Origin of the sequence: Blautia sp. AF19-13LB, assembly GCF_003479105.1 — a bacterium.
GTDB classification, from domain to species: domain Bacteria; phylum Bacillota; class Clostridia; order Lachnospirales; family Lachnospiraceae; genus Fusicatenibacter; species Fusicatenibacter saccharivorans.
Genome location: NZ_QUGO01000001.1, coordinates 15,201 through 128,182, shown reverse-complemented (window position 1 = coordinate 128,182; position 112,982 = coordinate 15,201). Strand labels below are relative to the sequence as shown.

General features: G+C 48.7%; 115 protein-coding genes, 1 tRNA gene and 9 pseudogenes (1 of these 125 only partly in view). 23 read left to right on the top strand and 102 right to left on the bottom strand.

The features are described from left to right. Window positions 1-117: the 3' portion of a helix-turn-helix transcriptional regulator gene (locus DWX32_RS00720; RefSeq protein WP_117760398.1), read on the top strand. 714 nt of this gene lie to the left of the window's left edge; only the last 117 of its 831 coding nucleotides appear in the window; its start codon lies off the left edge, out of view; it ends in the stop codon at window positions 115-117. Window positions 118-229: 112 nt separating this feature from the next. Here DWX32_RS00720 and rny read toward each other — a convergent pair whose 3' ends face one another. From rny to DWX32_RS00585, 27 genes are all read right to left on the bottom strand, one after another. Then, the gene (rny, locus tag DWX32_RS00715; protein WP_022463336.1) at window positions 230-1,795 is read right to left on the bottom strand and encodes a ribonuclease Y; all 1,566 of its coding nucleotides are present in this window, start codon (window positions 1,793-1,795) and stop codon (window positions 230-232) included. A gap of 148 nt (window positions 1,796-1,943) precedes the next feature. Beyond that, window positions 1,944-2,570: a regulatory protein RecX gene (locus tag DWX32_RS00710; RefSeq protein ID WP_117760399.1), complete on the bottom strand. Its 627-nt coding sequence runs from the start codon at window positions 2,568-2,570 to the stop codon at window positions 1,944-1,946. Next, window positions 2,571-3,638: a recombinase RecA gene (recA, locus tag DWX32_RS00705; RefSeq protein ID WP_022463338.1), complete on the bottom strand. Its 1,068-nt coding sequence runs from the start codon at window positions 3,636-3,638 to the stop codon at window positions 2,571-2,573. It abuts the gene before it with no gap. A gap of 273 nt (window positions 3,639-3,911) precedes the next feature. Then, window positions 3,912-5,354 (bottom strand): glycogen synthase GlgA, encoded by a 1,443-nt coding sequence (glgA, locus tag DWX32_RS00700; protein ID WP_118601205.1) that lies wholly within the window; start codon window positions 5,352-5,354, stop codon window positions 3,912-3,914. Window positions 5,355-5,546: 192 nt separating this feature from the next. Continuing rightward, on the bottom strand, window positions 5,547-6,347 hold the full coding sequence (gene spo0A / locus DWX32_RS00695) for a sporulation transcription factor Spo0A (RefSeq protein WP_055218233.1): 801 nt from the start codon (window positions 6,345-6,347) through the stop codon (window positions 5,547-5,549). Between the two features lie 205 nt (window positions 6,348-6,552). Continuing rightward, window positions 6,553-7,773, bottom strand: a complete 1,221-nt coding sequence (spoIVB, locus tag DWX32_RS00690; protein ID WP_158554956.1) for a SpoIVB peptidase — start codon at window positions 7,771-7,773, stop codon at window positions 6,553-6,555. 164 nt (window positions 7,774-7,937) lie between these two features. Continuing rightward, window positions 7,938-9,629, bottom strand: a complete 1,692-nt coding sequence (recN, locus tag DWX32_RS00685; RefSeq protein WP_055218237.1) for a DNA repair protein RecN — start codon at window positions 9,627-9,629, stop codon at window positions 7,938-7,940. 64 nt (window positions 9,630-9,693) lie between these two features. Beyond that, entirely contained in the window at window positions 9,694-10,170 is a 477-nt protein-coding gene (argR, locus tag DWX32_RS00680; protein WP_055218239.1) for an arginine repressor, read from the bottom strand. A gap of 29 nt (window positions 10,171-10,199) precedes the next feature. Beyond that, a complete protein-coding gene (locus DWX32_RS00675) occupies window positions 10,200-11,057 on the bottom strand; it encodes an NAD(+)/NADH kinase (RefSeq protein ID WP_055218241.1) in 858 nt (285 codons plus the stop codon). A 19-nt stretch (window positions 11,058-11,076) separates the two neighbouring features. Then, entirely contained in the window at window positions 11,077-11,886 is an 810-nt protein-coding gene (locus tag DWX32_RS00670; RefSeq protein ID WP_022463346.1) for a TlyA family RNA methyltransferase, read from the bottom strand. Continuing rightward, complete coding sequence (gene dxs, locus DWX32_RS00665; protein ID WP_117800839.1) at window positions 11,883-13,760, bottom strand: 1-deoxy-D-xylulose-5-phosphate synthase; 1,878 nt, start codon at window positions 13,758-13,760, stop codon at window positions 11,883-11,885. The genes DWX32_RS00670 and dxs overlap by 4 nt, the downstream gene beginning before the upstream one ends. Window positions 13,761-13,771: 11 nt before the next feature. Continuing rightward, a complete protein-coding gene (locus DWX32_RS00660) occupies window positions 13,772-14,686 on the bottom strand; it encodes a polyprenyl synthetase family protein (protein ID WP_330415388.1) in 915 nt (304 codons plus the stop codon). Next, window positions 14,664-14,909, bottom strand: a complete 246-nt coding sequence (gene xseB / locus DWX32_RS00655) for an exodeoxyribonuclease VII small subunit (RefSeq protein ID WP_226906307.1) — start codon at window positions 14,907-14,909, stop codon at window positions 14,664-14,666. The genes DWX32_RS00660 and xseB overlap by 23 nt, the downstream gene beginning before the upstream one ends. 22 nt (window positions 14,910-14,931) lie before the next feature. Beyond that, on the bottom strand, window positions 14,932-16,158 hold the full coding sequence (gene xseA, locus DWX32_RS00650; RefSeq protein ID WP_022463350.1) for an exodeoxyribonuclease VII large subunit: 1,227 nt from the start codon (window positions 16,156-16,158) through the stop codon (window positions 14,932-14,934). Then, window positions 16,148-16,585 (bottom strand): transcription antitermination factor NusB, encoded by a 438-nt coding sequence (gene nusB, locus DWX32_RS00645; RefSeq protein ID WP_022463351.1) that lies wholly within the window; start codon window positions 16,583-16,585, stop codon window positions 16,148-16,150. Before nusB ends, xseA begins: the two co-directional genes overlap by 11 nt. 127 nt (window positions 16,586-16,712) lie before the next feature. After that, window positions 16,713-17,105: an Asp23/Gls24 family envelope stress response protein gene (locus DWX32_RS00640; protein ID WP_022463352.1), complete on the bottom strand. Its 393-nt coding sequence runs from the start codon at window positions 17,103-17,105 to the stop codon at window positions 16,713-16,715. Window positions 17,106-17,175: 70 nt separating this feature from the next. Beyond that, window positions 17,176-18,048 (bottom strand): L-serine ammonia-lyase, iron-sulfur-dependent, subunit alpha, encoded by an 873-nt coding sequence (gene sdaAA, locus DWX32_RS00635; RefSeq protein WP_117760404.1) that lies wholly within the window; start codon window positions 18,046-18,048, stop codon window positions 17,176-17,178. Next, window positions 18,038-18,721, bottom strand: a complete 684-nt coding sequence (gene sdaAB / locus DWX32_RS00630; protein ID WP_117760405.1) for an L-serine ammonia-lyase, iron-sulfur-dependent subunit beta — start codon at window positions 18,719-18,721, stop codon at window positions 18,038-18,040. The genes sdaAA and sdaAB overlap by 11 nt, the downstream gene beginning before the upstream one ends. A 38-nt stretch (window positions 18,722-18,759) precedes the next feature. Further along, on the bottom strand, window positions 18,760-20,352 hold the full coding sequence (locus tag DWX32_RS00625) for a peptide chain release factor 3 (RefSeq protein ID WP_022462532.1): 1,593 nt from the start codon (window positions 20,350-20,352) through the stop codon (window positions 18,760-18,762). 107 nt (window positions 20,353-20,459) lie between these two features. Next, window positions 20,460-20,978, bottom strand: coding sequence for a DUF4364 family protein (locus DWX32_RS00620; protein WP_022462531.1), 519 nt, complete (start codon window positions 20,976-20,978; stop codon window positions 20,460-20,462). Next, the gene (locus DWX32_RS00615; RefSeq protein ID WP_022462530.1) at window positions 20,975-21,922 is read right to left on the bottom strand and encodes a TIGR01212 family radical SAM protein; all 948 of its coding nucleotides are present in this window, start codon (window positions 21,920-21,922) and stop codon (window positions 20,975-20,977) included. The genes DWX32_RS00620 and DWX32_RS00615 overlap by 4 nt, the downstream gene beginning before the upstream one ends. Before the next feature lie 14 nt (window positions 21,923-21,936). Next, window positions 21,937-23,259, bottom strand: a complete 1,323-nt coding sequence (locus DWX32_RS00610; protein WP_022462529.1) for a replication-associated recombination protein A — start codon at window positions 23,257-23,259, stop codon at window positions 21,937-21,939. Between the two features lie 113 nt (window positions 23,260-23,372). Then, window positions 23,373-24,065 carry a polysaccharide deacetylase family protein gene (locus DWX32_RS00605; RefSeq protein ID WP_117814060.1) on the bottom strand — a complete coding sequence of 231 codons (693 nt, stop codon included), beginning with the start codon at window positions 24,063-24,065 and terminating at the stop codon, window positions 23,373-23,375. Between the two features lie 98 nt (window positions 24,066-24,163). Further along, window positions 24,164-26,527, bottom strand: a complete 2,364-nt coding sequence (locus DWX32_RS00600) for a DUF2298 domain-containing protein (RefSeq protein WP_118659118.1) — start codon at window positions 26,525-26,527, stop codon at window positions 24,164-24,166. 2 nt (window positions 26,528-26,529) lie between these two features. Continuing rightward, window positions 26,530-28,161 carry an ABC-F family ATP-binding cassette domain-containing protein gene (locus DWX32_RS00595; protein ID WP_022462526.1) on the bottom strand — a complete coding sequence of 544 codons (1,632 nt, stop codon included), beginning with the start codon at window positions 28,159-28,161 and terminating at the stop codon, window positions 26,530-26,532. A 121-nt stretch (window positions 28,162-28,282) separates the two neighbouring features. Continuing rightward, on the bottom strand, window positions 28,283-30,352 hold the full coding sequence (locus DWX32_RS00590; protein ID WP_118594690.1) for an LTA synthase family protein: 2,070 nt from the start codon (window positions 30,350-30,352) through the stop codon (window positions 28,283-28,285). A gap of 31 nt (window positions 30,353-30,383) precedes the next feature. Beyond that, window positions 30,384-31,157, bottom strand: coding sequence for a DUF6062 family protein (locus DWX32_RS00585; RefSeq protein ID WP_117509116.1), 774 nt, complete (start codon window positions 31,155-31,157; stop codon window positions 30,384-30,386). Window positions 31,158-31,394: 237 nt separating this feature from the next. On the opposite strand from DWX32_RS00585, the gene DWX32_RS00580 reads away from it, so the two are divergent. Beyond that, window positions 31,395-31,628: a helix-turn-helix domain-containing protein gene (locus tag DWX32_RS00580; RefSeq protein ID WP_118659117.1), complete on the top strand. Its 234-nt coding sequence runs from the start codon at window positions 31,395-31,397 to the stop codon at window positions 31,626-31,628. A gap of 88 nt (window positions 31,629-31,716) precedes the next feature. Here DWX32_RS00580 and metA read toward each other — a convergent pair whose 3' ends face one another. The 12 genes from metA to nrdR all read right to left on the bottom strand — a co-directional run bounded on the left by metA (window position 31,717) and on the right by nrdR (window position 42,757). Next, window positions 31,717-32,649 (bottom strand): homoserine O-acetyltransferase MetA, encoded by a 933-nt coding sequence (metA, locus tag DWX32_RS00575; RefSeq protein WP_055228462.1) that lies wholly within the window; start codon window positions 32,647-32,649, stop codon window positions 31,717-31,719. A 151-nt stretch (window positions 32,650-32,800) separates the two neighbouring features. Continuing rightward, window positions 32,801-34,756 carry an NAD-dependent DNA ligase LigA gene (ligA, locus tag DWX32_RS00570; RefSeq protein WP_055228463.1) on the bottom strand — a complete coding sequence of 652 codons (1,956 nt, stop codon included), beginning with the start codon at window positions 34,754-34,756 and terminating at the stop codon, window positions 32,801-32,803. Then, on the bottom strand, window positions 34,753-35,454 hold the full coding sequence (locus DWX32_RS00565; RefSeq protein ID WP_117801207.1) for a pseudouridine synthase: 702 nt from the start codon (window positions 35,452-35,454) through the stop codon (window positions 34,753-34,755). The genes ligA and DWX32_RS00565 overlap by 4 nt, the downstream gene beginning before the upstream one ends. 75 nt (window positions 35,455-35,529) lie before the next feature. Next, complete coding sequence (locus DWX32_RS00560; RefSeq protein ID WP_118659116.1) at window positions 35,530-36,408, bottom strand: hypothetical protein; 879 nt, start codon at window positions 36,406-36,408, stop codon at window positions 35,530-35,532. 144 nt (window positions 36,409-36,552) lie between these two features. Beyond that, window positions 36,553-36,625 (bottom strand) — tRNA-Arg (locus DWX32_RS00555). 127 nt (window positions 36,626-36,752) lie between these two features. Next, complete coding sequence (locus DWX32_RS00550) at window positions 36,753-37,664, bottom strand: DUF5688 family protein (RefSeq protein WP_147342012.1); 912 nt, start codon at window positions 37,662-37,664, stop codon at window positions 36,753-36,755. 268 nt (window positions 37,665-37,932) lie between these two features. Next, the gene (gene efp / locus DWX32_RS00545) at window positions 37,933-38,490 is read right to left on the bottom strand and encodes an elongation factor P (RefSeq protein WP_022462517.1); all 558 of its coding nucleotides are present in this window, start codon (window positions 38,488-38,490) and stop codon (window positions 37,933-37,935) included. An 84-nt stretch (window positions 38,491-38,574) separates the two neighbouring features. Beyond that, window positions 38,575-39,099 (bottom strand): YqeG family HAD IIIA-type phosphatase, encoded by a 525-nt coding sequence (locus DWX32_RS00540; protein WP_117801204.1) that lies wholly within the window; start codon window positions 39,097-39,099, stop codon window positions 38,575-38,577. Window positions 39,100-39,173: 74 nt separating this feature from the next. Beyond that, window positions 39,174-40,061, bottom strand: coding sequence for a patatin-like phospholipase family protein (locus DWX32_RS00535; RefSeq protein ID WP_117800823.1), 888 nt, complete (start codon window positions 40,059-40,061; stop codon window positions 39,174-39,176). Between the two features lie 104 nt (window positions 40,062-40,165). Beyond that, window positions 40,166-41,524 (bottom strand): citrate/2-methylcitrate synthase, encoded by a 1,359-nt coding sequence (locus DWX32_RS00530; protein ID WP_117509174.1) that lies wholly within the window; start codon window positions 41,522-41,524, stop codon window positions 40,166-40,168. Between the two features lie 130 nt (window positions 41,525-41,654). Then, window positions 41,655-42,290: a DUF3786 domain-containing protein gene (locus DWX32_RS00525; RefSeq protein WP_117509119.1), complete on the bottom strand. Its 636-nt coding sequence runs from the start codon at window positions 42,288-42,290 to the stop codon at window positions 41,655-41,657. Between the two features lie 14 nt (window positions 42,291-42,304). Next, entirely contained in the window at window positions 42,305-42,757 is a 453-nt protein-coding gene (gene nrdR, locus DWX32_RS00520) for a transcriptional regulator NrdR (RefSeq protein WP_022462512.1), read from the bottom strand. Between the two features lie 142 nt (window positions 42,758-42,899). Between nrdR and DWX32_RS00515 the strand changes: the two genes are divergently transcribed. After that, window positions 42,900-43,151 (top strand): YlmC/YmxH family sporulation protein, encoded by a 252-nt coding sequence (locus tag DWX32_RS00515; RefSeq protein ID WP_022462511.1) that lies wholly within the window; start codon window positions 42,900-42,902, stop codon window positions 43,149-43,151. Here DWX32_RS00515 and DWX32_RS00510 read toward each other — a convergent pair whose 3' ends face one another. The 3 genes from DWX32_RS00510 to DWX32_RS00500 form a co-directional block, all read right to left on the bottom strand. Further along, window positions 43,152-43,457, bottom strand: a complete 306-nt coding sequence (locus tag DWX32_RS00510) for an acylphosphatase (protein WP_022462510.1) — start codon at window positions 43,455-43,457, stop codon at window positions 43,152-43,154. A 27-nt stretch (window positions 43,458-43,484) separates the two neighbouring features. Then, complete coding sequence (locus tag DWX32_RS00505) at window positions 43,485-44,651, bottom strand: GNAT family N-acetyltransferase (protein ID WP_117509120.1); 1,167 nt, start codon at window positions 44,649-44,651, stop codon at window positions 43,485-43,487. Window positions 44,652-44,844: 193 nt separating this feature from the next. Next, entirely contained in the window at window positions 44,845-47,385 is a 2,541-nt protein-coding gene (locus tag DWX32_RS00500; protein ID WP_117509121.1) for a heavy metal translocating P-type ATPase, read from the bottom strand. Window positions 47,386-47,638: 253 nt separating this feature from the next. Between DWX32_RS00500 and DWX32_RS00495 the strand changes: the two genes are divergently transcribed. Then, window positions 47,639-48,526, top strand: a complete 888-nt coding sequence (locus DWX32_RS00495) for a LysR family transcriptional regulator (protein ID WP_117509122.1) — start codon at window positions 47,639-47,641, stop codon at window positions 48,524-48,526. A gap of 99 nt (window positions 48,527-48,625) precedes the next feature. On the opposite strand, the gene DWX32_RS00490 is transcribed toward DWX32_RS00495, so the two are convergent. The 12 genes from DWX32_RS00490 to DWX32_RS00435 all read right to left on the bottom strand — a co-directional run bounded on the left by DWX32_RS00490 (window position 48,626) and on the right by DWX32_RS00435 (window position 61,420). Then, complete coding sequence (locus DWX32_RS00490) at window positions 48,626-48,907, bottom strand: hypothetical protein (RefSeq protein ID WP_022462506.1); 282 nt, start codon at window positions 48,905-48,907, stop codon at window positions 48,626-48,628. 35 nt (window positions 48,908-48,942) lie between these two features. Continuing rightward, window positions 48,943-49,635, bottom strand: a complete 693-nt coding sequence (locus DWX32_RS00485) for a YoaK family protein (protein ID WP_242991102.1) — start codon at window positions 49,633-49,635, stop codon at window positions 48,943-48,945. A 250-nt stretch (window positions 49,636-49,885) separates the two neighbouring features. Next, window positions 49,886-51,784, bottom strand: coding sequence for an ABC transporter ATP-binding protein (locus tag DWX32_RS00480; protein WP_117800814.1), 1,899 nt, complete (start codon window positions 51,782-51,784; stop codon window positions 49,886-49,888). A gap of 2 nt (window positions 51,785-51,786) precedes the next feature. Beyond that, window positions 51,787-53,559, bottom strand: coding sequence for an ABC transporter ATP-binding protein (locus DWX32_RS00475; RefSeq protein WP_158554957.1), 1,773 nt, complete (start codon window positions 53,557-53,559; stop codon window positions 51,787-51,789). Window positions 53,560-53,889: 330 nt separating this feature from the next. Further along, window positions 53,890-55,416, bottom strand: a complete 1,527-nt coding sequence (locus DWX32_RS00470; protein ID WP_118659115.1) for a Na+/H+ antiporter NhaC family protein — start codon at window positions 55,414-55,416, stop codon at window positions 53,890-53,892. A 34-nt stretch (window positions 55,417-55,450) separates the two neighbouring features. Beyond that, window positions 55,451-56,698: a 3-isopropylmalate dehydratase large subunit gene (locus DWX32_RS00465; RefSeq protein WP_118659114.1), complete on the bottom strand. Its 1,248-nt coding sequence runs from the start codon at window positions 56,696-56,698 to the stop codon at window positions 55,451-55,453. Between the two features lie 18 nt (window positions 56,699-56,716). Beyond that, window positions 56,717-57,208, bottom strand: a complete 492-nt coding sequence (locus tag DWX32_RS00460; RefSeq protein ID WP_118659113.1) for a LeuD/DmdB family oxidoreductase small subunit — start codon at window positions 57,206-57,208, stop codon at window positions 56,717-56,719. A 45-nt stretch (window positions 57,209-57,253) separates the two neighbouring features. After that, window positions 57,254-58,504 (bottom strand): 3-isopropylmalate dehydratase large subunit, encoded by a 1,251-nt coding sequence (locus DWX32_RS00455; protein WP_055218299.1) that lies wholly within the window; start codon window positions 58,502-58,504, stop codon window positions 57,254-57,256. Window positions 58,505-58,508: 4 nt separating this feature from the next. Next, window positions 58,509-58,991 (bottom strand): LeuD/DmdB family oxidoreductase small subunit, encoded by a 483-nt coding sequence (locus DWX32_RS00450; RefSeq protein ID WP_118659112.1) that lies wholly within the window; start codon window positions 58,989-58,991, stop codon window positions 58,509-58,511. Between the two features lie 134 nt (window positions 58,992-59,125). Next, a complete protein-coding gene (gene pcp / locus DWX32_RS00445; RefSeq protein WP_022462497.1) occupies window positions 59,126-59,770 on the bottom strand; it encodes a pyroglutamyl-peptidase I in 645 nt (214 codons plus the stop codon). Between the two features lie 48 nt (window positions 59,771-59,818). Beyond that, window positions 59,819-60,091, bottom strand: a complete 273-nt coding sequence (locus tag DWX32_RS00440; protein ID WP_191892600.1) for a hypothetical protein — start codon at window positions 60,089-60,091, stop codon at window positions 59,819-59,821. 333 nt (window positions 60,092-60,424) lie between these two features. Further along, window positions 60,425-61,420 (bottom strand): asparaginase, encoded by a 996-nt coding sequence (locus DWX32_RS00435; RefSeq protein ID WP_117509129.1) that lies wholly within the window; start codon window positions 61,418-61,420, stop codon window positions 60,425-60,427. Between the two features lie 197 nt (window positions 61,421-61,617). Between DWX32_RS00435 and DWX32_RS00430 the strand changes: the two genes are divergently transcribed. After that, the gene (locus tag DWX32_RS00430) at window positions 61,618-61,800 is read left to right on the top strand and encodes a hypothetical protein (protein ID WP_118659111.1); all 183 of its coding nucleotides are present in this window, start codon (window positions 61,618-61,620) and stop codon (window positions 61,798-61,800) included. Window positions 61,801-61,836: 36 nt separating this feature from the next. On the opposite strand, the gene DWX32_RS00425 is transcribed toward DWX32_RS00430, so the two are convergent. From DWX32_RS00425 to DWX32_RS00410, 3 genes are all read right to left on the bottom strand, one after another. Further along, window positions 61,837-62,052 carry a hypothetical protein gene (locus DWX32_RS00425; RefSeq protein ID WP_022462490.1) on the bottom strand — a complete coding sequence of 72 codons (216 nt, stop codon included), beginning with the start codon at window positions 62,050-62,052 and terminating at the stop codon, window positions 61,837-61,839. Between the two features lie 270 nt (window positions 62,053-62,322). Next, the gene (locus DWX32_RS20015) at window positions 62,323-62,658 is read right to left on the bottom strand and encodes a hypothetical protein (protein ID WP_227093345.1); all 336 of its coding nucleotides are present in this window, start codon (window positions 62,656-62,658) and stop codon (window positions 62,323-62,325) included. A gap of 133 nt (window positions 62,659-62,791) precedes the next feature. Next, window positions 62,792-64,093 (bottom strand): MFS transporter, encoded by a 1,302-nt coding sequence (locus DWX32_RS00410; RefSeq protein ID WP_117760423.1) that lies wholly within the window; start codon window positions 64,091-64,093, stop codon window positions 62,792-62,794. A 289-nt stretch (window positions 64,094-64,382) separates the two neighbouring features. Between DWX32_RS00410 and DWX32_RS20825 the strand changes: the two genes are divergently transcribed. Further along, window positions 64,383-64,547, top strand: a complete 165-nt coding sequence (locus DWX32_RS20825) for an AraC family transcriptional regulator (protein ID WP_118659110.1) — start codon at window positions 64,383-64,385, stop codon at window positions 64,545-64,547. A 175-nt stretch (window positions 64,548-64,722) separates the two neighbouring features. After that, the gene (locus tag DWX32_RS00400; protein ID WP_055218396.1) at window positions 64,723-65,559 is read left to right on the top strand and encodes a 4Fe-4S binding protein; all 837 of its coding nucleotides are present in this window, start codon (window positions 64,723-64,725) and stop codon (window positions 65,557-65,559) included. Window positions 65,560-65,608: 49 nt separating this feature from the next. On the opposite strand, the gene DWX32_RS19475 is transcribed toward DWX32_RS00400, so the two are convergent. The 10 genes from DWX32_RS19475 to DWX32_RS00350 form a co-directional block, all read right to left on the bottom strand. Beyond that, window positions 65,609-65,770 carry a hypothetical protein gene (locus DWX32_RS19475; protein WP_158565074.1) on the bottom strand — a complete coding sequence of 54 codons (162 nt, stop codon included), beginning with the start codon at window positions 65,768-65,770 and terminating at the stop codon, window positions 65,609-65,611. A gap of 173 nt (window positions 65,771-65,943) precedes the next feature. Continuing rightward, window positions 65,944-66,978, bottom strand: coding sequence for an alcohol dehydrogenase (locus DWX32_RS00395; RefSeq protein ID WP_055228476.1), 1,035 nt, complete (start codon window positions 66,976-66,978; stop codon window positions 65,944-65,946). A gap of 4 nt (window positions 66,979-66,982) precedes the next feature. Next, window positions 66,983-67,633: a vWA domain-containing protein gene (locus DWX32_RS00390; protein WP_117814036.1), complete on the bottom strand. Its 651-nt coding sequence runs from the start codon at window positions 67,631-67,633 to the stop codon at window positions 66,983-66,985. A gap of 186 nt (window positions 67,634-67,819) precedes the next feature. Beyond that, window positions 67,820-68,836 carry an O-acetyl-ADP-ribose deacetylase gene (locus DWX32_RS00385; protein WP_118639928.1) on the bottom strand — a complete coding sequence of 339 codons (1,017 nt, stop codon included), beginning with the start codon at window positions 68,834-68,836 and terminating at the stop codon, window positions 67,820-67,822. A gap of 467 nt (window positions 68,837-69,303) precedes the next feature. Next, window positions 69,304-69,468, bottom strand: a complete 165-nt coding sequence (locus DWX32_RS20525) for an oxidoreductase Fe-dependent alcohol dehydrogenase family (protein WP_022462483.1) — start codon at window positions 69,466-69,468, stop codon at window positions 69,304-69,306. Window positions 69,469-69,606: 138 nt separating this feature from the next. Further along, on the bottom strand, window positions 69,607-70,950 hold the full coding sequence (locus tag DWX32_RS00375; RefSeq protein WP_055218315.1) for an MATE family efflux transporter: 1,344 nt from the start codon (window positions 70,948-70,950) through the stop codon (window positions 69,607-69,609). Window positions 70,951-70,970: 20 nt separating this feature from the next. Further along, on the bottom strand, window positions 70,971-71,165 hold the full coding sequence (locus DWX32_RS00370; RefSeq protein WP_022462481.1) for a DUF4224 domain-containing protein: 195 nt from the start codon (window positions 71,163-71,165) through the stop codon (window positions 70,971-70,973). Between the two features lie 113 nt (window positions 71,166-71,278). Continuing rightward, entirely contained in the window at window positions 71,279-72,169 is an 891-nt protein-coding gene (locus tag DWX32_RS00365; protein ID WP_022462480.1) for a LysR family transcriptional regulator, read from the bottom strand. A 302-nt stretch (window positions 72,170-72,471) separates the two neighbouring features. Further along, window positions 72,472-73,389, bottom strand: coding sequence for a radical SAM mobile pair protein B (locus tag DWX32_RS00360; protein ID WP_118639929.1), 918 nt, complete (start codon window positions 73,387-73,389; stop codon window positions 72,472-72,474). A 254-nt stretch (window positions 73,390-73,643) separates the two neighbouring features. Continuing rightward, window positions 73,644-74,189: a flavin reductase family protein gene (locus DWX32_RS00350; protein WP_243037531.1), complete on the bottom strand. Its 546-nt coding sequence runs from the start codon at window positions 74,187-74,189 to the stop codon at window positions 73,644-73,646. Between the two features lie 112 nt (window positions 74,190-74,301). Between DWX32_RS00350 and DWX32_RS00345 the strand changes: the two genes are divergently transcribed. After that, a complete protein-coding gene (locus DWX32_RS00345; protein WP_117800764.1) occupies window positions 74,302-74,655 on the top strand; it encodes a winged helix-turn-helix transcriptional regulator in 354 nt (117 codons plus the stop codon). Between the two features lie 85 nt (window positions 74,656-74,740). Here DWX32_RS00345 and DWX32_RS00340 read toward each other — a convergent pair whose 3' ends face one another. The 4 genes from DWX32_RS00340 to DWX32_RS00325 are packed head-to-tail and all read right to left on the bottom strand — an operon-like array spanning window position 74,741 to window position 78,049. After that, the gene (locus DWX32_RS00340; protein WP_118639952.1) at window positions 74,741-75,304 is read right to left on the bottom strand and encodes a DNA-3-methyladenine glycosylase I; all 564 of its coding nucleotides are present in this window, start codon (window positions 75,302-75,304) and stop codon (window positions 74,741-74,743) included. A 33-nt stretch (window positions 75,305-75,337) separates the two neighbouring features. Beyond that, window positions 75,338-76,174 carry an NAD-dependent protein deacetylase, SIR2 family gene (locus DWX32_RS00335; RefSeq protein WP_118659109.1) on the bottom strand — a complete coding sequence of 279 codons (837 nt, stop codon included), beginning with the start codon at window positions 76,172-76,174 and terminating at the stop codon, window positions 75,338-75,340. A gap of 16 nt (window positions 76,175-76,190) precedes the next feature. Continuing rightward, window positions 76,191-77,072: an NAD-dependent protein deacetylase, SIR2 family gene (locus tag DWX32_RS00330; protein WP_118659108.1), complete on the bottom strand. Its 882-nt coding sequence runs from the start codon at window positions 77,070-77,072 to the stop codon at window positions 76,191-76,193. After that, complete coding sequence (locus DWX32_RS00325) at window positions 77,069-78,049, bottom strand: NAD-dependent protein deacetylase (protein WP_199671260.1); 981 nt, start codon at window positions 78,047-78,049, stop codon at window positions 77,069-77,071. The genes DWX32_RS00330 and DWX32_RS00325 overlap by 4 nt, the downstream gene beginning before the upstream one ends. Window positions 78,050-78,176: 127 nt before the next feature. On the opposite strand from DWX32_RS00325, the gene DWX32_RS00320 reads away from it, so the two are divergent. Genes DWX32_RS00320 through DWX32_RS00310 form a run of 3 tightly spaced genes read left to right on the top strand, consistent with a single transcriptional unit; the run spans window position 78,177 to window position 80,178 of the window. Next, a complete protein-coding gene (locus tag DWX32_RS00320) occupies window positions 78,177-78,719 on the top strand; it encodes an Rrf2 family transcriptional regulator (protein ID WP_243037530.1) in 543 nt (180 codons plus the stop codon). A gap of 53 nt (window positions 78,720-78,772) precedes the next feature. Next, window positions 78,773-79,159 (top strand): ArsR/SmtB family transcription factor, encoded by a 387-nt coding sequence (locus DWX32_RS00315; protein ID WP_055228485.1) that lies wholly within the window; start codon window positions 78,773-78,775, stop codon window positions 79,157-79,159. Further along, the gene (locus tag DWX32_RS00310; protein WP_118659106.1) at window positions 79,156-80,178 is read left to right on the top strand and encodes a helix-turn-helix domain-containing protein; all 1,023 of its coding nucleotides are present in this window, start codon (window positions 79,156-79,158) and stop codon (window positions 80,176-80,178) included. The genes DWX32_RS00315 and DWX32_RS00310 overlap by 4 nt, the downstream gene beginning before the upstream one ends. 95 nt (window positions 80,179-80,273) lie before the next feature. On the opposite strand, the gene DWX32_RS00305 is transcribed toward DWX32_RS00310, so the two are convergent. Next, window positions 80,274-80,411 (bottom strand): hypothetical protein, encoded by a 138-nt coding sequence (locus DWX32_RS00305; RefSeq protein WP_442857712.1) that lies wholly within the window; start codon window positions 80,409-80,411, stop codon window positions 80,274-80,276. Between the two features lie 273 nt (window positions 80,412-80,684). Between DWX32_RS00305 and DWX32_RS00295 the strand changes: the two are divergent. Both DWX32_RS00295 and DWX32_RS20425 read left to right on the top strand, forming a co-directional pair. After that, a pseudogene (locus DWX32_RS00295) lies at window positions 80,685-80,840 on the top strand (winged helix-turn-helix transcriptional regulator); the annotation flags it as partial. A 177-nt stretch (window positions 80,841-81,017) separates the two neighbouring features. Further along, window positions 81,018-81,218, top strand: a pseudogene (locus tag DWX32_RS20425) (transposase); the annotation flags it as partial. Window positions 81,219-81,476: 258 nt separating this feature from the next. On the opposite strand, the pseudogene DWX32_RS00280 reads toward DWX32_RS20425, so the two are convergent. The 17 genes and pseudogenes from DWX32_RS00280 to DWX32_RS00200 form a co-directional block, all read right to left on the bottom strand. After that, a pseudogene (locus tag DWX32_RS00280) lies at window positions 81,477-81,892 on the bottom strand (AAA family ATPase); the annotation flags it as partial. After that, a complete protein-coding gene (mobQ, locus tag DWX32_RS00275) occupies window positions 81,889-83,385 on the bottom strand; it encodes a MobQ family relaxase (RefSeq protein ID WP_118659105.1) in 1,497 nt (498 codons plus the stop codon). The pseudogene DWX32_RS00280 and the gene mobQ, both read right to left, overlap by 4 nt. Then, window positions 83,351-83,710 (bottom strand): DUF3847 domain-containing protein, encoded by a 360-nt coding sequence (locus tag DWX32_RS00270; RefSeq protein WP_117499338.1) that lies wholly within the window; start codon window positions 83,708-83,710, stop codon window positions 83,351-83,353. The genes mobQ and DWX32_RS00270 overlap by 35 nt, the downstream gene beginning before the upstream one ends. A gap of 545 nt (window positions 83,711-84,255) precedes the next feature. After that, window positions 84,256-85,008 (bottom strand): heparan-alpha-glucosaminide N-acetyltransferase, encoded by a 753-nt coding sequence (locus DWX32_RS00260; RefSeq protein ID WP_117509146.1) that lies wholly within the window; start codon window positions 85,006-85,008, stop codon window positions 84,256-84,258. 374 nt (window positions 85,009-85,382) lie between these two features. Beyond that, window positions 85,383-85,727 carry a TnpV protein gene (locus DWX32_RS00255; protein WP_118659104.1) on the bottom strand — a complete coding sequence of 115 codons (345 nt, stop codon included), beginning with the start codon at window positions 85,725-85,727 and terminating at the stop codon, window positions 85,383-85,385. Beyond that, window positions 85,724-86,215: pseudogene (locus DWX32_RS00250) on the bottom strand (DUF4368 domain-containing protein); the annotation flags it as partial. The pseudogene DWX32_RS00250 and the gene DWX32_RS00255, both read right to left, overlap by 4 nt. 63 nt (window positions 86,216-86,278) lie before the next feature. After that, window positions 86,279-86,380: pseudogene (locus DWX32_RS20820) on the bottom strand (DUF3847 domain-containing protein); the annotation flags it as partial. An 82-nt stretch (window positions 86,381-86,462) separates the two neighbouring features. After that, a complete protein-coding gene (locus tag DWX32_RS19995; RefSeq protein WP_070103256.1) occupies window positions 86,463-87,293 on the bottom strand; it encodes a hypothetical protein in 831 nt (276 codons plus the stop codon). Between the two features lie 105 nt (window positions 87,294-87,398). Beyond that, the gene (locus DWX32_RS00240) at window positions 87,399-87,695 is read right to left on the bottom strand and encodes a hypothetical protein (RefSeq protein ID WP_055228716.1); all 297 of its coding nucleotides are present in this window, start codon (window positions 87,693-87,695) and stop codon (window positions 87,399-87,401) included. A gap of 133 nt (window positions 87,696-87,828) precedes the next feature. After that, window positions 87,829-88,020, bottom strand: a complete 192-nt coding sequence (locus tag DWX32_RS00235; RefSeq protein WP_006060444.1) for a transposon-encoded TnpW family protein — start codon at window positions 88,018-88,020, stop codon at window positions 87,829-87,831. Window positions 88,021-88,099: 79 nt separating this feature from the next. Next, window positions 88,100-89,950 (bottom strand): annotated as a pseudogene (locus DWX32_RS00230) (recombinase family protein). 56 nt (window positions 89,951-90,006) lie between these two features. Then, a pseudogene (locus DWX32_RS00225) lies at window positions 90,007-90,309 on the bottom strand (recombinase); the annotation flags it as partial. Then, window positions 90,306-90,806, bottom strand: a complete 501-nt coding sequence (locus DWX32_RS00220; protein ID WP_117800733.1) for a PcfB family protein — start codon at window positions 90,804-90,806, stop codon at window positions 90,306-90,308. The pseudogene DWX32_RS00225 and the gene DWX32_RS00220, both read right to left, overlap by 4 nt. Before the next feature lie 99 nt (window positions 90,807-90,905). Further along, window positions 90,906-91,217 (bottom strand): DUF5720 family protein, encoded by a 312-nt coding sequence (locus tag DWX32_RS00215; protein ID WP_008728385.1) that lies wholly within the window; start codon window positions 91,215-91,217, stop codon window positions 90,906-90,908. Between the two features lie 50 nt (window positions 91,218-91,267). After that, window positions 91,268-92,128 carry a DUF6017 domain-containing protein gene (locus tag DWX32_RS00210; RefSeq protein WP_117800731.1) on the bottom strand — a complete coding sequence of 287 codons (861 nt, stop codon included), beginning with the start codon at window positions 92,126-92,128 and terminating at the stop codon, window positions 91,268-91,270. 66 nt (window positions 92,129-92,194) lie between these two features. Further along, window positions 92,195-92,485, bottom strand: a pseudogene (locus DWX32_RS00205) (DUF5720 family protein). A gap of 12 nt (window positions 92,486-92,497) precedes the next feature. Next, a pseudogene (locus tag DWX32_RS00200) lies at window positions 92,498-92,776 on the bottom strand (ParB/RepB/Spo0J family partition protein); the annotation flags it as partial. A 489-nt stretch (window positions 92,777-93,265) separates the two neighbouring features. Here DWX32_RS00200 and DWX32_RS00195 point away from each other — a divergent pair. Continuing rightward, on the top strand, window positions 93,266-93,514 hold the full coding sequence (locus tag DWX32_RS00195; RefSeq protein WP_033121501.1) for a DUF6061 family protein: 249 nt from the start codon (window positions 93,266-93,268) through the stop codon (window positions 93,512-93,514). A 49-nt stretch (window positions 93,515-93,563) separates the two neighbouring features. Here DWX32_RS00195 and DWX32_RS00190 read toward each other — a convergent pair whose 3' ends face one another. The 7 genes from DWX32_RS00190 to DWX32_RS00160 all read right to left on the bottom strand — a co-directional run bounded on the left by DWX32_RS00190 (window position 93,564) and on the right by DWX32_RS00160 (window position 101,816). Continuing rightward, the gene (locus DWX32_RS00190) at window positions 93,564-94,589 is read right to left on the bottom strand and encodes a sensor histidine kinase (RefSeq protein ID WP_055228679.1); all 1,026 of its coding nucleotides are present in this window, start codon (window positions 94,587-94,589) and stop codon (window positions 93,564-93,566) included. Then, window positions 94,586-95,263: a response regulator transcription factor gene (locus tag DWX32_RS00185; RefSeq protein WP_055228678.1), complete on the bottom strand. Its 678-nt coding sequence runs from the start codon at window positions 95,261-95,263 to the stop codon at window positions 94,586-94,588. Before DWX32_RS00185 ends, DWX32_RS00190 begins: the two co-directional genes overlap by 4 nt. A 19-nt stretch (window positions 95,264-95,282) precedes the next feature. Next, window positions 95,283-97,355: an ABC transporter permease gene (locus DWX32_RS00180; protein WP_055228677.1), complete on the bottom strand. Its 2,073-nt coding sequence runs from the start codon at window positions 97,353-97,355 to the stop codon at window positions 95,283-95,285. Then, a complete protein-coding gene (locus DWX32_RS00175; protein ID WP_033121505.1) occupies window positions 97,345-98,112 on the bottom strand; it encodes an ABC transporter ATP-binding protein in 768 nt (255 codons plus the stop codon). The genes DWX32_RS00180 and DWX32_RS00175 overlap by 11 nt, the downstream gene beginning before the upstream one ends. 77 nt (window positions 98,113-98,189) lie before the next feature. After that, complete coding sequence (locus tag DWX32_RS00170) at window positions 98,190-99,377, bottom strand: hypothetical protein (protein WP_117522845.1); 1,188 nt, start codon at window positions 99,375-99,377, stop codon at window positions 98,190-98,192. Window positions 99,378-99,408: 31 nt separating this feature from the next. Then, entirely contained in the window at window positions 99,409-100,698 is a 1,290-nt protein-coding gene (locus DWX32_RS00165) for a protein kinase family protein (protein WP_117522846.1), read from the bottom strand. Between the two features lie 14 nt (window positions 100,699-100,712). Next, a complete protein-coding gene (locus DWX32_RS00160; RefSeq protein ID WP_117522886.1) occupies window positions 100,713-101,816 on the bottom strand; it encodes a DUF6076 domain-containing protein in 1,104 nt (367 codons plus the stop codon). Window positions 101,817-102,036: 220 nt separating this feature from the next. Here DWX32_RS00160 and DWX32_RS00155 point away from each other — a divergent pair, with 220 nt between their 5' ends. From DWX32_RS00155 to DWX32_RS00120, 7 genes are all read left to right on the top strand, one after another. Beyond that, the gene (locus DWX32_RS00155) at window positions 102,037-102,648 is read left to right on the top strand and encodes a CHC2 zinc finger domain-containing protein (protein ID WP_117522847.1); all 612 of its coding nucleotides are present in this window, start codon (window positions 102,037-102,039) and stop codon (window positions 102,646-102,648) included. Then, entirely contained in the window at window positions 102,632-104,005 is a 1,374-nt protein-coding gene (locus DWX32_RS00150; RefSeq protein ID WP_227143262.1) for a DNA primase family protein, read from the top strand. Before DWX32_RS00155 ends, DWX32_RS00150 begins: the two co-directional genes overlap by 17 nt. A gap of 399 nt (window positions 104,006-104,404) precedes the next feature. Next, entirely contained in the window at window positions 104,405-104,620 is a 216-nt protein-coding gene (locus tag DWX32_RS00140; protein ID WP_109258817.1) for a phosphoribosylglycinamide formyltransferase, read from the top strand. 63 nt (window positions 104,621-104,683) lie between these two features. Further along, window positions 104,684-104,869, top strand: coding sequence for a hypothetical protein (locus DWX32_RS00135; protein WP_117522849.1), 186 nt, complete (start codon window positions 104,684-104,686; stop codon window positions 104,867-104,869). 77 nt (window positions 104,870-104,946) lie between these two features. Then, complete coding sequence (locus tag DWX32_RS00130) at window positions 104,947-106,236, top strand: plasmid recombination protein (protein WP_117788320.1); 1,290 nt, start codon at window positions 104,947-104,949, stop codon at window positions 106,234-106,236. 18 nt (window positions 106,237-106,254) lie between these two features. Next, entirely contained in the window at window positions 106,255-106,557 is a 303-nt protein-coding gene (locus DWX32_RS00125; RefSeq protein WP_085531218.1) for a hypothetical protein, read from the top strand. 80 nt (window positions 106,558-106,637) lie between these two features. After that, window positions 106,638-106,829 carry a recombinase family protein gene (locus tag DWX32_RS00120; RefSeq protein WP_118594704.1) on the top strand — a complete coding sequence of 64 codons (192 nt, stop codon included), beginning with the start codon at window positions 106,638-106,640 and terminating at the stop codon, window positions 106,827-106,829. A 48-nt stretch (window positions 106,830-106,877) separates the two neighbouring features. On the opposite strand, the gene DWX32_RS00115 is transcribed toward DWX32_RS00120, so the two are convergent. From DWX32_RS00115 to DWX32_RS00080, 6 genes are all read right to left on the bottom strand, one after another. Beyond that, on the bottom strand, window positions 106,878-108,554 hold the full coding sequence (locus tag DWX32_RS00115) for a recombinase family protein (protein ID WP_118659103.1): 1,677 nt from the start codon (window positions 108,552-108,554) through the stop codon (window positions 106,878-106,880). A 100-nt stretch (window positions 108,555-108,654) separates the two neighbouring features. Further along, window positions 108,655-108,882 carry a transposon-encoded TnpW family protein gene (locus DWX32_RS00110; RefSeq protein WP_004607973.1) on the bottom strand — a complete coding sequence of 76 codons (228 nt, stop codon included), beginning with the start codon at window positions 108,880-108,882 and terminating at the stop codon, window positions 108,655-108,657. 417 nt (window positions 108,883-109,299) lie between these two features. Continuing rightward, on the bottom strand, window positions 109,300-109,560 hold the full coding sequence (locus tag DWX32_RS00100; protein ID WP_118659102.1) for a helix-turn-helix domain-containing protein: 261 nt from the start codon (window positions 109,558-109,560) through the stop codon (window positions 109,300-109,302). Further along, window positions 109,541-109,981, bottom strand: a complete 441-nt coding sequence (locus tag DWX32_RS00095) for a sigma-70 family RNA polymerase sigma factor (RefSeq protein ID WP_050636981.1) — start codon at window positions 109,979-109,981, stop codon at window positions 109,541-109,543. Before DWX32_RS00095 ends, DWX32_RS00100 begins: the two co-directional genes overlap by 20 nt. A 536-nt stretch (window positions 109,982-110,517) precedes the next feature. Then, window positions 110,518-111,507, bottom strand: a complete 990-nt coding sequence (gene rlmN, locus DWX32_RS00085) for a 23S rRNA (adenine(2503)-C(2))-methyltransferase RlmN (RefSeq protein WP_002569187.1) — start codon at window positions 111,505-111,507, stop codon at window positions 110,518-110,520. A 23-nt stretch (window positions 111,508-111,530) separates the two neighbouring features. Then, window positions 111,531-111,710 (bottom strand): cysteine-rich KTR domain-containing protein, encoded by a 180-nt coding sequence (locus tag DWX32_RS00080; protein WP_002588768.1) that lies wholly within the window; start codon window positions 111,708-111,710, stop codon window positions 111,531-111,533. Between the two features lie 384 nt (window positions 111,711-112,094). Here DWX32_RS00080 and DWX32_RS00075 point away from each other — a divergent pair, with 384 nt between their 5' ends. Together DWX32_RS00075 and DWX32_RS00070 are read left to right on the top strand one after the other, a co-directional pair. Continuing rightward, complete coding sequence (locus DWX32_RS00075) at window positions 112,095-112,448, top strand: helix-turn-helix transcriptional regulator (RefSeq protein WP_118639938.1); 354 nt, start codon at window positions 112,095-112,097, stop codon at window positions 112,446-112,448. A gap of 268 nt (window positions 112,449-112,716) precedes the next feature. After that, a partial coding sequence (locus DWX32_RS00070; RefSeq protein WP_243037529.1) for a plasmid mobilization protein occupies window positions 112,717-112,982 on the top strand: 266 nt, incomplete at its 3' end.

Sequence of the window (112,982 nt, the reverse complement as noted above, 5' to 3'; positions counted from 1 at the left end):
ACGGTACTGATGGAGAAAAACGGGCTGTCGAATTACAAAATTTTTATGCGGACCTTCAAAAAGCTGTATGGCTCTACACCTCAGAAAATGCGCTCGAACCGGATACGGCACGTATAAATTCTTTTGAAACTTACTGTTCTTATACACACTGAAAAGGCTGTGGAACATGATTGCTCATGTCCACAGCCTCTTTTTGATTTCGTTATTAAATTGTTTCGTAGAAAGTCTTTTATTTCGCGTAATCCGTTACACGGCTCTCGCGGATAACATTGACCTTGATCTGTCCCGGGTATTCCAGTTCAGCTTCGATCTGTTTCGAGATATCCCTTGCGAGCAGTACCATTTCAGAATCGGATACCTGCTCAGGAACAACCATGATGCGGACTTCTCTACCAGCCTGAATAGCAAAAGATTTTTCGACACCCTTGAACGAATTCGTGATGTCTTCCAACTGTTTTAATCTGTTGGTATATGTTTCGAGTGTTTCTCTTCTTGCACCCGGTCTTGCTGCGGAAATTGCATCCGCTGCCTGAACGATACATGCAATCAGAGACTGGGGCTCTACATCCCCGTGATGTGATTCTACTGTGTTGATCACAATCTGAGATTCTTTGTACTTTTTGCAGAGATCTGCACCGATCTGAATGTGAGATCCTTCTACCTCATGGTCGATGGATTTACCGATATCATGAAGCAGTCCGGCACGTTTTGCCATGCGGACATCGCATCCTACCTCTCCTGCGAGGAGACCGGAAAGCTGTGCTACCTCGATCGAATGCTTTAATGCATTCTGTCCGTAGCTGGAACGGAATTTCATTCTTCCAAGGAGACGGATCAGCTCCGGATGAAGTCCGTGTACACCGACTTCCAGTGCGGCTGCCTCGCCTTCCTCGCGAATATTCTGTTCTACTTCTTTGCGGGCCTTTTCTACCATCTCTTCGATGCGGGCCGGATGGATTCTTCCGTCTACGATCAGTTTTTCCAGAGCAATTCTTGCCACCTCACGGCGAATCGGATCGAATGAGGAAAGAACGACTGCTTCCGGTGTATCGTCGATGATCAGGTCAACGCCTGTCATGGTTTCGAGTGTACGGATGTTTCGTCCTTCACGGCCGATGATGCGGCCTTTCATTTCATCGCTCGGAAGCTGTACCACGGAGATGGTACTCTCAGATACGTGATCGACAGCACATTTCTGAATAGCTGTTACCACATACTCTTTTGCCTTACGGCCTGCTTCCTCTTTTGCTCTGCTCTCCAGCTCTTTGTAGAGCTTTGCTGTGTCGATTTTTACTTCGTCTTCCACAGATTTTAACAGATACTCTTTTGCTTCCTCGGAGGTAAAACCGGAAATTCTTTCCAGTTCCTGTACTCCTTTTTCGTGTAGACCGTCTACTTCCTTTTCTTTCTTTCTGACGCTTGCCTCTTTTGCTGCAATTTCGTTTTCACGACGCTCCAATACGTCCGCTTTTTTATCTACAGATTCTTCTTTCGATAAAACGCGCTTCTCATATTTCTGCAGTTCCGCTCTGCGCTCTCGGGTCTCTTTTTCTACTTCATTCTTCGTACGAAGAGACTCCTCCTTCGCCTCCAGCAGGGCTTCCCGTTTCTTAGTTTCGGCAGTTTTCAGTGCTTCATCTATGATGTTTCTCGCCTTTTCTTCCGCTGTGCCAATTTTCTCAGCATCCTGCTTGATTTTATTGTCCACAGCAATTTTCCTGGTAACAGGAACCGCAATAAGCAGCGTGACTACTACAGCAATGAATACCAGCAGAATTGTAATACCTGTACCCATTACCGGAGCACCTCCTTATTTAGTTTTCATTGCACATTTACAACACTACAATTTTATACTGTTTTCACAAATTTGTCAATGTTTTAAAAATATTCATGTAATTTATTGCACATAATTTCGCGGCATGTGGCGGAATCGCCGGGAATATTCAGGATTCTTCGTCAGCGGAATCTTGGTATTCTTCCAGTGCCCGACGGATTTCGGAACTGCCGAATCCCTTCCGCGTCAGAAAACCGGCGGCACGGCGGTACTCTTTTTCATCCAGCCGGTGCGGCGTGCCGAGCTTTGCGAAGGCGGCACTTTTTGCAAGTTCATACTCATCGCGGGCATCCTCCTGCTCTTCCAGGACGGATTCCACCAGTTCCCGGTCCACGCCTTTCTGTGCCAGCGCATAGAGGACTGCCTTTTTCCCTTTTTTCGCACCGCTGCCCGCAAGATACTGCTCCACGTATGCGCGGTCGTCGATATAGTGAAAGCTCTCCACGTACGAGACAGCCTCTTCAATGGCTCTCTCGGGATAGCCGTCTTTTCGTAACTTATCTTCCAGCTCTTTTTTCGTCCGCATCTGTCTGAGCAGCAGATACATCGCGCGGTGTTTGGCCCTTTTAGTCAGCACTTCCCCTGCCAGCTTTTCGTAAACCTCATCGGGAAGCTCCTCCTGCTCTTTGATGCGGGAAGCGCGGATTTCCCCGTTATAAAGAACCAGATCCTCTCCGTCATCGAAGAGGATCCGTGATTTCTTTTTATTCAGAGGACGAATCTCTGTCACAAACATTTATTCGTCGTCTCCTTCGGTTTCCGGAACTGCTGCTGTTTCTTCTGTGCCTTCCGGCGCTTCTTCCTTGATCAGGCCGTAAGCCACGCGCACTTTGTGCTCGATCTCATCCATGATTTCCGGATGCTCGCGCAGGTATGCTTTCGCATTTTCGCGTCCCTGGCCGATCTTGTCGCCGCCGTATGCGAACCATGCGCCGCTCTTCTGTACGATGCCGACGGAAGCTGCCAGATCCAGAACGTCTCCTTCTTTGGAGATTCCTTTTCCGAACATGATATCAAATTCTGCCTCGCGGAACGGCGGAGCTACTTTGTTTTTCACGACTTTGATTCTGGTACGGTTTCCGACCATCTCTCCGCCCTGCTTTAAGGCTTCAATTCTTCTGACATCGAGACGGATGGAAGAATAGAATTTCAGTGCACGACCGCCGGTTGTGGTCTCCGGATTTCCGAACATGACACCGACTTTTTCACGCAGCTGGTTGATAAAGATAACAATACAATTGGATTTGCTGATCGCTGCAGTCAGTTTCCGGAGTGCCTGAGACATCAGACGCGCCTGCAGTCCGACGTGGGAATCTCCCATGTCGCCGTCGATCTCGGCTTTTGGAACGAGGGCTGCAACAGAGTCCACGATGATGATGTCTACCGCACCGGAACGGACCATCGTCTCGGTGATCTCAAGTGCCTGCTCGCCGTTGTCCGGCTGTGAGATATAAAGGTTTTCAATATCAACACCGATGTTTTTGGCATAGGCCGGATCGAGCGCATGCTCTGCATCGATGAAGCCGGCGATTCCGCCGCGTTTCTGTACTTCGGCTACCATGTGGAGCGCTACGGTTGTTTTACCGGAAGACTCCGGTCCATATACCTCAATAATTCTTCCCTTCGGCACACCGCCAAGACCGAGTGCGATATCCAGGCTTAAAGAGCCGGTCGGGATGGTTTCCACGTTCATGTTTGCTGCGGAATCTCCGAGCTTCATGACAGCTCCTTTTCCGTACTGTTTTTCAATCTGTCCAAGTGCGGCATCGAGTGCACGCAGTTTATCTTCGTTATTATTTCCCATACTGAATATTCTCCTTACCACGCGAACGTCCGTTCGCTTCTGTATACATACTATTACAAATCTGCTTTGTTGTCAACTGTTTTTCTTGTGTCTTTTTTCAGCTCCCAAATCCTCTGCACCGGAGCTGCTTCGAATATATCCTTATGCACAAGTGTAGCATATTCCACTCTCCTGCTGCAACCCAAAAATACTGCAAAAAAATCCCGAAACGGCTTTTCTTTCCTCTTCTGCCATTTCGGGATTTTTTTCTTATTTTTCAGAATGCAGACCAGCTTATCCGATCAGCCAGTTGTACATTTCCTCGTACTGTTTTGCGGAATTCGCCCAGGAGAAATCCTGTACCATTGCGCGGTCGATCATCTTGTTCCACTCGCGTTTTTTGTCGTAATAGATGCGCTCTGCGTACCGCACGGTACCCATCATCTCATGCGCATTGTAGTTTGTGAAGCTGAATCCAGTTCCTGTTCCCTCGTACTCATTGTACGGCTCTACGGTGTCTTTGAGGCCGCCGGTCTCGCGGACGATCGGAAGGGTTCCGTAGCGGAGGCTCATGAGCTGGGAGAGTCCGCATGGCTCAAACAGGGACGGCATCAAGAAGGCATCGCAGGATGCATAGATCTTGTGTGACATTGCATCGGAATAGTAGATGTTTGCCGAAACCTTCTTGTCGTATTTCCATGCGAAGTGGCGGAACATGTTCTCGTAGCGCTCCTCGCCGGTTCCAAGGATCACAAACTGTACGGCATCCTGGCACATCTCATCCATCATATAGCTGATGAGGTCGAAGCCCTTCTGATCGGTCAGCCGGGATACGATACCGATCATCATCGTCTTCGGATTGACCTCGAGTCCTAACTCCTCCTGCAGTGCCAGTTTATTTTTCACTTTCTCTTTACGGAAGTTCTTTACATTGAAATTCTTTGCAATCTGAGCGTCTGTCTCCGGGTTCCACTCATTGTAGTCGAGTCCGTTTACAATACCGCGCAGATCGTTTGCTCTTGCACACATCAGACCGTCGAGTCCTTCGCCATAGAACGGGGTCTGAATCTCCTGCGCGTATGTATTGCTGACGGTGGTGATCGCATCTGCGTAAACCAGACCGCCCTTCAAGTAGCTGGCATCGTGTTTGAACTCCAGCTTATCCGGTGTGAAGTAGTAGTCGGAAAGGCCGGTAATGCTCTGAATCGTCTTGCGGTCCCAGATGCCCTGGAATTTCAGGTTGTGGATCGTCATGACGGTTTTGATTCCCCGATAGAATTCATCTGCCTGGAAACGCTCGTGCAGGTAAACCGGAACGAGACCGGTCTGCCAGTCGTGGCAGTGGATGAGATCCGGGCGGAAGCCGATGGTCGGTAAAATGGAAAGCGCTGCTTTACTGAAGTAAGCAAATTTTTCCAGATCCCACGGCATGCCCGCATATGGAGTGCTTCCTCCGAAATGCTCCTCGTTGTCGATAAAGTAGAATTTGATGCCTTCATATTCCATCTCGAAAATGCCGACATACTGCTGTCTCCAGTTCAGATCCATGTAGAAGTTTGTCACATACTGCATCTGATTTCTAAACTGTTCTTTGATTCCTGCGTATTTTGGAATCACCACGCGCACATCAAAATACTCTTTCGGGAAGTATTTCGGCAGAGAACCTACTACATCCGCCAGACCGCCTGTTTTGATGAACGGTACACACTCTGAAGCCACGAACAAAATATTTTTCATGAAAAGAATCCTCCTGTAATTTCATGCTGATTATCGCATCTTTGTTTTTCTGTAATTCCTTCCTTTTTGTCACGATCCTATGAAACGCGAAAGGATAATCAACGTCCTGTCTGTATTATACCGTACTTTGTCCAGAAAAAAAAGTCTAAACTTCTGTAATTTCTCCGTTTGTTCGGATTTTTTTGTTACTTTTTACTGATTTTTCAGTTCAAGACGTATTTTATCTGCAATTAATGCAATAAATTCAGAATTTGTCGGTTTACCCTTGCGGTTGTTCACGGTATAGCCGAACAGCTCGTCGATTGTGTCCATTTTGCCGCGGCTCCAGGCCACTTCAATCGCATGGCGGATGGCACGCTCGACACGACTTGACGTTGTCTGGTGGCGTTTCGCGATGGTCGGATAGAGAATCTTGGTAATGGAATTGAGCATTTCCGTGTCCTCTACGGAAAGCAGAATCGCATCGCGCAGGTACTGGTATCCTTTGATATGGGCAGGAACGCCGATCTCGTGGATCATATTTGTCACATCGATTTCCAGACTGTTTTCCGGCGGACAGATCGGCTCTTTTCCGGGGTTTGTAAAATTTCTTGGATGGTATCTTCTTACTGCTGTCATTCCTTTTGTTGCTTTGATCCGGTTCAGAAGAGTTTCGTTGTCGAACGGTTTTAAGACGTAATAGTAAGCGCCGAGCCGGAACGCATCTTCGGTGATCCTCTCCTCTCCTACGGCGGAGACAACGATAAAGGCAGGTCTTTTTTTCAGATTTTTATCCTCATTGACTTTCTCCATTACAGTCAGACCATCCATCTTCGGCATGAAAATGTCAAGCAGTACGACGTCCGGTTCTTTGTCGCGGATGATACTGTAGATATCATTTCCGTTTCCGGTCTGCCCGATCAGTTCAAGCGTGTCATCCTGTTTTATGACGTTCCCAAGCATTTCCTGCATGCGTTCGTTATCATCCGCGATGGCAATGTTGATCTTTTCCATAAAGCTCTCCTTTGCAAAAACTCATAGTCTTTCCGGAATTTCACTGCATCCGTTTTCTTCTGAACTTTTTCCAATCACACAGACATTATAATTTTATTTTTTCGCATTTTCAATATATTTCCCGTAATTTTTTGAAAATTCGATCGACATTTTCCGTAAAAATTCGGAAGTTTGTAACAATTTCAACCAAATTAACGCATATTTTTCAGTTCCGTGCAAGCATATTTTCCGCAAAGACACCGTAGCCTTTTTCTGGATGGTTTACGAAAACATGGGTAATGGCGCCGATCAGCCTTCCGTTCTGGAGCACCGGCGAGCCGGAATTTCCCTGTACGATGCCGCCGGTTTTCTGTAGCAGCCGTTGATCGGTAATTTCGAGCACAAAATTTTTGTTCGTATTCTCGCTTCCAAGATCGATTTCTGTAATCTCCGCCTCATACTCTTCTACTGTATTGTCCACGCACATCCGCACGGTGGCCGGGCCCGTCTCGATCTCCTGCCGATAGGCAATTTCCGTCACGGTAAGCGGCAGTGCACTGCTTTTTTCCCTGTCCAGAACGCCGTGGATACCGTAGATGGTATTCTCCGCCACTGATCCGATACGGTTCTTTTCTTCGTAATGGATCACACCCTGCAGTTCACCCGGTACACCCGCTTTTCCCGGGATCACAGACAGAATCTGTGTCAGATACAGTTCTCCGCCGTTCAATTGGAGCATTTTTCCGGTATCGACATCACTGATTCCATGGCCGAGCGCTGCAAAGGTTCCATCCGGTTCCACGAAAGTCAGTGTTCCGATTCCCTGCATATTGTCGCGGACCCAGGCCCCGAGGCGGCAGGTGCCGTCCTGGCTTTTCTGCGGTGTCACCTGCACCTCGATCGTTTCCCCGTCCCGAAGCAGGGAAAGACACACCGGGGAACCGTTTGATACTTTTACTGCATCAATCAGCTCCTGCTTGCTGCGGATGCTCTGTCCGTTTACTTTTGTGATATAGTCGCCTTCCCGCAGAATATTTTCTGACGGACGGCTGACGGTTCCGTCGGACGAACGGATTTCGGCTGTACGGATCACCATCACACCGTCGGTCTCCATATAGATACCGACCGGCGCGCCGCAGACGGCAACTTTCGGCCGTTCTTCCTGGATCACACGGATCTTTTTCAGCGGGATCCCGGCGGCGGAACATTCTACAACCGTTTCACCCGTTTCTCCGAATTCGTTTTTTTCTGCTTCCTTCGTATCTTCCGAAATTGTCAGAAGCGGATGTTTCGTGAGCGGCTGAAACGGGCTTTCGCTGTTCTCATCCACATACATCGTATCCGGCAGGGATTCGCGCATGGCATCGTAGCCAAGAAGAACAGCGAGGATCAGAAACAGCGCCGCCAGCGCAAGCAGGACTCTTCGGTATTTTTGTTTTCTCGTCATTTGCATTCCCATCCTTTCCGCCGCAGGGCAGAACTGCGGCATTTCTTTGTTTTCGCGGCGGTCGTCAAGTTCTCGTGCAGGCACGGACTTTGACTCGCCGCCCGCGAAAAAGAGGGAAACCACGCTTTGTTTTGTGATTTCCCTCTTAGTATGCGGACTTCTCTTTATTTGAGTCTTGCAGATTTTTGTACCTGTGCCAATTCCTTCATCTCGCTGGCATTTGCCAGAACAGAATCCGTAATTTTCGCGCCGCCAAGCATTCTTGCCAGTTCTCTGACAGAATCTTCCTCGGATAATGGATGGATCGATGTGACGGTCTCGTTTTCTTCGACGTTTTTTTCGATTTCAAAATGAGAATCTGCCATCGCTGCGATCTGCGGCAGATGGGTGATGCAGATGACCTGATGGCGCTGCCCGATCTGTGCCATTTTTTCGGAAACCTTCTGCGCCGTCCTTCCGCTGATTCCGGTGTCGATTTCATCGAAAATCAGGGTTTCTGTCTCGTCGCGGTCGGCAAGAATCGTCTTGATTGCAAGCATGATTCGCGACAATTCACCGCCGGAAACAACTTTCGCCAGCGGACGGATCGCTTCGCCCGGGTTTGTGGAGATTAAGAACTCCACAGCATCGGTTCCGTTTTCGGTGTAGCTTTTTGTCTTTTCAAATGAAATTTCAAATGCGACATGCAGGAAATTCAGGTCGCGCAGACCTTCGATAATCTGTGTTTCGAGCCGTTTTGCATAGTTTCTGCGGATTTTGGACAGATTATGTGCGGCCGCATCCAGTTTCTGCTCCGTTTTCTGTAACTGCTCCTGCAGTGCGGCACGGCAGCTCTCAAAATTTTCCAGTTTTTCCAGTTTTTTCTGCTGTTCTTCGCGGTATGCGGTGATCTCTTCCATCGTCTTTCCATACTTTGCTTTCAGGCGGTTGATCTCATCGAGCCGCTTTTCCGTCTCGTAATACTCTTCTTCAGAAAAGGTCAGTTCGGAAAGATATGCGGAAATTTCGCGGTTGAAATCATTCAGCAGTCCGTCAATATCGGAAAGGGTCTGCGACGGACCGGAAAGTGCATCGTCGTACACCGCGGCCTGCTGCAGCTCCCGGATTGCGCGGCCGACCTGCTCCCCGGCGCTGTTCTCTGCACCGTAGCCGGTGATCGCATATACCGTCTGCAGAGATTCCGCGATCTTTTTCGCATGGCCCATTTTCCGGTACGCAGTTTCCAACGCTTCGTCCTCGCCCTCTTTTAGCTCTGCCTGATCAATCTCGTTGATTTCAAACGTAAGAAATGCTGCCTCCCGCTTTCTTGCCTCCTCGTCGAGTTCGTACGCCGAGAGCTCCTTTCGGACATTCTTCCACTCCTGGTACAGCGCCCGGACCTCTCCTTTTGCCGTGGCCGCCTCGGTTCCCGCAAACGCGTCAAGAATCGCGATCTGCCGGTCCGGATAGAGCAGCGACTGGTGCTCATGCTGGCCGTGGATGTCGAGCAGCAGGGACGCAAGAGCTTTTACCTGCGAGATATTGCATGCCTCGCCATTGATGCGGCAGACGCTGCGGGATCCGGTGATCTTTCTGGAAATAATCACCTGTCCCTCCTCCGCCTCGAGATCCATCTCTTTTAACAGCTCCAGCACATGCGGATTTTCGGTTTCAAAGACCAGTTCCACCAGCGCGCTTGTCTCTCCCGTCCGGATCATCTCGCGGGATATCTTCTTTCCAAGCGCCGCGTTGATCGAACCGATCAGGATGGATTTTCCGGCTCCGGTTTCTCCGGTCAGTATATTCAGGCCCGGACCGAACTCCACTTCCGCTTCGTCGATCAGGGCCAGATTTTTTACGTGTAAGTTTGTGAGCATTCTTTTCCTCCGGTGTCACACCTGCTGTCATCTTTTTGTCTCTTTTTGCAGAGACGTGCGTTCTTTAGAACTCTTCGCCCGTCTCCTCCATGCCGTCCACCATTTTTTTCAGTCGTTCTGCTGCCACAAGCGCCGCATCATCGTCTCTTGCCACGCAGAGAATCGTATCGTCTCCGCCGATGCAGCCGACAATTTCATTCCAGTTCATCTCATCGAAAGCCGCTGCCGCCGCCATCGCCATTCCAGACACGGTTTTGATGACCAGAATATTTTTGGCAAGATCAACAGAAATAAACGCGTCTTTTAACACGCGCGCATAGCGGCTCCCAACCTCGGACGGTGCGTTCTGCAGAACCGCATAGCGGCTTCCGCCGTTCTCTTTTGGTACTTTTGTGAGCTTCAGCTGGCGGATATCCCTCGAAATCGTCGCCTGCGTTACGGCAAAGCCGCTCTCCTCCAGCTTCTTTGCCAGCTCCTCCTGTGTTTCAATATCATATTGGTTAATTAATTTGATAATCTGTGCATGTCTCGCGATTTTCATTTCAAGCATCCTTCCCCAGTAACTATATCTTAAATGTTTGCCATTTTCTTTCTTAATGTCTCCAGAAAACTGATGTTGCTGATTTTCACAATCAGAGTATCCCGTCTGGCCTTTTTGATCACGATCCGGTCGCCGGTTTTCATCGGAACGCGGGTGTCGCCGTCAAAATATGCCATGCCCTGTTCAATGCCGCCGTCTCTCGAAGGCCCGAGCTCCACCTCGATCACATCCTCTGCCGGAAAGACAATGCTTCTCGTATTCAGGGTGTGCGGGGCAAGCGGTGTCATCAGCATCAGGCTGGCTGACGGTGAGATGATCGGGCCGCCCGCGGAGAGGCTGTAGCCGGTCGAACCGGTCGGCGTTGCGATGATGATGCCATCGGCGCTGTAGGAATTTAAAAACTCCCCGTTGACGTAATTGTCGAACCGGACGACACGCAGGTTTCCCTCACGGGTGATCGTAATGTCGTTGAGTGCCGCGTCCTCCGCAATCAGCTTTCCGTCTCGGTAAATCGATCCGCAGAGCATCATGCGGTGCTCAATCGTATACTCATCCGCCATCAAATGATCCAGCGCCAGATAAAGCGTGTCACGGTCGATTTCCGCAAGATAGCCGAGCGTTCCCAGATTGATGCCGAGCAGTGGAATCTGTAAATCCACCACGTCGCCTGCTGCCTGCAGAAGCGTGCCGTCACCACCGAGCACCAGAATGCCGTCGATATCTGACGGAACCTTCGCCGGATCCGTATAATGGTATTTTTCCCCTTTTTCGCTGTTATCGCAGAGAAGACACGTTTTTCCGCGCTCCTCCAGATATTGCCTGATCTGGTCTGTCACGGTAAGGTCCGGGTCTTTTGCTCTGTTTGTGATCAGGTAAAATCGCTCCATATCATGCTCCTTAACCCTTTTATTTATCCAGTGTATCGTGTGCGCTCTTTACAACGGCGTCTACATCGACATTGGTCTCTTCCTCTGTCACGCCGTCCGGCAGCCGGACAAGGTGAACGAGATACTCGATATTTCCCTCCGGTCCTTTGATCGGAGAAAATTCCAGATGGCGCACGCCGAAGGAAATGCTTTTCGCATAGGAAATGACCATCTCAATGACTTCTTTGTGTACAGCCGGATCACGGACAACACCTTTTTTGCCGACTTTTTCGCGTCCTGCCTCAAACTGCGGCTTGATCAGAGCTGCAATTTCGCCGTTCTCTTCCATCAGATTCCGAACCGGAAGCAGCACCTTGGTCAGGGAGATAAACGATACGTCGATCGATACGAAGGACGGTCTCTCCTCGATATCCTCCGTCACGACGTAACGGATGTTCGTGCGCTCCATGCAGACAACGCGCGGATCGTTCCGCAGCTTCCAGTCGAGCTGGCCGTGGCCGACATCCACGGAATATACCTTGACGGCGCCGTTCTGCAGCATACAGTCGGTAAAGCCGCCGGTGGATGCTCCGACATCCATGCAGACCTTTCCATCCAGGGTAAGGTTAAAGTTTTTCATTGCTTTCTCTAATTTTAAGCCGCCGCGGCTCACATACGGCAGTGGTTTTCCTTTTAAGACAATCTCCACTTCTTCCGGGAACATGGAACCGGCTTTATCCTCCCGCTCATTGTCCACCAGAACTTCTCCTGCCATAATCATGGCTTTCGCTTTTTCCCGCGATGTGGCAAGGCCCCGTTCTACCAGTAATACATCTAATCGTTTTTTCATCTTTCTTCCTGCCCCTGTTTTCTGTAGTATTCCTCAATTCTGCCGCAGATATCTTCCGGCGTAAAGCCGACCTGTTTCATCTGGTATGATACACTTCCGTGCGGAATAAAGCGGTCCGGCAGTGCAATGATCTCCACGCCGAACGGAAGGTCTTCTTCCTCGGCAAAAGCAAGGACGCGCTCTCCAAAGCCGCCGTCTTTTACATTTTCCTCGAGTGTTACGACAAGCTCATACGTATCGGCAAAGCTTCGAAGAAGTTCTTCATCGATTGGTTTGACGAACCGCGCATTCACAAGCGCCGCATCCATATCCATCCGCTCTTTTAACTGTTTCTGCACTTCTTCTGCCATTTTTACCATACTGCCGACGGCAAGAAGTGCAACACGGCTTCCCTCATGGATCACTTCTGATTTTCCGAGGCAGATGGGCGCACGGAACTCTTTTAATCCCGTATACGCTTCCCCTCTCGGGTAGCGCACCGCGATCGGGCCGTCGTAATCGACCGCAAATTTGATCATATCCGAAAGCTCCCAGAGGTTCTTCGGTGCAAGAATTGTCATATTCGGCATCGAACCCAGATAGGAAAGGTCGAAAATGCCGTGGTGTGTCTCCCCGTCGTAGCCCACAAGACCGGCGCGGTCAATCGCAAAGACGACATGGAGATTCTGCATACAGACGTCATGCATGATCTGATCGTACGCCCGCTGCAGGAATGAAGAATAAATCGCAACGACAGGCGTAATGCCGCCGAGTGACAGTGCCGCTGCAAATGTCACCGCGTGCTCTTCTGCGATTCCCACATCGAAACAGCGGTCCGGGAACATGTTGTAGAAGCGTTTCAGTCCGACACCGGTCATCATCGCCGCCGTGACTGCCGCAACATCCTTTCTTCGATCTCCCATTTTCCGCATGACTGTGGAAAAGACATCCGTGTACGTCGGATTGGATTTTCCAACCGGCAATCCTGTTTTCACATCGAACGGACCCGCACCGTGGAATCTTGCCGGGTGGCGCATCGCCGGCTCATAGCCGCGGCCCTTCTGTGTCAGGACATGCACCAGAATCGGTCCTTCAAACCGTTTTGCTTCCTGGAAGGTCTTGATCAGCTGCGGAATGTTGTGGCCGTCCACAGGACCTAAATACGTAAGTCCCATATCCTCAAACAGCATGCCCGGAATGATGATCTGTTTGATGCTGCTTTTCGTCTTCCGCATCGCATCCACCATGCCAGGTCCGATGCCCGGAATGCGGTTCAATGCCTTTGTGACGTCCATCTTGAAATCCGTGTACGCCGATGCCGTCCGAAGGCCGGACAGGTACGATGACATACCGCCGACATTCTCGGTGATCGACATTTCGTTGTCATTTAAAACGATAATAAAATTCGATTTCAGGCTGGCCGCATTGTTCAGCGCCTCGTACGCCATGCCGCCGGTCAGCGCACCATCTCCGATGATCGAAACAACGGAATAATTTTCTTTTTTCAGTTCCCGTGCACGCACATAGCCGACGCCTGCGGAAATCGAGGTCGAGCTGTGGCCGGTGTCGAATACATCGCAGTCACTCTCGCTCCGCTTCGGGAATCCGCTGATGCCGCCTTCCCGGCGCAGCGTTTCAAACCCGTCTTTCCGCCCGGTCAGAATCTTGTGCGTGTAGGACTGGTGTCCCACATCCCAGATCAGCTTGTCTTTTGGAAGATCGAAGACGCGGTGCATCGCAATCGTCAGTTCCACGACACCAAGATTGGACGCCAGATGGCCGCCGGTTTTACTCAAAGACTCGATAATAAATTCCCGGATTTCCTCTGCAAGCGCCGGAAGCTGGTCCGCCGGAATCTTCTTAATATCGTTTGGTTTCTGTATTTTTTCTAACATGAAATCATCCCTTACTTTTTTCTGGAAGTCAGAGATTCAAACAGCTCTTCCAGAAATATTTTATCTCCCGGACAGGACAGATTTTTCAGTTCGTCTACGGCCTCTTTCGTAAGCCGTTTTACCTCCTGCTCCGCCCCGTCTGTGCCAAACATCGTCACATACGTTGTTTTTTCATTCTTTTCATCACTGAAAACCGGCTTTCCAAGCTCCTCCATCGTGGATGTGACATCCAGGATGTCGTCCCGGATCTGGAACGCGATTCCGACTTTGGAGGCAATCCGGCAGAGCGCGTCAAGATCATCGTCGTTTGCTCCTGCAAGTGCCGCACCTGCCATCATGGCAGCCTCTAAAAGCGCCGAAGTCTTGTTCTCGTAAATGTAGTCCAGCATCTCACGGTCGATGGCGAAATGGCCGGCTTTTTCATTCATCACGTCAACACTCTGACCGCCCAACATGCCGGAAATTCCGGTTTTCTGACAGAGAATACCAAAAGCCCGCACTACGCGGTCGGTGTGCTCCTCCAGTGGAAAGGCTTTCCAGGCTGTCTCGTATGCATAGTTTAAAAGGGCGTCTCCTGCCAGCACGCCGACGGCCTCCCCGAAGACGACATGGGTCGTTTTTCTGCCGCGGCGGTAATCATCGTTGTCGATCGCAGGGAGATCATCGTGGATCAGGGAATGGGTGTGAATCATCTCCATGGCTGCCATAAATGGTTTTACAGCCTCCCCGGTTCCGCCGAACAGACGGAAACTCTCCTGCAAAAGCAGCGGACGAAGCCTCTTTCCGCCCGCTGTCATACTGTAATTCATGGCTTTTGCCAGTTCCTTTGCAAAGCCTTCCTCTTTCGGCAGGTAAGCGGCAATGATACTTTCCGCTTCCCGCGTTTTTTCTTCGAGTACCGCTTTAAAATTCTCTGAATGTTCCATCCTCATTCATCTGGAGCATTTTTTTCTCGACGCGGTCAATTTTCTGACTGCATTCGTTCAAAAGCTCCATTCCCTCCTTGTATAAACGAAAGGAGTCTTCCAGGCTGACATCGCTGCTCTCCAGCGTTTCGAGCATCTGATCCAGTTTTCCAAATGCTGCTTCCAGTGTCTCACCGGAAGGGGTTCCTTCTTCTTTTCTCTCTTCTGCTTCCATATTTCCCATGTTTTCTCGATTCTCTGCTTTTTCACGATTGTTCCATCCAGGATACGGCCGATGTCTTCTCTGCGCGCGCTGTGATCTTTCCGTCTGATACACAGATTTCGAGCAGATCACCTTCTTTGACATCCTGCACCGAAGTGATGGCTTTTCCTTCTTTTTCCACGTAGGAATAGCCCTGGTTCAGCTTGTCCAGCGGGGACAGACCCTTCATCGCCTGAATGTAAAGGGCAAGGCGGTGGCGCGCTTCTTTGAGCTTTTCTTCCATCGCATCTGTATACCGACGCTCCAGCTCGGCGTGGCGTGCTCTCTGGTCACGGATCTTATTTTCCGGTCCGAGATACTTCCACTTTGTCTCGTACTGCAGAAGGCGGCTTCTCGCTCTCTGCGTCTGGTTTGCCATCGCATGGTTCATGCGGCTTTTATAATTTTCCAGTGTGTTGAGTACCGCGCGGACATCAGCGACCGCCAGCTCCGCCGCTGCGGACGGGGTCGGGGCGCGCAGATCTGCCACGAAATCGATGATCGTTGTGTCGGTCTCATGGCCGACGGCGGAGATCACCGGGGTATGGCAGGAAAAAACGGCACGCGCTACTTTTTCCTCATTGAACGCCCAAAGATCCTCGATCGAACCACCTCCGCGGCCCACGATCAGCACATCCAGATTCAGTGCGTCCAGACGGCGGATGCCCTCCACGATGCTGTCCGCCGCTCCCTCTCCCTGCACCAGGGCCGGGTAGAGGATGATCTGGACAAAGGGATTCCGGCGGAGTGCAATGTTTTTGATATCCTGCACAGCAGCTCCCGTCGGTGCTGTGACAACACCGATTTTCTTTACATACGCAGGAATCGGCTGTTTGTACTCCGGGGCAAACATGCCCATCTCTTCCAGTTCTGCTTTTAGGGCCAGATACTTTTCGTATAAAAGGCCGGCGCCCTCTTTTGTGATCTCTTTTGCATAGATCTGATACTTTCCGTCCCGCTCATAGACGCTGATGCTGCCGCCGACAATCACATTATCGCCGTCCCGCATCGGGAAGGCAAGGCCGCGCCGCGAACCGGCGAACATGACACAGGAAATGGTTCCTTCCGCATCTTTTAAGGAAAAATAGATGTGGCCGGACGGATGGTATTTACAGTTGCTTACTTCTCCGCTGACGTAAATCCGGCGGAGCATATAGTCCTGGTCAAAGATGTTTTTGATGTATGAATTGACCTGGCCTACGGTGTAAACATTCTGATTTTTATTTCTCATCTTCTTCTCTTGCCAGTTTTCCAAGAATACCGTTGATAAAGGACGGAGACTGGTCTCTGCCGAAGCGTTTTGCCAGCTCAACGGCCTCGTTGATGGCTACACCGACCGGAACGTCCTCGTCGAATTTCATCTCGTAAACGGCAAGACGCAGGATCGCCAGGTCTACTTTTCCCATACGGGTCGTTTTCCAGCCCTCGGAAGTACGGTTCAGCATCTCGTCGATTTCCGGGATGTGCTCGGTCACATGATGGTATTTCTCTTCCATATAGGTCTGATCTTTTTCGCTTACGGTTACTTCTTCATCCTCGTCGTTGTCGTCAGAGTACGTAAAGTAAAGAGACATCTGCTGCGGCATCTCCTCTTTCTCCTGGAACTCTGCGGTATAGAGAAGTTTAAAAATATTTTCGCGAAGTTTGCTTCTGTTCATTGTCTGTTTTAATTCCTTCCTGTATAGTTAATTAACTATTTTTCTTCCATTTCATCTGGCTCTGAATAGTTAACAAGAACCGCGGGGTTGTAAGGGGTCGCCTTATTCCCTCGCGGTTCGTTGTTTTTTATTTCGTCTGTTCCATATTCACGCCTGCAATGGCTACATTGACATCGGAAACTTCCAGGCCTGTCATATTCTCGATCGCTGTTTTTACTTTTTCCTGTACGTTTTTGCAGGTTGCCGGAATCTCGTATCCATATTTGAGATTGAGGGCAAGATCCACGCAGACAACGCCGTCGAGTACATCAACTTTGACACCCTTGGAAAGATTTTTCATGCCAAGCTTGCTGACTAATTCGTTGGTAATATTTCCGGCCATGGAGGCTACCCCGTCCACTTCCGTTGCCGCAAGTCCTGCGATAATAGCTACCACCTCGTCTGCAATCTGCACGGTTCCGATTCCTTCGTCATCATATATCGTATAAGTGTTTCTTTTCTGAATTTTTGCCTCTGCCATCTTAAAGAACCTCCTCCTTGGCTGACTTTCCTTTATTATACCAAAAGTTTTCCGAAAATAAAAGTTTTTTTTATTCTTCTTCCTGTGCCGCGCACCACTCGCGTGCTGCCGGCGTGTTGGCAAGGCCGCCCTGGCCGGTTTCGCGCAGACTCGGATGCATCTGGTCGCCGACTTCCCGCATCGCATCGATCACCTGATCCGGCGGAATGCGGCTTATGATTCCCGCAAGTGCCATGTCCGCCGCAGAAAGTGCATTCACGGAACCGATCACATTCCGCTTGACGCACGGGACCTCGACAAGACCGCCGACCGGGTCACACACGAGACCGAGCAGGTTCTTTAATGCCATCGCTGCCGCATGCGTGATCTGGGACGGAGTGCCGCCGCCAAGTGCGGTCAGTGCGCCTGCCGCCATCGCGCTTGCTGTTCCGATTTCGGCCTGGCAGCCGCCGGAAGCGCCCGCAATGTAGGCCCGCGCCGCAACGACCTGGCCGATACCGGCTGCCGTGTAGAGCGCACGCACGATCTGCTCATCCGCTGTCCCCTTCTCTTTCTGGTAATTCACGAGCACAGCCGGAAGCACACCGCACGCTCCTGCGGTCGGTGCTGCAACGATCCGCTTCATGCAGGCGTTTGACTCACCCATCGCAAGTGCAGATGCCATAACTTTTCCGACAAACGGTCCGCAGAGCGTGTTCCCGCTCTCGACATACGCACGCATCGTCTTTCCGGCGCCGCCCACAAGACCGCTTCTCGACTGCAGCGAACCGTCGTAATTCCGTTCAGCGCCTTTCATGGCTTCCCACATGCCGCGCATCGTCTCAATGGACTCTTCGCGGCTTACATTTCTCTCATTCATATCGTCCAGAAGGATAACTTCATCAAACGGCAGGTCTTTTTCCTGGCACTCCCGGACAATTTCTTCCAGTGAATTATAAAACATCGTCCTCTTCTCCTTCCGTTACGTTGATGTATGTTACCTTTACAATGCCCTCACGATGCTCCAGCCATTCCAGCGACTCTTTGGGAAGCGGCTGATCCATCTCCACGACCATGACGGCCGATCCGCCTCTCTTGTCGCGGTAGAGGGACATATTCGCAATGTTGACTGACTTATGTGCCAGCATCGACGTAACCTCGGCTACGTGGCCCGGCTGGTCCAGATTGTGGACGATCAGGGTCGGAATCTCGCAGCTGCAGTTGACATCCAGCCCGTCGAGGCGGTTGATCATGATACGGCCGCCGCCAAGGGAGCACGCCTGCACCTCGAGCGTCCGGCCGCTCTTTCCCTTTACTTCCAGAACGACGCTGTTCGGATGGGCACTCGTCAGATTGGCGATGCCGAATGAATAGGAAAGACCCATCTTCCGGGCAATTTCAAAGCTGTCCGGAATCCGCTCGTCATCCGGCCGCATGCCGAGAAGACCCGCGACGAGACCGCGGTCCGTTCCATGACCCTTTCCCGTTGCGGCAAAGGAACCGTACATCAGTATTTTTGCTTCCACCGGCTGTTCCCCGAGAAGTTTCTGCGTCATCCATCCAATCCGCACTGCCCCCGCTGTGTGCGAACTCGACGGACCGACCATCACAGGGCCCAGAATATCGAATAAGTTCATTCCTTCTCCTTTTTAAGCGGCATCCCGCTCTTTTGTTCTTAGTTTTTGCTGAATTCGGTCAGCACAAGGTCTTTGTTTCGATCCTGTACCATGCCGACACTCCACGGATTGACAAAGAGAAGCAGCGGATTTCCCTTGAGGTCCATGACCTTCTTCATATCGGATGTACCCTGAATACGGTCCAGGTTGATCTCCTCTTTGTTTGCGATCCAGCGGATGTGCTCATACGGCAGGTTCTCCAGACGGATATCCACGTTGTACTCGTTCTCCAGACGGTATTTTAAAACGTCAAACTGCAGGACGCCGACAACGCCGACGATGATCTCCTCCATGCCGCCTTTGTACTCCTGGAAAATCTGGATCGCACCTTCCTGTGCAATCTGGGAAATTCCCTTGACGAACTGTTTTCTCTTCATCGTATCGAGCTGGCGCACTCTTGCAAAATGCTCCGGCGCGAAGGTCGGAATTCCCTCGTATGCGAATTTTTTGCCCGGCATACAGATCGTATCTCCGATAGAGAAGATGCCCGGGTCAAATACACCGATGATATCGCCGGCGTATGCTTCATCAACAATATGACGGTCACTCGCCATCATCTGCTGCGGCTGGGAAAGACGCATTTTCTTTCCTCCCTGCACATGGAAGACTTCCATTCCGGCGTCGAATTTGCCGGAGCAGATGCGCATGAATGCGATACGGTCACGGTGTGCTTTGTTCATGTTTGCCTGGATTTTAAAGACAAACGCAGAGAAATCCTCTTTGACCGGATCGATCACGCCGCAGTCTGCCGTACGCGGAAGCGGCGGCATCGTCATCGTGAGGAAGTGCTGCAGAAAAGTCTCCACACCAAAGTTGGTGAGCGCAGATCCGAAGAATACCGGGGAGAGCTCTCCCTTGCTGACAAGCTCCTGGTCAAACTCTGCACTTGCGCCGTCGAGCAGCTCGATCTCATCCATAAGCTGTTCTTTCTGGTCCTCATCGACCACATCGAGAAGATGCGGATCGTCGATATCAATTTCTTCCTCGATACCTTCCTTCGTTCCCTTCATTGTATCGGAGAAGGTAAGGACTTTCTTTTTGTCACGGTCGTAAACACCGCGGAATTTCTTTCCGGAACCGATCGGCCAGTTGATCGGGCAGGTTGCAATGCCGAGCTCTTTTTCGATCTCGTCGAGCAGCTCGAAGGTATCGTTCGCATCGCGGTCCATCTTGTTGATGAAGGTAAAGATCGGGATGTGGCGCATGACACAGACTTTAAACAGCTTTCTGGTCTGTGCCTCGACACCCTTTGAGGCATCGATCACCATAACGGCGGAATCGGCTGCCATCAGGGTACGGTACGTATCCTCCGAGAAGTCCTGGTGTCCCGGGGTATCCAGAATGTTGATGCAGTAGCCGTCGTAATTGAACTGCAGAACGGAAGAGGTAACGGAAATACCACGCTCTTTCTCGATCTCCATCCAGTCGGATACGGCATGGCGCGCAGTCGCTTTTCCTTTTACGGAACCGGCGAGATTGATCGCTCCTCCGTACAGCAGGAATTTCTCAGTCAGTGTGGTTTTACCGGCATCCGGGTGGGAAATGATGGCAAAGGTACGCCGTCTTTCAATTTCTTTTGTATAATCAGGCACAGTTTTATCTCCTTTGGAATATAAAATCTTATTTACTATGTTTTCCATGTTTATGCTTTTTAGACATACTAATTTATTCTATTATATGCCACCATTCCTGTCAATCGTTATCTTGACAGTTCATTCATAATCGAAGCATAAATCTTCTGACTCCGGTTTTCCCAGTTGCTGCAGATCTTTTTGGCCGCCTCCTCGGACGGAACCGTCACGACAATCTCAAAAATAGTCGTCTTCCGCTCTCTTGCCTGACAGCGGACCTCGTAGTCATCTCCCGCGGTCTTGTAGTAATCGGCCACAACGGACGCTTTTTTCCGCAGTTCATAGGAGTGCTCCTTCATATAGCGGTCGATTTCCTCCCGGATTTCCGGAGAGATCTCGTTTTCGAAGAAGGAAAGCGTCTTGCTGCCCTCCTCAGTCATGTGGTAGTACGAGGTGTTGCGCACCTTCTCGATCTCGATCAGCTTTGTATCCTGCAGCTCGCTTAACGCCTCCTGGAGATGAAAGTAGTTCGTGTACTCTTTTTCCAGGATAAAATCCGAAATCTGTGTATTTGACAGCGGAAAATTCACATTCTGCAGCATGTAGAGAATAATCAGTTTGTATAACGTAAAGGATGATTCAATCACGGTGTGTTTCCTCCTTTTTCTTCGTCCAGAAGCTGTCCCTGATACGCATGTTCTTCTTTCATGCGATGATGCAGCTCATTTAAGACGGCGCGTTTTGCCTGGCTCCATGTTGGTGCAATCAGAAGATCCCCGGGGCCGTCTCCCGTCACACGGTGGATCACAAGATCGGGACGGAGGCGCCGCAGACAGTCGATGACAAGGGTAAGATACGCCTCCTGCTCCAGCACCTCAAATTTTCCGGCCGCGTAGTCCGCCGCAAGATCCGTGTTTTTCAGCACATGAAGCAGCTGAAGCTTGATGCCGGAAATGGAAAGTCCATTCAGGTAATCCATTGTTGCAAAGACTTCTTCCTGTCCCTCCCCCGGCAGACCGAGGATCGTGTGGACAATCACGGGAATCCCCCGCCTGTGCAGCTCGTTTACTGCCTGTTCAAAACAGGAAAGCGGATAGCCCCTTCGGATATACTGTGCCGTTTTTTCATGCATCGTCTGCAGTCCCAGCTCCAACCAGACCGGTTTGATCCGGTTCAGCTCTTCTAACAGAGAAAGAACCTCTTCCCCTAAGCAGTCCGGTCTCGTTCCGATCGAAAGGACCACGACCTCCTCGTCCGAAATTGCCTCCCGGAAAATTTTTTCCAGATATTCCACCGGCGCGTACGTGTTCGTATACGCCTGGAAATAGGCGATGAACTTATGCACCGGCCGCTTTTGCTGCAGGAGGGATTTCTGCTCCCGGATCTGTTCCGGGATGGATTTGTTTCTGTCCCCGGCAAAATCACCGGAGCCGCCCGCACTGCAGAAAATGCAGCCCCGGTCACCGCAGGTGCCGTCCCGGTTCGGACACGTCATCCCGCCGTCGAGCGAGAGCTTGTACACTTTTTCCCCGAACGTCTTTTTCAGATAGGCGTCCAGCGAATAATACGGCTTTCCAAGCCAGTCTGTCATGATTTCTTCCCCTTTTATTCGATGTCTTTTCCAATTTTTTTGAAGTTTTCCCGGATCTTCTGCTCATAGCCGTTCGTTCCAAGATGAAGGAAACGGCTTCCTAAGATCTCGTCCGGCAGATACTGCTGCTCGACGTAGTGATTCGGGTAATCATGTGCATACTGATAGCCTTGACCGTGGCCGAGTTTGGCAGAACCTTTGTAATGGGCGTCCTGCAGATGCGGCGGAACCGACGTCCGCACACTTCCGACCGTCTTCATCGCCGCAAAGACTGCCTCGCACGAAGAATTACTCTTCGGTGCACAGGCAACATACGTGGCTGCCTCCGCCAGAATAATCTGCGCCTCCGGCATGCCGACGCGTTCCACGGCAAGGGACGCGGAAACTGCTACATTTAAGGCATTCGGATCGGCAAGGCCGACATCCTCCGCCGCGCAGATCATGATGCGGCGGGCGATAAACTTGATATCCTCCCCGGCATACAGCATTTTGGCCAGATAAAAGACCGCCGCATCCGGGTCAGAACCACGCATGCTCTTGATAAATGCAGAGATCGTATCGTAATGCTGATCGCCCGTCTTGTCGTACCGCACGACGCGCTTCTGGATGCACTCCGATGCCGTTTCGAGATCGATATGGATTTTTCCGTCCGCCTGACGTTCCGTCGAGAGGACGCCCAGCTCGATTGCATTTAAGGCCGCTCTCGCGTCACCGCCTGCGATGTCGGCGAGGAACTCTTTTGCATCCGCATCGAGCACAACGTTGTACGTCCCGAGCCCCTTTACCGGGTCCGTCACCGCGCGCTCCAGCAGTTTTTCGATGTCCTCTTTTTCGAGCGGCTTTAATTCAAAGATAATGGAACGCGAAATCAGCGCCCCGTTGACCTCGAAATACGGGTTTTCCGTCGTCGCGCCAATCAGAACGAGTGTGCCGTCCTCCACAAACGGAAGCAGATAATCCTGTTGTCCCTTGTTGAAGCGGTGGATCTCGTCGACAAAAAGAATCGTCTTTTTGCCGTACATGCCGATCCGCTGCTGCGCTTCTTTTACGACTTCTTCCATATCCTTTTTGCCGGCTGTCGTGGCATTCAGCTGGGTAAACTCTGCGCTTGTCGTGTTGGCGATGACGCGGGCAAGCGTCGTTTTTCCCGTTCCCGGAGGGCCGTAGAAAATGACGGAGCCGAGTTTATCCGCCTTGATCGCACGGTACAACAGCTTTCCAGGGCCGATGATGTGCTCCTGTCCAACCACCTCGTCCAGCGTTGTCGGGCGCATGCGCGATGCGAGGGGGGACTCTTTTTCCATTGTGGTTTCTTTCATATAATCAAACAAATCCATGTATTTTTCACCCCATTTTTCTTCCTGCCTTTTATCTTATCACATTTTGGCGGGTATCCTCAACCCCTTAATCTCGGATTCTCCGCAACTATGTTCGATGGAATCCGCGGAAGCTATTCTTCAATCAGCTCACGCACCGTCACAAACGTGTATCCCTCTTCTTTTAATTCTTTTAAGATCCGCCGCAGCGCTTCCACCGTCGCGCGGTAGCCGTCATGCATGAGAATAATGCTGCCATCCTTCACATTCGGAAGCACCGCGCTGCAGATCGACGCAGTGTTCTGGCTCTCCCAGTCGCGGGAATCCACATCCCAGAGTACCGGGATCATCGTCACTGCAAGGTCCAGCCCCTCTCTCCATTCCCCGAACGGCGGACGGATATAGACGGGATATTCCCCTGTGATCTCGTAGATTGCATTGCTTGTTTTCACGACCTCCTCCCTCGCTTCCTCTTCTGATACTTTCGTAAGCTGAACATGATGAAACGTATGATTTCCGATCAGATGGCCTTCCGCATGCATCCGGCGGACGATTTCTTCGTTTCCGGCAAGACACTGCCCCTGCAGAAAAAACGTTGCCGGAATTTCATTTTCTTTTAAAATTTCAAGCACCTCCGGCGTATAGCACGCATTCGGCCCGTCATCAAATGTCAGCGCCGCACGGCGGGGCACACTTTTTTCTACTTCCGCCGCTGTCTCTTTCGCGCCTTCTCTTTCACACCGTGCCAGCTCTGCAAACAGAATAGCCGCCATTATCACAGCCAGAAGCGGCAGAGGAACGTGCCGCACTTTTCGGAATCTCCGCATGGTCTGCCCTTCGCACTTTCTTCTGCATTCTCTGTATTATATGAAAAACAGGAGAAAAGATGCCGCACCCGGCGGTTCTTTTCTCCTGTTTTTGTTCTTTATGTATCCTGTACCTGAAGAATATACGTACCGGACGCAGTATCCTGGTAAACGATATCTCCGATGGACTGCAGCAGCAATTCGTTCAGCGCATCGCCATATTTCTCCTTTTCTTTGCTTCCCACAAAAATGTAGGTCACATGATACTGCTCCAGCAGGCGCAGCACTTCATTCGTATCGGTCGAGGTGTACATCTGTTTCACGTCCTCGGCGCGGACATTTAAGTCTGCAGGATCCCCTCTCCAGAGCCATTCATGGACATACCATCCAAGCACGGTCGGAAGACCGGTCATTGCGGAAACGCGCTCGTAATCGCTGTAGCTGTCGCCGTTCGCCTCAAGCACAACCGGCTGTCCTTCTATTGTTTCATCCAGCCAGCGGATGGCACCTGCGTCCTCGGAAAAGACATTTTCCAGATACGCTGTCGCATCGAGTCCGCGGTACTCGGACAGATCGAAAACATTTCCGAACCAGGAGTACACGCTCGTTCCAAAATAGCCGAACGTCCATAAAAGCAGTACCAGCCCGATTCCGCCGAACACCTGCAGAATCCGCTCTTTTTTCCAGAGCAGGAACCGCGTGATGATGTAGCTCATGCAGATACCGAACAGGATAAATGCCTGATACGTCAGCTTGAACATCGTGTTGGAGCGCGCATACGATTCTTCGTAGATATCGCGCACATAGACGAGCTCCGGAATGATGATAAGGCCGATGGCACAGAGGCCTAAAATACCGATCACCATATCGCTCACCGCAATCTCTCTCCAGAAATTACAGAAGGCAGAAACTTTTTTTGGCTTTTCCGCCGTTTCTTTTTCGCCCGGCTCCGGTTTTTTCTCTCCCAGAATCAGGGCAACGGCCTGCTCTTCCACCTCTTCCTGCGTCTTTCCATCGGCAAGTACAATCTGTCCCTGCCGCTCCATGCCCGGAAGATGACAGTTTTTCCGCCATGCTAGCAGAACGGCTGCGATAAACAGAACAACGAGCACCGTCGGAAGGCCCCAGAGAATCGCCAGCTGATACAGCATCGAATGGTGCCTGGCAATGCCGACACCGGAAACCATCGTCTCAAACTTCATTGTAAACGGAAGGGCGACAATCGTTCCAATTGCAAAAACTTCTGCAGCCTGCAGGAGAACCGTTCCGATCGTCTCTTTCGCCCGCGCATGATACCGGTACAGCGCACCGTACAGCGCAAAGCCTGCAATCACGACGAAATAGATAATAAAATCCCAGTAGTTGGACCAGTGGAACACACCGATCAGAAAGCCCGCCGCGATGATCTGCGGCTGAAGCAGAACGTCTTTTAACGACCATTTCCACTCTTTTTCCGGATCACGGCAGGTATTTTTCACGTAGGAATATAAAAGGCCCAGCACCAGCAGGACGAACATGACATTCACCACATGGGCATGCAGGTCGCCGAGCACAAAGGAATACGATGGAAACTCATGAATCGTGCGGTCATTTTCCACAAGCGGGTCATACCCGATATAGCGGGTCGAACTCGGGAACCAGTAAGCCGATTCGTTCAGTCCCAGCCACTGTCGGATGCAGCCGTAAATCACATAGTGCATATTTCCTGCAAGGGAAACGGCGCCTCCCGAAAGAAGACCGCCAAGCACCGGTGCAATCTGGCTTTTATTGCCGCCCTCTTTCCGGATGCGGTGGCACGCACGCGACTCTGCCAGATGGTAGGTGATCGAAAACGGCAGAACAAACGCGAACGATGCCACCATCGTACGCATCAGATGGTACGTCTGCTTTACATCCGTGAAGGTAATCTTCGTCAGAAATACGGCATAGAACTGGCCGCCGTAATAGTAGTTAATACCGCTTCCGCTGTACCAGAGATCCTCTGCCGGAACGGCGGTGCTGCGCATCATGGCCTTCATAAAACCATAATCCATGAATTTTTCGGTTCCGTGTGCCTCCGGGTGAAAGCCCGCAAGGTAGGTCCAGAGAAGGAAAAAGGCGAAAAACAACACTTCTTCCATCATCAGGAAGTCGATTTCCGGCGCATGGACGCGTACCTTAAAACATCCGAAAATCCAAGAAGCCAGGATCAGTACACCGACTGTGATCAGGCAGACCGGTGCGGTAAACGGAACCAGTCCGAAGCTTCCAAGAGCAAATACAGCAAAACCGGAAACAACGATGCCAAGCACTTTAGAAAACATCCATCCCCGGTCATGAAACCGCGGAAACAGCGCTGCGGCAGCCGGATAAAATCCAATACCGAGCACCAGGGTCATAAGCCACCACTTCAGGAACGAAACGTTGTCCGTTCCAAGAAGCGGCGTTGTGGCCAGCACAAGCAACACCAGCAGAATGCCGGAAACTGTCGTCTTTTTGCTCATCTTTAATTATCTTCCTCTGTCATTGTGTAGACATGACGTTTTCTTGCCATCTCATCGCTTGCAAGATACTCGTCGTAGGTGGTCATCTTATCGATCAGCGCGCCGTTCGGAAGGATCTCCATGATACGGTTTGCTGTGGTCTGTACAAACTGATGGTCGTGGCAGGTGAACAGCAGCACGCCCGGGAATTTGATCAGACCGTTGTTCAGTGCAGTGATGGACTCCATATCCAGATGGTTGGTCGGCTCGTCAAGAACGAGAACGTTTGCACCGGAAATCATCATCTTGGAGAGCAGGCAGCGCACTTTCTCTCCTCCGGAAAGGACTCTGACACGTTTCACGCCGTCCTCACCGGCAAAAAGCATTCTTCCGAGGAATCCGCGGACATACGTTACGTCCTTGATCTCGGAATACTGGGTCAGCCAGTCTGCGATAGTCAGGTCGCAGTCGAATTCTGCGGTGTTGTCCTTCGGGAAGTAAGCCTGTGTAGTGGTTACGCCCCATTTGTAGTAACCGGAATCCGGCTCTTCTTCTCCGGTCAGAATCTTGAACAGCATGGTGATCGCCTGCTCGTTGCTTCCGACGAAAGCAACTTTATCTTCTCTTCCGAGGGTGAAGCTTAAGTTATCCAGGATTTTCACGCCGTCTACGGTTTTGGTCAGTCCCTCTACCTGCAGAACGTCGTTTCCGATCTCACGGTTCGGACGGAAATCGATGTAAGGATATTTCCGGCTGGACGGTTTGATATCGTCGAGCTGGATTTTCTCCAGGGCTTTCTTACGGGAAGTAGCCTGCTTACTCTTCGATGCGTTGGCACTGAATCTAGAGATGAAGTCCTGTAACTCTTTGATCTTCTCCTCTTTCTTCTTGTTCGCCTCTTTCATCTGTTTTACCAGCAGCTGGCTGGACTCAAACCAGAAGTCGTAGTTTCCGGCATAGAGCTGGATTTTTCCGTAATCTATATCTGCGATCTGGGTGCAGACTTTATTCAGGAAGTAACGGTCGTGGGATACAACGATAACGGTATTCTCGAAGTTGATCAGGAACTCCTCAAGCCACTCGATCGCATCGAGGTCCAAGTGGTTGGTCGGCTCGTCGAGAAGAAGGATGTCCGGGTTTCCGAACAGGGCTCTTGCAAGAAGAACTTTGACCTTCTGGCTGCCGGTCAGGTCTGCCATCTGTGCGTAGTGCAGTTCCGGCTCAATGCCAAGGCCGTTTAAGAGCTGCTCTGCATCGGTCTCTGCCTCCCAGCCGTTCATCTCTGCAAACTCACCCTCGAGCTCGCTCGCTTTGATACCGTCCTCATCGGTGAAGTCTTCTTTTGCGTACAGCGCCTCTTTCTCTTTCATGATCTCATAGAGACGGGCATTTCCCATGATAACGGTGTCGAGTACCGGATAGCTGTCGTATTTGAAGTGGTCCTGCTCGAGGAAGGAAAGACGCTGGCCCGGTGTGATGGTTACGTCTCCGTTTGTCGGTTCAAGCTGGCCGGACAGGATTTTCAGAAAGGTTGATTTTCCCGCTCCGTTGGCACCGATCATGCCGTAGCAGTTTCCCTCGGTGAATTTGATATTGACATCTTCAAACAACGCTTTTTTTCCGACACGAAGTGTCACATTATTTGCTGCAATCATACTTTTTAAAACCTCATTTTCTTATTCTTAATTGTAAACGTGAAGTTACCGCCGGGGTTTCCCGGTCATACGGAGTATAGTCTACCATAGATTTCCGTTTTCTGGCAAGTAGGGAAAGCCCTTATTCTTCGTCTTTTTCACCGGAAATTGTAAAAAAGCTGTCATCCCGGTCTTTTTTGTCGATCAGTTCATTGTACTGCAGGCATTCATACTGCCGTTCGTACTCGAGATCCTCCTCCGGCGCATCGCTGTCGTTCCAGCGGTACCAGGTTCCGTCACTTGCTAAAAAGCCGAGGTGATTGAGCGCCGGCATCTTCTCGCGCAGGTCAAGCAGATACTCGTTGTACGGCGTCAGTTCCAGGCCGGTAAGGCTTAACGCATAGCTTGAGAGATAGTTTGTGCTGATCCAGACATTGCTCTCGGATTTCATGCTGTAGTTGGTCCAGATGAAGAACGGGGTTCCATAGAACTTCTCCTGATCCTCGACCGAAAGATTCTGATAAGCGTCTCCGGCAATCCATGTTTCAAACGCATCCGGCAGTTTCGGGGAATGATCGCCGAACATAATGATCATCGTCGGCTCGTCCACCTGCTGGAAATACCGGATCAGATAGGAAATTGCCTCATCGGAAAGCTTTAACAGGGAGAAATACTGATCGGCCTCATCACTGTCGTAGCCGTTGCAGTTGATATCTGCCTGGAAATAACGGTTCGTGTAGCCGCTGTGATTCTGCATCGTCACATCAAAGAGGAAGAACGGGCTGCCCGGCTCCTTGTTCTCGTAGGTTTCCACGATCTTCTCATAGTTCGCCTGATCGCTGATCATGCCGCGGTACCGCTTGGCCGTATCGGAGAACTGATCAATCGAGATGAAATCATCAAAATCAAGGAAACGGTATGCCGTGCTCCGCTTCCAGTTTGTCGCCTTGTTCGGATGCATCGCAATTGCCTGATAACCCTGGTCTTTTAACGTCGTGACAAGGGAATACTGGCTGTGCGTAAAGTAGCTGACGTACGGCACCATGCCCGGGAACCGCTTGCAGGAGTTTCCGGTCAGGAACTCATACTCCGTTTTTGCTGTTCCGCCGCCCTTGGTACACGTCAGCGTGTGCCCTTTGATGATATTTTCGGTCAGCGAGTCGAGGAACGGCATGTAGCTCTCGCTCGTCTGCGGATCGCCGACGGAACGGTAGTCAAACCACGACTCGTTCATGATCGCGATGATGTTGACGGGTGTCACGCTATCCGCATTATCTTTTCGAAGATCTTCTGTTTTCGTCTCTTTCTCGCTCGTATCGGCAATCGCTGTCACTTCGTCTTTCGAATAGCCGTCCGGCGGTGTCAGGCGCATGTATTTGGCGACCGCGGTAAAACCGACTGTCGTTCCGTACTGGCGGTATGTCTTCGCCGGATTCCAGAGGTCACTGATGACACCGAACTCGGCGTTCCAGTTCAGATTCATGTACGCCAGGTATGTTCCGAGCGTCAGCGCAGCAGCAGCCACGCGGAGCAGAATTTTATTTCTCGTTTTCCGTGCAAAACGGTATTCCCGGCTCTGCAGCCAGAGGCGCACAACGAGCATCATCGTGATAAACGAAGTCACGATTTCACCTGTGATCTCGAATTTGTAGCCGCCGACTACGTCCGCCGCCGTCGCAATGCTGTACAGGTCGATGAGCTGGAACGCTTCTCCGCGGAACAGATAAACATAGTAGAATACCAGACTCATGCAGAAATAAAAGATGTTCATGAAAATCATCGCGCGGCGGATGGAGTTCAGAAAGAGGGAAACGAGAATGGAAAGTACGAAAATGACACCGATATTCAACAACGCATAATACCATTTCATCTCCCGGAACTGGCTGTTTGTGACAAATTCCAGTGTGGCAAACAGATAGGCTGCGTTTGCCAGCATCAGAATCGGCTGTTTCCATCCCACATAGCGCGGTTTTGGTTTCTGGTCCGGCTTTGCAGCAAACCGGCAGAAACTGACAACTGTCGTCAGTATGATACACGCCAGCAGGCACGGGAACAGAAAGTGAATACTCCACTCCCGGTCTGCCGCCGTCGTATCCAGCAGCGGGCGCGCCAGAAACAGCAGCACCGCCAGCACGCCGAAATACAAAACAAGAAACGCGCACCGGGCGCGCTCCTTTTGATTCTCTTTTAATCTCTGATAAAACTTCTGCATCGAAACTTTATGCTCCTTTTATAAACAAGAATTATAATCCTTCCGTAAACGGCTCGTCCGCCGGATAGCCGCCGCCTAATTTTTGCATACAGCGCTGGATGGAATCTTTTGAATTTCCCCAGTCCTTATCCTTGTTGCGGTAATCGAATTTGTCAGTAAACCATGTTACCTCTTCCTGCAGCCGCTGGTAATTTTCTTTCATGATTTTGAACAGAGTCGGGTAAAATTCCGCTTTCTGTTTATCATTCAGCTTTTTCTCCGCCGTTTCTACCAGATCCGCAAAATGCGGCAGACAGAAGCCTTTTCCCTCGCGGAACAGTCTTGCAAACTCCTCGTCTTTTTTGTAGAGATCAAAGAACGTATCAAGATAGCGGTTATAGTTTGCCTTGAAGTGATCGCAGACGTAGCACGAATGCGTCTTCTCATCAATCCACTGGCCGATCGCAGTCTCACGGCCCTGTTTGTCGAGGGATGTCTTCTGCATCCGCTTGAACACCGAGGATTTTCCCGGTGCAAACAGATCCATCTGTGCGGCAAGCTCCTGGTTCAGTTTTTTCAGATGGGTGGATAAAATCAGACCGCTTCCGAGACGGTTTCCGTAATCGTACATCATTTTATAGTGGTGGCGGCAGAATCCCATCGCGTCTGTTTCCGCACGCACATCATCCTCCATATAGGATGCGCCGGAACCGAGCGCAAACGAAATCGCATGCTGCTCTGCTTCCCGCTCCAGATAGCAGAACGGGCACTCATCTTCCGCCTTGAATGCATCCATCAGCGGAATGGTATGGATCGACTCTTTCATATGCAAAAACCTCCGATTTTATTTGTTGGTGCTTTCTACAGCATACACAAAAACCTCTCATTTGTCAAAAGAACTCTTTTTCCTGTTTTCCTATTATTCTGATGGATAATTTCTATATTTTGCACAATTTACATGTGCATTATAAAAATTTAAAGTTGTTTCTTTTTGGTATTTAATCGTTTAAGATAAATATTATATAAGTCTTTGTATCACTCTGTTCAGAAAGGAGCCATAGCAATGGGAGAACGTCATACGGAGGAGATGCGCCTCCTCGGTCTTACCATCGCTTTTTATCGCAGAGCACGCGGATTAACGCAAAGTGAGCTTGCCGAAGCTGTCCAGATCAGCCGTACACATATGAGCAACATCGAAGCGCCAAACAGTCATACCTCTCTGTCTCTAAACAAGCTGATGGATATTGCGGAATCACTCGAAATTCCGCTGAAAACATTATTTGATTTCAAACGGTAAGCCCGGAAAGCTTTCCGTTTTTTATAGCAGATTTTTACAGCAACCCCCCGCAGCCGGTGTGCGCCCGGTGCGGGGGGCTTTTTCTCTCTTATTTTCCCGAAAAATCCGGAGTTCCGTCAAGATTATACGGGGTCACCTGGTATACATAGTAGTTCAGCCAGTTCGTGTACAGATTGTTCGCATGTGACCGCCATAAAAGCACTGGTTTTGTATTTGGATCGTCGTTTTTATAATAGTTCTTCGGAATCTCAATCGGGAGTCCTTTGTCTTTATCGCGGTGGTACTCGCCGTCGAGCGTCATACGGTCGTACTCCGGATGACCCATCACAAAAATCTTTCTTCCCTCTTCCGCCATGCCAAGATAGAATCCGGCTTCGTCGGACTCTGCGAGAATCGTGACATCTTTGCAGGCACGGATATCGTCGATCGGTACTTCTGTGTGGCGGGAATGCGGTGCCAAAAACTCGTCATCGAAGCCTCGCACAAGCGGGATCTTGCGGTTGTTGACTTTGTGCCAGAACAGCCCGAATTTCTTCTCCGGAAGCATCCGTTTCTTCAGTCCGTAGAAATGATACAGACTCGCCTGGGCTCCCCAGCAGAGGAACATCGTGGAGGTAACGTGTGTGTTCGTCCAGTCCATGATCTTTGTCAGTTCATCCCAGTAGTCAACTTCTTCAAATTCCATCTGCTCGACCGGTGCACCGGTGATGATCATACCGTCGTAATAATTTTTCCGCACATCCTCAAATTTCACATAGAACGTGTTCAGATGGCTGGTCGATGTATTTTTCGCCTCGTGGCTTGCCACCATCAGAAAGGTGACATCAACCTGCAGGGAGGTGTTGGAAAGGGAGCGCAGAAGCTGCAGCTCGGTATCTTCTTTGAGCGGCATCAGATTCAGGATCATAATCTTCAGCGGACGGATGTCCTGATGAACCGCTCTTGTCTCGTCCATGACGAATATATTTTCGCTTTCGAGTATTTCTTTTACAGGTAAATCTGCCTGAACTTTAACCGGCATATTCTTTTTCCTCGTTTCTATTCTTCTTGATCTGCCGCGCTTTTCTCTGCGCAGACAGGCGGTTTGCTTTTTCCGGCAGGAATTTCTGCCGTCTGTTTCCGATTATAGCAGATTCCCGCGCGGGATGCAAACCGCCTTTGCAGATATTTCGTTATTCTTCTGTCATCTTCAGAAATTCCTCTTCTGAGATCACCGGCACGCCGAGTTCGCGCGCTTTCCGGTTTTTGGAGGAACTGGATGTCGTGTCGTTGTTGATCAGATAGCTCGTCTTTCCCGTTACACTTCCGGTGGCTTTTCCGCCGAGCTCCTCGATTCTTGCCTTTAATGCATTCCGGTTCGGGAAATGTTCCACACTTCCGGTGATAACGAAGGTAAGACCGGCTAATTTCTGTTCTTCCTGGCTTGCCTGCGGCTTCTCAATCGTCAGATACGACAGAAGGCGCTCAAGGCGTTCTTTATTTTCCTCATCCGCAAAGTAATCCACGATGCTTTTTGCAATCACTTCTCCGACACCGTCGATCTGCGCGAAATCCTCCGCCGATGCATTCCGGATCCGGTCGAGATCGAAATCGAAGGCTTTGCAGATCATTCTCGCGTTTGCAAGACCGATATTTAAGATGCCAAGTCCGAAAATCAGACGGGGCAGCGTTGTGTTTTTCGCGCGCTCGATGCTGTCGATCAGATTCTGGTATGATTTTTCACCGAAACCGTCCATCTCCACAATCTCGTCGCGGTAGCGGTCGAGACGGAAAATATCGGCAAACTCACGGATGAAGCCGTGGCCCACGAATTTTTCGAGCGTTGCCTCCGACATGCCGTCGATGTTCATCGCGTCGCGGCTTACAAACAGGGTGAATGCCTTCATGAATTTTGCCGGGCACTCCGGATTCGTACAGTAGAGGGTCTCGACATTATTCATCATCTGAATCCGGGTGGCACCGCCGCAGGCAGGACACGTTTCCGGAATATCGCGCACGCCGCTTCTCGTCAGATTCTCTGAGATCTGTGGAATGATCATGTTTGCTTTGTAGACAAGGATTTTATCACCCACACCGAGATCCAGCGAACGCATGATACTGATGTTGTGGACACTTGCGCGGGAAACCGAAGTTCCTTCCAGCTCGACCGGCTCAAAAACCGCAACCGGATTGATGAGACCGGTTCTCGACGGGCTCCACTCAATTTCAAGCAGAGTGGTCTCCTTCTGTTCATCCGCCCATTTGAAGGCGAAAGCGTTCCGCGGGAATTTCGCGGTTGTGCCAAGTGATTCTCCGTAGGCGATATCGTCATACAACGCGACAAGGCCATCGGACGGAAAATCGTTTGTCTCGATTTTCGTGGAGAAATATTGCATCGCCTCGTCGAGGTTATCTTTGGTGACAACCTTGTATTCCACCACCTCGAAGCCCTGCTCTTTCAGCCACTCCATCTGACGGATTCTGGAATTTTCGAAATCCTGTTCCGGAGCGCTCACAAGCGCAAATGCCATAAAATGAACGTGGCGTTTTGCCGTAATCTCATTGTTCAGCTGGCGCACAGAACCGCTGCAGAGGTTCCTCGGATTCTTGTATTTCGCATCGACATCCTCAATCTCCTCGTTGATCTTCTCAAAATCGGAATAGCGGATGATCGCCTCGCCTCGCAGAACCAGCTCTCCCTGGTACGGGATTTTTAAGGGAATATTTTCAAACACTTTTGCATTGTTCGTGACAACCTCTCCGATCACGCCGTTTCCACGGGTGACGGCCTTTGCGAGGGTACCGCCGCGGTACGTCAGAACGACGGTCAGACCGTCCATCTTCCAGGATAGCAGCGTTTTGTGATCCCCGATGAAGCTGCGGAGCACTTCCACATCTTTCGTTTTATCAAGGGAAAGCATCGGCGACTCGTGCGCTTCTTTCGGCAGTTCGTCCATCGCCTCGTAGCCGACTTTTGTGGTCGGGCTTCCGGCGAGTGTTACGCCTGTTTTTTCCTCTAATACCTGCAGTTCGTCATACAGCGTGTCGTACTCCAGGTTGCTCATGATCTCCCGGTCTTCCTGGTAATAGGCTTTTGCCGCTTCGTTCAGCTTTTTGACCAGTTCCTTCATCCGTTCTGTCTCGTTCATCGCTTTTCCTCCCCGATCTGCTTTTTCAGTTCTGCTAATTCTTTTTCCGTTAAAGGGCGGTACTCCCCTGTTTTCAGGTCTTTCAAGTGAATATTCATGATCCGCACACGTTTCAGCTTTGTGACACGATATCCTAATGCTTCGCACATCCGCCGGATCTGACGGTTCAGCCCTTGCGTCAGAATAATCGTAAAGCTGCGCTCTCCCGTTTTCTGGATCCGGCACGGGCGCGTCACGGTATCGAGAATCGGCACGCCGGATGCCATTTTTTTCAGAAATTCCGGTGTAGTCTCTTTGTTTACCTCGACCTGGTATTCTTTTTCGTGGCGGTTTCTGGCACGCATGATACCATTTACAATCGCACCGTCGTTCGTCATCAGAAGGAGGCCTTCAGAATCTTTATCGAGTCTTCCCACCGGATAAATCCGCACCGGGTAGGACAGATAATCGATGACGTTGTTTTTCTCCCGTTTTTCCGCAGTACAGACGATGCCGCGCGGTTTGTTGAAGGCGAGATAGACTTTTTTCTCCTCCGGGACAACGGTTTTGCCTTTCACAACAACAACGTCGCCAGGCTCCACCTGCATGCCGGTTTCCGCGCGTTTTCCGTTTATAGTAATCTCGCCCGCTTCTGTCAGACGGTCCGCCTCCCGCCGCGAGCAGACGCCCGCATCACTTAAGTATTTGTTTAAGCGCATGGTTTTATCCTTCCAAAAAAGCAGTTTCATAAAAACCAGAAACTGCTTTTTTTGTTTTGTATTATTCTATTGTTCCTACTGAATGCTCTCTACATATGCTCTCAGGGAAGCATCTGCATCGAGTGCATTCTGATAATCGTTCTGAACCTGTTCGATCAGATTTTTGACTTCTTCGTTTTCGAGCGCCGCTTTCATAGCCTCGGTTACGGCCGCATCGCTGTCGGTATCATCCATGATTTTCAGGCTGCCGTCTTCTGTCGTGTAGAGATAATACTCCGAAAGCATCGGCAGGGTCTGGTTGATTCCCAGATATTTGCATCTGCTGCTGACAAACGCGATGTACGTTCCGTCATTTGGACCGCTGATCGTGTAGGCCTTTACATCTCCGTATGACTCCACATCGCTTTCTGCCTCAATCTGCGCCTGCTCCTCCGCGGTCAGATTATCTGTTACTGCAAAAAGACCGTTGATATTCCTTGCACCGAGCGCGGTGTAATACTGCTCCAGCACGGTGCTTACTTCCGGGACATTGTCCGCGGCAAAGGAGACAGCCGTATTATCGGTATTCTCTGTATTACTGGTATCGTCTGCCGCTTCCGGCTCACTTGTCGGCTCAGCCTCTGCATCCGGCGCGCTGGCAGTATCGGTACTGGAAGCATCTGCACTGGAATCATTCGCGGAATCCGAAACGTCCGATGAAATGCCTGTGCTGTCCTCAGAATCTGCTTTGCTGTCTGCTTTTACCTGTGTCTTTTTATCCGGCACATTGTTTCCGGTGCTGCTGCTTGTTACGGTTCCGCCGCTCGATTTTCCATCGTTTTTTGGTGACACCAGATGAACGATGAGAAGAACCGCTGCCACAATCAGGAGAATTGCTCCGATCAGAAGCATGTAGCGCAGATTATCGGAAATCCATTCCCGGATTTTATCTTTTGTTGTCATTGGTTTTGCCATATTTTTCCTCCTTCATCAAAACTGATCCGCCGGATCAGTTATTGATATGCTCAGTAAGCAAAAAAACCTCTACTTCACACCGAAGCAGGGGCTTTCCTTATCCTGCGCCGGTCCTGCCCGCCGCAGCATGCCATGTAGCAAAAACGCGTCTGGAGGGATTCGAACCCCCGACACACGGTACCGGAAACCGTTGCTCTATCCCCTGAGCTACAGACGCTGATGTGATCTGTTTTCTCAACCACACTATGATAGTTTACCACAGACTCCTGCAATTGTAAAGTATTTTTCCCACCCAGCCGCCCATTTTTTTCTTAAATTATTCGCAGACTATTCTGCCACACAGCTTACGTTTCTTCCTCACACAGCGTCAGTTCCCCGCTTTCCCGGTGGTAATAATAAACGTGATCCGACAGAATCTCCTGCGGCTTGACCGTCTTTTCATTCACGTCCCGTACCATGTCGGAAAGACACTCCTCCGGGAACACATCATAATCCGGAATCACCATGCACTCGTGGATACTGCTCGGAATCACATAAAGACTTGCCTCAAAGCGCTGCGAAAGACTCTCCAGCACGCCGGGATAGCACATGCAGATTGCACCCAGCTTTCCTCTGCGGTTGCTGACCAGGTAAAACTGTTCCGCCAGCGGACCAAGCTCGAACCGGGGAAACGTTACTCCGTACTCCTCTTTCAAATACACCATAAGGCTGTCTGTGCGCACCGGCAGATCCCGCAGGGTGTTCTCCCAGGCACGGGCATCCAGCTCCTCCGCCGAAATTCCCCACAGCTCCCGGTGCGTCTCGTGGATCAGAATTGTCGCATCCGGCACGCGGTTTCCCCGCATCTGGTAATAGTACACGACCGCGAGATCGAGAAATTTTCTGTGCGGAACTTCGGAGAGCAGCGTACGGTTTTTCTCCGCATGAATGAGCTCGCAGTAGATCTGCGGCGCAGCATTTTTCCAGTTGGTAAAAAAGGCAGCTTTCTCCGGTCTTCTCGCCTCCGCTTCCACCTTCCGGTACTGCTCCAGTACCTTTTCTGCAATCTGAGAAAGCGGCACGCCCTGCAGACAGCATTCATACAGAAGCTCCACGTAGATCGTCGGTGCAATCCAGTCCTTCTTTCTGCTGATGACAAACGCCTCTTTTTCGATACCGTTCAGCTTCTGCACCGATTCTACCTTCACCTCAAAATCATCGCCGGCTTTTCTTTTCAGCAGCGCGGCAAGCTGCTCTTTGAACATCTGATAGTCCATTTTTTCCCACCTTTCCTGTTTGATTGCCTTTTGTATTTTTGCTTTACGGAACAAAAAAGCTCCGGAAAACACAACTTAAAAACCTCTGTACAGATCTGTATATGCCAGAGATTCGTTGGTTCGCGGAACTTCGAACGATGAGAAAAACGGGCCCGGGCTGCTTCCGACAGCCTTTATCAGCCATTTTTCAGACGAATATTCTATTTATTTAGAAAACCGTGTCCGCCACAAAGAAAGTTGTGACGGACAACGGCGGGAACAGTCTTACTTATACACGGGACAGATATTCACCTGTTCTGGTATCAATTTTGATTTTGTCTCCCTGGTTTACGAACAGCGGAACGCTTACGGTAGCACCAGTCTCAACGGTAGCCGGTTTGGAAGCACCCTGTGCGGTATCTCCCTTGAAGCCTGGCTCAGTCTCGGTGATCTCAAGCTCTACAAACAGAGGCGGTTCGATTGCGAATACATTTCCGTTGTAGGAACATACTTTAACCATTTCGTTTTCTTTTACGAATTTCAGAGCATCTCCGATGGTCTCTTCGTTCAGAGCGATCTGCTCATAGTTTTCTACGTTCATGAAGTAGAATAAATCGCCATCGCTGTACAGATACTGCATGTCTACACGCTCGATACGAGCCTGCGGGAATTTCTCGGTCGGACGGAAGGTACGCTCTACTACACCACCGTTGATGACATTTTTTAATTTGGTTCTTACGAATGCAGCTCCTTTACCAGGTTTTACATGCTGAAATTCAAGAATCTGAACGACCTGACCATCGATCTCGAGGGTAACGCCGTTTCTAAAATCTCCTGCTGAAATCATTCTGATTTTTCCTCCTTAACATAGTACGATGCGCCAAATGCGCACCATAGGCTTATCTTATAATATAATATTTTTCCCGATTTTTCAACTGTTTTTTTTCGTAATCCTGCCGCGGGCCAGATCACGCTCATAAAAGAACAGTACAATGTGTTCCAGATACCGTTTCAGAACGATCTGAATTTCCTCTTTCGGATCGATCGGCTCGGTCAGAATATTGTAAAGTCCGGTCCGTTTTGCACCGTACACATCGGTGAAAAGCTGATCCCCGACAAAGACCGCCTGCTCCTCTTTGATCCCCATTCTCCGGCATGCCTCCTGGTAGTTTTTCACCGAAGGCTTGTGCGCATTTTCGATATAGATAGAACCGACCGCATCGGCAAACGGAGCCACGCGCGGTTTCTGATTGTTGGAAAGCAGACAGGTGGAAAAACCAGTCTCCCGGAGAGACGCAAAGAACGCAGCCGCCTCCTTCGTCGCCGGCGCACCGTGCGGAACAAGCGTATTATCGATATCAAAAATCACGCCCCGGTATCCTTTCCGGTACAGATCCGCGTAATCGATCGTATAGGCACTTTTTTCTCTCCGGTCCGGGTAAAACATCCGCATCAGTATAGTTCCCCGGTTCTTCTGGTTTTTTCCACTCATCTTCTTTCTCCAATCCTCTTTTCGTTTATACAGTAACTTTATTCTTCTTTCAGAAACTCCTGCAGAGCCTCAAAATTTGCTTTCATCTGGTCATAGCCGTGCTGGTAAAATTCCCGCAGCCTCTCCTCGTCCTTTTCGAGACGCGATACCGCCGGTATCTCCGGGCGGATCACAAAGACGGAGCCTTCTTCTTCCCATTTTTCGATGCATTCGAGCACCTGGTTATAATGTTTCGCACGGTTTACAAGCGCACGCACGAGATTCGGGTATTTGCGGAATGCCGCCACATACAGCTCCCAGCCTCTCGTTCCCTCTTTTTTGCGGTAACCGAAATTCCGTGTCAGAATAATGACATTTTTTCGGTGTCCCGTCTTTAAGGAACGAATAATCGGGATCGAATCGGCAACACCGCCGTCGACGTACTCGTTTCCGTCGATCTCCACCATCGGGCAGGCGATCGGCATGCTCGATGATGCACGGCCAATTGCAAGCAGACGTTCTTTATTTTCGCGGTCATCCAGATATTCCGCGCGTCCCGTCTCACAGTTTGTCACAACCAGCTCACACGTCTGCGGCGATGCAAAATACGTATCAAAATCAAATGGAAAAATCTCATACGGATACCGTTCGAACACCATATCCATGTCGAGCAGTGCTTTTTTCTCAACGATTGTCTTGATATTCTTATTGACGTAGCGGTTTTTCTCATCCGTGACAATCATACAGTCCCTCGTTCTGCCAATCTGGCGCGATACATAGTCCAGCGCATTGCAGGCTCCGGCGGAAACGCCGATCACATGAGGGATATAATACTCCTGCTCCATCAGAAAGTCCAGCGCTCCTGCTGTAAAGACGCCGCGATTGGCCCCTCCTTCCAGTATGACTGCTCCGGATTTTGTTATGCTGTAATTTTTTGTCTCATTCATTCTCCTGCACTCTCCTATTTTTCACAATGACACATTACTTCCTGCACAGAGCAATGCCGGAGCAGATCGGAAAATCCCGACACGCTCCGGCCCTTCTGCCTGTTTTATCTGTTTTCCAGCGGAACATAGTCCACTTCATCTTTGACACTCTTGTACGCCGGGCGGATGATCTTGTCGGTGTTGATCAGTTCCTCCATCCGGTGTGCACTCCAGCCGACGATACGCGCGCAGGCGAACATCGGGGTGTAGAGCTCCAGCGGAAGATCCAGCATGCTGTAAACGAAGCCGCTGTAGAAGTCGACGTTTGCGGATACACCTTTGTAAATATGGCGCTCCTCGCCGATGATCTTCGGAGCCAGTTCCTCGACCATAGCGTACAGCCGGTAATCTTTCTCTCTGTGTTTTTCTTTTGCCAGCTGCTCAACGAAGGTCTTGAAGATGCGCGCACGCGGGTCGGAAATGGAGTAAACCGCATGGCCCATACCGTAAATCAGACCTTTCTGGTCGAACGCCTCTTTGTGCAGCAGCTTTCTTAAGTAATTCGATACTTCTTCCTCATCCGTCCAGTCTTTGACGTGTGACTTCATATCGTCGAACATCCGCACAACCTTGATGTTTGCACCGCCGTGCTTCGGTCCCTTTAAGGAGCCGAGCGCCGCTGCAATTGCGGAGTACGTATCGGTTCCGGAAGAAGAAACAACATGTGTTGTAAAGGTTGAGTTGTTACCGCCGCCGTGCTCCATGTGGAGGACGAGGGCAAGATCGAGGATCTTCGCCTCCAGCGGGGTGTATTTCTGATCCGGGCGGAGCATCAGCAGAATGTTTTCTGCGGTGGAAAGCTTCTTCGACGGATTGTGGATATATAAACTTTTTCCCTTGATATAATGGTTGTACGCCTGATAGCCATAGACGGACAGCATCGGGAAAACAGAAATCAGGTTAATGCACTGGCGAAGCACATTCGGAAGGGAGGTATCATCTGCGTGGTTGTCGTACGCGTACAGGGTCAGAACGCTTCGGGACAGAGTGTTCATCATGTCCTTGGTCGGCGCTTTCATAACAACGTCACGCACAAAGTTCTTCGGCAGGGACTGCTGCTGTTTTAAAATCGTCTTAAAATGCTTAAGCTGCTCTTCATTCGGCAGATTTCCAAACAGGAGCAGATAAGCGACTTCTTCAAATCCCATACGGTTTTCACTCAAAAATCCCTGGGTCAGTTTTTCCACGTTGATGCCGCGGTAGTACAGACGTCCGTCACACGGTGTTTTGACGCCGTCAATGATATCCGAAGACACAACGTTTGAAATCTGTGTCAGTCCCGCAAGGACGCCAACGCCGTTGACATCGCGCAGTCCGCGTTTTACATCGTATTGCCCATACAGCGAAACATCCATTTTGGAGTTATCCAGACAGATGTTTGTCAGTTCCTCTATTTCCGGTGTTACTTTCATGCTAAAAGCCATATGCATTCCCCTTTCTCTTCTCTTTTTTTACTCACTTTCGCTCATTATAGCATTAAACCAAGGGATTCGTATACTGAAATTTTTATAAACATTCGAAAAATTTTCGTAAGATTTTGTCTCACAAAAGGTATCAGGCTTCTGTTTTACATGCATCGAAGGCTTGATCCAGTGCGTCCAGGAAATCTCCCATCACGTAATACAGCGTCTCAAACCGCAGATAATCGAGGACGTTTTCATCCCACATAAACTTCAGCACCGGCGGGAATTCCTCATCGGACTCCCAGAACTGGAAGACGAGCGGCAGAAACGGAAAGACATGAAAAACAAAAGCAGCGTCTCCCGGGAAATATGGTTTTCCGCCAAGGGAAACGCATGCTTTTTTCAGCTGTTCCACATGCCCGTCATACCGTGCGGCGCGGCTGTCGTGAACGCCGGACGCAATCGTGCGGCCTTTGATCGTTCCCTTTAAGGAATTGGTACGCGCATACGTGCCGGCGAGCACAATCTCCTTCTTTCCGCAGCAGAGCAGGTCGAAAATCGTCAGCGTCTCATTGAAACTGCCCTGATGTACATGAAGAAAATGGTCTTTTGATCCCTCTACAACGCCGGTATGGCGGTTCACTCTCCATTCTTCAAAAAGATACGGCACATAGAAATAATCGCCATCAAACGCAAAGCCATACTTTCCTTCGATCTCCTTCTGATCGTATGTCAGAAAACGTTCCTGCATCTGATCACGCATTTTAATATAGTTCGACACTTCCATTTTTTTGCCTCCCGCTATTTGTCGAGCATCTTTTTCAGCTCGTCCATGAACGTGTTGACGTCCTTGAACTCACGGTAAATCGACGCAAAGCGGACGTACGCCACCTGATCCAGGTCTTTTAAGTAATGCATGACCTTCTCTCCGATCACAGAGCTTGGAATCTCGCGTTCCTCGCCGTTGAAAAGCTCCGTCTCCACCTTGTTGACCATCTCGTTGATCTTCTCGGCGGACACCGGCCGTTTGTGGCAGGCGCGCAGGATACCGGTCTCGATTTTCGAGCGGTCATACTGCTCGCGGTTCATATCTTTTTTGATGACGATCAAAGGGATCGTCTCCACTTTTTCGTATGTCGTAAAGCGTCTGCCGCAGACATCGCACATCCGGCGGCGGCGGATCGCATTGCTGTCTTCAATCGGGCGTGAATCCACAACCCGGGTATTATCCTGATTACAAAATGGACATCTCATATCTTTCGTCCTCGTTTCTAAATAAGTATTTCGGAAAGTTTTCTACTTTTACAGTATACGCATTTTTCCGTGAAATTCAAGTCAACTGCAGCAACATTTTCGCATATGTTTTTCCATAGGAATCAGTAAAAAGGAGCACCGCATGCGCGTTGTAGATCTCCGCCAGAAAGAAGTTATCAATATCTGCACCTGCAAAACGCTCGGCTGTCCGATTGATGTGGAATTCAATCCAAAAACGGGACATCTTACCGGACTCGTTCTTCCGGGTCCTGTGAAATTCTGCGGCTTTTTCTGCCACGGCGAGGATTTTGTGATCCCATGGGACCGCATCTGCCAGATCGGCAACGATATCATTCTCGTCGAAATTCCGGAAAAAGAGAAAAAACAGCCCTGATCAACGGATATGAAAACCGAATTCCGATTCCAGCGGAATCTTCGTCCATTTTGCATCCGTGATTTCGATGTAGCTGGAGGTGCGGATCCTTTTGATCATCTCCGTGATCGTCTCCTCATCACCCTGCACCTCCATCTCCACCGTCTCATCCCAGCAGTTTCTCACCCAGCCTGTCAGCCCGAGCTGGTAGGCAGCATAATACGCCCGGTAACGGAACCCCACGCCCTGCACCTGGCCGTAGAAAATCACATGGTACCGGATTTCTTCTTTTTCGTCTCTTCTGTCTCGTTTCGCTGTCTCGTTCATATTTCTCTGCCTCCCAACAGTCATTGCCTAAAATTCGTCTGCCGTCGCACAGTACAGCGGAAGCGGGAACCAGTCGGATGGAATGTTCTTCCAGATTTCAGATGGAACCTTGCTTCCCTTACTTGCCAGCGGTGAAAGAAGCAGTTCCTGCGCCTGCTCCCGGTTGAGTACATCTGCCCCCGGATGGGCTTCCCGTGTCACGGTCACAGTTCCATCTTTTACCGTCACGGTCAGCGGCTGTCCCTCCAGTACGGCAGACCACGTTCCATCGCTGATGCCCATCGTCTCTGCTTTCATGGTCAGCATTGCCTCGATGACGTCTGCAAATTGGAAAATACGGTACATCGCGGAACCGCAGCGCTCTTTTGTGAAGCTTTCGCAGACTTCCGATAACGCTGCTGCTTTTCCGGTCTCATACACCGGAATGGAAATGAAAAGAGAGTCAAGCGCATTTTCTTTTAAATAAGCGGCAAGTGCAGGAACGAAATCCTGTTCCTCCAACACTTCTGCTTCCACAACCTGGTTTCCGCCGCAAAGTGCCAGATATCCGATCCGCTCACCGTTTTTCCAGATTGCAATTGCCTGCTCGCCGAACGTTTTCAGGCAGGCTTTCACATCCTCTCTTACCACGTAAAGCGGTTTTTCCTCATTCAGCTTCTTTGCAAAGGCTGCCGCCTCTTCGTCCGCTTCGCCGTTTTCCGGAAACAGCGGCGCAAAGGTGTAAGCGGAGAGTTCCCCGTTTTTCCAGGTATGGCGCACATTTGCCACATCCAGGTAAAACGTGTATTTTTCACTTCCCGGCGTAAAGCCAAAGTAGGCATACCGCTGTCTCTGGCCGTCCAGTGCCAGAAGATCACACGTTCCTTCCAGATCCGTAATCCAGTCGCCAAGAAGACGCTTCATGTGGCCTTCGCCCCTTGCCTTTGGATGCACGGAAACGCTTCCCACATATCCTGCGCGGAGCAGCTTACCCCCTGCTGCCATTTGCTGCGGAAGCACCGCAATCTCGGCCCGGAGTCTGCCGTTTTCCGCAACAGCGACGCGGTGGATCCGTGCCATTTCCGGTCCTGCCTGATAAACCCTTGGAATTAACTGCTCAAAGTCGTGCGGACGGTGTGCCGTGCTGAACACGTAGTTTGCAAGTTCGATGCAGTCCTCCCACTCTTCCGGCTTTGCAAGTCTGTACTCTGTCATAATGTAAAAACCTCCTGATCCTAAAAACCCTTTTGTTTTTGCTCTTCTTTTTCTCTATCCTAACGGATTTTTGTCCTTTTGTCACGAAAATTCCGAACAAATTGCAATATTTTTGCTATATCTGGTAAAAAAAAGAAACGCGCCCGGAAATTTTCATTCCAGGCGCGTTTCCCTTTTCTCAACGTTTCCTGTTTTACTGGATTCCTTTTACGGTGTAATCCTGTGCCTCTACGGCTGTTTTCAGCACATCGTCTGATACAGGAGCTGTCAGTGTTACAACGGCTGTTCCTTTTTCATGGCTTACTTCTGCGGATGCAACACCCTCGATTGCCTCAAGTGTTTTCTTCACTCTTGCCTCGCAGTGGCCGCACATCATGCCCTCGATTGTCATGGTTTTTACCATTCCCTGTTCTGTTGTCATGTTCAGATCCTCCTTTAGAATTTCGTTTTTGATTCTTTTATCTTTTGACGCGTCGTGCATCCGAAACAGATTCAGACGCAGGGCGTTTGTCACAACGCAGAAGCTCGAAAGGCTCATCGCCGCCGCACCGAACATCGGGTTCAGCTTCCAGCCGAACAGCGGGATCCATACGCCCGCAGCCAGCGGAATACCGATGATATTGTAAATGAAGGCCCAGAACAAATTCTCGTGAATGTTCCTGAGGGTCGCACGGCTTAAGCGGATCGCTGCCGGTACATCGGAGAGGCGGCTCTTCATCAGGACAACGTCTGCCGCATCGATCGCGATATCGGTTCCTGCTCCGATGGCAATACCGATATCCGCACTGGTCAGAGCCGGTGCATCGTTGATGCCGTCTCCTACCATCGCTACTTTTCCTTTTTCTTTCAGGCGGCTGATGACCGCTTCTTTTCCATCCGGCAGAACGCCTGCGATGACTTCGTCCACACCTGCCTCAGCGCCGATGGCACGCGCGGTGCGCTCATTGTCTCCGGTCAGCATCACGACACGGATTCCCATATTCTGCAGCTCTTTCACCGCACGCGGGCTGTCCTCTTTGATGACATCCGCAACCGCGATCATACCGAGCATCTTTCCGTCTTCACTGAAGAACAGCGGTGTCTTTCCTTCTTCGGAAAGTTTTGCTGCCTGCTCTTCCATCTGTTTCGAGAGAACCGCTTTTTTCGTAATCAGTGCGCGGTTGCCTCCGCAGAGCTCTTTTCCGTTCCGTTTTGCCACAAGGCCGTTTCCAGGAAGCGCAGAGAAATCACTGACTTCTTCGCGGGCCAGGCCTTTTTCCTCTGCAAGTGCAAGAATCGCACGGGCCAGCGGATGCTCACTTTTCTGCTCCAGTGCAAAGGCACCTTTTAAAAGCTCCTCCTCACTTACACCGTCCGCCGGGACAAGATCGGTTACCTGCGGCTCTCCGCTTGTGATGGTTCCAGTCTTATCGAGTGCAACGATCTGTGTTTTTCCTGTCTCCTCGAGAGAAACTGCGGTTTTGAACATCGTTCCGTGTTTTGCTCCCATTCCGTTTCCGACCATGATCGCAACCGGTGTTGCAAGGCCGAGCGCACACGGGCAGCTGATAACGAGAACGGAAATACCTCTTGCAAGAGCAAAGCTGACGCTCTCTCCTGCAAACAGCCAGATCACAATCGTAGCAAGTGCAATGCAGATAACGGCCGGCACAAAAATACCGGAAACTTTATCGGCCACTTTGGCGATCGGCGCTTTTGTCGCTGCCGCATCGCTGACCATCTGAATGATCTGGGAGAGTGTTGTGTCTTCTCCGACTCTCGTCGCCTCACAGGTCAGGAAACCGGACTGGTTTAAGGTCGCCGCCGATACGCGGTCGCCGGCCTCTTTATCCACCGGAATACTCTCGCCAGTCAGCGCGGATTCGTTGACGGCACTCGTTCCCTCCAGGACAACGCCGTCCACCGGAATATTTTCGCCCGGGCGGACGATGAAATGATCGCCCTTTTTCACCTGATCAATGCCGACTTCCACTTCTTTTCCGTCTCTTAAGAGAACGGCGGTCTTCGGAGCCAGCTTCATCAGACTCTTTAACGCATCGGTCGTTTTTCCTTTGGAAATCGACTCCAGCATTTTTCCGACGGTAATCAGGGTCAGAATCATGGCTGCGGACTCGAAGTAAAATTCATGCATATAGCTCATGACTGCATCCATGTCCCCCTGTACCTGCGCTCCCGTCATGGCAAACAGGGCGTAGACGCTGTATACAAACGATGCGGTAGAACCAAGCGCTACCAGCGTGTCCATGTTCGGTGCTTTATGCCAGAGACTCTTGAAACCGCTGATAAAGAATTTCTGGTTGATGACCATGACCGCAATGGTAAGCAGGAGCTGTACCAGTCCCATTGCGATGTGATTTCCTTCAAAGAATTTCGGCAGCGGCCATCCCCACATCATATGGCCCATGGAGAAATACATGAGCGGAATCAAAAGAAGAACGGAGCTCAACAGACGGCGTTTCATGACCGGTGTTTCCTTGTCTTTCAGCATCTCTTCGTATTCTGCTGTGGAAGCCGACTGTGATGTGCTTCCCTTCTCGCCTTTTTTCGACGCACCGTAGCCTGCATTTTCCACGGCGGCAATAATCTCTGCCGGGGAGGCCGTTCCCTCCACGCCCATGGAATTTGTCAGAAGGCTGACTGCGCAGGATGTGACACCGGGTACCTTTGACACGGCTTTTTCGACACGGGTCTGGCAGGCGGCGCAGCTCATGCCGGTTACATTGTACTGTTCCATCGTATGTCTTCCTTTCTGTAGTTCTGGATTTTCTATTTCATATACCCTAATGGGGTATCTTGTTTTCTTCTACACTATATACCCTGTCCGGGTATTTTGCAAGTGTTTTTTCAAAAAATTTCCACTTCTCTTCTGCCATCCCCCGCACAATCCGGCCGGACCATCCTCAGAAATCCCTTGACAACCCGGCGCATGTATTTTATATTGAAGCAATCATGGATGATTTTTTCTTCTTCATCCTTCGGAGGTTTTTATGATTACATATGATTATTATCGCATTTTTTACTTCGTAGCACAATATCACAGCTTTACAAAAGCCGCGGAAATTCTGAAAAACAACCAGCCCAACATCACACGGTGCATGAACAATCTGGAAAGTGAGCTTGGCTGCAAACTTTTTATCCGTTCCCACCAGGGTGTCACACTGACAGCGGAGGGCGAAAAGGTGTATGAGCGTGTGGCCGTTGCCTACGAACAGCTCCGCACGGTTGAGGAGGAGCTGGCTCTTGAGCGGTCTCTTGAGAGCGGCCTTATCACAATCGGTGCGAGTGAGACGGCACTTCGTCTGATGCTGCTCTCCCGCCTGGAGCACTTCCACACCCGCTATCCGCACGTCCGCCTGCGCATCTCCAACCACTCGACGCCGCAGGCCATCCAGGCGCTCGAAAACGGTCTGGTCGACTTCGCAGTCGTCACAAGCCCGGTGGAAATCCGCAAACCGCTGCACAAGATCCCGATTTTCCCATTCCAGGAAATTCTGATCGGCGGATCGAAATATGCATCCCTTTCCGCAGAGCCGCATCATCTCGGCGAATTGTCAGAATATCCTTTTATCTCGCTTGCCAAAGACACCGGCACGCGGGAGCTGTACGCCGAGTACTTTCTGAATCACAACCTCGCCTTCCACCCCGATATGGAGGCGGCGACAACGGATCAGATTCTTCCTATGGTCGAGTATAACCTCGGCATCGGATTTTATCCGGAGGAGCTGGCACGCGATGCCTTAAAGAGCCGTACCGTCTGTCGGATTCCGCTCATCGAGGAGGCCCCCAAACGTGAAATCTGTCTTATCATCAACCCGCGGCAGCACCAGAACGCGGCGGCAAAAGAGCTGATCGAGGAGCTTCTGGAACGCGTATAAGATTTTATGAACTTTTGTTTGAAACAGAAAAAGACCCTGTCTACCGGCGAACGGAACATCGCTGCTCCATCCTTCCCGTATACAGGGTCTCTTTTTTATTTATGCCTGCTGTCCGGCAATCTGCTCTTTTTTATGCGGCATGGCAAATACCATCGCCGTGTAGGAAAGCATTGCGCCTGTGATGTAGAAGAACATCAGAAATCCGCTCCGGTTCAGCACAGCGATGCGGACAATTCCAATCCAGAAACCGACGTTGGACGCCAGGGAGAACACACGCGCAAACATCATGTTTTTCTCCTCACCCTTTGCCAGGCGGACGATCAGCAGCAGCATGGCCGCTGAAAAGAATAGTGTCATACAGCACTCCAGAAATACTTCCATTTTTTCAGCCTTCTTTCTTCACTCTCTCTTATTTCTCAGCGGTACTTTTCCAGTGACATCAGAAGGAAGCTCACCAGAAGAAGTCCGCAGGAAATCCAGATTACATGGATTCCATACAGCATGGAGAACACGCCTCCGATTCCGGCGCCGATGGCGAAAGCCAGAATCACGCCGAAATAGTATCCGGCCTGACGGAGCTGTTCTTTTTTCTTATCCCGCATATACATAGACAGCGCTGCGGTTCCGCTTCGCAGGTTTCCGATGCACATGGTGCTTGCATACGAATAACCGCCGACCTTGCGGAAGGTCTGTACCTGAATCGCGCACGCAAACGATACAAGCATCGCCGCGAGCATATTATAAGAAGACGGAATAAATCCGACGATCGCAAGGATCACAATTTCCGCCGCGAGAAGTACCTGCCGCCAGTGCAGCCTCTTTGCATACCGGTAATGCTCCTGGAAATTTTCTGCCAGAAATACACCCATCGCAAAAAAGAGGATCGGGAAGAGATACCGAAGACCTGCCGTAAAGTTTCCTTCCAGAAAGTTCTGGCTCATCAGCACAACGTTTCCCGTCTGGGCATTTGAGAATACTTCATCTCTGCAATTGTACGTGTAGGCATCCTGAAAACCGCCGGACAGCGCCAGAAACATACTGTTGATAAATGCTTCCGACATCTGATTTTCCGAGAGCAGGCGTCCTACAAGGCTTGCTTTCTTTTCCATAAATTTTCCCTTTCTTTCAACAGACGGCCCGGCTTTTTGGTGCCTGCCGTTTTGCTTCCCTTATTATAACCGCCCGCTTTTTGAGATGGAAAAACGGATATCGTATTATGCTCATATTTTTTTCATATGACTATATTGATTTAAAATCATTTTAATATGATACACCGTAAAAAAAAGGAGAAATTTTGTCACTTTGCACAAACAAAATTTCTCCCTTTTTGTAAATTGTCTTTATTGTTCTAAAATTTTCTTACTTTCTTCCTCTCTGTTTCTCACTCTGCTCGCGGTGGTACTGCAGCGTGTAGAGCTGGTAATATCTTCCCTGCGCTGCTAAAAGCTCCTGATGCGTTCCATGCTCCACGATTTTTCCGTGGGACAGTACGATAATCTCATCCGCATGCTGGATCGTCGAAAGACGGTGCGCTACGATCAGCATCGTTCCGATGTTCTTCATCTTTTCCATGGAATCCTGGATCAGAAGCTCGGTTTCGGTGTCGATGTTCGCCGTCGCCTCGTCAAGGATCATGACCGAAGGCTTATGGATGATGGTACGCGCAAACGAGAGAAGCTGGCGCTGTCCGGCGGAGAAGTTGTTTCCTCTCTCCCGCACCGGCTCGTCGAGGCCGTGATCCAGCTTGTTGATAAACTGGTCAGCATTCACATAATGGCAGACGTCCATGATCTCCTCATCGGAAATCCCCTCCTCGCGGAGAATAATGTTGCTACGGATCGTTCCCGAGAACAGGAAGACATCCTGCAGCATCTGGCCGAATTTTTTCCGCAGGGAATCGATCTTGATCTTTCGGATGTCGATGCCGTCGATCAGAATCTCACCCTTCTGGAACTCGTAGTTCCGGCAGATCAGGGAAAGAATCGTCGATTTTCCGGAACCGGTGGAACCCACAAATGCGATTGTCTCTTTCGGGTTGACGTGGAACGAAACGCCTTTTAACACCCACTCGCCCGGGATATAGGAAAACCATACGTCGCGGAACTCAATTTCGCCCCTGATGCCGGTAAGCTCGATCGCATCCGGCGCATCCTGCATTTTTGGCTCAAGATCCAGAATCGAGAATACTTTCTCGGCGGATGCAAATGCGGACTGCAGCCAGTTGAACTGCTCCGCCAGGTTCTGGATCGGGTTGAAGAATTTTGAAATATACATGTAAAAGCTGACGATCATACCGCTGGTAAGCGTCTGGCCGAGGAACGACGTTCCCTCCAGATAGCCCTTGCCGCCTAAATACAAAAGGCAGAGCACGGAGCTGATATACAGCATGTAGACGAGCGGACGGAAAATACCAAACACGAAAATCTGCTCCTGCTGTGCGCGGCCGAGTGCGTTGCTCTTGTCGGTAAACTCGCGCATCTTGGCATCCTCGCGGTTGAAGATCTGTGTGATTTTCATACCGGAAAGGTTCTCCGACAGATACGTGTTGATGTCCGTAGTACAGTCTTTTACTTTCCGGTGTGCTCTTCGCGAGAATTTGCGGAAAATAATCGAGAACAGCATGATAAACGGCACGAAGCAGAGCACCATCAGCGTCAGCTCATAGTTCAGAAACAGCATCGCAATCAGAATACCGATGATCACGAAGAAGTTCTTCAGAAGATTGACCAGAAGGTTGGTGAACATCAGCGAAATCGCGTTCGTATCGTTTGTCGTTCTCGTGACAAGCTTTCCGACCGGAATCTCATTTAACTGCTCGTGGGAAAGGCGCTCGATGTGGACGAACAGATCCTCCCTCATATTGGAAATGATTTTCTGACCCGTCTTCTGCAGAATCACGGCCTGGAAATACGTGCACGCCATCGAGACAAGAAGGATTGCCGCATAGCCCGCTACCCACAGAAACAGGGTATTCAGCGCGAATTTTCCAACGACGAGCTCCTCAATTTTGCCGACGATCAGCGGCGAAATGATATCGTACGCGATCGAAAACAGCATCAGAAAACCAACAACGATAAACTGGCGGTAAAACGGCTTTGCGTAATCCATCAGACGCTGCATGATTTCACTGTCTTTCATGTTCCGCTCAAAGCCGGTTTCTTTTTCTCCATCTTTCACTACAAACGCGGCCACAATCAGCAGGGTGGAAATCACGCCGATGATCGCGCCGACCCAGAGAATCGGATAATAATTGTGCATTTCTACTCCTCCCCCGCTTCCTCTTCAAGTTTCTGCAGATCGACCATCTTGCGGTACGCCGTGCAGGTCCGGTACAGATCCTCGTGTTTTCCGACTGCATGGACTTCTCCGTCCTCGACGAACACGATCTTGTCCATCTGCTCCACCGTTGAAATCCGGTGTGCGATCAGAATTGTCGTCAGTCCCTCACGTTTTTTGAGATTGTCGAGAATCGTGCGCTCTGTTTTGGTATCGACCGCAGAGACGGAATCGTCGAGAATCAGAATCGGTGCGTGTTTCATCAGCGCACGCGCAATCGAGATTCGCTGCTTCTGTCCGCCGGAAACCGTCACACCGCGCTCGCCAAGAACGGTGCGGTAGCCCTCTTTGAACTCTGCGATATTGTCATGGACATCGGACATCATCGCCGCATCCTCAATGGCCTCCTGGTTTTCGTCATCAAAGGCGAAGGAAATATTGCCGGAAATCGTGTCGGAGAACAGGAAGTTGTCCTGCGGCACGTAGGCACAGCCCTCACGCACGGAGTGAATGGAAACGGTGTTGACATCGTGGTCATCAATAAACAGCATTCCGTCCGGCACGTTGTAGGTGCGGAGCAGCAGATCGACGATGGTCGTTTTTCCGGAACCGGTCTTTCCGACGATGCCGACACTCTCGCCCGGCTCAATGGTAAACGATACGTTTTTCAGCACATCGTACTCCCCGTCCGGATAGCGGAAGGTCAGATTGCGGAACTCGATTTTTCCATGGATGAACGGCAGATCCTGCACACCGCCGCGGTCCTTCACATCGACTTTTGCGTCAAGCAGTTCCGTAATACGATTTAAGGACGCTTTTCCACGGGATGTCTTCTCAATCAGCATGGAGACCGCCATGATCGGCCATACAACGGCCGAGAAATAGCCGATATACTCGACAAGCTGGCCGGCGTCGAAGCTTCCGCAGTAAACGAGATAGCCGCCGTAGCCTAAGATTACACAGATGACGGACTCGACGAACAGCGTTACCATAATGTTCAGCAGTGTGGAAATTTTGGTATATTCTACGTTGATGTCCTCGTTCTCGCGGTTCAGTCTACGGAACATCATCAGCTCTTTCGTCTCTTTGACGAATGCTTTGATGACAGCAAGACCGGAATAGTTTTCCTGCGCGAAATCGGACAGCTCGGAAAAGGCCGCCTGGCGCTCTTCCCACTTTTTCATCAGGTATTTGCCGAGCGTTGTGCCGGCGGCCATCAGAAATGCCATCGGGATCATGGAAAGGCCGGTCAGGAAGTGGTTCATGCGCCACATTTTGATCACGGCAAGCAGGCCTAAAAACAGCGCATCGCAGAACATCAGAATACCGTCGCCGAAGCACTCCTGCACGGTATCGAGATCGTTCGTGTAAAGACTCATCAGGTTTCCGACTTTGTTGACCTGATAATACTCCTGGGACAGCTCCTTGCTGTGCGCGAACATGCAGGTACGAAGATCGGTCACCACGCGGATCGCGGAGCCGAAAAAGCAGACTCGCCACAGGAAACGGCCGACTACCATGACGATAATGGTAATAATCATGGGCCGGCAGACCTGATCCAGCAGAAATTCCATATCAAACACCGCCGCCTGGCCGTTGACCAGAACAGGGTCGCCGTTCATGCCGTTGATGACCATGCGGTACAGCTCCGGTATGAAAAGCTGGAAATAATCTACGAGAATCAGCGCTGCAAGACCGAGAATCAGAATGGGCGCATTCTTCAGGTAGTATTTGTTAATGTACTTTCCAAATATCATATATTTTCTCCCTCTTTTTGTTTTTGCCATTGTCTGCTATGATCTTTCTGATCATAACAGTCCTTCCCTTTTCCAAAGCGTTTTCGCCCCGGAATGCCTCCTTTCTTCTCCTGCATTTCACAGCTCCGATGCAATTTTAACAGAGATAAACAGAAGGAACTGGACTTTGAAAAATCCAATTCCTTCTGTTCCAATTCACATTCCTGCTCCAAAAGCGTTCCGCTTCTTCTTTGCAGGACACCGTTGTCCTGTGAATGTTTGTTCTATTTTTTAGTATACGGTTCTTTTTCTCTCCCGTCAAGCATTTCACGCGTTTTTCTGTTTTCTTTTTTATTTTTTGCCGTTTTCCGCTTTTTTTGCGCAAAATCTGCGCATTCCGGTTAAAACAGCCAAAAGAAGAAGAAGGCTGACGCCAAGTGTGATCCACCACGTTCTGGTCACGGCTGCAATCAGATATCCCACCAGGCAGACACACGCCGTAACGGCCGCATACTGCATCTGCGTCGATACGTGGTTCAGATGGTTGCTCTGCGCACCCGCACTTGACATAACCGTCGTATCCGAGATCGGCGAAATATGGTCACCGCAGACCGCCCCTGCCAGGACGGCGGATACCGAGATAATCATCATCTCCAGATTTGTTCCGGCGGCGAACATGCCCGTTGCAATCGGCACAAGAATCGCGAACGTTCCCCAGGAGGTTCCCGTCGAAAAGGAAAGGAACACCGCCACGGCGAACAGCACCACCGGGATAAAAATACTTGCGGATGCATGGTCTCCCACGACGCTTCCGACAAACTGGGCCAGGCCCATCGCATCACCGACGCCTTTTAAGGTCCACGCAAAGACGAGAATCGTAACCGCCGGAACCATCAGCTTGAAGCCCTCGGACAGGCTGTCCATAAAGCTCTTGAAGGTGATGACCTTCCGCGGCAGATACAGCGCCATCATAAACAGGATCGTCACGACGGAGGCAAAAATCAGACTCGTCTCTGCATCACATCCTGCGAACGCGGAAATCACATTGTCCGCGCCGCCGAGGAAGCCAGTGTAAACCATCGCTCCGATCGCTGATACAATCAGTACGGCAACCGGGAGCACGAGGTCGATGACTTTTCCGTTCGGATTGACCTCCTGCTCGGAAACCTGCTCAAACTCCTCGCCTCCGGTCGTGAAAACATCACCTTTGGCGGCATTATCCTCGTGGAGCTTCATCTGACCAAAATCAAAGCCGGTGTAGCAGATGTAAAAGACCATCGCAATTGTAAGGATCGCATACAGGTTATACGGAATTGTCCGCAGAAACAGCTGGAATCCACTGATTCCCGCATCCGCCGGCACATACGAGTTGACGGCTGCCGCCCAGCTTGAGATCGGCGCGATAATACAGATCGGCGCTGCGGTGGAGTCGATGATGTATGCGAGTTTCGCGCGGGAAACCTTGTGGCTGTCCGTGACCGGGCGCATGACAGAGCCGACTGTCAGACAGTTGAAATAGTCATCCACAAAAATCAGAACACCAAGCCCCATCGTTGCCAGAAGCGCACTCCGCTTCGTTTTGATCTTCGTCCCCGCCCATTTTCCATACGCCGCTGAGCCGCCGGATTTCGCCATCAGCACGACAACCATGCCAAGCAGGATATCGAAGATCAGAATGTTGATGTTCATGCTGTTCCGTAAAATTTCAAAGAAGCTTGTGAACGCATCCCACGGATGGAAGCCGGTGTACAAAAGGACACCGACTGCCGATCCGATGAACAGGGAACTGTAAACTTCTTTTGTGACAAATGCAAGCAGAATTGCAAGCAGCGGCGGGACGAGTGCCCACCAGGTTCCGATAAACATTGAACCATTCATGTCGTCTGTTTTCCCTTTCTGCTGTTAAGTTCGTTTACACTTCCGGCGTCACAATTTTTCCAGCTACTGCACATGCTGCCGCTGTCTTTGGAGATGCCAGATAAATTTCAACTTTAGAAGTACCCATTCTTCCAAGAAAGTTTCGGTTGTTCGTTGCTACAACACGCTCGCCGTCAGAGAGGATTCCGCCCGCTCTTCCGCAGCACAGGCCGCATCCCGGATGTGTAATCATGGCGCCTGCCTCTGCCAGTGTATCGAGAATGCCCATTTTGCTTGCCTGCAGATAAATCTTGCGGCTTGCCGGTGTTACGATCAGTTTTACGTAGTCGGCTACTTTTTTGCCTTTTAAAACCTCGGCTGCCGCCTGCAGATCCTCGAGACGGCCGTTCGTACAGGAACCGATGAAGACCTGATCGATCGGGGTTCCCTCGAGAACGCTGGTATCACGGATCTTGTCTACCTGGGACGGGCATGCCATCACCGGCACGAAGTCCTCAGCACGGTAAGTGATAGTGCGCAGATATTTCGCATCCTCATCGCCTTTTAAGCTCTTCTGATAGTCATTGAGTTCAATCTCGCAGTATTCTGCGGTCTTCTCATCCGGGGTAAAAAGTGCACATTTGGCACCTGCCTCGATCGCCATGTTGGCAATCGTCATACGGCTTGCCACGGTCATATTTTCTACGGTGTTTCCTGAGAACTCCAGTGCGCGGTACGTTGCGCCGTCTGCACCGAGGTCACCGATCAGACGCAGGATAATGTCTTTTGACATCACATTTTTCGGCAGCTCGCCTTCGATGACAACTTTGATCGTCTCCGGCACTTTGATCCACATCGTACCCGTTCCAAGGATGCTCGCCATCTCTGTGTAGCCGATTCCGGAAGAGAATGCACCGACACAGCCGTATGTCGTCGTGTGGCTGTCGGTTCCGAAAACAACGTCGCCCGGTTTTACGTAACCTGCCTCTGTCATTAACTGATGGCAGATTCCGTCGCTTCTGTGTACGTTTTTCATGCCGTATTTCTTTGCAAATTCATCGCCTTTGTGGAAATGTCTCGTATCGTCCACCTGGCTTGCCGGAACGAGGTGGTCGTAGATCAGAACGACTTTATCCGGGTCCCACAGTTTGGTAAAGCCCATCTCCTCGAATTTATCGCCGACAAACGGGATGAAGATATCATGAATCATGACTCTGTCCACGTTGACCGTCACAATGTCGCCCGGTTTTACGTCTTTTCCGGTGTTGTGGCGGATGATTTTTTCAATTACTGTATTGCCCATCGTTTCTTCCTCCCGCTCTTAATCCAATCCGTTGCGCTTGCGCATTGCCTTTACCAGGCCGCCTGCCTGAATGATATCCATCAGGTTCTCCGGCAGAGCTGCGATCGGGTATGTTTTTCCGTTGTAATCAACATGCTCATTCATCTTGACGGTGATGGCGTCGCCCTCTTTGATATCGTCGTGCAGATCCGGCTGCTCGATCAGAAGAAGGCCGTTATTGATGGAGTTGCGGAAAAAGATCCGAGCAAAGGATTTCGCGATAACGCAGGAAATGCCGAGCGCCTTGATGATCTCCGGTGCCTGCTCTCTCGAGGAGCCGCAGCCGAAGTTCTTTCCTGCCACGATGATGTCGCCCTTTTCAATCTGTCCGGCCAGTTCCGGGCGGAGCGGGGAAAAGCCGTACTGTTTCATATCGTCAATTGTCTTTAAAGCAAGATACTCGGTCGGGATAATGATATCGGTATCAATATCGTCTCCAAGCACCCATACTTTTCCTGTAAATGCTTCCATATGTTTATTCTCCCAAAAATATTATGTATCTCTCAAAGAAAATGGTCAGATCTGGTCTGCGGTCGCAATCTTTCCGGCAATTGCAGATGCGGTTACGGTTGCGGCAGAGCCCAAGTATACTTTGGAACTTGGATGACCGGCACGGCCCTTGAAGTTACGGGTTCCGGTGCTGATCAGCACTTCGTTCTCGCCGATGACACCCTGGCAGCTTCCCCAGCAGACGCTGCAGTTCGGGTTCATCACAATGGCTCCGGCCTCCATGAAGGTGTCGATGATGCCTTCTTTTAATGCCTGGCGGTAGATCGTCTGGCTTGCCGGAACAACGAGGAAACGGACGCCCTCTGCGACTTTCTTTCCGCGGATGATCTCTGCGCCGACGCGGAGATCTTCGATTCTTCCGTTGTTGCAGGATCCAAGGAATGCTTCATTGATCGGCGTTCCGCAGGTCTCTTCTGCCGGAACAACGCGGTCTACGAAATCCGGTTTTGCAACAACCGGGCGGACTTTGGAAAGGTCAAAGGTGTACTCTCTGACGTATTTTGCGTCCGGATCGCTGTGAAAGATTTCTTTTGGCTCTCTTCCGTGCTCTTTCAGGTACTCGATGGCTTTCTCATCTGCCTCAAAGATACCGGTCTTGGCGCCGGCCTCAACTGCCATGTTGCAAAGTGCCATACGGTCGCTGATGCTTAAAGTCTTTGCACCCTCACCGGTAAACTCCATCACCTGGTAGTTGCATCCGTTTGCGCCGACCTCGCCGATGATGGTGAGGATCAGATCTCTCGCATAAACGCCCTCCGGCAGTTTTCCTACAAGATTGAATTTTACGCTTTCCGGTACGAGTACCCAGGAAGTTCCCGTTACCATGCCGTACAGGAAATCGGTACAGCCGACACCGGTGCCGAATGCGCCGAGTGCTCCGTAAGAGCAGGTATGGCTGTCAGCGCCGAAGATCAGCTCGCCCGGGCGGACATAGTTCTCGATCATCACCTGATGGCATACACCTTTTCCCTCCCAGAAATCAATGTTGTTCTCTCTTGCAAAATCACGCATCTTTTTCTGGGATGCTGCTGTTTTCGGGCTGTCGGACGGCACGTTGTGGTCGACGATGAAAACGAGCTTTTTCGGATCCGCAATGTGCGGGTGGTTTAATTTGTTGCGGTACATATCAACCGTCAGATGGGTGGTTCCGTCATTGCTCATCAGACGATCCAGTGTTACGGTGTGGATATCTCCCGGCTTTACTTCCGGAACGCCGGCTGCAGCGGCGATAATTTTCTCTGCAATTGTCATTCCCATGGTCTTACTCCTCCTCGCGGTTCAAAGAAGCGATCAGGCCTCCCTGATTCAGTATATTCTGCATATATTCCGGCAGTTTCGTGCAGGTGTACGTTTTCCCGTTCACTTCTGCGGTTCCCTCGGACATGTGAAGGATCATGGTATCACCGTTTTCTACGGCATCCGGCAGGTCTTTACAGACAATCGCCGGCAGACCAATATTGATGGCGTTGCGGAAAAAGATTCTGGCGAAGGATTTTGCGATAACTGCCTGCACACCCAATGCTTTTAAAACACCCGGTGCCTGCTCTCTTGAGGAACCACAGCCAAAGTTTTCTCCTCCTACAACAAAATCTCCCGGTTTTACTTTTTTTGCAAAGTCCGGATCTAACGATTCAAACGCATGGCCTTTCATCTCATCCAGATTCGGCAGAAGCAGATACTGGGACGCGATGATCTGGTCTGTATCAAGGTCATTATGAAATTTAAAAATTTTACCCTGTTCCATTTTCTTTCGTTCCTTTCGCATAAAAATTCTGACAAAATCTATTGTAACACAAAAGATATGGTTTGCAAAAGGAAAAAAAGCAAAAAATATAGGCCGCCTCACCTTTTTCCGGTAAGACGGCCTGAAATGCTTCTTTAGTGGGTCGTTCCCATTGCCTCTTTTACTTCTTCTTTGTTGGTTACGACTGCCTCGATGCAGTATTCCAGAGATTTTGCAATCGTTTCCAGCGGCATGCTTGCCATGGTGCTTGCTTTTCCGACTACCTGCTCGCATGCGAACGGTACGTGGATGAAGCCTGCGCGGATGTTCGGATATTTCGTTGCGCACAGGTGAAGCACATTGTACATGACGCAGTTGCATACGTAGGTGCCTGCGGTGAAGGATACGTGGCACGGAAGGCCGTGTTCGCGGACGTTCTGAACCATTGCTTTGACCGGAATCGTTGCAAAGTATGCGGTCGGGCCGTCTGCCTGCAGCGGTTCATCGGACGGCTGCTCTCCGGCGTTGTCCGGGATTCTTGCGTCTGCAAGGTTGATGCCGACTTTCTCTACGGTTACGCATGCGCGTCCGCCTGCCTGTCCGACATCGATGACAACGTCCGGATTGTGCTCTTTGATGGCTGCTTCCACGCAGGAAATACTTCTGGTAAACTCGGTCGGGATCTCAACTTTTACGATCTCTGCTCCGGCGATGGTATCCGGCAGAAGTTTGATGGCCTCGAATGCCGGGTTCACGCTCTCTCCTCCAAATGGGTCAAATCCTGTTAATAAAACTTTCATCGTCTTTTCTCCTTTTGTCTCTTAATTTTTGTCTCCTGGTTCTGTCCTTTAATATAACACAGGCTCGGGTGCAATAATCTTTCCCCGGTCCATAATCTGACGGTTATCGGTAAAAATATCGGGTTCCCGGCAGACCAGGTCGAAGTGGCCTTTCGCATTCTGCACGCCGCCGAGCGCGATATTGCGTCCAAGCCCTACGTGGAAAGTTCCATACGCGGATTCATCCTCAATGTAGCAGTTGCCGAGGCAGTTCGAGCACGAATTCAGTCCGATGCCAAGCTCTCCTGCGATATAAATCCGTGGATCGAAATATTTCTCCATATACTTCTTTAAGCGGATGCCGGTCGGTGTCTCCTCGATATCGACATATGTTGTAACTGTAACCAGCGGTTGGATTCGTCATCCAAAATCCGCCGTTTTCCGCACTGCATCATGAATTCAATTCTACTAAAATGTTCAAAAGATATCAACCTGTTTCTGATTTTTCTATGAAATTTGCACAATTCTTCCAATAAAAATCAATTTTGCGTCCGTACTGTCTGAAAATTTTGCAGAAAATTTCTTTTTCCTCAAAAAGAAAAAGAGGCGTTCACAGCCAGCAGAAACATTTCTTTCCTGCGGACCGTGACAGCCTTTTTGCCGTCTTTCTTTTTCTTATTTCCAGACCGTATCGTAGTTGATCGGTTTATAGAATGCTTTTTCCCGGCTCTCATGATCATCCGGACGGTTGCCGAGAAGCCACATGGTTTTAGTTGCGACTGCCTCCGGGGTCATATCGTATGACTCGAGAATGTTGCACAGGGTTTTCATCTCATGGCCGACTTCATAGACGGTCATATCGCTTCCCTCGTGAGAAACCTGGGTACACATGATGATGAGTTTTTCCGGGTACTTCTGGCAGAGCTCGTAAAACGGCTCCTTGATGCTCGCCGGAATACCGCCGACACCGAAGCTCTCCACAATGATCGCATCGTAGTGCTCAAAAATCGCCGGAAGCAATACCGGGCTGATTCCCGGGATCAGTTTCAAGAGAAAAACGTTATCGCTTAAGTTTTCATAAAAACGAACCGGCTTTTCATACGGCAGCATCGGCAGATACCGCAGAATCCGGCGGTCCTGTATTACCGCAAGGTACGGGAAATCGATGCTGGAAAAGGCATTGTAGCTCTTCGTCCGCACCTTCTTCGCACGCGTTCCCGCGATGACTTTTCCGTCGAACACAATCTGTACACCCTGGGATGCATCATCACAGGCGTAATAAAAGCTGTCGGACAGGTTTGTCTTTGCATCCGTGATATCCAAATTGATCGGCCGCTGTGCTCCGGTGATGACGATCGGCTTTTCCGAATTCTGAATCATATAGGAAAGCGCCGCCGCGGTGTACGCCATCGTATCAGTTCCGTGCGCGATGACGAAACCGTCGTAATCCTCGTAATGCTCCTTCGCCACTTTCACCAGCGTGCTCCAGTTCTCCGGAACCACATTCGAGCTGTCCAGATTAAACGGATTCACCGCCGTAATCTCACAGAGGCCTTCCACCTCCGGAATATAAGACAATAACTCCTCCGGCGTAATCTGCGGAGTCAGACCATTTTCCGTCTTCTTCGAAGCGATTGTGCCGCCGGTTGCGATAAACAAAATCTTTTTCAATGTAAATCACTCCTGTTTTCTCGTTTGGTAAGAAGTTTTCTTTATCTTAGCAGACTTTGGGGACGGTGTAAATGATGAATTTGGAAATCGAGAAACCAATCCTTTCCATTGACGCGAAAAATTCCGTTTGCTATACTGAATTTTAGACACAGAAAATCCTTATCTACGAATTTTACATTCAGAAATGCAGGCTTTTTATGAATCATGAAAATCATCCCGGTCATCCATATCTTTATTCTTTTCTTCTTGTTTTCGGTCTGACGCTGATCTGCGCTCTGCCTGCGGGATCTTCGTATCGATCGGAGCGTGAAAAACAGGAAGCTGCCGAACAGCGCAGAATCCAGGAGCTGCATAATAAATTTCTGACTCAGAAAGATTAAACACATGTTAAACATACGTGAAACGCCCTTTACCGACTACGCCTTCAGCAGCACCTTCTGCCCGCAGACCGGGATTTCCTCGAGATACTTAAAATACCACTTCTTCCTCCGCGCCGAATACCGCACCACCACCGGAATCCAGCAATTTTCCACTTTCAGATACACATACTGCCCGGAAGCCACTTCCACCTCGCCGTTCTGCTGTTCTACAAATGCACGGTTTTTCTTTATTTTTACAATGCCTTTCGTCATAATGATCATCCTTTCCGAACGGGTTTGAAAAGATACTCTACCTGTATTGTATGCAGAGGGGATAGGAAATTTCCACTTTTCAGGGGCAAAAAAACAGGACACGGGATTCCCCCATTGTCCTGTTCTCCTTTTATCACACACCTGCTTACCCCTCAGCATCGTTCTGCTGCCAAACTTTATCGCTCGAATCAGAACAGCTGCCCCAGCAGTTTCAGCTTTTCCTTTTTGGGGAATGCGGCTTCAAATTTTTCAAAAGCTTCCGGGTTCTTCTCACAGATCAGAATCCGCCAGCTTACGAAAAATCGCCGCCATATATTCCAATGGTCCGCCCGCCAGATAATCATGATGAAGCTGCGCAAGTTTTGGATCGCGGTATTGTTCCAGCGTCAGCATTTTGCGAAAATTGGCAGAGAATGTTTCTTTCGTCCAATGCTCAAACTGCGCCATGCTGTAATCATGAATCTGTGCAATCGGGGTCTGCAGATAGAAGTGTAATGGGGTCTGGTACCAATGTACAGCTCCTCGGTGTCCAGAAACGCATCCCTGTGATCGACTCTTCCGGCCTTCCGGATCTGGCCTGTCTGTGCTTTTTTCAGGCAGCCACATTCCCGGCAGCCCGACTCACTGATTATCGTAACACAAAACCTCTCTTTGTGAAACCCCGGAGTCAAAAGCAAAAAATCTCAAAACCAGTTGCTCTTGTTCTCCTGGTTTTGAGATTTTTTATACTATGTATCTTTTATTTTTCACCCGCCATCGGCTGATGGTCTGCAATTTTCAGAAAAACAAATCCAAGTGCAAAGAAAACCGCCAGACATGCAACCGCTACGTTGATCGTTCCTCCCGCCAGCTTTACAACTGCAATGACTACAGATCCAAGGAAGGAAGCGCCCTTGGCAAAAATATCGTAGATGCCAAAATATTCTCCCGAATTCTCCGCCGGAATAATTTTGGAATAATACGACCGCGACAACGACTGAATCGATCCCTGAAAGCATCCCACTCCAAATGCCAGAATCGCAAAGTGCACCAGCGTCCGCAGTGTCAGCGCATAGAGGCAGATGACAAAATAGCCTGCGATGCAGATCAGAATCAGGGATACCGTATCTTTTTTCCGCGACAGTTTTGCAAAAAACAGAGATCCTCCAAAAGCGACAACCTGCGTGGCAAGCAGGAAAACAACCTGCCCGACCGTATTCAGGTTCAGATCGGTTCCGATGTTGATGCAGTTGTCAATGATAGTTCCGACCCCATCAATATAGAGAAAGAATCCAATCAGAAAGAAAAATACTTTCCGGTCCGAAACTGCGATTTTTTTCAGGGTTCTGAATATTTTTCCAAATGTCTGACCGACGGTAACCGTTCTCATTTCCACGTAATTCTTCTGCCGATACTCCTTCAGCAACGGCAGCGTCACCACCAGCCACCAGAGAGCCGTTACGCAAAAGCCAATCATCTTAGAGACAAAATCCGGCAGCACCCCGACCATATCCGGCCCCAACACATAAGCAATCAGTGCTACAAGAAACGGAATGCAGGATCCCAGGTATCCCCACGCATAGCCATAGGAGGATACCTCATCCATACGTTCCTCCGTTGTCACATCATTCAACATGGAATCGTAAATCGTCAGCGATGCATTATAGCAGACTCTTGTCACAATATAAATGACCAGAAACAGCACCCAGCTCGTTGCAACGCCATTCAGCACACATCCTGTGATGCCAAGACCTGCCGTTGTGGTAAAAAAGATCTTTTTCTTATCCTTACGATCCGCCAGCACACCGCAGACAGGACCGATCAGTGCCACCACCACCGTAACAATGGAAATGGCAATCGAATAATACGCCGTCGCCTGATCCGAACTGATTTTTCCCGGCCCTGTACCGATTGCCAGACTCTTAAACCAGATCGGAATCAGCGAACAGGCAAGCATAATAAATGCCGAATTTCCCACATCATATAAAACCCATGCAAACTCCTGCTCCGTCAGATTTCGAAACACTTTTGTCCGATGAAGAGCCCGAAACAGACCACTCATACTACAATCCCCACTTTCTTTTATTTTGTCATGCAGTATCAGTGTAGCATAGATTTCTTGATATTCAAAGTATTTTTTGTATGAAAGTAGGCAAAATCATTTGCAAAACGCCAGTTTTCCCATCCTTCCATGATCCGCCGGAAATTTCACAGCAGATCATTTCGATTTCTCAGATTAATGCCGGTGTCTGCGCCAAAACGGAAAGAATCGCAATCACAGCAAAAATCACAGCAGCTGCCACTGCCACAATCATAATTTTTCTTTTCATAACATACCTGCTTTCTCTATCATGTTTGCGGAATATTTTGTTTTCGTAATCATATCTTTTTCCCTAAAGACATTATACCCTATGCATAGGAATACATCAAACTTTTCCAGTCCAGGCCACTTCCAGACAGCTTTTAAAAAACAGTTTGGAATGACTCCAAACGACTACAGGCGCAGGCAGTCATAATCGTCTGCGCCTGTAGTCGTTTCACTTTTTTGCAGATGTTTTACAAGAATCTGATTACTATTTTTTTATTTCTCTGCTATACTTATGCTAAGATACCAGACACGCTCTTGCACCGGCCTGGCAGTCCGTGCATTGAGAAAAGATAAGAAAGCAGAGGATCAAAGAGATGACGAAAATCCCAAACAGACTTCACAAATACGTGCCATCTATGCTGCTGTTTCTGCTGTTTGAAGCAGTGGCAGTTACGCTGTGGCTCACAAAGGACAATTTTTTCTATCTGCTGAATTTCAGCTACATCGGAGCCTGCCTTGGGCTTGGAACGGCACTGTTTACCGCCGGGAAACGGTATGCCCGGCATTTCGTCCAGTTGGCGGTGGGCAGCTATATGTTGCTGTACCTTGGCGTGATTTCCCGTGAAAATATGCAGATCGAAGGGTTCTGGTACTACCTGTTTCTCGGCGTTTTCGAAGCAGCAACTATCCACTACGCGGTTGCAAAAATTTTCGGACCGTTGCTTTTTGGGCGTGGCTGGTGCGGTTACGCCTGCTGGACAGCTATGGTGCTGGACTTTCTGCCCTACAATCAGCCGCAGAAGCCACGAAAAGAAAAGCTGGGCTTCCTTCGCTATGTGATGTTTCTTCTGTCTCTGGCGTTGGTGTCTGGGCTGTTTCTGATGCAGGTGGCACATCTGGAGCAAATCATGTTCTGGCTTTTCCTGGCCGGAAATGCGCTTTATTACCTTGTCGGTATTGTGTTCGCCTTCCTGTTTCAAGATAACCGGGCATTCTGCAAGTACCTGTGTCCCATTACGGTTTTTCTCAAACCTATGAGCTATTTCTCTCTTCTGCGCGTCCACTGTGATGAGGATAAGTGTGTCCATTGCAGGAAGTGTCTGCAGGTCTGCCCCATGAACGTGGAGGTTAATAAGGAAACCCGCAAGCGGAAAAACGGAACAGAGTGTATTCTCTGCTATGAATGCACGAAAGTTTGTCCCTCAAAAGCACTGCATTAACCGTTTTTCTCTTCCGTAAATTTATTCCTCGCTTCGGCCGTCAGATCATTCAGCTCAGAGAAAACAGCGTGGCAATTAATTCCTTCTCTTCCTCTTCGGTCGGCAGATCTGCCATATCCATCCATCGTTCATATTCTCCGGCAAATCCTCCGGCAGCCATTGCCTCCATGCGAAAAGACGATACAGCCAGAAGTACGGATTGTCGCCACATCCGGACCCAGCGGATTCATAAAACCGATCCCTTAATTACCTATACATAATTTTACCTGATTTTTCATGGATCGTATATACTAATGGTTGGAAATCCCCCCTGTTATAACAAAATTCCAATCATTATCATACCATATATAGTACATTAATGATTGGAATTATCTATATCTTCTTTTAGCATTCTACTGCTACCTTAATTACACCGTCCCGCTTACCTTCAAAGAGTTCATAGGCTTCCTCTATCCTTTCTAATGGATAGGTATGGGTGATAAGCGGCTCTGTGTTCAGTTTTCCCTCTGCAATCAACCGTAATGTTTCTTCACAGTCACAGCCATCCACCCCTCCGGTTTTAAAGGTAAGATTTTTTCCATACATATCCGGAAGCGGCAGGATCTGTGCCTGATCATAAAGAGCAACCACCGTCACCAGACCATTGGGTCTCGCGCATTCCCAGGCCAGACGGAAGGTAGCTTCCGCCCCCGCAACCTCCAGCACAACGTCAGCTCCCCCATGATCGCTGTTTGCCCGTACAAACGCTTCACACTTCTCCGGAGAAACCAACAAAATCTCCGGATAATGCTGTCGGATAAACTGCAGACGATTTTTATCCTTTTCACACACAATAATCCGTCTTGGTTTTTTCAGCATTACCGAAAGCAGGGTACAGATACCGGTGGGGCCGGCTCCGATGATCAGCACCGTATCCTGCTCTGAGATCTCTGAAATACGCGCTGCCCAGTAACCGGTAGCCAGAACATCGCCCACCAGCAATGCCTGTCGATCCGTAACGCCATCCGGAATCTTATTCAGTCCCTGATCTGCAAAGGGCACACGCACATATTCCGCCTGGCCGCCATCAATCCGGCAGCCCAGCGCCCAACCGCCATTTTCATCTGTACAGTTATTCACATACCCTTTCTTGCAGAAAAAGCATTCACCGCAGAAGGTCTCCACGTTTACTGTCACCCGGTCTCCCGGTTTTACCTTGGTAACTGCCTTTCCAACCTCTTCCACAATCCCCACCATCTCATGGCCAACCGTGATCCCGGGTACTGCCCGCGGAACGCTGCCATGCTTGATATGCAGATCGCTGGAGCAAATGCTGGCGAGTGTCACTTTGACAATAGCATCCCGCTCCTGCATCAGGGTCGGTTTTGGCTTCTCTCTTAATTCGAATTTTCCTTTTGAAACGTAGGTATACGCCTGCATATTTCTATTTTCCTCCACGTTTTTTATAATCCTCATCTATACGTTTTTTCCAGTCTGCGTTCAACGGGGCACTGCACCGGACAGAGCTGATTGCTTCGCTGACCACCTCATAATTCAACGCAGTTCCTTCGCTGTCGCACTGATAGTTGACTGCACGGTCTGCACCGATTCCGAACTGGCTTGCGGTCTCTACCGCGTCAATATTAGCACCGAGGAACAAAAACTCCCAACCGTATTTCGCTTTCTGCCGCTCGATCATCTGCCTCACTTTTTCGCTGTTGTACCGGCGGCTGGCATTTTCCATTCCGTCCGTAGTGATTACGAACATGGTGTGTTCCGGTACATCCTCCGGTCTTGCATACTTATGAACATTTCCAATGTGATGAATCGCACCGCCGATGGCATCTAAGAGCGCTGTGCATCCGCGAACTGTATAATCCCGGTCGGTCATCGGTCGGATTTTCTTTACATCTACACGGTCGTGCAGGACTTCACTCACATTGTCAAACAGTACCGTTGAAATCAGTGCTTCGCCCTCTGTTTTTTTCTGCTGCTCAATCATGGAATTGAATCCGCCGATGGTATCCCGTTCCAGTCCGTTCATAGAACCGCTGCGGTCTAAGATAAAAACGATCTCTGTTAAATTCTTTCTCATATGCTTATCCTCCTAAAAGATCTCGCCCTTACGGGCTCGCTGTCGCAGTATTCGCCAAGGTTTCGAGCAAGCTCGAGCTTTGGCTCATTCCTCACGCAAATGACTGCTCGATTTCGTACCTTACAGCCATAGTATAGCGATTTTCTTTTGCGGAGTGGTCGCATGGAAAGCGACATTTCTTTTTCCTTATGTACCGATCAGACTCTGGTCAAAGGCAAACAGTGCCTCGTTAATTTCATACACATTATAGTTTCCCCGTTCGACAAAATATTCTACAATGATGTCAAATTTACTTGAATGGGACAATGTGAATCCTGCCTTGCCGAGCATCTCCTGCATCTGGGCAAGCGGTAGCTCCAAAGCGAGGGCAAATGCCAGCACCGTAGGTTTGGATGGCTTATAGAATCTATCCGAACGGATTTTTGAGAAGAGCTTTCTGTCAATATTTGCTTTCTTGTAGCACTGTGCATCCGTCATACCGCTTTCCTCAATCTTTCGAAGCAGCATTTCTGAAAAGCTCTCATCCATCTGCCCCAGCGCCTCTTCCAGAGACTGACTGCTGCAGGATTTACAGATTGCTTCGGGCGGCAGCGGGACAGATGCAGCTTCAAAGCAGGATTCCTCTTGCCATGCTTCGGAACACCGACTCTGTTCTGCCCTCCTGTCGGTATGTTCTTCCACATACCTGTCATCTATGTACACTGCGATGTCATCAAACAGCTTTCCGCTAATCTGATATGTCTTTCGGTCAAAAATAACGATATAGACCATCATCTCGTTTTCCAGCAAAAATTCGCTGATGGTATCGACTGCAACCTTCAGAGCCTGGTCTTTTGGATAGCCGTAAACACCGGAGGAAATCAGCGGAAAGGCTACAGACTGACAGCCATTTTCTTTCGCCAGATTCAAAGATGTCCGATAACAGGATTCCAGAAGCTCCTGCTCCCGATGCCTGCCATCCCGCCAGCGCGGACCGACTGCATGGATCACATATTTGCAGGGCAGACGGTATCCCTTTGTAATTTTTGCACTGCCGGTTTCGCAGCCATGCAGCGTACGGCATTCTGCAAGCAGTTCCGGTCCGGCCGCACGATGAATGCAGCCGTCCACACCTCCGCCGCCCAAAAGGGACGTGTTGGCAGCATTGACGATTGCGTCAACACTCATTTTTGTAATATCGTTTCTGATCATTTGCAACGGCATGAAGCACCCCTCCCATTCGTCCAGCAGTTGAAAATCAACATTAGTAAATAAAATATCCCATAACATAAGCTTCTTTAAAAACACTTTGATTCTTGACTCCAGGAACTTTATCGAGATATTCCATGTCATTACTTGCAATCTTAACTCTTTTTAAGTTAAGATGCAATATTTGAGTTAAAAGTAGTTGAAAATCAACATTATTAAAAATCATTTTCGAAAAAAGTCCGATGCAACATGAGCATTACACCCACACTGCACCGGACATTCCACATCATCAACTGCTCTGTCTATTTTCTTCTTCCTGCTCATGCAGCTGCTCTTTTTTCTACTCGTCCCCTTTCAGGATTTCTTTGCCACAATGTCAAGTGATGAATTAAAAAAAGACAAGCAACATCAAAGAAAAATTTCTTTCACAGCACTTGCCTTTTTCTATTATATTATCGTTATAAAAGCTCCTACTTGAATGCTTACAAACTGTTCTTCAAAATCTCCAATACCTCATCATGATTCAACACCTTATATCCACCTTCCATGATGATGGTTCCATTTGCAATACCATGCAACATTTCTTCTGTTGCCCCCAACTCATGGAGATTCATTGTAAGTCCCAGTTCTTTCATCCAAACTTCCATACAGGAAAGCCCTTCTCTGGCAACCTGTTCATCAGCTTTTCCAGCAGGATTGACCTCCCACACATTCACAGCAAAACGGCAAAACTTGCTAAGACCATAAGGCATAATATACCGATATTGAACTTATTATAAATGAATCTATATCACCTGAAATGTTTTCCATTTTCCGGACTTCTGCCTCCAGAAGAAAATGACCGCCCGAATGCTCCAGTCACAAACCATTGCAATAGCAATCCCGATCACGCCCATTTTCAAAACAATTCCCAAGAGCCATGATAAAAGCAGACGCACCGCTATCGTGGAGATAACCGAAACATACATGGTAAATTTCACATCACCCGCTGCCCGCAGCCCATTACTAAGCGCACCGGAAAAGGGATATGCTGCTGCATTAAACACGTTATGGATTAAAACCAGCCAGATTACAAGCCGTTTGGTCTCCGGCTGCAAAGCATAAAATTTCATAAAGAATGGAGTCAGAAGAAAAATCAAAAGATTCCATGCCGATGAAATCAGCAATGTGATTCTTGTCAATCTCTTAAAATAATGCTCCGCAGCATCTGCATCCCCATTTCCCATACACTGTCCAATGACCGTTATAAATACGGGACCCATAGCGACTCCCGCCAGCGCAGCCAATGACCAGATACTTTGTGCAACACCATTTGCAGCAATCTGATATGTTCCAAAAAGTGCAACGATACCGCTTAATGCTACTTTGACTAACTGGAATATACCGTTTTCCATCCCATTTGGAATAGCGATTTTTAGAATTTGTTTCATGAAATCCACATTCCACCGGAAAATCCACTTGCAGCGATAGAACACTTCATTTTTTCTCTGAAAACAAAGTACTGTAATCATCACGGCTGAAAATGTCCGAGCGATCAGTGAAGGGTATGCAACACCTGCAACACCTGCACGCAAAACAAGTACACCAATGAAATTTCCAATAACATTGATGATATTGGAAATTACCGACAAATACATGGTCACACTGGTTTTTCCAATACTGCGAAAAAGGGCAGCGCCAGCATTGTAAACCGCCAATGCCGGATAGGAATATGCAGAAATCCTAAGGTATGTAATACAAGAGTGCATCACAGAATCTTCCACTTTACCGAACATCAGACGAAGCATCCCTTCATTTCCAATTAGAACCATCACTACGATCAGTATGGAAAAAATCGCAGAAAATGAAAGAAGCTGACTGGCGGATTCTCCAGCGTCATCATTTTTCTTTCTACCAATATACTGGCTGATCACAACCGCCCCTCCAGATGCCAATGCTGTAAACAGATAAATAAAAATAGTATTGAACTGATTTACCAGTGAAACACCGGATACTGCCACTTCTCCTGCGTAGCTGACCACCAGTGTGTCCGCCATCCCTACAAGCATTATCAGCAGCTGCTCTAAAAACAGGGGAATAATCATAGCCATCAACTTCTCGTTTGAAAACAGAGTTGTTTGCTGATTCACGCCTTTTCCTCCTCTTATTGTTATTTTTTTGTTTTACAGATCATATAATCGATTGCATCAAGTGACTGCTGCTTTTCATGTACCTCATCAAGCAATTTGTACCGATATTTTCGCAACATCCTTATCTGCATTTCTTGATCTTCGCATCCTGAAATTTTTGCGATTTCTTCTTTGCTTAATCCGGCGTTTATACGGGAATCATAATCCGGTTTCATGAAATGGCACTCCCTCCTCAATAAAAAATATAGGTGCAGAAATTAAAGCTGTTTGCTTTATCTCTACACCTATATTATAATTTTCTAATTGAATTATATCAAATACTTAGTTTTTATGGTTTGTCCATGCCTAAAAAGCATTGAATATGTTTGATGAATTTTGTGGTTGCTAAGCTAAACGGCTGACCACGTTTCCATGCTAATACACTTGTTGCTGTAAGTGGCGGATCAAGCGGTCTGAATGTAACCTTTGATTGATTCCAGAACGGTACAGCCCCTTCAATCACCAATGAATATGCCAAGCCTCCATTCACCATAATTGCGCTGTTCGTACTTAAATTGCTGGTAAAAACAATATCCAGTTTCTCATAGTAGTTGCCAAACCAACTTGCCAACTCACTCTGCACATTCATACGCCTAGGAAGAATCAAAGGCAGTACAGACAAATCTTTTGCGCTTACCGTTTCTTTCTTGGAGAGTGGATCATCCGATTTCATCAGAACCACCCATTTTTCCCTTATATTCAAGCGAATAAATTCATATTTTTCCATATCAACCGGCTCAAGAAGCAAACCAATATCCAGTAGTCCCTTCTCCATTTGTTCCTTTACCAAATCTGCTGTGGCTGTAAAAATGTCAAAAGTAACACGGGGATATTTCCGACGAAAGGACTCAATTATTTTAGGAAGAAGTTGTACAGCAGCAATTTCTCCACACCCAATGGAAATTTTACCTTCCACCTGTTCCTCTTGCTCCACTAATTCTTTTTCTGTCTTATCTACAAGCTGCAAAATTTCTTCCGCACGACGGCGAAGAAGTATTCCTTCATTTGTCAATTTGATTTTCCGTGTCCCTCTATCAAACAGCTTTACACCAATATCTTCCTCCATCTGTGCAAGCTGACGTGAAAGTGTCGGCTGCGTGATATGTAAAACTTCTGAGGCTTTTGTGATACTTTCTTCCCTTACTACAGTCAGAAAATATCGAAGAACTCTAATTTCCACGAAAAATACCTCCCAAATTCATCATGCTTAATAAGTATATTTTAACGTATCTATACTCGAAAGGCAATAAAAAACATCTGCTCATCGTATGCTTACCGGTAATATAATTTTATGTAAAACTTGATAAACACCTATCATTTAATCGTTCTGTCTACATTGTAGAGCGGGGAAAATCGAAAAACAATGGACGGAGTACAAGTCCTTCCAAGAGGGATAAGAAAACTTCTGAATGGGTAAACAGTGCTAAAAAAGGTTCTGACATTGAAGCACAGCTCCATGTCAGAACCCATTTATTTCACAAATTATTTTTGGGGGTTGCGTCGCCCGGTGTTTTCCGAGCCACGCACTTCCTCATGGTAAAAGTAATCCACAATGACCGGGTGCCCAGGCTCTGCTCGTCCGTAGGGCAGCTCGTTGTCCACGAAGGGACAGCTGTTTTCTTTCGCCAGCCGTTCCGCTTGATCCTCCAAACCACGGAAGTAGCTTCTGTCTCTCTTGTTGTAGATAGCGTCGTACAGCGGAACCAAGTCAGGATGTTTTTTACGTATATAGTCAAGGATGTCTTTTTTGAATCCGCCTCGCAGGTTTAGATTTTCTAACCATATCAGGTCGCATTGATTTCTGACCTGATGGAAGATAGCCTCAAAATCCGTGATACCCGGAAAGACAGGGGCAATAAAGCAGACGGTGCGAATGCCCGCATCATAGATCTGCTTCATGGCATCCAGCCGTCGCTTGATGCTGACGGCATTGTCCATATCGTTTTTGAAATCCTCGTCCAGCGTATTGATCGACCAAGAGACCGTGACCTTTCCCAGTTCTTTCAGAAGATCGATGTCACGGATTACCAAGTCTGACTTGGTGCAGATGAGAATTTCCGCCTCGCTGCCCCGGAGCTGTTCAAGAAGCTTTCGGGTGTTCTGAAACTGAGCCTCCTGGGGCAGATAGCCATCGGTCACAGAACCGATGACTACGCGTTGCCCTTTGTACTTTTGCGGATTTTTGATTGCTGGCCAATGTTTCACATCCAGGAATGTACCCCACGGTTCGGTGTGCCCGGTAAATCGCTTCATAAACGAGGCGTAGCAGTATTTGCAGCCATGGGTACAGCCCACATAAGGATTGACGGAATAGCCTCCCACCGGCAGGGCGGATTTTGTCATAATATTTTTGGTTTCTACATCCTGAATCAGAATGCTGCTCTCTTTTACTTCTGTCATGTCTTCTGTTCCTCCAATACCCGGTAAAAAGCCGGGGGAAATTCTTGTACCATCTGTGCCTCTCCCATGATAGGAAGCAGATCTTCCTTCATAAATACAGGGATGCCAAGCTCATGGGCCTGATGTGTCAGGTTCCACACCCATTCCGGTTTCGATACGGCTTTGCCCTTCCTATGTCCGGTCTCAGTCCCAATGACGATCCACTCAATTTAATACAAACGGCCACCGCTGATGCCTCCTTACCGTTTTAAGATTTAGCCTTCTGCCGCAGGTGCAACTTTCCCGAAGCCGTTCCAGGCATACAGCCCCTTCTTGTCCTCATCGCCCAGGAACTTGTCCACCTGACAGATGTGCAGGATATGGTCGCCAACTTCCACCGACTGCTGCAGGGTGGCCACCATCGCCAGACGAGTATCCACCGGAATCTGGATATCACTGCCATCCACAGCCATCATCTCGATGTTGTTGGCGGCCACCTTGTCGGTCTCGGCACCGGTAGATGCTCCGCAGGCCATTACTGCGCCTGCCAGACTCTCACAGGGAACAGTGACAATGACTTTGCCGGTCTCACGCACACGCTTGCCGGTGTGGGACTGTTTGCCAGTGGCGAAACCCACCATAGGCGGATTGAAGGAGAGGTAAGACACAAAGCAAATGGGAGCCAGGTTCGTAGAACCATCCTCCTTTTTAGAGCAGATCAATGTCAGCGGATTGGGGGAGGTCAGAACAGTAGCCTCCATAATGTTCAGTTCTTTCATATCATTCAGACCTTTCTGAGAAATTTCAGTCGTTGACTGCATGGCCAACCAGTGATATATTTATTATACTTGACAGCAATTTTTGTTCAAGTACGCAAATTATTTGTACCTGGTATCAAAAAGTATACTGCAAAAGACGAGGAAAGATCCAATCATGACTTATGAAGAATTCAAAGAAAAGGTTGGCAGTGTCATTCTAACCGATGATGGAAACTGCCCGGTCACACCGGTGGTTCAAATGCTGCAGGGCAAATGGAAACTCCAAATTCTCTATGAACTATGCATCAAGTGTCCCATGCGGTTTGGGGAACTGAAAAAAGTTCTCAAGCCCATCACCAATACAGCCCTGACCAACGCCCTGAAGGAGCTGGAAGCGGATGAATTGATCCAGCGCATCCAATATAATGAAATGCCCCTACGAGTGGAATACTCCCTCACCGAGAAAGGACGGGATCTGTTGCCGGTCTTTTACGCCATTTCCCAATGGGGAATGAAATATATACCATGATTCTAACTATACTAATCCGCAAGATAATAGCCGGGAGGCATTGACGATTTGAGTCAACTTCCCGGCGTTTTATTTTCTGCATTTTCTACTGCTGCAAAGGATTCAGGAAGCAACCTGATTCATGAGAGTTGATAACTCCCACCGCCTGCAAATAGGCATAGATGATTACGGTCCCCACAAACTTCATGCCTCGCTTTTTCAAGTCTTTTGAGATAGCATCCGATAATGGTGAGCTGACCTTGTCTACTTCTTGGATGCTCTTTTCATCTGTCCAATGCCATAAGTATCGGTCAAAACTGCCCCACTCTTGCTGTATCTTTTGAAACGCTTGTGCGTTGACCACTGCAGCTCGTATTTTCAGCCGGTTACGGATGATTCCAGAGTCAGCTTGCAGAGCCGTCAATTTTTCTTCGCTATAAGATGCCACCTTCCGTAAATCAAACCCGGCAAAAGCACGGCGAAATGCTTCTCGTTTATTTAAGACACATTCCCAGGTGAGGCCTGCCTGAAAATTCTCCAAAATCAACATTTCAAACAGCAACTGGTCATCGTGGACCGGTCTGCCCCATTCCTCGTCATGGTATCGCAGATAAGTGGTATTAGTCGGGCTCACCCAATGGCATCGAATCTTTCCATCTGTCCACTGCATTCGTATAGTCATTTTGAACTTGCTCCGAAATCGTTATGCCTCGCACGCCTCCCGGAGAGCAGGCAGCAGCTCATCCAGCCGCCCGTCCAGTCCGAAGGACTTCTCTTTGATATTGTCCGCAATGTAGATCTCACCAAGATTGAGGGTCACATAAGTGGCGTTTGGCTCGCCGGCCACCAGGCGCATCATCGGGGCCTTGATCAGCTGATTGCGCCAGCCAATGCCCAGCTCCAGAACCACCAGTTTCTTTCCGTGGTAGGTTTTCAGAAAGTTTTGGAACCGTGCCTGGGCAGAGGTATCCGGGATCATTCTCTGACCCGCGCCCATGTGGATGTCCATGGGACCTCCGCACTTGGGACAACGCGGCACCAACTCTGTAGGCACATGGCCGCCCTGTTCGGCAGCCGATAATTTTTCGGCCACCTCTAAACTTGAATAGAGGGTATCGTGGCAGGGGCGGGCACACTGCATAGTAATCCAGTTGCCCTCAATCTCATAGATTTTCGTCGGATCGAAGCCACACAGTTCAAAGTGACCTTCTCCGTTTGATGTGACGACAAAGTAATCTTTTTCTCCTACAATGGCCTTCAAATCGTTCATCACCGGCGTAGGCTGGTACTGCCCACAGTAACGATGGATGAGCCGGGCCCAGAAGGCCCATTTTTCCTCCTCGCTGGGCCATCCGGCCATCATGCCCTGCAAAATACAACGTAAGCCGTATTTTTGTTTGAAATCCCCAAACAGTCTTTCAAAAGTCGCATTGTCCGCAAACAAATGCAGTCCTTCGGTGATGGACAGGCCGTTACTGGCTCCGATCAGGATAGCATCCGCTTCTCTGAATTTTTTCGCAATAGGGTTCCAATCAACCATATTTGTTCGCTCCTTTCTATTTTATGGTTGCTGCGATGGATCGCTCCTGCCGGAGGGCAGCCAGAGTTTCCGCCAAATCTCCTTGCAGATACAGGCTGCGTCCCCGCAGATGCTCTGGCCTATGAGCTGCCTCTCGATTAAGACATGCATAAAAGACGTTTTCGTTTTTGGCAGTAAGTTCCCAGAAGGGCAATTTGATGATACTGGGTGTCATCTCACCCACGCCAAGTTCCAACAGCAGGACTTTTTTGTCGGACTGATCCATTATCCAGTGTCGCAGGAATCTATGGTAGCGATGCAGACTATCCTGCCAGAAGGTTCCCTCCAGAAAGGTATCATCTCGTACCCAGGGCACCAGCACCCGCCCGCAATCCGGGCAACGAGGAACAGCCTCCTCCGGCAGGCGAACACCTGCCAGGCAACCAGTCAGTTCCTTCACCAGTTCGCGGTTTTCCCCAATATCATCCCGGCAGGGCTGACTGCATTGGCAGTAGCTAAATTCTCCCTGAAAGGCGCAAATTTGTTTCTGGGGAAATACTCGAAAAAACTGCTGATCCACATTGGTGGTCAGAACAAAAGCAGGTTTGTCCGCAACAAGCGCCTGCAGGTCCAGATAGGGCTGCCCAGTAGGGGCTTCCCACATGAAGCGAATATATTGACTGTAATACCCCCACTGTTCCCCATAGCTGGAAAAGCAATGGTAGAATCCAGCCAGCGGAGAGGTAAAGCCATACTGTTCGCGAAAGGGAGCCAATGCCTCCGAAAGTGCCGGGGACCAATGGTAGTGGTCGTATCCAGCCGCGCTTGACAGGCCGGAGCCGCCTCCGATCACAACAGCATCTGCTTGATCAATACGCTCGGCAAGTTCCTGAAGCGTCGCTTGGTTTGCAACCCTCATCGATCGTTATCTCCGCTGTCCATGGTATCCCGTGCATCCCGCAGCACTTGAGCAATGTCGGCCACAATGGTCATGCCCTTGTCCTCCAACTGCTTGGGCAGGAAGTCATACTTGTTGTTGACAGCAATATATCGAGCATGGGGAAAGCTGAGGGTCATGTTCCAGAAAGGTTCTTGGATAAACATGGGAGTCATTCGGCCCACGCCCAGCTCCAGGAACAAAATTTTGCTGTCTTTGTGTTCCAGCACATAGCGAGAAATTTTTTCGTACTGTTCTTCGTATTTCTTTCCTTGCAGAAAATTCCCATATCCTCGCACCCAAGGGAATGCCTCGCCGCCGCAGTGGGGGCATCGGGGAATGAGATCCGTGGGAATCTTCGTGTCACTCCCCATAGCGGCCACCATATCAGCCACCGGCTTTACCGCATCCCAAGTGTCATCGGTACAACAGGCGGCACACTGGAGGAAGCGGTGATCCCCCTGGATCTCTGCCACCTTCTCCTCCGGGTAGAGTTTGACAAACTGGGTATCCTGGTTCGTGGTGAGGATGAAGAAGTCCTTGCCTTTCAGCAAAGCGTCTAAATCCAAATAGGAATGACGCACAGGTGCGGTCTGGGTGGTGTGAAGGAATGTGGCGAGATACCCCCAATACTCTTCCCTTGTCTTCCAGGGGTGCATCATCCCTGCAAAAGCACCTTTGAAGTGGTACTTCTCGGCAAAAGGGCGGAAGTATTTGCGGTAAGAGTCGTTGTCCTCGTAGTAAAAATCTCCACCACCGGCAGCGGACAGGCCGGAGGCCCCGCCCACTACCACACAGTCAGCTTCCTTTACCTCCTGTACCAAACGATGGATCTGTTCGCTATACGGCAGCGGCTTTTTGTCAGTCAGCTGATAAGGCGTACCGCCGGAAGCATAGATATGATAGTGCCTGGAATAATTCATCTGGGTCTGCATGACCAGATCATCATAGAAGTTCATTGTCACCATTCCTTTCAAGTGGGTGTTATTTTTATTCTTACTTCAAATTATTTTAGCATCCTCTTGCGTCACTGTCAATATGTTGTTATAATAAAAATAACATCAAAGCAAAAAAGGAGATCAGGCTATGAAATATTCTACCCGCCTTAGCGATGCTGTTCATATTCTGGCTTTTATCGCTCTGTACCCAAACTGCGACCTGACCAGTAACAAGCTGGCAGAGAGCATTCAGACGAATCCTGCCTATGTGCGCCAGCTCATGTCCGCCCTGCGGAAGGGAGGACTGCTGGTCAGCGTGAAGGGACATCCCCGACCTGCTCTGGCTCGTGAGCCGGAGAAAATCACTCTGCTGGATGCCTATCGGGCAGTAGAGGGCAACAAGCCCCTGCTCCATCAGGACATCCACACCAATCCTGCCTGTGGCGTGGGTGTAAATATTCAACTGGTGCTGCGGGATTTTTACTTGGACATTCAAAAAACAGCGGAACAAAGAATGCAAGGAATCACGTTGAAAGATGTGATGGAACAATATCACATGACTCCCATTGGTTACCCCTGTCCTTTTGCCAAACGTATGCGGGAGCTGGTGCAGAAAGAGATAGGTGATGGTGTCCGTATCTTGGATTACACCCATGACGCTGGTCCTGAACCAGAAATATTTCAGAAGTAAAGTTTCTTTTTCCTTCAGCCTATGGTAAGATAGACTTTAAGGAGGAGTGCTAAATGATTCAGAACCCCTTACCACACGACCACGGACAAACTATCGAGCAGGAACTGGAACATATGCCCAGCGTAGAAAACTTTCAAACCGTAGCTGATATTTTCAAGCAGCTGGGGGATGGCAGCCGTATTCGCATTTTTTGGTTGCTTTGCCACTGTGAGGAATGTGTTATCAATCTTTCAGCCATGGTAAATATGAGCAGTCCTGCAGTTTCTCACCATCTCAAGCAGTTGAAATCAGCAGGTCTGATCGTTAGCCGCCGGGACGGAAAAGAGGTCTATTATAAAGCGGCCGATACCGAGCAGGCCCGAAATTTCCATCACATGATTGAGTGGCTTGTAAAAATCGCCTGTCCGTCGCAAGTAGAAAAACAAAAAGGAACGCCATGAAAAAAGAAGAATCCAAAGTTATCGCTCAAAAATTTCAAAAGATTCCAAACGGCACCCTCGCCTTGAAGCATTGCCGGGCTGGCGGAACGGGTACCACACTCTTTGGAGAACAGTTTCGAGCGGTTACCGCTGGAAAAGGGGTTATGGAGGCATATGAAACTTTTCCTGGAATAGAGGTATCCTTCAATGTTTTTCTTGCTTCAGCGATCAAGTTTCAGCATGATGCTTCGGATTCTGTTTTAGAAATTTACTATTGTCGCAGTGGTCGCGTGGGTTGGAATATGCAAGACGGTACTGCCGTCTATTTAGGTACAGGTGATGTGACAGCACATAGTATGGCCTGCTGCGCGGATTCCGCCATGATGTTTCCCCTAGGATATTCAGAGGGAATTTCCATTTCCGTGGATCTGAAACAGCTCTCTTCCATTTGCCCGGAAGTTTTAAAGAATGCCGGTGTGGAGGCAGACCAGTTACGGGATCGATTTTGCTCCGGAAAACCATCCGCAATCCCGTCCTGTTCCGATTTAGAGCACATTTTTGCCCCACTCTTTTCTGCTCCTGTATCCGTTCGAATTTCCCTCTTGAAATTAAAGGTGCTGGAAATTTTGATTTATTTGAGCAACATGAAATCGGAGCATAAAGAATTGACTCAATACTTCTCCCAGCAAACCGAATTGATAAAAGAAATTCATCAACAGTTGACAGAGCACTTGGATCAACGATTTACGATCGCAGAACTTTCCAAACAGTATTTGATAAATACCTCCACTCTAAAGGAGATATTCAAGGCAGTCTACGGCCAGCCTATCGCCACCTATATGAAGGAATTTCGAGTGCGTCAGGCTATGAAATTATTACGGGAAACAAATGACACTATCGCGGATATTGCTTCCCAGGTAGGCTACCAAACCCAGGGAAAGTTTTCAAGCGCTTTTCAGTCTATAGTCAAAATGTCACCCAGAGAATACAGAAAAATCCAGGGTATAGCTCCATCGGATTCCTTTAGCAAAACACTGTAATGAAAAATTCTGGTAGACTACTGCCAACAAAGCCAAGTTCTTCACTTTTGATGTATAGTCAATCAGCGTTGTCATCCTAATCTGTGCTGACTGCATCAGCAGCCGTTTTCCACATACTGAATATAGGAGATCAAACCGTCTGTTCTTACAGCATCCAGTGTTTTTACGCTGATTCCCAGTATACTGGCTGCTTCCTTCCTTGTAATCAGTTTATCCATCGCCTTCTTCGTCATAGTTCATAGCGAAAGCTCCCTTCCTGTGATAGCTACATACTACCACAAAAGTAATTATCTTTCACTGACAACTATCCTAACACACAGGGATAACTTGAATAGAGTAAAATGCTCGCATCTATCATTTCAAGCAAGAGAAAATGAAGTGAAATGCTTGCATTCTCTAATGATTATTATGAATTGATTTTTAGGGCAACACAATCCGTCGAATTATTTTGCGCTTACTTTCAAAAAATCTTGAAACGCATATTTTTAAAAATGCAGATGTAGACTGTCAAGGAGCTGGAAGCGGATAAACTGATCGTCCGCACCGAGTATCCGCAGATTCCGCCGAAGGTGGAATATACGCTTTCGGAACGAGGAAAAACGCTGATGACTGTGCTGGAGCAGCTCTGTGTCTGGGGCGAGGAGAATCGACTGACAGAGTGACAACTTCCAATGGAGCAGTGAAGCACACTGCCGCCTGTGAGAAATCCTACATCTCTGGGGTGATAAGAAAAAGTACAGAGAAACCATATTTTCAGAAAGCACTGCCGGGTGCTGTATCAGCATGATACTTGGCAGGCTTTATCCATATCAGTGTATGGAGATTGGAGACAACAGCAAATGAAAGAAAACTGTCTATGGTATTGGCAAAAAAAGAGACAGGGCAAATGTCGAAAGGATAGTCCAGAATTAAAGGATGCACTCCTCAGGAGGATGCTTCCACCAAACAATGAATCTATTACCAAGATATCCAGAGAAGAAGGAATCTCTGAACAGACACTTCGTAACTGGCGGGATAAAGCCAGAAAGGAAGGCTATGCTGCTCCTGGTACGGATGCTGTTCCTGATGACTGGAGTACACAGGATAAATTTTTAGTTGTTGTTGAAACAGCAGGTATGAATGAAACGGAACTTGCCGAGTATGCCCGTAAAAAAGGTCTTTATATCGAGCAGATCAAAGCCTGGAAAGATGCCTGCATGAATGCCAATGGTGGCATCGCTAAAGAAGCTTCCCGGCTTAACCGCGAACTTAAGGATTCTGAGAAAGAACGCAGAAAACTTGAAAAAGAATTACAGCGCAAGGGCTACGTCTGCTTCCATCAATCGGGGCTTGACCGTATCGCCCAGACCGTCCTCGGCGGTCTGATAGATGATATTGAAAGGTTCAAGTGTCTCCATACCGGGCAAAGGCTTTCGATTGGTGCAAGCCGCCGCAAGGCGCATGGCAAAGTAGGTCTTGCCCTCGCCGGGATTACCCTGGATAATTGTCAGCTTTCGGGAAAGGACTTGCCGTAAAACTCTATGACAAAATCAATGGGATAGCCGCCCTTGCTCTGGCTGTGGCGAAACCACTTGTTTCCCCGGACGGTCAGACTGTCATGTTCTTTCCAGCGGTATTCTCGTCCGCTTTTTATCAGTGTCTCTCCCTGTGTGCGGAGAAAATCTTCCAGACTGACGGCATTTGCCCGGTCAATCTGCGCTTGGGTATAATTCATCGGGATAGTTCCTCCTTTTTCTGTCGTGTTTGGGGTCGATTTTGGAGCTTTTGTTCCTCTGTACGCTCGTTAAATCGGGCGGCAGTATCTACACATGACTTGACCTTCCAAAGGCGGTGTAAATCGTCTCTGACAGCCTTAAACTCGCCGTAGGTGCTTTCGTGTGCCTGTTCCAGCTCGTCATACTCGTCGGACAGCTTTTTCATATCCACCTTGCAGTCCGGGAACTCCTCGGTCAGCTTTCGTCTGGCGGCGTAGAACTGTATCAGTTCCGCTTCATGCTCTGCCTTGTACTTGGCTCTGGGCTTCTCAAACTTGATTTTCTGCAAGCCGTCATAGACAGGCTTCAAGTTCTGGAAAGCGGCGGAGCTGTCATAGAGTTGCTTAATTGCTTTCATTCGGGCGGTCTGTTCGTCCAGCGTTTTCTTCAAGCTCTCTGTGGCAGCACTGTGTTCGCTGACACGGCTTTCCAAATCTTCAAGGGAGTAAATGCCGTTTGCCCGGAGATAATTGAAAGTCTCGTTCATCTCCTTTAGATTGCTGACCTTGCCTTTCTGCGAATATGCCCCGGCTCTGCGCTGGGTGTAATAGGCGCTCAGCAGCGAAACAAGGTCGGGTGCCTGCGGCTTGGCAAGCTCCGCTTTTGCTTCGGCAATCCAATCAAACAGGAGAGCGATTTTCTTCTTGATGTCCCGGATAACGGCATTGGTGGCTCTGATCCAGCGGTTGAACTCGCCTTTCTCGGTGCGTATGCCTTTCTTCTCCATTGCCTGGACGGTTGCGCCCTCATGGACGGTGGGAAAAAGCTCCACGCCCTGACGCTCATAGCTCCGGTGGTCGATACGAACATCAATACCTTTTTCCGCAAACTTGGCATTGCATAGCTCCGCCCATGCTTCACGCCAATGTTCCAGCGTTTCGGGACTGCCCCAGTCGGTAGTGGGAACGGCGTTGAACACAAACTTTCCGTCTGCGTCTCGGATACGGTTGCCGTCCTCGTCCAGCTCATACACCCGGCGTTGCTTTAGTCCCCATTTGCCGTTCTGCTCGATGGGGCGGATGGGGCAAAGCACATGAAAATGCGGATTGGGTACGCCGCCGTCCTCCCGGTCTGGCTGGTGTACGGCGAAGTCAACCACCATGCCACGGCTCACAAAGTTCTCCAATAAAAATTGCCTTGCAAGAGCGATGTTTTCCTCAAGGGAAAATTCATTCTGCAAGGCAATGTCAAAGCTGTATGCAAGCTGGGCGTTCTTTCCACGCTCGGCTTTTTCCACGGCGTTCCATAGGGTTTGGCGGTCTGCGTATTCTGGCGGTGCATGGGACGGCAAGAGAATGTCAGAGCAGATCACGCCGCCCTTGCGGGTGTAGTCGCTGTATTCGCCGTAATACTCGCTATACAATCGCTCCCCGGCTCGGTAGGCAGCAAAAGCGATAGCGGACTGTCCTGCGCTTCGCTTAGTCTGCGTGACGCTCAGATGAAATAGTGCCATCGGCTTTCAACTCCTTTTCTCTGTTTGCTTGGCTGATGTGGGTAATCGTCATGTGACGGACGGCTCGCTGGACTTCGGACAAAGAAAAGATTTGTTCCATCAGCTCTGTCATTTCGGTGCGTGTGAGATCTTTGACCTCCGGGGCAAGGCTCTCAATCGTGCCGCCCAGATTGCAAAGACGATGGGTGCGTTTCTGCCTTTCGCCTTTCTCCAGATATTTCTTTCTGTTCTCAAGACGGTTGAGCTTGTGCTGTTCCTGTGCAAGCTGCGTCTCGGCCCGTTCCTTTTCGGCTCGGAGCTGGTCAAGGGTTTTCGGTTTTGTCATTGTGATTGACCTCCTATTTTTGATTTTGGGGATAAAAAAAGACCGTCAACTTTTCGCATAGTGCGACCAGTCAACGGTCTGATTTTCGGTATTTGTTTTTCCAAACTTGCTGGCGGCGAACGGTTTGTCAAAACCGTTTGCGGACGGCAAGTACACAAGGGATAGCCGCATTAGCAGCGCAAGGGGGTGTAGCCACCTTGACGGAACGAAGTGACGAAACATTCTCGGTCATGCAGCTTTTTTCTGCTGACAGAGAATGAAGCTCCGCAGGACGCACGATACTCCCGATAGGAGAGTATAGAAGTGCGCCCTTTAGTTCCTAAAGGGATTTTATCAGTTCGCCAAACTTGAATCTGTCGTATTAGAGATTCTTCGCTTGCAGCTCCCTTAACGATTTCTTCGCTGGCGAAGTTGGTAGCGACCGATACATCACCGGCTACAAACTGTGATAATCAAAAATAAACACATTTGCCGATATTAAAGAAAGGAAGCCCCCTTTTTGGGGGCTTCCTTTCTTGTTTACTCCACCGATCAACGGCTCAATATTAAAAAATCTCCGAAACCAAGAACGCTACAACATAGCAGATCGGTTGGTGTATCATGTAAATAATAAGCGAATGTTTCCCTAAAAAGTTAATACCTGGAACTTTCCATTTTCCAAATAGCCGGTTAATCAGCCCCTTTTCCTGTAAGAAACTGTACAGGAAATATCCTGTTGCAAATAAGAAAATCCATGGGAGCAACGGAAAATAGTCGGTAGATGAAAAGCCAGCTTGCGGAAATCCAATATAAGCTAATACCGATTTCAACCATGTAACATTCAGCAAATTATCAGATAGTTGGATAGGGTCTTGCTTCGTCCAACTTCTGAGAATGAGGAATAGCACAAAACTAACACTTACCCCAACCCCAGCCGGGATTTTTTTCAGAACCTTATCCAGTAAAATCCATATCAAAATACAGCTGCCAATAAGCGTTAGAACACCGTAGCGCACCCGATCATTGGGAAGAACTATGGCGGTAACGAGCGAAACGACCACACCACCACCAAACGCCCACAATCCCCTTTTCATGTGTTTTTTTCCTAAATGCCAGCTGAACCCAGCCAGCAAAATAAAAGTCCAGCAAATGGATTGCTGCCAAATATAGGCACCGTGGGACTTATACCATGGAATATCTGCATTATACAGATAAACTAAATCCCATAAGAAATGATACGAAATCATTTCAATAATGGTTATACCTCTTATCAAATCAATAAACGGTAAACGCTGCTTTATTTGCGTTGTTTCCAGCAAAATTTCATCACCCCTTTTATTTACTCCAAAATCGGCTCCACCAGCTCCGGGGCGACTCTGGCTGCTGCCGTTCCGGCTTTGCCGGAGCTACGCAATCCTCTGATTTTCTTCATGTTCTGTACCTCTTTCGTAAATTCCGATTCATAATGTAAGAGTAAGGTCTATCCGGCCTTGCTCTTTTCTTTTAAAATGGAGATATGGTCTGACGAAATTTCCGATTGGGACATCACGCCCGCAGACAAATGTGTCAGCCAGCCTCCATTTGTTGCTCACTTTTCGTATTCAAATTGTACCATAAAACTTGTGAACAGTTCTACCGCAACTTTGGACTATATGAGAAAAGTCCGAACAGTTTTCTGCCCGGACTTCCTCGCTCAATCATAAATCAATTCCGCTTTCACAATCTCCTCTCCCTGTGCCTTGCAAGCGTTCATCTGCCGCACCCATTCCATTTGATTATCGGCTTTCAGTTGCTCAGTCACACCGTTTTGCTCTGCCAGTGACCGCACGATCTGCTCCATGCGGTTTCGTGCCGCTTCGTCAATCTCGGCACAATGTTCAAAGAGCTTGTCGGATAGCACCAGTTCATTGAACAGTATCGGGCGGTGCATTTCCAGATACGCCTTGCGAAGTCTGCCGTAGTGTCCGATGGGCTTGGTCTTGCGGATAACGATGTTCGGGATAAGATAATCTCCGTTCCGTGTGTAAGTGATATTCATGCTGTTTGTACTCCTTTCATCGGCTCTCTCTGCGGTAAACTGCTGACAGGGACGAACACGCCCTTTGCAATGTCCTCCGCACGAATGGCGGCTTTCTTAGCTTCAATTTCTGCCTTTTTCCGCTTCTTGATTTTGTCCTCGTATCGCTTCTGCGCTCCGCTGGCTTTCCGCTTCAAGTAGTTCTGATGAAGCCTGTCCTTGCGTTCCTCACGCTTGCGGATTTCCTCTAATTCCTCCGGGGTAAGCTCCGCTTCTCCAAACGCCGGGGGAACGAATCGCCCAACAAAATTGAAGTAAATCTCGACCTCCTGTGTGGTCTGTATACTGCCTTTACGGTCACGCTCATGCACAAGGATTTTCTCGATAAACTCGTTGAGCATAGCAATGGTCAGCTTGTCGAAGTTCTCATACTTGTCAATCAGAGCGATAAAACGATCAGCGTCCTTTTCGTGCTTCTCATAGCTCTTGACAGCCTTTTCCAGAACAGAGAAGCCGCCGCGCTTGCAAAGCCTGTGGTTTCTCGCCTTGCGTTCCTCGACGGATAGCTTCTGCTTGATGATTTTCTCCCGGTTCTCAAGCTGCCGGATTTTCTTCTTTCCGTCCTCAATCTCGGCTTGCAGCTCCTCGCGGGTTTTCTCTCTTGGCTTTGTCATGGTTGGTCGCTCCTTTCTGCTCATAAGCATAGAAAAAGGACAGTCGATTTTCTCGGCTGCCCTTGTGGGTGGCTATTCAATTTTAGTCTGCTGTTTTCAAATATATAAAATAGCTTGCTGTTCCGCCATAGCCATTTTCAGTATTCCATTCAGCTGTTACTTCATAAATATATCCGCCCAGTTTAAGAGTGAGTACGTTTCCAACAATAGTTACATCTTCGCTGTTTGCAGCAGGCTCTCCCCAATGTTCGTCACTCCAGCACTGCACACTTAAAATTGTATCTGGGTCTTCTGTAAATCTTAATGTAGCTGTTGTTTCTGTTGTTTCAAATGGCGGGGACAACAGATCCTTGCACTCTAACGGGTGTGGGCTATCAGCTATTGTGCTTTCAGCAGTTCCGTCAATATTTGTTTTTTGCCACGAATAAGTTCCTAATACTGCACCGATAGCGGTTTCGTCACTCACAACGCTTAATGTGGGCGGTTCTTCCAAAATTATATTGGCAGTCCCAGAGTTTAGTAATTCATTTGCATAGTTGTTGAGTGCTTCACATGGCTCATATTTTGTCTTATAACCGATACCGTCAATGACAATAAATGGGTTATACGCCATAATATCTGTTTGTGTACCGTCTACCATAGTCAAGGTAAAAACAACGCCTTGTCCAGCATACTCTGTGTAAGAATTATCCTCATTATAGACAACAACATCATTCAAATATTCAACTAATTCTTGGATATTTTCAATCTCAATCGTTTTGTCTGGCGGTGTTAATAACACTTTAGCGGAAACAATCTGCGCTGCGTCCAAATCCTTATACGGTTTTTTCCCCTGTTGTGAAAAAAATACGATTACCGCGATACCTACTAAAATGATACAAGCTATTGCAATCATCAATCTCTTTTTTCTCATGGAACAAGCCTCCTGTTCTTCTCTGTTACTTGTATAGATGAAAAAATTGAAAGGAAGTTTCACTATCTATAAATATCATAGCACATGGTTATGAATAAATCCACCTCATTTCAGCCTGTCAGTGGCCTTGTTTTCTCTGGCAGACCGCCGCGCAGCTTCCCGCCGTTCCTCGTTGTATGGGGCGGTCAGACGGAAAGAGAAGCGCCCCTTTGCAATCTCAAACTCCATGCAGCCCGTTTCGGGGTCTGCGTCGGTCTGGCGGCACTGGTCGGGGTGCTGTCTGGTGTAGGCGGCAAGCCGCTTCTTTAAGTCGGTGTTGTGGGTGCGGATATGGATAAGGGGGTCTTTCTCGTCAAACCAAATATCGGTGGTCTTTTCCTGCTTCGTAAGCCCTGTTCTCATGTAAGCTCCTTTCTGCGCCCCTGTTACGCAATAGGGGCATTTTTCGGGTGTTTTTTCCGGCTCTTGACTTGGGGGAAATGAGGATTTTCAAATAGAAACCGTCCAGACAGGGAATGGTTCGTCGGGGCGGCTGTTATCGCAAGATTTCCGTTTTTTCCGGCTCTTGACCGTCAGACGCAGATAAACGCGAACTGTCGGCAAGTACCAGTTTGAGCAGCTTGTCGCGGAACGTTTCTGTGCTGCTGTGATTGAAAAACAACTCCGCAACAATGGTCTGCCCGTTCCTCTGGGTTGTGATGATACTGTCGGGGGTCTGTTCTGCCATAGGCGGCTCCTTTCTTTGGGCGCAAAAGAGGGATTTCCCGTAGTTCGGAAAATCCCTCTTGGTTGACGGTTATTCTGTTTTACTGTGTGGGCTGTGCGGCGGCAGCCTGTGCCTTTCGCCTTGCCCGGTATTCCCGCGCTTTCATGCGGTCATACTCCCGCTGCTTTTCAAGGTTTCGCGCCCGGTACTCCCTTGAATACTGCCGGTGGTATGCGCGGCTCTTTTCCTTTTTGGCTTCTTCGATTTCCTCCCGCATTTGCCGGATTTCCTGCTCGGTCGGCTCTGCAAGCTGTGTCACTTCATTCTCAAACTTGCCGATATAATTGAAATATATGCTGATGTGCTGGATTGCGTATCTCGCCCTTTTCTGGTCGCGCTCATGCACTTCAATCCGGCTGATAAACTCGTTGAGAATGGCGGGGGTCAGGTCGGTAAAGGCGGCATGGCGTTCTGTCAGCTTCAAAAACTTCTGCGCCCGTCCTCCCGCGTTCTCATAAGCGGATAGCTACTCTTGGAGCGTGGCAAGCTCCGCTTTCAGCGCATAGTATTCTTCCGAATACTTCTGCGACATTTGCTCATAACGGTCTTGCGGGATAGTGCCGAGGGCGTTGTCCTCATAGAGCTTATTCAGCACCTTGTCAATCTGTTCAAGGCGCGTCGTGATTTGCGGAATACGCTTCTGCTGCTTTTTGGTCTGGTCGGTCTGCTGCATGGCAAGGTTCTTTTTCACTAAGGCTTCAAACTCCGCCCGATTGCTGATAGAATAGTCCTCGATTTTCTTCAGCACTTCTGCGATGGTCTGCATGAGCAAGTCCGCGTCCATGATGTGCGGGGAATTGCATTTCGGATTTCTGGCTTTCCCCTTGTGGTACTCGCTGCAATAGGCAACATGCCGCTTGCCGCCGTTTCGGTAATCTATACGAATGTGCATTTTTGCGCCGCAGTCCTTACAGAAAAGCAAGCCGGACAGAGGGTGGATTTCCCCGTCCCCGTTGGGGCGTTTGACGGGTGCGTTTTCCAAAATCCGCTGTACGGTTTCAAAATCGCTGCGGCTGATAATCGGCTCATGCACATTTTCTGTGATGTGCCACTGACTCCGGTCTACATAGTGGTTATGTTTATCTCGGAAATGCTTTGTGGTCTTGAAGTTGACCACATCGCCGCAATACTCCTGCCGTGTGAGGATATTGGTCAAGGTGACTTTGTTCCACTTGCAGCGGTTATCCTCGTTGAGCATCTTATTTTTACAGGTTCCCCACCCGCGGTCTTTCATGTAGAAAGTGGGGGTTGGGATTTGCTCCTGTGTCAGATATATGGCGATTTGATTGCGGTTCTTCCCACCGATAAACAGACGGAAAATCAAACGGACAACCTCGGCGGCTTCTTCGTCGATTATCCAAAAATCCTTGTCGTCCGGGTCTTTGACATAGCCGTAAGGGGCTTCGGTGACAATCGGCTTTCCACTCATGCCTTTGGTCTTAATGCCCGTTTTCACTTTCTTGCTGATGTCCTTTGCGTACCACTCCGACATGATATTGATAAAGGGCGCAAACTCCAATGTGTCGGGCTTCTCGCTGTCAATGCCGTTGTTGACCGCGATAAAGCGCACATTGTTCCGTCTGAATATCTCCATAGCGTTTCCGACTTGGAGATAGTCACGCCCCCAGCGGGTAAGGTCTTTCATAATGCAGACACCGATTTTCCCGTTTTCCACATCGTCCATCATGCGGGAGTATGCGGAACGGTCAAAAAACCTGCCGCTTTCGTCATCGTCGATGTAGTGCCGGATATTCGTCAGCTTTAACTGTCTGGCGTAGCTTTCCAGAAATTTCTTCTGATTCTGTATGCTGTTGCTCTCGCCGCCGTCCCTGTCCTCGTCGCCCACGGAAAGGCGGGAGTAAAGGGCTGTAATTTTGCTATAATCAGTCATGTGCATAACCTCCTGTGCGTCCATGTATGTGTCATTTACACTTAAAATTATGCACTCCAGCGGGCCGAACCATATTCCAAACCATGTCGATATTTCTTGGCGTTCTTGCTTTTAAGATACACCGCCAGCCTCAGACCAACACCGCAGCACAGCCCTACCAACAAATCCAATGGATGCAGGCTTGGCCAGAAACTTTGCAACGCCCCAGGCAGAACTGCAACCAGCGAAAGAAACTTTTCTGAAGCATCTGCCCCTTGTGCCATTCGCCATGCCTCTCCCAAATTGGTAGCAAACAGCCCAAGCAGGATATACGGCATATTCAGCAAAACGAGCTTTTTGATGTCCAATGTCTTTTTCATCGTTCCAGCTCCTTTCGCTTGGTGCGATCCACCACAGCATTTTTAACCATCTCTTTGAACTGGTTAAGTTTTGCCAGTACGGACGAGCGCTCTGTTTTCGTTGCCTTTTTGACCTTTTTGTTGGTGTACTCTGTAAAAGCTGCTGTCAGAGCATCTGCATCACGGCCTTTGAAAAAAATTAGGTACTTTGGCGGAGAACTGCTGCGGTCCTTTTTCACCGCATAATCCACACCATATTTCCGGGCGATTTTCTCAAACTCCTTGATAGAGGGGTCTGTGATCTCAATGTTGGATATTCCCTGATTCTGCCCGACAAGCTGCTTCACAGTCTGTTTTCCATGCGGAACAACCGGCGCATCACGGCTTCTCTGTTTTTCCAGCTTCTTTTCCTTGCGATGTGCCATGTACTTGCTTATGGCAGCCTTTAACATTCTGCCGGTAAACTTTGTTCCACTGACAACCAGCGTCAAAGTTCTGTTTTCCACTTCTTCCTGCATTTTCTCGCCTCCTTTCCACGAAGTTTGCAGGGAATCTCTTTTTTTTGCTAAGGCGGAACCACCAGCCGCCGCAGAAGATAACGCTTCATACCGCCCTCCTTAGCGTAACTGGTCAGAACGGTCATAGTGCAGATTGCCCTGACGTACCTTTGCGTGGCTCAAAATCTTAATCTGCCCCTTTTCCTGACTATCCAGTGCTTTTTCATAACCGGTATCCGACAGGAACAGGCGGGTTCGTTCGCCTTTCCAGCCAACAGGGGAATCGTTCGTCAGCACATCAAAAATAATCATGTGCCGGGTGTCCTCCGCAAAACGCTGGAGATCCATATATCCATGACCGTGATAATTCTGCGCTCCTGCCTTTGCCCGCATTTCTTCCATCAGCTGCCCTATGGTCTTTCCCTCAGACATCATGCTTGCTCCTTTCTCCCGGCAGTTCCGGGCAATAAAAAAGCGACCATTTACCAGCCGCCATACAGATCGTGATTTACTTGTGAGGTGTAATGATTGCTTATCGTGGTCGGTGCATTGAACAGAACGGTCAGAAGATACTGCTTCATGTTACGAATTTCCGTGGTGTTCTTCTGTAAACAGTCCATGACAAACTCAATGTGCGAGTTATCCAGCTTCAAGAATCTGGAACGAACGATTTCATGCGGAAAATCACTTCCTGCAATACGGGTGGTCTTTCGCTTTGCACAGACCGTTTCCACGATTAGCTCCACAATCTCATCCAAATCCTCCCGATAAGTTTCATACTGCTGACACAGGTATTCATACCCGATATTCTCCTGAATCAATTCCCGATAACTCTCTATCTCTGTGAGTGACATCGCATCCCTTCCTTTCCGTTCCGGCAGACAATCTGCCGCGCAATCCCGGAAGGGAATGGAATCGGTACTTGATCCATAAATATTTTGTTTTTGAGTATTTGATTTCTCTATATTTAATTCTGCGGGCTTTTCCGTATCCGGTTTATCCATATACGGGTTTTCCGTATCTGGTGAATCCGTATCCGGTTTTCTAAGCTGTGGCTGCTCGTATATGACATACTCTGTATCGCTGATGCGTCCCTGCCGGTCACGCAGCTTGTGCCGCACAATGTAACCGGCAGCCTCCAATTCCCGCAACGCAACGCCTATGGCATCCACGCCCTCCTTACAGATCTTTGCAAGACCACGGGTGGTGTAATTCCAGTCCTCTGGCAAAGATAACATCATGGAAAGCAGTCCCTTGGCTTTTAACGACAGGTTTGCATTTCGTAAATGATGATTGCTCATCACGGTATAATCACGGGTCCGTTCAATGCGAAAAACGGCCATCGACCTCACTCCTTCCGAATTTTGGGTACAAAAAAACCACAATCCTAAATCAAAGAATTGTGGCGTTCAACTTTCTCTATATTTTCTTGTGCATTTCTTTCCCGGCTTAAAGTCGAGGATGTGTCCCTCAACAACACGGGCATACCGCTTGATTTTGATTTTCCGGCGCTGATGATCTTGGAGAGCGTTCTAATAGCTGTCCTCTGCAAGAAACAGACGCATTTCATCACCTCTGCTCCCGTAAGCACTGCACGGATGGAGAACACCAAATTCAATCATCCATCGGGTGCTGTCCTTAAAGCGTTCCACAGCAAGAATGTTATGTCCTTTCAGCTCCCTTGCTAAAATATCTTTCATAGGCGGCTCCTTTCATCGCTCCTGGTCTCTCTGACGTTTACGCTGCCATTGTTCCAATAGCTTGATAATGGTCTCCTGCATCCTGGCTGGTGTGTAGCTTCTGGGAAAATACTTCCGCAGAGTGTCAGAAGTAAAAGTAACCCTGTCCAGCAGTTCGGGAATCAGTTCTGTCAGTCGAATAAATCTTTGAACCTGATTTCTACTTGACCCCGCCTGTTGTGCCAAAATTTCGTCAGCCCGCAACTTCGTCCCAACTTGGGACGAAGTTAAATCCACTCGCTCTCCCTGATGCAAGCACGATAGTCACTTTCCTCCTCGCCATGACAAAAAGCACCCAGTTATTTGTTACTGAGTGCCTGCATTAGAATCGTATTTAATTGTTCAGATTTGGTCAGATTATGCCAAACCCTCCAGCGAAAAATCCGGTGTCTGAGAGTGCCAAATCACCCTCAAAAATACCCCCGAAATTGTTCTCTGGTTGTCCTATTTTTTAACCACTAAGACCGTTTTTTGACCCCATTTTTGCCGACTGTCCTATATTTAACCACTAAAAATCGGGTGAAAACGGCTCTCGTTTGGTCAAATGAGGTCAAACTATATCAGCCTGTTTAGGTATAAGAAAACCCCGGAAAACCTTGGCTTAACAGTGATAAGGAACTAATTTACTTATCAACTGTTAGCTGACGGTTTCCGGGGTGCATACGGACAAATCCCGTCTGATTTCTAACAGGAAGTCAGACGGGATTTTCGCTTTATATTACGAATTATGGAGGACATACCATGAAAACCTTAATATCTTGTGCCTACAATATGGATAATTGCTGTGTGGAAGTGAAATTCAGCGACGGCAGTATGATTGCGATTGACACTATCGTCGTTGAGAACGAGATTGCTGACAATATGTATCAGCGGTCAGAGCTGGATTATTTGATCTACAACGCTCCTTTGGAGTATGCAGACCTTATCTTGAACGGCGATCCCGAAACCTATTTGAAAACTGTAACAGAATACAAGCCTTGGGATAGCTGACAACACGCTGCCCGCAGGAGAAAATCCTGCGGGCGTTTTTCTGTTTATATTATTTCCCTCCGTTGGATCTCAATTTAGGAAAGAAGATGACAATCTTGAAGCTCTTTCCCCACTGGGAAGCTGCTTCCAGATGAAGATTTAGATCGTCGGCCATCTTCTTAACCAGGTAAAGTCCCATACCGGTAGCCTTCTTTCTGCTGTCAGTAGAATCCCCGGTAAAGCCCTTTTGAAAAATGTACGGCAGATTATATTTTTTTACGCCAATGCCGTTATCTTCAACAGAAAGGATATCTGCAGTCTCCGAATGTATCACGGAAATTGTAAGCATGGGACTATCGCTGCTATATTTGATGGCATTGCTAACGATTTGTCCCAACATAAACTGAAGTCCTCTACGGTCTGTATAGACTGTTTCAGATTGCAGTTTGTTGAGAATGACAAAATGCTTCTCTTCAAGAAGTGGGGCATAGTCCTCCAGAACTTCACCCAAGCAGTCATTCAAATTGACATCCTCAAATCGGTAATCCTTTGTACTGCTCTTCAACCGGGCATAGTACAGCATCTGCGTGACATCCTCCTGAAGCTGACTGCGGACATAATCCAGCTTTGCTTGCAGGGAAGGAGAGATTTCATCGTTCCGGTTATCCAAGAGCATGGTCAGCAACGATAGGGGCGTTTTCGCTTCATGTGCCCAGCCCTCCACGTATTCTTCATAGTCCCGTAGGGCATCCGCCATATTGTTACTCTCGTTTTTGTATTCCCGTAAAACCGAAGCCAAAAATCGGACAGATTCTCCTTCTTTCTGACTAATGGCACTGAGCAGCCGTTCTTCATTGCAGATGGTAGGATCACTGAGGAAATCTCGGAACAGTTCCATGTGGGTGTTCTCCCTCTTGTTTAGTACAAACAGAATCGCTGAAAACAAAAGGATGCTCGTCAGAACTACTAACCCGATCAAGGTTTGAAATACCTGAATGTCAGAAATCCAAAGAATGACAGCGCAAAAGCAATCCACGCCCAGCAGCAACAGAAGCCAGGGGTAGTACCGTTCTATCATGTGCCAAAGCTGCTTCATAGAGACACCTCCGCTTCCAAACGGTAGCCCATTCCTCGAACTGCAACGATTCGCTGCTTCATTTCAAGGGCGGACATCGTTTTTTTCAGCCGGGTTAGGTTAACCTGCAAGGCATTTTCATCTATGTATTCCGTGGTTCCCCATAGTGCCATGCAAAGCTGCTCCGTCGTGACCAGAGCATCGCCGCCGGACAAAAGAGCGACCAACAGTTTTCCCTGATTTTTTGGAAGCACCACAGAGGTATTATGAATATAAAGCGTGTAGGTCTGCTGGTCTAACAGGAAATCTGGTCCCTCTATGAGATTGGTACGGCCTTCATACCTTTTGAGAATATTGGATACCCTGGCAAGAAGTCGATCTTTTCTGCACGGCTTCGTCAAATATTCATCGGCACCCAACTGGAACGCTTGCAGTTCATCCTTTACCTGATCTCTGGAAGTCAGCACCAGGACGGGGATAGCAGTTTTATTCTTTAGCTCCTGGCAGATTTGAAAGCCACTGATCTCCGGCAAGTTCAGGTCTAAGATCACAAGGTCAGGGCGGAGGGCTGCCAAGAGCCGAGCGGCATCTTCAAACTCGGTAATTGCCTCCACAAGATAGCCGTCCTTTTGGAGCATATCGCAGAGTTCTTCCCGCATATAGACTTCATCTTCCACAACAGCAATTCTTTTCATGACAGCACCTCCTTCCAAATTATTCTTCTCTCTGCGGCTGCATCAGTGTCAGCAAATACCGATCACTGGAGCGCTTGACCACTCTCATATAAATATATTCTATCACGCAAAGTAGTAAAATCATAGCAGCAGATACAAGCAGCATTTCAGACACTGTCCCACGGGTTCGGGACGAGAGTATCCCTGTAAATAACGCCCTGACTCCAAACAGACTGCTGACAGCCGCAACCAATACAGGAAGTCCCATAAACCAGGTAATTTGCTTTCCAGCAGACTGGCAAAGGGTTTCGTAAGTAGCTCCCAGGCGGATCAGGGTCTGGTATCTGCGCCCGGTTTTCTGCTGACTCATCAGGAACTGAACACCCACGATGGTGTTGGCAACTACCAGGAAAACAATCGCAAGATAGAGGGTAATATAACTGGATGCTATGGTGTAGAAAAGCTGACGACCTATATTCTGAAGATAGCTTTCATATTCAATGCCAGTTTCGTCCAGCTTCTCGTTCAAATCCAAATATGCAGTCATAAGGCTATTTCCATCCAGAGCCTGCTCACTGAGCACCGCATTGACATAGGTATCATACATTCCCTGGCTATAATATAGGAATGCTTCATCCGGAAGAATCAATGCAAAGGACAAGGTTATAGAACGGTCCGTGACCAAATTCACAGACTGAACCTCTCCTGTAAGATGAATCGGACTACCATCCAGTTCCACCTTGGGCTGTCCGGCCAATACTTGGTTCAGCATTGCGGTACGGCTTACCGTAGTAAACTCTGTATCAATATAGACAGCGGCCTCCTTTTCGCCTAATTGGAGAGCCGGTTTGCCGGACAATTCCAACAAACGATTATAGTCCGATAAACAAATCAAATATGGGTATGTGGCATAACCAAGATTGTTCAGAAGGACATCCCGGTCTTCCGACTGGGGCAGGCTCCGAAGAGAGTCCATAACAGCGTCCATGCTGTAGGCATTATCATAATCTTCTGTGGTGCGAATACGCCCAACCCTCATTTCAAAAAGCTCTGAAAATTGATTTTCCAAACCGTTTTCTTTCAGGGCTGCCTTTATATTCGGAAGAACCTGCGATGAATCTTCTGCAGTATGATCTTCAAAAGTATAGTCGATTACATGGCCAGAAGACAGGCTATTCGTTCCTGCAATTCCTACGCCCGCACCAAAACAACACAGCGCCGCCAGAATCAGCAGGGAGCTGATGGCCATGGAGGTTGACTGATGAATAACATTCTCCTGAATCTGCCGGAAGGTAAATACATGAAGCTGCTTATTTCCTTTTCCTTTCTTAACAATCAAAGCAATCAGCGCACGCATCCCATAGAAAAGCAGCATCGTACCAACTATGCCCAACAGCAAAGTCAGTCCCATCATACTTACCTTTGTCCATGCAATTCCCTGAATCGCCATGTAGTAAGCCACTGCCAACATCACACTTCCGCATATAGCAGCCAGTCCATAGATAACAGATGGCATTTGCTTTTTGGGGCGGTTCGTTGGCTGGGATAGCAAAGTACCGATCTCCTGGCGGCTGATTCGTCCACTCAAAATCAGAAGTGCCGTCAGCTTAATTGCCAGAAATCCTGCCAGCGTCCATTCAATTGCAGACCAGGATAAAGAAAACTGATGACCGATGATCCCCATGCCTACCAGCTTGGCGGTGACAAGACTGACAATTTCTGAAAGCACCACAGCCACAGGTAAGCCTATGAGCATGGCAAGAATACTGGTCAGGAAATCTTCCGCCAGAAGCATACCAAACAGTTTACTTCTACGCATCCCCAACATTAGATAAACACCAAACTCATGCCGTCTGCGCTCGAACTGATACTTGCAGGCAAAATAGATCAAAAAGAACAGAATACCGAGGGTCATCCCATAAAACGCAGGAATCAGAAGCAGGAGTTTGTCAACTGCGTCACTCTCCATTTTCTGCAAAAAGAGCATCACATCTTGAGTGGAGATGGAAAGAATCATGTAAAAGGCAACAATAGAAATCACCAGGGAGCTGAAAAACAGACCGTTTTCCTTTCGGCTGCGGTGGCTGTTCCGAAGAATGAGATTAGAGAACATTTGCGCTGCCCCCTCCCAGTTGCGCCATCACCTTCAGGATGCGCCCGTAGAACTCCTGCTGGCTTTCGTCTCCACGCCGAAGCTCATGAAAGATCACGCCGTCCTGGATGAACAGAATGCGCTTGCAAAAGCTGGCGGCATTGGAATCATGGGTTACCATCAGGATCGTAGCTTGTTCGTCACGATTCAGGCCGGACAGCTTCTCCATAAGACTTCTTGCGTTCTTAGAATCCAGCGCACCCGTCGGTTCATCGGCAAGGATCATTTGGGGATGTAAGATCAGAGCCCTTGCTGCCGCAACACGCTGACGCTGGCCGCCGGACATCTTGGACGGAAACTTATCCAGAACATCAGTGATTTCCAGATAGTCAGCCAACTGCTTCAGCCGCTGGCTGCTTTCTGCTTCGGATACCCCATGCAAGGAAGTCGGGAGCAGGATGTTTTCCCTGCCAGTCAGGTTGTCCAGCAATTCAAAGTTCTGGAATAGATAACCAACTTTTTTGCCACGGTACTCTGCAAGAGCCTTTCCCTTGAGGGATTGCAGAGTATCGCCTTCCACCTGAATGCTCCCACCGGTGGGCTGAATCACAGTTGCAATACAGTTGAGAAGCGTGGATTTACCGGAACCACTGCTTCCCATAATGCCGAGAAACTCTCCCGGCATCACCTGGAAGGTGATCCCATTCAGTGCCTTTGTTTGACTTGGCACATTGCCATAGATTTTTGTTAAATTTTCAATATTCAAAATGGGTTTCATGTGAATACCTCCTATCATTTGTAATAAAATGATAGCATGGGAACACAGCAAATACCACTTACAGTTGTTGTAAGGATTCAGGATATAAGTGGCGGCTCAAGGGGGACGAGCATATATTTTTTAAGAGCATCAGGCGACAATGATAAAATATACCGGATCGCCTCATTGGCAAACCAGTTCGTTTTAATTGTATCCCAATCAGCAAGCCGAATGATTTCTGCTGTGCCGTTCTCAAAATCAACTGATATTTCGCCCCATTCGCCGTCGCAGTCTGCCTGGTATTCGTAGATTGCGGCGGTGATTTTCTTTTTGCGCTTGGTTTTGGATTTCTGTTTCAGCCGGACTGCATGGATAGCACCCTCGGCAACCAGAAGCTCTGTCAGCTTATCCATCGCTTTCCGGTAAGCCCGCTCTGCACCGCTGGCTGTGCTTCCCTCAAACATAACCGCCAGGTCTTCAAAGGTGGGGCGGTTCTTCCATGAGCCAACACGCCCACAGGTCATGCAAATTGCTAACCGTTTTTCGAGCAAGGTCTGCTCCCGGTAATTCAGTTTCTCAAATGCCCGTTGCACCTTTTCTGCCTGTATGCCGTTCCAGAGGATGTCGGTATAGTTCCAACTATCGTCAAGGGCGACATCTTCGCCAGTTTCCTCGCCGTCCTCGTCTGTCACATAGAATGGCTGCTGATTGCGGATACCTCGGACAACTTTCAGATATTCTTCGGCAAGAGCAAGATCACAGTTGTATTTCTTGGAAAACTCGTTGACCGCATCCTTGGTATTGTGGTACAGCCAAGCCATTGACCGCACCATTTTGTAATTAGTCAGAGAGGATACCGACCATTTTTCTTCGCCCATGCGGAAACGGAGCATAGCATCCCGGATGAACGGAAAAATGTATGTAGCATACTCCGCACCCTTGGCAGGATCATAGTCCATCAGCTTTTGGAGCATTTGCTCCCGGCAGGACAGTTTTATATCCAGAAAACGGTCTGTATCGTACAAATCGCCGCCATCCACACCAAGAAAGCTCTTGATGCGCTTATTAAGCTGCGGCTCGTAGTGATGTAGAAAGAACGAAAAATGTAGCAAATTCTTTTCATGCAAAGCAGACAGGATATATTCGTTCAGATTGCCCACTGATGGCGGCTCCGGTTCCAGTTGGAAGATGCGCTCTGCCACATAGGGAATGATGCCGTCACCGTGCGGATTGACTTGGTATTTTGGTATGTATCCGGTCATATTCCATGTAAAATCATTCAGCATAGCGCACCTCCCTTCTGTATGCCATTCTGTTTTATGAAATGTATTCCATGATTATGGAGTTCAAAATATTATACAATGATTCTACGCACATCAGCTTTACTACGCCGTTATGGTCACTTAAAATCGTACCATCTTCGGAATAATAGAACCGTATCGTCTTCCAACTATCTATTGTGTATTTTATCGTGATGCTGCAATACCTATCAGTTCCACGAGCGGGTTCATAATTAATTGAAAAATAGATTCGGTCATAAGTTCCGCTATAGAGATAATGGCTGGCATTGTTTTCAACATTTACGGATGTATAATCAATGCCATCCTTTGAATTTTTACGGTATTCATCGTAGAGTTTTTGAATCAGCTCAAAATCAGGGTATGTATTCAGTAATTCTTCTAACGCCTTTATATAATACTGACTAAAGGAATTTACAATTAGCCGATTCTTTTCTTTTATCTCCAAGAGTTCTAAATTCCGTTTCTCTTGATATACTCGTACTCGATACTGTTCTTCTTCCCCTGGCGTCATATTGCCCTCTGCAATGAAGTTCTCAATCTGTCCAATCAAACTTGAATATGCGCAGCGCTCATCAGGAGCAATATTCAAACATGATGCAATAATTGTATTAGCAACAATCATATCAGCATTTCCGGGAAAACGCTTGGTCAAATCATATTCATCAACAAACCAGAAGTTTGAAGGCATAAAGTCCTCCGGCTCACCATTGATCATACACCAAAGAACTTTACCCAAAGAAAATATATCTCCTTTTTCAGTTACTTCCTCTACACGACCTGTTTCGTATTCTGGGGCAATATACATCCTGGGACCAACTGCCATAGTTTCCGGTGTCAGTCGTTCGCTCCCATCGTTAAGAAAACACGTTCCAAAATCTGTAAGATACAGTGTGTATTCATCACCTTTTTTCAAAAACAAGATATTATCCGGCTTTATATCTCTGTGATACAAGGGCGGATTTCCGGTTGAAAGTGTATAGAGTGCTTTGATGACCGGCAAAAGCAGTTCAAATGCTAATTTAACATTCCCTTTGGTAACTTCGAGTATATCGTATACCGAACCGTCATATTTTTTCATTTCAACATAAGATTCAGCAATTTTATCCTCGTTAATATAAACATCCGTCACCTCAACAACATTGGGAATTGGATTCTTGCATAATTCCTGAAATACAGCAAGTTCTCGTTTGAAGCGTGCGACTTTTTCAACGGTAGACGTATTTCGAAGGTATTTTCTCGCAGTTCCGGTTTCAGTATCGAATACCACATCACCATTACCGCCTTTAACATCAGCTTTTCGTGCCATGTATTATCTCCTTGTCATTTTTTGTTGTAAGCTTCCTTTTTCAAGGCAGCCTGTCCCATTTCCTTTTCATAATCGCCCTTGGCATAAGCAACATTGCTCAAGGCCCGGAGCATTTTATCTTTCGCCAGTTTCTTCATAACCTCTGCAAGATCAGCGTCCAGAGTACCACGCTTCACATAGCGGTTTATGGTGTTCAGCCGCTTCTCATAAATCTGTTTCAGCGGATGATCGTCCGCAAGCTCCCGCTGTTCTCTGCCTTTCAGATTGCCGATCTGCCGGCAAGTGCGGTGCAGCTTATCTCCCGGTGCATAACCGCCGCAGTATTTGGTGTGCCTTGCGTTGGTGGTCAGAAACCATTTGCCGCAGATCCGGCATTTTTTCGGTGCATGACCAACACACAAGCCCTCAAAGAGATCAGAACGGAACATTCCCACAAAGGATACATAGTGCATCCGTTTGACGAGCTTCGCCACATCCTCGCCGGGACGGACAGTTGTCACATACTGAATAGAGTTGTTCGCAACAGACATCCAGGCATTGCCCTCCGTGATAGAAAACTCCGGCGGGAAATAGCTGCCGAACATTTTTGCAAAGCCCTCTGCGGTACGGTCTGCTTCGTTGCTGTCTGATTTTTCCGCAAAATCAAGCACTGCGGTTTGGTATTCCCTAAGAGAATATGCCAAATGTCCGAATACAGCGGTATAACGTTGGAGCATCGCCGCATCAGCATATTTCGGAACTTCTTCAAACGGTAAAGAATTGGTTGCAGCTTTTGTAGCAAACTCCACATATTTTTGTGCGCTGTCCGCAGTAAAAACCTTTTCTATCCGTTCCCGGTGCTTTGGTATATCCATATAGGAGAACGGCGGCGTTTTGCTGAGAATCTCTAACATTGTCAATGCAGCTTCCCTTGCCATAGGAAAGAGTGCAGAAGCGTCCTGTCCGGCGTTCAGCATTCCAAGCAGTAGATTAATTTTCTGGCATTGTTCATTCATTTTGGCAAGAGTATCCGCCGAAACATTCAGCGCATCACAGGCAAGAGTGCCGATAGGAAGTGCTTTGTCCTCATATATGATTGTATCCTGCCAAAAATCCAATGTCATCAATTCTTGATTCATGCTTGCTCTCCTGTCCTGTTTTTTCATTTCTTTCATTATATCATGCAAATGTGAAGAAATCTACATCCTCCGAAAAGCTGTCCTGTTTTTTGAAATGGGGTTGTCCACCGATTAGCCTGTTTTTTGAAAAATCCGGCATAACAATAGTAGACGGAGCGAAGCACCTGCCAATCACGGCGGGTGTTTCGTGCTTTCTGAATACTATGAACGGAGGTTTTCTATGACAATCTATGAAACCATCAAGGTGGCAATCAGCGTAAAGCAAGCCGCCGAACACTACGGGCTGAAAGTCAACCGAAACGGCATGGCTTGCTGCCCGTTCCACAATGACAGGCATCCGAGCATGAGGCTGAATGAGGATTATTTCTTCTGCTTTGGCTGCGGAGTCAAGGGGGATGTGATCGACTTCGTGGCAAGGTCGTTCGATCTGAGCAGCTATGAAGCAGCACAAAAGCTGGCTTCGGATTTTGGGCTTGACCCGAAACCGCCCACTTCCGCAGCTATGCTCAAGCCCAAACGTCCCTATATCCGTCAGTTTCGGGAGGACGAAATGCTGTGCTTCCGGGTGCTGATGGATTATCTGCATCTGCTGGAAGATTGGAAAGTGCGATATGCACCGAAAACACCGGACGATGATCTGGATGACCGTTTTGTGGAAGCCTGCCAGATGATTGATTATATCGAATATCTGGCAGATATTTTGACAGTCGGTGATTTAGAAGAACGGGTTGCCGTGGTGGACGAGCTAATGAAGGAGAGCAAGATTGCTTTCCTTCGGAACTATGTGGCACGGAAACGAAAGGAGGGGTTGTCCCATGGGGAAGAAAGGTAAAATGCCGGATATGAATCTGCCGATCTGGTTTGACGGGCAGAACATCAATGAAGCTCTGTTCTGTGAAGAATTTCTGCGTGAGCGCAGAATCATCTTCGCAAACGGAGCTTTTTTTACGCCCGATGGTCGGGTAACAGACGATCTCCCTCTCCGGGGTGAGATTTACGACAAGCTGAAATTCTGTGCCGTGAACAACATCCCCCGGAAGATCACCAATATTCTGGAGGTGCTGAAACTGGAAGCACAAGTGCCTGACTTTCCTCCGGAGCAGGATCGGATTCATGTTGCCAACGGTACGCTGCTGCAGAACGGAACATTCACTGAGGGCAGACCTGCTATCGTGCGGAGCCGTCTGCCTGTTGCCTACAATCCCGATGCTCCTGCTCCTGTGGTCTGGCTGAACTTTCTGGATGACCTGCTTCATACAGAGGACATTCCCACTTTGCAGGAGTTTATCGGCTACTGCCTGATTCCCTCCAACAAAGGACAGCGCATGATGGTGATTAAGGGCAACGGCGGCGAGGGTAAATCCCAAATCGGTGCGGTGCTTTCGGCAATCTTTGGCATGAATATGAAAGACGGCAGCATCGGAAAGATTTCCGAAAACCGCTTTGCCCGTGCCGATCTGGAACATATCCTCTTGTGCGTGGATGATGATATGCGGATGGAAGCTCTGCGCCAGACCAACTATGTGAAATCCATCGTGACAGCACAGGGCAAGATGGATTTGGAACGCAAGGGCAAGCAGAGTTATCAGGGCTGGATGTTCGCCCGGCTGCTTGCGTTCAGCAACGGTGATTTGCAAGCTCTTTATGATCGCAGTGACGGATTTTATCGCAGACAGCTTGTGCTGACCACCAAGGAAAAGCCTGTGGATAGAGCTGATGATCCTGACCTTGCGGAGAAGATGAAAGCCGAAGCCGAGGGCATCTTCCTGTGGGCATTGGAGGGATTGCAGCGGCTTGTTGCCAACAACTTCAAATTCACAGAGAGTGACCGTATCCGGGAAAACCGGGAAGCGGTCAAGCGTGACAATAATAATATCTTTGATTTCATGGAATCGGAGGGATACATCCGGTGCAAAGCGGATGCGTCCATCAGCTCCAAGGATTTCTATGAAATCTACCGGATGTGGTGCGAAGAAAATTCCCTTGCACCGCTGAAAGCCCGCAGCTTCAGCGACGCCATGATTGCCAATGCCGGGAGATTCAATCTGGAACATTGCAACAACATCACCAACTCTGCCGGACGGCGGGTGTGGGGATTTATGGGTGTGGAAGCTGTGGCAAGACCTCATATAAATGGGTTTTACGATGTTTCGTCATGTACGTACGTACCGGAGGAATGGCGGGATTGATTTTGCCAGTCATGCTCTGTACGTATGTACGCAGCATTTACCCCTGTTTTCTCCCATTATAGGAAACAACGGCTTTCAGAGACAACCTGTTTTCGGGTATTGAAAATCAATGGCAATGGAAACAGCAAAGTTTTTGACCGCAGGACGAAGCTATTTCACGAAATCGTGCTTCTCTGAACCGTGTACCCTGTTCACGGAACAATAGATGTTTTCATTTTTCCAGACCAAATCACACGAAACAGTAAAGCGGGATATGGTCATATATGGACAGGACATCACAAGCAAAATTCTGAACGGATTTCAGAGATTGCAGATTTTTCACTGTTCGGTGTATCTGTTCCGTTTTGGGGTGCAGAGATTGTACCGAACCACAAACAGAATTATGAAGGATTTTTCAATATGAATGTACGCAATGAAATCAAGGCACAGATCATCCGTGCTGGGATGACCATGCAGGAAGTTGTTGACCTGCTCTCGGACGAGTACGGATGGAGCGACAGCGTTTCCAACCTGTCCGCAAAATTACAGCGGGAAAGCATCCGATACAAGGAAGTATTGGAGCTTGCCGATGTGCTGGGATGCGACATTGTATGGCAGCAAAGACGGGAGAAGTGATGCCCCCGGCAACAGCCCCTCGCATCTCCCGTCCCCATAGGCACACCGCAGTGCTGCCTATGGATGGCAGTGAAAGACGCTGCCAACGTCTGCAAGAAACGTTCCGCAGAACAGCTTCATGCAGACGGGCTGACCATGGGAAAAGTTGCAGACATTTTGCCTTGGTCAGCAGAGGTCACCGCAGTGACCGCATACCCCCTCGGGAGAGCCCACGGCACTTTGCAGCCAGAATGGATGAAAGTGTTATAGTGGGTTATTACACTTCCGCAGAAGTGCATCCCCGCAGCCCCGCCCGTCTGCTACTCTCGAAAGAAAGGAAAAAACCTATGGCAAGAAACGATGGAATTGACCGTACCTTTGCCCGTAACCAGGACTTGCCCACCCTCGACGATGTGGCGAAAGTTCAGGAGCATAACGAGCGAGAAAAAGACAGCTACTCCAATCAAGATATTGATACCACCCAGACCCACCGCAATGTCCACTTCAAGAAACCTACCGACAGCTATGCCGCCATGTTCGATCAGATGATTGCAGATGGTGTTATCTCCACCCGTGGTCTGAAAGCCGATGCGGTGAAATATGGGGAGCTGCTGTTTGATGTAAACTCTGCCTACTTCCACAACCACGGCGGCTATGAATATGCCAAACAGTTCTATGCCGATGCCTACAAAGCCGCCGTGGAGATTGTGGGCGGCGAGCAGTATATCCTCTCCGCTGTGATGCACGCCGATGAGCGCAACCGGGCAATGTCCGAAGCCCTGGGCGAGGATGTGTATCACTACCACCTCCATGTGGTTTATATCCCGGTGGTGGAAAAGCAAATCCTGTGGTCGAAGCGGTGCAAGGATGAATTCCTCCGGGGAACGGTAAAAGAAACGATCACACAGGTCAGCCGCAGTAAGAAATGGGAATCCAAACCCGTTCTCAATGAAGATGGCAATCCGATGTTGAACGCAAAAGGGAAAAAGATTTTGAAGTCGTCCTACAGTGTGCTGCAGGATGACTTTTTTAATTTCATGCGAGCCGCCGGATATACCGATGTGGAGCGTGGAGAGCGTGGCAGTACCGAGGAACATCTGACGGTGACACAGTTCAAGGTACAGGCCGAACAGCACCGCCTGGAAACTGTGACCGGACAGGTGGAACAGGCCGAGCAGAGTTTGGCGGATGCCAAGGCTGCTACGGAGAAGCAGAAAAAGAAACTGGAAGCTCTGCAAAAGGAAACCAAGGCAGCAAAGACCATTGCGCTGACGGTGCAGGATATTGAGGAAATGGGCAAGAAAAATGCCCTCACCGGAAATGTCTCGCTCACGCCGGATCAGTGCGATACACTCAAACGCTATGCGGTCAACGGCATTATTGCCAATGCTGACAATAAGCGTTTGAAAGAGAAACTGGCTTCTGCTGAAAAAACAATTTCCATCTGGAAACAGCGGTATGAAGCAGTAAACGAAAAATATATGGAACTGAAACAGAAAGCCCAGCCTTTCTTGGATGCGATAGAGATTGCGTCTGAAAGGGTTTGGGCTTTTGTTCATGCCATTCTCGCCAGAGGAAAGGAAACACAGGAACATAAGCACCCTGCCCGTAAGCGTAGGCAGGATATGGAAATTTAAGAAAGGAACTATTTGCCTATGAATAAAACCGTAGAGGAAATTAACAAGATGATTATGGAAGATGCCCCGATGGAAGAAATCAATGATGCCATCGGCTATATTGATATTTACTCCTGCTTCGACCCGATTTTTGAGCCGCCCATTGATTTTTTGGAAGAATGCCGCAAGCATTGGGAAACAGCGCAGTCTTCTTTCCGCAAAACCATTGAGCGTAAGATCGGGAACACATGGTATGTGATTGAAACAGAATGTGACGGGAATGAGCCGCTTGCCGACAAGGTAAAACGGCTCATTTTTTCTGACAAGGGGGTGATTTGTTAATGACTGCGACACAAAAGCATGATATAATTCCAGTATGCACAACGGTACTGTCGGCTGACCAACAACCGAAGGAGGATATTATGTTGGATCAGCAGAAAATTACCATTCTCTACTGTCGTTTGAGCAATGAGGATGCCCAAGATGGAGAGAGTAACAGTATCGCAAATCAGCGAGAGTATTTAACCCGATATGCCCGTAACCACGGGTATACAAACCTGAAAATTCTGGTGGATGACGGTTATACGGGGACGAACTTTGTTGAGGTAAGATAACGTAACCTTTTTTGCAGAGGGCGTTATCTTACCTCTTTTTGATGTATGTTAGATAGCATAACTCTTTACGTCGGCTCCTATCTGTCTGAAATAGGAGATACTTTCGGTAGGCTTGTCGCCCGTATCAACTCTGCCGACAAAGCTATAAAAGATTTCGATTTTGCGGGTGTTCGTTTCCTTATCCAGTTCGTGAATAAGAATACGGTCAATAAATTCATGGACGTTTTCGTAGGTCAGTTCGGTAATGGCGGTGTATCTGCGTACCAGTGCGACAAACCTTTTCACGTCCGCGCTGCGCTCGGTGGCGTTGTCGATTTCCTGTGACAGCTCCGCAATCCTCCGGGTCAGCGTCTTTTTTTCTTCATCATAGCCGGAAGTCAGAAAAGCAAACTGTTCATCAGAAAGTTTCCCTAAAGCGTTGTCCTCGTAGAGCTTGCGGAATAAGATGTTCAGCTCGCTAATGCGGCTCTGCGCCTTGTCAAGCTCTTTCCGCTGCTGTGTCAGCGTCTTTTGTACTGCCTTTGCGCTGCACTCGTTGGCGGTTTCGATAAACTCCTGTTCATGCTCTTTCACATAGGACAGCACCCTCTGTAAATCAGCAAGGACAAGTTCTTTAAGGACGCTCTTTCGGATATAATGGGTAGTGCAAAGCTCGCCAGTCCTTATCCTGTTTCGGTACTTTCCGCAAGTGTAGGCGTGTTTGCGTTCCAGTGTCCCGGCTCCCTGTTGCAGATACATTTTATAGCCGCAATCCCCACAAAAGAGAAGTCCCGAAAAAATGTCAATTTCATCAACCTTTGTAGGGCGGTGTTTGGTAGCAATCCGTTTCTGTGCAAGGTCAAAGGTTTCTTCGTCAATCAAAGGTTCGTGCGTGTTGGGGAAAAAGTATTGCTTTTCCTCCGGGTTCTTTTTCGTCTTTTTCGATTTGTAAGATACCTTATAGCTCTTGCCCGTAATGGTATGCCCCAAATATTCTTTGCGTCCAAGAATATCATACAGTGTCTTATCCGGCCAGTTATAAATACAGGTCGGGTGCGGGCGCGGGTGGCGGCAACTGCCGGAACGACGGTAGCGCAGTTCTGAAACAGTAAGTACCTCATGTTCCCGTAGCCAGTTCTGGATTTCGCAGATACGGTCGCCGCGCACATACATAGCGAAAATCTGTTTTACAATGTGCGCCGTTTCCGGGTCGGGCAATAGATGATTGCGGTCGTTTGGGTCGGCTATGTAACCATACGGCACTTCGCCGTTGACACGCTCGCCTTTCTGTGCCTTTGCCTGTTTAACAGCCCGGATTTTCTTTGAGGTGTCGCGGGCGTAAAACTCGTTGAACCAGTTCCGCAGAGGGGTAAACTCGTTATCTTCCCTCGCTGTGTCTACACCGTCGTTAATGGCAATGTAGCGCACTTCATATTCGGGGAAAACAATCTCTATCAGTTCGCCGGTTTTCAGATAATTGCGTCCCAGACGGGAAAGGTCTTTTGTTATGACGGTCGCCACGTTCCCGGCTTCAACCTCATGCAGCATGGCTTGAAGCCCCTCACGCTCGAAACTCACGCCGGAAAATCCGTCGTCTACAAAAAAGCGCGTATTGAAAAAGTGGTGTTCGTCAGCGTACTTTTGTAAAATCAGCTCTTGGTTCTGTATGCTCTCGCTTTCCCCGGCCTGCATATCTTCCTGGCTCAATCTGCAATATAAAGCGGTAATCTTGTCTGTCTGTAACATTTTGTCCTCCTTTCCGACGACAGACAAGCATGGTATTTGTACTGTCTATATTATACCACATACCGCTGCCTGTGTCATGTATAAAATGTGAAGAAACGCCCTATTTTCGGGCGTTTGCGGGGTTCAGCTCCATGTCTTTGCGAATGAGCTTTTTTATCTTTTTATCCAGTGTGTCCGTTGCGCGTTCACTTGCAGACGAACATACAAGGTAAGTAACTTTTCCGATTTTATGCTCCGTTGTGGTAACGGGCGTTTGGTTTTGCGTCAAAGAAAATCCCCCTTTCTTTCGCAAACATATAATACAGTCTATGAATAGCAGCAAGTCCACTATTCAATAAAACAAAGGCTTTAATCGGACGGTTATTAGCATAACCTCATGGGAATTTCACCCCGGCATGGTTCTCATGCAGCCCTACCCATTGCCTGCGACGCTCTTAACGCTCGGACTGTGGCTGTAAGGAAGTATCATTGTATATTCTGCGTGTCGTTGCCCGCAAACCGCTACACTTGCTTTCCGGCGCGGTGTTGGTCGCTCGGCTGTCCGGGCGGTGATAACCTCGCCCGGATAGCGTCATGGCGCACCCGCCGTATGGCTCGACGCAAAAGGAACGTATCCGATTTGCCCTATGCTGCGCCGCCGTTATCTTGCGCCGCTTTCTTTTTCAAGGTTCAAAATGGCTGTGCTACCCGCGTCAACAGCGGAACGGAAAAGGGGGTGAGAGAAAGCGTCCCGCCGCCGTTGCGGTTATTCCTCTGTCCTAAAGGTGAGGACAGCCATCATCAGTTTTGCTTGCAGCCGTTCCCGAATGTCGTGGTCTACGCCGAAATAGACGTTCCCGCGCTCGTCGTACAGCTTCTGCATGGAGAGGCGGGCTATGTAGCCGCTAAAATGCTGCAAGACAATCTTCATGGCGTCCGGGTCACCCTTTGTCGCTGCCACAATGACAGGATAGGGAACAAGGGCATTTTCCGGGTAGCCGGGTTCGTTACCATTCGTCCCATTCATCAGCATTTTCCTCCAGATATTTTCTTAATTTCTCAAAAGAGCTTGTCCGCCTGTACTGTATCGTGCTTCTCGATGTATTGAACAACTTCGCAATCTCGGTGTCGTTCATTCCCTCGAAATAGTACAGGAGTACGGCTTTGCGCTTTTCTTCCGGCAAAGTACGGATTGCTTCAAGAAGCAGCTTCGGCGTGATTTTCTTCCCGGCTTTCTCAAAGACGGTTTCGGCGGTTTCCCGTTTGAAATATTCATCAAAGGTATGAAGCTGCCGCGCTTCGTCTAAGGGCAAATCGGAAAAGGTGACTTCCCTTGCCTTATGCCTGTGCAGCTCCCTGTGAGCGTCACACGCTTCATTGTGCAGCACCGTATTACAAAACTTCTGAAAAGCACATTGTTTGTAAAACTCCCTGCTATTAGGTTCCACATTCTCACCTCCTTTCTCGTTGGAAAGTTGGTGGTGCTTCCCCCTTTTCGCGGGGCAATACGGCGTTTTTGAAAAACGCCGAAGATTTTTTGAAATTTTTTCAAAAAATTTTTTGAGCAGCAAAATACGCCTGTCCGAAAAGCCCGGACAGGCGTATAGGTATTGTAAGCAGTATTTAGATGATTAGACAGTTCATAGTCAAGGGTAGAGAGGTTCCCGGCGGTGGTCGGGCTTTTTTTGATATGTCAATGACCGTCGGATTTTGTCGATAGGGTATGTGCTTCATGGCGGCTACCTCCTTTAGCCGCCGCTTTTAACAGTGATACCGCGTCATTTCATTAGAAGATAAAAAGAAACGGCGGCTTTGATTTTTCAAAGCTGCTGCGGAAATCAAAGAACGACAAGCAACAGTTCTGATTTTGCTCCAATATGGTTATTAGGGGCACAAATTAAAATCAAAAAAGAGCCGATAACAGCAGTATTTCAAACTGCATATTATCGGCTCTGCGTCTGTGCGTCTGGCTCTTTTAATTAAATTATTTCTGTTGTTTTTTGGCTTTATTATATGTATTAGCTAACTGTCCACAAGCTGCTTTAATCTCTCTACCATGAGAAACTCTCATGGTAACTTCAAGTCCTGTTTGCTCTAATTGATGTTTGAACGCAACCATTTCTTGTTTTTGTGGTGCTCTAATTTTTGAATTACTCGTCGGGTTGTATTGCAGCACGTTAATCATAACATTTTTGCCCTTAAACCATTTTGCAAGTTGCCTTATATCTGAGGAACGGTCATTTATACCTGGTAAAAGCAAATACGCAAATACCACTTTTCGATTATGCCTTTGAGAATAGGACAATGCTTGCTTAACAACATCTTCAATAGCGTACATGTGCATATGAGGAATGATACAGTTTCTCGCAGCCTGTGTTGCTGCATGTAAAGATATTGTCAACTGAATTTTTAGATGTTCTTCGCGCAATTTTTTTAATTGATTAACTGGACCAACTGTTGATACGGTAATGCCGTCGGTTGGAAAGTTAAGTCCATTTCTATCTCGAAGAATATGGATTGCTGCAATCAAGTTGTCGTAATTGAATAAAGGTTCTCCCATTCCCATAAAAACGATACGATTTACTTTTTGACGTATCAATACAACCTGCTGCACAATTTCAGACGGTGTTAGATTACGAACAAAACCATTGCGTCCGGACTCACAAAAAATACAGCCAACAGAACAACCAACTTGCGTACTTACGCAAACAGTCCCACCATCTCGCCGTTTAATAAAAACCGTTTCAATATACCTGTTATCTTTCAATTCATAAACATACTTTTCAGTATCGCTACTTTTATAGACTTTTTTTGTTGATATTGATAGATTTTCTTTGTGAAATGGCTGTTTATACAATTCCGTATATAAGGCTCTTGCTTTATCCTCTCCAATTACTTCCGACATTTCTTTGTAAGTAAATCCGTATGGGTCATTCAATATTTCCGTAGGTGTACTTTTAGGTAAGTGTTTCATTTAAATATCCTTCCTTTTCAAAATTAAAAAGTTTGTTTTTCAGAGTTTTTGATTATGATTTCTAGTTTTTCAACATCAACGATATGCGTTAATTTACATTTAGGGCAGAAAAGAGGAAAATTTCTTAATACCGTATTATAAAATACTTGAACCCTCGTCTTTCCGTTACAAATTGGACATTTTATCCAATATTTTTCAAGCATAATATTTCTCCTTTTGCGCAAAAAAATGCAGGTCAATTCTCAACATGAGCATTGACCTGCATTTATACATATAATACTACAACAAAATTAAGGCATAGTTTTTATACTATGTCTATACGTCGTTAGTTTTGTTGTATAGCATACGCAAAATAAGCATGACAAAAAAGCCCATATTGAAAATGGGAAAAATCTTTTTTGATTTCAATGCTTATCGAATACGCATGCTATGTAACATAAACATTCCCCCCCTTTTATATAATATTATATACAAAAGCAGCTTGTTGTCAACATATATATATATGAATTATTTTGGCTAACTGATAGAACTATGTAGACATATCCAAGAAGAAAGGGGAACAGTAAAATGTAAGAGGGTGAATAACTATGGCAAAAAGACCAGTACCAAAATACGACTTCAAGGCTTTTGGGGCAGCGATAAAGGCAGCGCGTGAAGGACGCAAGGAAAGCCGCAAGAAAGTAGGCGACGAAATGTTTATCTCGCCGCGCTACCTTGCGAACATTGAGAACAAGGGGCAGCACCCAAGTTTACAGATATTCTTTGAGCTGATACAGCGTTACCATATATCCGTAGACCAATTCCTGTTAGACACGCCCGCTGCAAAGGACACAAAGCGGCGGCAGCTTGACGCGCTCCTTGACGGTATGAGCGATACAGGCATATGGATTGTGACCGCAACGGCAAAAGAGATTTCCGAAGTCGAAAAAGAGGGCGAATAGGAATGTCCGGCTTAAAACTGAACAGGATTTAGAGAGCGTTGTAATCTTTTTTGAGATTGCAGCGTTTTTCTTTTGCGGAAGTTTGGCAAAATCGCTTTTTCTCCGTAGTAGGGGATAAGAGCCTAAAGGATAAAAACATTCGTAGCAAGCATAGGAAGCGGGTACCCACTTCCGTATTTTCCCCCTCCCGCGCTGCGGCGCGTCGGTTGAAAATTGCTTGTTGGGAAGTGTCCCAAACCCTCGGAACGGAAAGGAAAGGAGCGAATACATGGACGGACGCAAAAGGACGGTACAAATCAAATTCAGAGTGACGGAAGCGGAACGGGATTTAATACTGGAAAAAATGAAGCTCGTACCCACCCGGAACATGGCGGCGTATCTGCGGAAGATTGCCATTGACGGATATATCATTCAGATAGACCACGCCGACATAAAGGCTATGACCGCAGAGATACAAAAAATCGGTGTCAACGTCAACCAGATAGCACGCCGCGTAAACGCGACGGGGAACGCATACCAAGAGGACATAGAGGA

What these genes read in the sequence shown, in the direction of transcription:
- rny (WP_022463336.1), bottom strand. Translation starts at nt 1,795, where the DNA reads ATGGGTACAGGTATTACAATTCTGCTGGTATTCATTGCTGTAGTAGTC.
- DWX32_RS00710 (WP_117760399.1), bottom strand. Translation starts at nt 2,570, where the DNA reads ATGTTTGTGACAGAGATTCGTCCTCTGAATAAAAAGAAATCACGGATC.
- recA (WP_022463338.1), bottom strand. Translation starts at nt 3,638, where the DNA reads ATGGGAAATAATAACGAAGATAAACTGCGTGCACTCGATGCCGCACTT.
- glgA (WP_118601205.1), bottom strand. Translation starts at nt 5,354, where the DNA reads ATGAAAAATATTTTGTTCGTGGCTTCAGAGTGTGTACCGTTCATCAAA.
- spo0A (WP_055218233.1), bottom strand. Translation starts at nt 6,347, where the DNA reads ATGGAAAAGATCAACATTGCCATCGCGGATGATAACGAACGCATGCAG.
- spoIVB (WP_158554956.1), bottom strand. Translation starts at nt 7,773, where the DNA reads ATGACGAGAAAACAAAAATACCGAAGAGTCCTGCTTGCGCTGGCGGCG.
- recN (WP_055218237.1), bottom strand. Translation starts at nt 9,629, where the DNA reads ATGCTCACAAACTTACACGTAAAAAATCTGGCCCTGATCGACGAAGCG.
- argR (WP_055218239.1), bottom strand. Translation starts at nt 10,170, where the DNA reads ATGAAAATCGCGAGACATGCACAGATTATCAAATTAATTAACCAATAT.
- DWX32_RS00675 (WP_055218241.1), bottom strand. Translation starts at nt 11,057, where the DNA reads ATGGAGCGATTTTACCTGATCACAAACAGAGCAAAAGACCCGGACCTT.
- DWX32_RS00670 (WP_022463346.1), bottom strand. Translation starts at nt 11,886, where the DNA reads ATGAAAAAACGATTAGATGTATTACTGGTAGAACGGGGCCTTGCCACA.
- dxs (WP_117800839.1), bottom strand. Translation starts at nt 13,760, where the DNA reads ATGTTAGAAAAAATACAGAAACCAAACGATATTAAGAAGATTCCGGCG.
- DWX32_RS00660 (WP_330415388.1), bottom strand. Translation starts at nt 14,686, where the DNA reads ATGGAACATTCAGAGAATTTTAAAGCGGTACTCGAAGAAAAAACGCGG.
- xseB (WP_226906307.1), bottom strand. Translation starts at nt 14,909, where the DNA reads ATGGGAAATATGGAAGCAGAAGAGAGAAAAGAAGAAGGAACCCCTTCC.
- xseA (WP_022463350.1), bottom strand. Translation starts at nt 16,158, where the DNA reads ATGAGAAATAAAAATCAGAATGTTTACACCGTAGGCCAGGTCAATTCA.
- nusB (WP_022463351.1), bottom strand. Translation starts at nt 16,585, where the DNA reads ATGAACAGAAGCAAACTTCGCGAAAATATTTTTAAACTTCTCTATACC.
- DWX32_RS00640 (WP_022463352.1), bottom strand. Translation starts at nt 17,105, where the DNA reads ATGGCAGAGGCAAAAATTCAGAAAAGAAACACTTATACGATATATGAT.
- sdaAA (WP_117760404.1), bottom strand. Translation starts at nt 18,048, where the DNA reads ATGTTTTATAATTCACTGGAAGAAATTGTCCGGGAGTGCCAGGAAAAA.
- sdaAB (WP_117760405.1), bottom strand. Translation starts at nt 18,721, where the DNA reads ATGAACTTATTCGATATTCTGGGCCCTGTGATGGTCGGTCCGTCGAGT.
- DWX32_RS00615 (WP_022462530.1), bottom strand. Translation starts at nt 21,922, where the DNA reads ATGACAGACTGGCTTGGAAAGCCGTATTATTCGCTGGACGCCTATCTG.
- DWX32_RS00610 (WP_022462529.1), bottom strand. Translation starts at nt 23,259, where the DNA reads ATGGATTTGTTTGATTATATGAAAGAAACCACAATGGAAAAAGAGTCC.
- DWX32_RS00605 (WP_117814060.1), bottom strand. Translation starts at nt 24,065, where the DNA reads ATGCGGAGATTCCGAAAAGTGCGGCACGTTCCTCTGCCGCTTCTGGCT.
- DWX32_RS00600 (WP_118659118.1), bottom strand. Translation starts at nt 26,527, where the DNA reads ATGAGCAAAAAGACGACAGTTTCCGGCATTCTGCTGGTGTTGCTTGTG.
- DWX32_RS00595 (WP_022462526.1), bottom strand. Translation starts at nt 28,161, where the DNA reads ATGATTGCAGCAAATAATGTGACACTTCGTGTCGGAAAAAAAGCGTTG.
- DWX32_RS00590 (WP_118594690.1), bottom strand. Translation starts at nt 30,352, where the DNA reads ATGCAGAAGTTTTATCAGAGATTAAAAGAGAATCAAAAGGAGCGCGCC.
- DWX32_RS00585 (WP_117509116.1), bottom strand. Translation starts at nt 31,157, where the DNA reads ATGAAAGAGTCGATCCATACCATTCCGCTGATGGATGCATTCAAGGCG.
- DWX32_RS00580 (WP_118659117.1), top strand. Translation starts at nt 31,395, where the DNA reads ATGGGAGAACGTCATACGGAGGAGATGCGCCTCCTCGGTCTTACCATC.
- metA (WP_055228462.1), bottom strand. Translation starts at nt 32,649, where the DNA reads ATGCCGGTTAAAGTTCAGGCAGATTTACCTGTAAAAGAAATACTCGAA.
- ligA (WP_055228463.1), bottom strand. Translation starts at nt 34,756, where the DNA reads ATGAACGAGACAGAACGGATGAAGGAACTGGTCAAAAAGCTGAACGAA.
- DWX32_RS00565 (WP_117801207.1), bottom strand. Translation starts at nt 35,454, where the DNA reads ATGCGCTTAAACAAATACTTAAGTGATGCGGGCGTCTGCTCGCGGCGG.
- DWX32_RS00560 (WP_118659116.1), bottom strand. Translation starts at nt 36,408, where the DNA reads ATGGCAAAACCAATGACAACAAAAGATAAAATCCGGGAATGGATTTCC.
- DWX32_RS00550 (WP_147342012.1), bottom strand. Translation starts at nt 37,664, where the DNA reads ATGGACTATCAGATGTTCAAAGAGCAGCTTGCCGCGCTGCTGAAAAGA.
- efp (WP_022462517.1), bottom strand. Translation starts at nt 38,490, where the DNA reads ATGATTTCAGCAGGAGATTTTAGAAACGGCGTTACCCTCGAGATCGAT.
- DWX32_RS00535 (WP_117800823.1), bottom strand. Translation starts at nt 40,061, where the DNA reads ATGAATGAGACAAAAAATTACAGCATAACAAAATCCGGAGCAGTCATA.
- DWX32_RS00530 (WP_117509174.1), bottom strand. Translation starts at nt 41,524, where the DNA reads ATGGCTTTTAGCATGAAAGTAACACCGGAAATAGAGGAACTGACAAAC.
- DWX32_RS00525 (WP_117509119.1), bottom strand. Translation starts at nt 42,290, where the DNA reads ATGGAAGTGTCGAACTATATTAAAATGCGTGATCAGATGCAGGAACGT.
- nrdR (WP_022462512.1), bottom strand. Translation starts at nt 42,757, where the DNA reads ATGAGATGTCCATTTTGTAATCAGGATAATACCCGGGTTGTGGATTCA.
- DWX32_RS00515 (WP_022462511.1), top strand. Translation starts at nt 42,900, where the DNA reads ATGCGCGTTGTAGATCTCCGCCAGAAAGAAGTTATCAATATCTGCACC.
- DWX32_RS00510 (WP_022462510.1), bottom strand. Translation starts at nt 43,457, where the DNA reads ATGAACGAGACAGCGAAACGAGACAGAAGAGACGAAAAAGAAGAAATC.
- DWX32_RS00505 (WP_117509120.1), bottom strand. Translation starts at nt 44,651, where the DNA reads ATGACAGAGTACAGACTTGCAAAGCCGGAAGAGTGGGAGGACTGCATC.
- DWX32_RS00500 (WP_117509121.1), bottom strand. Translation starts at nt 47,385, where the DNA reads ATGGAACAGTACAATGTAACCGGCATGAGCTGCGCCGCCTGCCAGACC.
- DWX32_RS00495 (WP_117509122.1), top strand. Translation starts at nt 47,639, where the DNA reads ATGATTACATATGATTATTATCGCATTTTTTACTTCGTAGCACAATAT.
- DWX32_RS00490 (WP_022462506.1), bottom strand. Translation starts at nt 48,907, where the DNA reads ATGGAAGTATTTCTGGAGTGCTGTATGACACTATTCTTTTCAGCGGCC.
- DWX32_RS00485 (WP_242991102.1), bottom strand. Translation starts at nt 49,635, where the DNA reads ATGGAAAAGAAAGCAAGCCTTGTAGGACGCCTGCTCTCGGAAAATCAG.
- DWX32_RS00480 (WP_117800814.1), bottom strand. Translation starts at nt 51,784, where the DNA reads ATGCACAATTATTATCCGATTCTCTGGGTCGGCGCGATCATCGGCGTG.
- DWX32_RS00475 (WP_158554957.1), bottom strand. Translation starts at nt 53,559, where the DNA reads ATGATATTTGGAAAGTACATTAACAAATACTACCTGAAGAATGCGCCC.
- DWX32_RS00470 (WP_118659115.1), bottom strand. Translation starts at nt 55,416, where the DNA reads ATGAATGGTTCAATGTTTATCGGAACCTGGTGGGCACTCGTCCCGCCG.
- DWX32_RS00465 (WP_118659114.1), bottom strand. Translation starts at nt 56,698, where the DNA reads ATGGGCAATACAGTAATTGAAAAAATCATCCGCCACAACACCGGAAAA.
- DWX32_RS00460 (WP_118659113.1), bottom strand. Translation starts at nt 57,208, where the DNA reads ATGGAAGCATTTACAGGAAAAGTATGGGTGCTTGGAGACGATATTGAT.
- DWX32_RS00455 (WP_055218299.1), bottom strand. Translation starts at nt 58,504, where the DNA reads ATGGGAATGACAATTGCAGAGAAAATTATCGCCGCTGCAGCCGGCGTT.
- DWX32_RS00450 (WP_118659112.1), bottom strand. Translation starts at nt 58,991, where the DNA reads ATGGAACAGGGTAAAATTTTTAAATTTCATAATGACCTTGATACAGAC.
- pcp (WP_022462497.1), bottom strand. Translation starts at nt 59,770, where the DNA reads ATGAAAGTTTTATTAACAGGATTTGACCCATTTGGAGGAGAGAGCGTG.
- DWX32_RS00440 (WP_191892600.1), bottom strand. Translation starts at nt 60,091, where the DNA reads ATGGAGAAATATTTCGATCCACGGATTTATATCGCAGGAGAGCTTGGC.
- DWX32_RS00430 (WP_118659111.1), top strand. Translation starts at nt 61,618, where the DNA reads ATGAATCATGAAAATCATCCCGGTCATCCATATCTTTATTCTTTTCTT.
- DWX32_RS00425 (WP_022462490.1), bottom strand. Translation starts at nt 62,052, where the DNA reads ATGACGAAAGGCATTGTAAAAATAAAGAAAAACCGTGCATTTGTAGAA.
- DWX32_RS20015 (WP_227093345.1), bottom strand. Translation starts at nt 62,658, where the DNA reads ATGTGGCTGCCTGAAAAAAGCACAGACAGGCCAGATCCGGAAGGCCGG.
- DWX32_RS00410 (WP_117760423.1), bottom strand. Translation starts at nt 64,093, where the DNA reads ATGAGTGGTCTGTTTCGGGCTCTTCATCGGACAAAAGTGTTTCGAAAT.
- DWX32_RS20825 (WP_118659110.1), top strand. Translation starts at nt 64,383, where the DNA reads ATGTTTGCGGAATATTTTGTTTTCGTAATCATATCTTTTTCCCTAAAG.
- DWX32_RS19475 (WP_158565074.1), bottom strand. Translation starts at nt 65,770, where the DNA reads ATGTGGCGACAATCCGTACTTCTGGCTGTATCGTCTTTTCGCATGGAG.
- DWX32_RS00395 (WP_055228476.1), bottom strand. Translation starts at nt 66,978, where the DNA reads ATGCAGGCGTATACCTACGTTTCAAAAGGAAAATTCGAATTAAGAGAG.
- DWX32_RS00390 (WP_117814036.1), bottom strand. Translation starts at nt 67,633, where the DNA reads ATGAGAAAGAATTTAACAGAGATCGTTTTTATCTTAGACCGCAGCGGT.
- DWX32_RS00385 (WP_118639928.1), bottom strand. Translation starts at nt 68,836, where the DNA reads ATGCCGTTGCAAATGATCAGAAACGATATTACAAAAATGAGTGTTGAC.
- DWX32_RS20525 (WP_022462483.1), bottom strand. Translation starts at nt 69,468, where the DNA reads ATGGAAGTTTGGATGAAAGAACTGGGACTTACAATGAATCTCCATGAG.
- DWX32_RS00370 (WP_022462481.1), bottom strand. Translation starts at nt 71,165, where the DNA reads ATGAAACCGGATTATGATTCCCGTATAAACGCCGGATTAAGCAAAGAA.
- DWX32_RS00360 (WP_118639929.1), bottom strand. Translation starts at nt 73,389, where the DNA reads ATGACAGAAGTAAAAGAGAGCAGCATTCTGATTCAGGATGTAGAAACC.
- DWX32_RS00350 (WP_243037531.1), bottom strand. Translation starts at nt 74,189, where the DNA reads ATGCAGTCAACGACTGAAATTTCTCAGAAAGGTCTGAATGATATGAAA.
- DWX32_RS00345 (WP_117800764.1), top strand. Translation starts at nt 74,302, where the DNA reads ATGACTTATGAAGAATTCAAAGAAAAGGTTGGCAGTGTCATTCTAACC.
- DWX32_RS00340 (WP_118639952.1), bottom strand. Translation starts at nt 75,304, where the DNA reads ATGCAGTGGACAGATGGAAAGATTCGATGCCATTGGGTGAGCCCGACT.
- DWX32_RS00335 (WP_118659109.1), bottom strand. Translation starts at nt 76,174, where the DNA reads ATGGTTGATTGGAACCCTATTGCGAAAAAATTCAGAGAAGCGGATGCT.
- DWX32_RS00330 (WP_118659108.1), bottom strand. Translation starts at nt 77,072, where the DNA reads ATGAGGGTTGCAAACCAAGCGACGCTTCAGGAACTTGCCGAGCGTATT.
- DWX32_RS00325 (WP_199671260.1), bottom strand. Translation starts at nt 78,049, where the DNA reads ATGAACTTCTATGATGATCTGGTCATGCAGACCCAGATGAATTATTCC.
- DWX32_RS00320 (WP_243037530.1), top strand. Translation starts at nt 78,177, where the DNA reads ATGAAATATTCTACCCGCCTTAGCGATGCTGTTCATATTCTGGCTTTT.
- DWX32_RS00315 (WP_055228485.1), top strand. Translation starts at nt 78,773, where the DNA reads ATGATTCAGAACCCCTTACCACACGACCACGGACAAACTATCGAGCAG.
- DWX32_RS00310 (WP_118659106.1), top strand. Translation starts at nt 79,156, where the DNA reads ATGAAAAAAGAAGAATCCAAAGTTATCGCTCAAAAATTTCAAAAGATT.
- DWX32_RS00305 (WP_442857712.1), bottom strand. Translation starts at nt 80,411, where the DNA reads ATGACGAAGAAGGCGATGGATAAACTGATTACAAGGAAGGAAGCAGCC.
- mobQ (WP_118659105.1), bottom strand. Translation starts at nt 83,385, where the DNA reads ATGGCACTATTTCATCTGAGCGTCACGCAGACTAAGCGAAGCGCAGGA.
- DWX32_RS00270 (WP_117499338.1), bottom strand. Translation starts at nt 83,710, where the DNA reads ATGACAAAACCGAAAACCCTTGACCAGCTCCGAGCCGAAAAGGAACGG.
- DWX32_RS00255 (WP_118659104.1), bottom strand. Translation starts at nt 85,727, where the DNA reads ATGAATATCACTTACACACGGAACGGAGATTATCTTATCCCGAACATC.
- DWX32_RS19995 (WP_070103256.1), bottom strand. Translation starts at nt 87,293, where the DNA reads ATGAGAAAAAAGAGATTGATGATTGCAATAGCTTGTATCATTTTAGTA.
- DWX32_RS00240 (WP_055228716.1), bottom strand. Translation starts at nt 87,695, where the DNA reads ATGAGAACAGGGCTTACGAAGCAGGAAAAGACCACCGATATTTGGTTT.
- DWX32_RS00235 (WP_006060444.1), bottom strand. Translation starts at nt 88,020, where the DNA reads ATGGCAGAACAGACCCCCGACAGTATCATCACAACCCAGAGGAACGGG.
- DWX32_RS00220 (WP_117800733.1), bottom strand. Translation starts at nt 90,806, where the DNA reads ATGCAGGAAGAAGTGGAAAACAGAACTTTGACGCTGGTTGTCAGTGGA.
- DWX32_RS00215 (WP_008728385.1), bottom strand. Translation starts at nt 91,217, where the DNA reads ATGTCTGAGGGAAAGACCATAGGGCAGCTGATGGAAGAAATGCGGGCA.
- DWX32_RS00210 (WP_117800731.1), bottom strand. Translation starts at nt 92,128, where the DNA reads ATGGCCGTTTTTCGCATTGAACGGACCCGTGATTATACCGTGATGAGC.
- DWX32_RS00195 (WP_033121501.1), top strand. Translation starts at nt 93,266, where the DNA reads ATGAAAACCTTAATATCTTGTGCCTACAATATGGATAATTGCTGTGTG.
- DWX32_RS00190 (WP_055228679.1), bottom strand. Translation starts at nt 94,589, where the DNA reads ATGAAGCAGCTTTGGCACATGATAGAACGGTACTACCCCTGGCTTCTG.
- DWX32_RS00185 (WP_055228678.1), bottom strand. Translation starts at nt 95,263, where the DNA reads ATGAAAAGAATTGCTGTTGTGGAAGATGAAGTCTATATGCGGGAAGAA.
- DWX32_RS00180 (WP_055228677.1), bottom strand. Translation starts at nt 97,355, where the DNA reads ATGTTCTCTAATCTCATTCTTCGGAACAGCCACCGCAGCCGAAAGGAA.
- DWX32_RS00175 (WP_033121505.1), bottom strand. Translation starts at nt 98,112, where the DNA reads ATGAAACCCATTTTGAATATTGAAAATTTAACAAAAATCTATGGCAAT.
- DWX32_RS00170 (WP_117522845.1), bottom strand. Translation starts at nt 99,377, where the DNA reads ATGCTGAATGATTTTACATGGAATATGACCGGATACATACCAAAATAC.
- DWX32_RS00165 (WP_117522846.1), bottom strand. Translation starts at nt 100,698, where the DNA reads ATGGCACGAAAAGCTGATGTTAAAGGCGGTAATGGTGATGTGGTATTC.
- DWX32_RS00160 (WP_117522886.1), bottom strand. Translation starts at nt 101,816, where the DNA reads ATGAATCAAGAATTGATGACATTGGATTTTTGGCAGGATACAATCATA.
- DWX32_RS00155 (WP_117522847.1), top strand. Translation starts at nt 102,037, where the DNA reads ATGACAATCTATGAAACCATCAAGGTGGCAATCAGCGTAAAGCAAGCC.
- DWX32_RS00150 (WP_227143262.1), top strand. Translation starts at nt 102,632, where the DNA reads ATGGGGAAGAAAGGTAAAATGCCGGATATGAATCTGCCGATCTGGTTT.
- DWX32_RS00140 (WP_109258817.1), top strand. Translation starts at nt 104,405, where the DNA reads ATGAATGTACGCAATGAAATCAAGGCACAGATCATCCGTGCTGGGATG.
- DWX32_RS00135 (WP_117522849.1), top strand. Translation starts at nt 104,684, where the DNA reads ATGGCAGTGAAAGACGCTGCCAACGTCTGCAAGAAACGTTCCGCAGAA.
- DWX32_RS00130 (WP_117788320.1), top strand. Translation starts at nt 104,947, where the DNA reads ATGGCAAGAAACGATGGAATTGACCGTACCTTTGCCCGTAACCAGGAC.
- DWX32_RS00125 (WP_085531218.1), top strand. Translation starts at nt 106,255, where the DNA reads ATGAATAAAACCGTAGAGGAAATTAACAAGATGATTATGGAAGATGCC.
- DWX32_RS00120 (WP_118594704.1), top strand. Translation starts at nt 106,638, where the DNA reads ATGTTGGATCAGCAGAAAATTACCATTCTCTACTGTCGTTTGAGCAAT.
- DWX32_RS00115 (WP_118659103.1), bottom strand. Translation starts at nt 108,554, where the DNA reads ATGTTACAGACAGACAAGATTACCGCTTTATATTGCAGATTGAGCCAG.
- DWX32_RS00100 (WP_118659102.1), bottom strand. Translation starts at nt 109,560, where the DNA reads ATGAATGGGACGAATGGTAACGAACCCGGCTACCCGGAAAATGCCCTT.
- rlmN (WP_002569187.1), bottom strand. Translation starts at nt 111,507, where the DNA reads ATGAAACACTTACCTAAAAGTACACCTACGGAAATATTGAATGACCCA.
- DWX32_RS00080 (WP_002588768.1), bottom strand. Translation starts at nt 111,710, where the DNA reads ATGCTTGAAAAATATTGGATAAAATGTCCAATTTGTAACGGAAAGACG.
- DWX32_RS00075 (WP_118639938.1), top strand. Translation starts at nt 112,095, where the DNA reads ATGGCAAAAAGACCAGTACCAAAATACGACTTCAAGGCTTTTGGGGCA.